We start from the raw sequence: 115,343 nt of genomic DNA on the forward strand, positions 1-115,343 counted from the left end.
TCAAGCACGCTTAAAAGATCCGATATGGCGCGAGAAGATCTTAAACACAACCGCAACGTCACTTGACGAAGTGCTACCAATAAGTGCTCGCAACTCAGTACTGCTGTTCATCCTCTCGATTTTAGTGATTGTCGTTATCGCGATGTGGCCAGAAATACGCACTATTGTTGATGGCTCTAAGCCAATCAGCATGGCCGTTGTGATCCAAATGATGATGCTCTGCTTCGGTGGTATTATCCTTCTTGCGACAAAAACAGATCCTCGTAACGTACCAAATGGGGTGGTATTCAAATCTGGTATGGTGGCGGCAATCGCAATCTTCGGTATCGCTTGGATGTCAGACACTTACTTCCAATACGCAATGCCGCAGTTTAAATCTGGCATCGTCGATATGGTCACGAATTACCCGTGGACGTTTGCACTTGCATTATTCATCGTATCGGTAGTTGTAAACTCTCAAGCAGCAACGGCACGCATGATGTTGCCTGTTGGTTTAGGCCTGGGACTTGACCCTGCTCTGCTTATCGGCTTAATGCCAGCAGTGTACGGTTACTTCTTTATTCCCAACTACCCTTCCGATATCGCAACAGTGAACTTCGATTCATCGGGTACAACAAAGATTGGCAAATGGTACTTTAACCACTCATTCATGGCCGTCGGTTTGATAGGTGTGATTGGGGCGTGTTGTTTAGGTTACGTCTTAGGACAGATCATCATTCCTGCATAGATAACCGTTAAGGTGAGTTTAAAAGGCGAGTCATTGTACGTTTACGTACTGCCTGAAGTGACTCGCCTTTTTCTTTGCTTGCTAGAGCTGTTCTTAAATTAACCGATAGAGTCTACAGCAGAAAATCTTCATCAATGGCAACAAAGTGATCGGCACAATCAACCAGCGTTTGCGAAGTTAGCTTTGGCACGCCATACACTGTCACTTTCTTGTTATAGCGTTGCTGAATACGCTCCACAAGCAAGCTAAAATCCCCATCGCCAGAGACTAAAATCACACTATCCACGTCCGGAGCTATCTCAATCGCATCTAAGGTGATACCGACGTCCCAGTCGCCTTTCGCACTGCCATCTCGGCGCTGAATGTAAGGTTTGAGCATCACTTCAAAGCCCACCCCTCGTAAAATATGATGAAACTGACGCTGTTTTGGGTCATTGCTGGCAATAGCATAGGCTTTCGCGCTAACGACCTCTCTGTCTTGTGTCGCGACGTACCAAAACTGGTTGTAATCAAAGTGGCGGCGGTAGGCTTCACGACAGGTGTAATACACATTCTGCACATCAACCAAAATCGCGATCTTTTGTTTGCTTTCCGAATTCATCTATTTATACGTTTGATTTATTTGCTGCCTACCCTAAGCCAGTTTTGGGAAAAGCACAATGAGCCAATTCCACTAAACTTAACGTATAAATGCTTACTTGCGTTTCTAGGAGAGCGGTCATGAGTGGGAAGTTATTAGTGATACTACTTTGTGGTATCTTGTCATCGACTGTATTTGGCTACCCTGCCAACTCAAAATATTGGCCACACCGAAGTGTTCTCTACTTTGCGCCAGAAAATGACGAGCATGTTAAGCAATTCTTATTAGAAACACTGATGAATGAATGTCAGCTCATCGATCGTGATATTGTCACCTTAGTGATCACAGAAGATGGGTATACATCCCCCGCTTGGTTGAAAGAAGAGTTTGATTTATCAACGCTTGCAAAAATTTATCGCGTAAAAGAGGGGGCTCATACCGCTATTTTGCTTGGTAAAGATGGCCAAGAAAAATACCGCTGGGGCGCAGAAACAGATTGGCAGTTCATTAACCAATTAATAGACCAAATGCCGATGCGCAAGCAAGAAATGCAAAGGCAACGTAACCCTTGCAAAATATAATCCCCTTTCAGATCATCCTGTGCTGTTGTTTACTAATGGGACGAAACACAGTGACCATCCACACCAAGTTGAATACATTACGAGTTAGATACAGCGGCAGGAAAATTTTAAAGAAATCAAACTTCACAATAAAAATCTTTTGCTGGCTTAGCGATTGTATAAAGACTAGAATCAGATATAGCTCATATGGAATAAACTCCATATGTTTGATAACGTAATTGACATACATATAGAGCGCCGTCCCATTTTGTGTGGCGGCCTTTTCTTTGGGAGTCATCAAATGTCAAAAAACAATTCTATCTACATTTCAAGTTTAGATATGAATAGAATCACAGCCCTACTGGATAAGATGCCAAACATCGCTGCAGAGCTTGTTGATCTAGAAGCAGAACTCGACCGCGCAACCGTTCTGGAACCAGAACAAATGCCAGATAACGTGGTAACAATGAATTCGACAGTGGAATTTAAATTCTCTGGCGAAGATAAAACCATGACCAAAACCTTAGTTTATCCATCAGAGCTAAAAAGTAGTGATGATATTTCTATTTTTGCTCCTGTAGGTAGTGCCTTGATTGGTTTATCTGTCGGTCAAAAACTGGAGTGGCCAATGCCAAATAATAAAGTGAGAACAATTGAAATTGTCAACATCACTTACCAACCTGAGCGTTGTGGTGCACTAAACCGTTAACCTCAGTAGTCCCGGTGCAAAGGCCGCCTTTCTGACTTTGCACCAGGAGCGCTTCCCTCCTTAGGTCCCGACTCGCTTTTCCCTTTTTAGCGGTGTTTCATCTATTGTTGTTATCATTATTATCAATCAACATAATAAGTAAAATTATCAGTAATTCCCGCCCTAAACGTTTGCGTAATCGCTAACCTTCTCTTAACCTTGATCTGAGGCTTTTATCACGGTTTTTCCATTGATATAGTGCACCCATACAACAAAAATAAGACCATTCGAGGCATGGAGCTTCCTCATTAATCTCAAGATGAGAAGAATTGGTACCGACAGAATTCGGCAGATTTAAGAGGGTCAAAAAATGGACATGAATATGGTTGAGATTTTAGGATATGCTGCTTCAATCATGGTCGCTATTTCGCTAACTATGAAAGATATTGTTAAGCTTCGCATCATTAACTTTATTGGCTGCGCACTATTTACCGCTTACGGGATTTTGATTGATTCATGGCCTGTAGTGTTAACGAACGGCTTTATTGCATGCGTTAACGTATATTTCCTTGTTAAAATGCAACAGGAAAAAAAAAGTCTAGAACCTAAGAAAGCTTAATAGCATTCAAATTCAAAAAGCCCGAAAGTCATGAAACTACGGGCTTTTTTGTTTTTATTAAATAAATTTTTAATACCAAGTTTTAATTATCGCCAAGCGCGATAATTCAATGTTAAGAAATAAGGTAACAATACTTTAGAACAAGGCAAAAAACTTTCGATACGTCGAGATTCTGCAATCTTAAGGTTATTTGGGTATATCTCATCCACAACAAAGGTATATAATCGCCTTAAACGTTCTGGAGGTTAAACATGAATATTGGTGCTGTCGCTAAGCTAACCGAGCTTTCATCTAAGTCGATTCGATTGTATGAAGATAAAGGGATCATTTCTCCACCTGCGCGCAGTGACTCTGGCTATCGAGAGTACTCAAATAATCATATTCAAGAACTTAACTTAGTCTCACGAGCAAAAAATGCTGGATTTTCGCTGCAAGAATGCAAAGAATTTGTACAGCTTGCCCATAACCCGAACCGCAAGAGCAGCGAAGTCAAAGCGCGAACAATGGATAAGCTGAAAGAAGTCGAAGAAAAAATCGCGCATCTAACCGAAATAAAAAGACAACTTGAAGGTTGGGTGTCTGCATGCCCAGGTGATGCGGAAAGCCGCTGTCCAATCATAGACGAGCTGACTAAATAAGCTCGTCTAACTCGCATTAGCGGACTCTTACGGCTAATGCGTATCAATAATCGATTATTTATTAATGGTAGGTACACATACGTTTACCGTTTACCTCAATGATATTGAACGGCGTTTCGTAGATATCTTCTAGCGTCGTCGCCTGAATCACCTTTTCCACCACACCACTGGCCACCACTTTCCCTTGTTTGAGCGCTAAAATGGTATCAGAATAACACGCGGCAAAGTTGATATCGTGAATCACAACCACCATGGCTTTATTCATATCATGAGCAAGCCTTTGTACGATTTTCATAATTTGTAGCGAGTGCTTAATGTCTAGGTTGTTGAGCGGCTCATCCAGAAAGACATAGTCCGTGTCTTGGGCAATAACCATAGCAATAAACGCCAACTGACGCTGCCCACCACTCAACTCATCTAAATATTTGTCTTGGATATCTTGTAGATCCAAATAATCGATAGCTTGTGCGATAACGGCGTCGTCTTCTTTGGTTAGATTGCCTTTTGAATAAGGAAAACGACCAAATGAAACCAACTCTTGCACCGTGAACCTCATCGTGATCGAGTTAGCTTGGCGAAGTACCGCCAACTTTTTTGCTAACTCTTTGGTATTCCATTCCGCAATTTCTTTACCGTCAATCATCACGCTACCACCATCTCGATCTGTTAATCGAGATGCCATGGAGAGCAACGTACTTTTCCCAGCACCATTCGGACCAATGATGGATGTCACTTTGCCTTTTTCAAACTGCGTATTGGCTTCATCAACAACTCGGTTAAAGCCAAACGCCTTGGTTAATTTATCTATGACTATCATATTTATACGACTTTATTTTTCAGCAGCAGATACAAAAAGTACACACCGCCCAGAAAGTTAATCACAACGCTTAAGGTGGTCTCAAAGCTGAATATATTCTCGATTATCCATTGCCCTGCTAACAACGAGCCAATAGATAACAACGAACACCCCACCAGTAAGGTTTTGTGTTGGTAACTACGGAATAGTTCGCGACTCAAGTTCGTCACGAGTAAACCAAAGAACATGATCGGGCCAACAAGTGCCGTTGAAATCGCGATCAATACTGCTGACACCATAAACGCATTTCGCGTCACTTTAGGTACATCGACGCCTAGGCTTTTCGCGTTATCTTGATCGAGCCAAAATACATCCAAGGTGCGATGCATTCTAAATAACAACCAAGATGCAAACATCAAAATCGGTGCGCTTAAATAAACAAGGTTCACCTTCACATTATTGAAGCTGGCATACAATTTCGATTGAACAAACGCAAATGTGTTCGGATCCATCAACAATGAGAAAAATGACGCAACATTGGAAAAGAGCTGACCAAAGATCAACCCCACCAGTAACAACGTGATCAGGTTGCGACTGCCTTTGGAAAAATAAAACCCAAATAATAACAATGAGAACGACACCATCACTAACACAGCCACAGTGAAGTTAACGTAGAGGTTGAGAGCCAATGTGCTTAAGCCACCAAAAAGCAAAACAATCAAAATTTGGGTTAACACATATAACGCATCAAATCCCATGATACTTGGTGTTAAGATCCGGTTATGCGTGATGGTCTGAAACACCAATGAAGATTGTGCAATTGCCACACCAGCCAACATCATCGCAAGAACTTTCGGCACTCGTCGTGATAGAAAGTACTGGTAGTTGTCAGCCGTCAACCCTAAACCAATAAACAAAAATGCGAAGATAACGGCGACGCTGCCAAGCACCATGAGTTTCGTTGAGTCACGCATGCTGCTTACCTCGCAGCAACATCATAATAAATACCACCCCACCTAACATACTGATCACAATAGAGATCGGCATTTCGTGAGGAAAAATTATCAAACGACTAATTAAGTCACAACCTAACACCAAAATGGCACCAAACATGGCGGTTAACGGAATGTTGTTCTTAAGGTTATCGCCGTAAAAATGACTCACGATATTTGGCACAATGAGGCCAAGAAATGGCAATTGACCCACAATCATGACGACACTCGCAGACATCATCGAAACCAACAGCACACCAATAGTCACAACTTGCTGATAGTTAAGTCCTAAGTTCACAGCAAAATCTTTTCCAATGCCTACCGCCGAGATTCTTGCCGCAAATAGATAACTGAGCACCGCCATTGGCACAGCAATATAAAGCAGCTCAAAATCACCACGTAAAATATTGGCGAAATTGGCCACCGTCCATGCACTTAAGCTTTGCAGTGCATCATATTTGTAGGCAATGAATGTCGTCATAGAACCAATGACGTTGCCAAAAATGATCCCGACAAGCGGAACAAATATGACACTCTTGAATTGAATACGTTGAATGAAATGAATAAACGTCAACGTTCCAAGTATCGATACACCAAAGACCAGCCAAAGATGGTTTCCATTACCAAAAAAGACAACGCTCAGTACATACCCCAACATGGCACATTCAATTGTGCCAGTGGTTGATGGAGCGGCGAATCGGTTTTGACTGATTTGCTGCATTACAAGGCCAGCGATGCTTAGCCCAGCTCCAGCCAGCAAAATGGCGAACAAGCGTGGTATACGACTGGTAAAGAAAAGTTCCAGTGCTTTTGCATCGCCAGTGAATAATTGCTGAGGCGTCATATTTGCCACCCCAACAAATAAAGATACGATGCTTAAAACCACAAGGGTTAGCAATAACTTTTTCAAAGTTAACCTCTGCTATCTTGGGTTACAGTTCAACGGTTTGCTTAATCTCGCTCACCATTTTTTCGGTCGCGGTCACCCCTGACATTGCCAGATACCACGCATCCACATCTAAGTATTTGATTTTTTGATTCTTATACGCTGTTGTCGCTTTGACCAAATCGTTGTTCATTGACTTACGTACATCAAGGCCAGGTGTCGACGTCAGTGAGTTACGGTCAATCACCAGAATACTTTTCGGGTCAGCCTCACGGATAAATTCATAAGAAATAACGTCACCATGCGTACCCGTCTTAATGTTTTTAACCGTCTCGATAAAACCGAAATCCTTATAAATCACACCAAATCGGGACTGTGCCCCAAACGTACTGATGTTGTCACCAATACTTAAAATTGTCAGCGCATCATTATTGTTTGATTGGTTATAATCACGAATCGCTTTAAACTGGACATCAAGCGATTCAATTTTTTGTTCAACTTTGTCTTCAATATCAAAGATCTTACCGATGTTCCGCCATTGAGCTTGAGTACCTTCCCAGTAACCTTGATCTTTTTCCGCAGCAAAAACAACCGTTGGTGCAATCTCGCTCAGTTCTTCATATTTTGCAGAGCCGCGCGGGCCCACCAAAATCAAATCGGGCTTTTGCGTGTAGATCGTTTCGAAGTCTGGTTCAGACAAACTGCCTGCGGAGGTATAGTTGTCTTTACTGTATTTCGAGAGATAACTGGGCAGGTGAGAAGCATTCGATACCGCAACAGGGTCAATACCAAAACTGTTTAGAGCATCCAAAGGACCAAAACCGATCACCACCACACGCTTTGGCGATTGCTCTAACTCTGTCTTGCCCATGTAATGGTCAATAACAACATTAGCAGCGAAGGCAGGTGACACAGTAAACAGCGACAAAAGAGCCGTACTGACGAGCTTTTTCATTTTTATAATCCTTAATGAGTTCTATTATCATGCGCGTTCTCAATATAGCGCTACTCTTTAAAGCATTCAATAAAATTTAACCGCCTTTACATTGATTACATTTCTTTTGCCTCTATCCATATCAATGAGTTATGAAAGACCTCTGCTAAAGTTCTGCAAGTATCAACCAAACGAACGTATTCATTAAAGAGTTAGAGGGGGAAACCTTTACGCCATTATGAATGACATACTACAAACCAATGGCTGATAATGGCCACAAAGCGATCTCGGGGGGGACGGGAGCGGACGAACTTAACGTAATGCTTTGATAGTAAGAATTGATAATGTAATGAGAGATGTATCTTTACATTTTGTTATTGAATATCACTGATTAAGTGCTTGAGTTTACTAGCTTGACACTCTTGCGTTCCACTAATGTCGGTTCCAGTTGCACGACTTGTGCATCGGTCGATTTATCGTCCAACTTTCGAACTAACGTTTCGACAGCGGCTTGCCCAAGGCGATATTTAGGTTGGTGAATGGTGGTTAATGACGGCGACATAAACTTAGCAATATGAATATCATCATAACCGATGATTGATAACTGTTCAGGCACTTTAATACCCAGTTCGTTAGCGGCGTTGATCACGCCCATTGCCATCATGTCATTCGAGACAAAAATAGAGCTCGGTAACGCCCCTCGCTGCACCATTTTCTTGAATGCCTGATACCCTCCCTCACATTCAAAATCAGCTTCGATGATCCAATCCGCACTAAACTCCAAGCCCGCTTCTATCATGGCGCGCTTGTAGCCTTCGTATCGCATCTGAGCTTGATGTTTAATCAGTGGTCCTGTGATACAACCGATTTCTTTATGACCGCAATCAATTAAGTACTTAGCTGCTAAATAGCCACCACGTAAGGAGTTATCTTGAATCTTATCACTGGTGAACAGCATTGGGCCCCAATCCATGACCACCACAGGAATGTCTGGGTAGCGCTCAAATACCTCAATGCGCTCCCCTTCTAAAGATGAACACATCAAGATCAAACCATCGACGCGCTTTTGCAATAACGTATTAATCGATTGACGCATTCGTTGGTTATCGCCTTCGGTGTTACACAGGATCAGACTGTAACCCTTGTGGTAACAACTGCGTTCAACGCCTTTTACCACTTCACCAAAAAATGGGTTAGTAGAGGTGGTTACTAACATACCAATGGTTTTGGTTCGGTTCACTTTAAGGCTGCGCGCCAAAGCAGATGGTGCGTAGTAGTGGAGTTCTTTTGCTGCGTTATTTACGCGTTCAGAGATCTCTTCGCTCACAAAACGGGTCTTGTTAATAACATGGCTCACTGTTGAAGTAGAAACCCCTGCCAGTTTTGCGATGTCTTTCATCGTCGCCATGTTATTACTCCTATTTTGGCTCGGCTTTTTTCGGCTGATTCTTATTGTTCAGCGAGAAACGCGTCTACCTCTTCACGGGTCGGAATCGACGTCTGTGCGCCAAAGCGGGTAACAGAAATCGCTGCTGCCGCATGTGCAAACTTAATCGCTGATTCTAAAGGTAAATCCTCTAATAGACCAGCGACGAATGCGCCGTTGAAGGTGTCCCCAGCCGCGGTTGTATCCGTTGCGTCAACGCGGAAACCCGCAATCATTTCACCACGACCATTCTGGCTTAACCACACGCCTTTCGCCCCTAGTGTAATCATGACGATTTCAATGCCCTTAGAATGTAAAACATTCGCGGCTTCTTGCGCGCTGTCATTGTCAGTCACCATGACACCAGTTAAGGCTTCTGCTTCTGTCTCGTTAGGGGTAATAACATCGATACAAGCAAGTAACTCATCAGAAAGCTCATGAGCAGGAGCGGGGTTCAAAATTACATTGGTTTTAGCCTCTTTGGCTATACGCGCGGCTTTCTCAATACCACACATCGGCGTTTCTAATTGCATTAACAGATAATCAGCTTGGCGAATGCGTTCTAAATCTGGCTCAATCGCTTCGGCGGTCAGCTTGGCGTTCGCTTCAGCTGAAATACAAATACTGTTCTCACCGCTGTCCGATACCTGGATCATCGCAATGCCCGTAGGACAATTTGGTTGCATCTTGACACCCGTAATGTCGATGCCGTCCATGTTAAAGTTTTCACGAATATTGATGCCGAACGAGTCGTCACCCACGCAAGCAATAAAGCCGATATCAGTGTTTAATCGAGCGGCCGCTACCGCTTGGTTGGCGCCTTTACCACCTGGGATAACTTGATAGTTGCGACCATGTAGCGTCTCGCCGGGGCGAGGAAAAGAAGGCACTTGAAGAACATGGTCAGCGTTTACACTACCTAATACCACTAACTTATTCATACGGTTATCCTCGGTTCTGAATGAACCCTTTTTGAAAAATGTAATAGATGACTTTAACTTCTCTTTGGTATAGCGATAAAAAGCCAAGGCATCTATTCTTGCTCTCCCCTCCTAAACGACAGATATAAACGGAGGAGAGAGCGAAGAAATTAGGACGCGTTAATTAACGTCAGGCTTATTTTGTTACCACTTTTAGTGGTACTGGGATGTACTCTTCCACTTTCTCGCCTTTTAATACTTTATCAGCCGTTTCAACACCAAGCGCACCGATAAGATCGGGTTGTTGCGCAATGGTTGCGGCTAGCTTGCCACGATTAACCGCGGCGATGCCGTCTTTTGTGCCATCAAAGCCTACAATCATCACATCTTTACCTGACGCTTGAACCGCACGCAGTGCACCTAACGCCATTTCATCATTCTGAGCGAATACCGCTTGAACATCAGGGTTCGCCGCCATTAAGTTCTCCATAACGTTAAGACCTTTGGTGCGGTCGAAGTCAGCTGGCTGACTCGCAAGTAGGTTCATATCGCCACTCTTAACCGCGTTCATAAAGCCCTCGCCGCGTTCACGCGCAGCAGAAGTACCCGCGATACCTTCGAGTTGGATGACTTTGGCTTTTTCGCCCACTTTTTCCATGATGTAGTGACCCGCCATCTCACCGCCAATTACGTTATCAGAGGCGATATGACTCACAACGTCACCACGGCTCGCACCACGGTCAAGTGTCAATACAGGGATATTAGAACGGTTTGCCATACGAATAGCATTTGAAACGGCATCGGAATCTGTAGGGTTAATCAGAATCGCTTTCACGCCGCGAATACTTAAATCTTCGATGTTTGAAAGCTCTTTACTCGGGTCATTTTGCGAGTCCAGTACAATCAAATCGTATCCCAATTCTTTCGCTTTCGCCTCCGCGCCGTCTTTCATCGTTACGAAGAACGGGTTATTGAGCGTGGATACAACAATCGCCATGGTATCTTGAGCTTGCGCCGCGACCGATACAGTGGAAGAAAGAAGTGCAGCAGAGATAAGAGTTGCCAATTTTTTCATCGTTCTAGTCCTTTGTGTAGGGTGAGCCAGTACATATCACCTGACTCAGTTTGTATTCACAGATTTATATATATTTATAGGTAGATTGTTATGAATTACTTGTTTTTGTTGTCCACTAAAACCGCGAGCAAGATAACCACTGCTTTCGCAATCATTTGGTAGTAAGAAGAAACATCAAGTAGGTTTAGTGCATTGTTTAGGAAGCCGATAATCAAAGCACCGATGAGTGTCCCCATGATACGGCCTTTACCACCCATTAAGCTTGTGCCGCCCAAAACAACGGCTGCGATGGCGTCTAGCTCGTAGCCCATGCCTGCGGTTGGCTGTGCAGAAGAGAGGCGAGAGGTAACAATAATACCCGCCAATGCTGCCAACATTCCGCAGATGGCATACACGCCCATTTTTACACGGTCGACGTTAATGCCCGACAAACGAGCCGCAGATTCATTACCACCCACCGCGTAAACATAACGGCCAAAGCGAGTGTGATTAAGTAGGTACCAAGCTGCTGCAAACACACCCACCATCAACCAAACTGGTACTGGAATACCAAGCGCGTAACCCGTACCAAACCATGCAAATGCGTCTGCTGTATCAGTAAAACCGGCCGAGATTGGGCGACCTTCGGTGTAAACCATCGTCACACCGCGTAATAGCGTCATGGTAACCAGCGTTGCGATAAAAGCTTGTACCTTGCCTTTCGCTATGATGATGCCGCTGATAGCACCCAGAGCTGCGCCCGCGAACAAAGCCGTTGGGATAGCCACTAATACTGGTATTTCTATGGCAATTAAGCTAGCGGCAAAGGCCCCACAAAGCGCCAGTACCGAACCAACACTCAAGTCTATCCCCGCGGTTAAAATAACCAGTGTCATACCGACAGCAATAATCGCGTTGACGGAGGTTTGGCGAAGAATATTCAGAATGTTATCTAACGTAAAAAAGTTAGGATTTAAAAATGACACAACAACAATCAAAAATATTAAGGCAATCAGTGATTTCTGTTCAATCAACCATTCTTTATTCAGCAGCTTTTTGCTGACTGCTTCAGTCGGTTTGCTCATGGTATTGGTACTCATGCTGCTTCCTCATTTATCTTTTTGCCCACGGCACAGGCGAGTAGTTTTTCTTGATCGGCGTCTTTCGCATCGAATTCGCCTGTAATACGACCTTCATGCATCACGATAATACGGTCGCTCATCCCAAGCACTTCCGGCATCTCAGAAGAAACCAAGATGATGCTCATCCCTTCGGCTTTAAATTTATTGATCAATTGATAAATTTCTTTTTTGGCACCGACATCGACACCTCGTGTTGGCTCGTCCAAAATCAAAACTTTAGGCTTCGTCATCAACCCTTTCGCAATCGCCACTTTCTGTTGATTACCCCCCGAAAGGTTACCGATGATTTGGTCTCGAGTTGGTGTTTTAATATTGAACAGTTTGATAAAATCTTCTACGGCAATCACTTCATCACCGTGTTGAATTTGGCAGCCTTTGGTTAAATGGTTAAGCGCGCAAAGCGACATGTTTTCTTTAACCGATAATCCAAGAACTAAACCATCTCCTTTTCGATCTTCTGAAATATAGGCGATACCGTTAGCCAAGCCATCTTGCGGACTAACCGGATTGACGCTTTTGTTATCTAGATTGATAACGCCACGCTCGCTTGGCAACGCACCGTAAATCACTTTCATTAACTCGGTACGACCCGCGCCCATCAAGCCAGAAATACCAAGGATTTCACCACGTTTTAAATTGAAACTCACATCTTGAACACCAGAGCCTGTCAACCCGATCACTTCTAAGCATGTTTCGCCGTGAGTCACATCAATACGTGGATACTGCTCTTCCAACTTGCGCCCTACCATCTTTTCGATCAGGCCATCTTCGTTGGTATCAGAGACTTGGCACTCCCCAATAAACTTACCATCGCGAAGTATCGTGATGTCATCACAGATTTCAAAGATTTCTTTTAATCGGTGCGAGATGTAAACGATACCGCAGCCTTGATCACGAAGCTCATTGATGACTTTAAACAAAAACTCAGTTTCAGTATCGGTGAGGGCATCGGTCGGCTCATCCATGATGATCACTTTTGACTCAAAAGAGAGCGCCTTGGCTATTTCTACCATTTGTTGCTCACCTAGGCTTAAATCACCAAGCAAGGTTTTAGAACTGTGTTTTACATTCAAGCGTGCAAGAAGCTTATCGGCGGCTTGATACATTTTACTCCACTGAATACGGCCCATAGAGCCCGTGAATTCACGGCCTAGATAAATGTTTTCAGCAATGGTCAACTCAGGGATTAAGTTCAGCTCTTGGTGGATAATACTGATCCCAGCTTCTTGCGAATCACGCGGTCCTTTGAACGACGCTGGTTGACCTTGATATCGAATACTGCCGGCATCCAAGTGATAAATACCGGTTAAAACCTTCATCAACGTGGACTTACCCGCCCCGTTCTCTCCCATGAGCGCCATCACGCGGCCCGGGTAAACGTTAAGGCTGGCTTTATCCAATGCTTTAACACCAGGAAACGCTTTTTCGATGTCACTCAGTTGTAGGATAGCTTGAGTCATAATCTGTCCTCAAATTCTCTGGCTTAAAAAACCACACCAGCTTGGAAAATAACGTTCGCATATGGCGTACATTCGCCAGTACGAATGACGGCACGACTTTGTTGTGTGCGAACCTTAAATGCTTCGTGTGATACATAGCTGATCTCGATGGGTTTGCCGTTTTTTTCGCTTTCTTTACTCAATTCATCAAGCAGCGCTTTATGTAACACAGGACTAAAGTCGGAAAACTCTTCAGCAATAATGACCCCTTCAATTTGTGACTCAGATAAAATCACTCGCACGGTATCAAGAAAGCTTGGTACACCATGAGTCAGCGCTAAATCAATCCGCTGTACATGTTCCGAGATCGGCAGGCCCGCATCACAAATCGTGATCTCATCCGTATGACCTAGCGTTGCAACTAAGTAAGAAATATCTGAGTTAATTAGGGTGCTTTTTTTCATCTCATTGACCTTTCGGTTACACGTTCATACAACCATGAGCGTCTGTTTTAAGGGTTTTCATTATTAACAGAAAACTCATCGAAACGTTTCGATACAATAATAATTCGCCGTGATGATTTGACCAGCGCCGGATCGATAAGGTGTGAGAATGATCAGTAATTCAAACATCAACGCATAAGAAACCTTTATCTAAATCACACTTTCCATCGAAACGTTTCGATGGAAAAGATCCTGTCTGTATCACATGCGTTTTAACGTGAAGAAAGCGTCCTATTTCGAAGAGATTTTCCCGTTATCCACAACAACCGTTCCGAGGCTCGTAGCTTCCCTTCGCGAATTAATAGTCGTGTATTGCTGTGTGGTGGCATAGTGAATGACATTAAGCCGCTATTGATGGCTTTGACTTTCTAGCGTTATGGTGATGGTCAGCCAGGCGTCATCTACATCAACCATATAAGAGCGTGAGTAGACACATAAATATTGTCTTAGCCGTCAAGGACAGTGGAGATTTCACCGCTGGTTTAAACTCAGTCTCATTATGCATTGGTTAAAAATATAAAATACGCACATGAACGATCTCGACAATCGATATTACTTCGATTAAACGACGATGAATCATGGATTAATGACGCCTCGACACTGTTCATTTACCGTCACTGATGAGTACCTTTCGTTATTGCGAAAGACAGACTATTCGGATCACAAGCAAAGAAAATGGGCATCAATCGACTGATACAATTGTGAATCAATTAAGATAGGCAAACTCACGATAGGTATTATCGTATAAAATATTGAATGGTAGTCAAACAAGCTGAATGATATCGAATAAGAAGTAGCGCGATAGATGCAGAAAAGATAAAAGGGATGAATCTTCAGACTTTGAAACGAAAAAAGCCAGTCATTGAAGACTGGCTTTTGAAATGATGGAGGCGCCTCCCGGAGTCGAACCGAGGTCCACGGATTTGCAATCCGCTGCATAGCCACTCTGCCAAGGCGCCTTGTCTGATTTATATCTCTATCAGAAAGAGTTGATGGTGCCCCGGGCCGGACTTGAACCGGCACAGCGCGAACGCCGAGGGATTTTAAATCCCTTGTGTCTACCAATTCCACCACCAGGGCAACGCAATCATGCGATGGTAACACCACCTGCCTCAACGAGCTTTGTCGTGAGAACGAGGCGTACTTTAACGAAAAAAAAAACTAGGTCAACAGTTAACTTTAAGTAAATGATTCAAACGCTCAAAACTACGCCATATTGGCAATTAATCACCCAACTTAAAACAATGCTTACGTATTCATCCACATACTCTACTTTAAGGTGCAGGTTCCAAGAACTAAAAATTATTCGTAATTCTTGAGACCAACGAGTCTATAATTTGAGCCAGTGAAGCCAACTTTTCCTTAACCTCCTGAGTCGGCGATGAGCTTGATACTCTGGTTGAGTCCCTTGCTTTTTCCTGTTGGGAGAAGTGTTCTGACTTTACTATGCGAAGGTTGTTGAGATGGAGGTACGGAGGAATTTCGGCTATTTTGACTCAGCCGTTCTTCAAGCGCTGCCAATTTATTCAATAGAAAATGGATGATATCTTTCACTTCTTCAGTCGAATCGAAATCTTGCGGTGAAGGCAATGTTTTATTATTTATACCTCTAGATTTCAGCCCGAAAAAGGTCACTCAAATGAAGGAGGGCTCAAGTTAACTATGTCACAGAAGTGCATTGTAAATGCCTCGTAGATAAAGAGTGACTGGCGAACAACCGCCATTTCGTATTGCATTACTCCAACCAGAACCACTTTGATACGGTCACAGGCGCTACCATCACGAGCAGAATCATGCATTTGTTCGAATTCTTGTTTATTTCGTGATTGTTAAGCCTTGCAAATCAAAAAGGTTGAATACGTTTAACTCAATTCCTCATGTTTTCAGGTCAGACTTTGAGGCAAAATATAAATTCTTAATACACATAGCCTTTTGAATTGCTTCTTTACGATTGGTAACGTTGAGCTTTTTATATATGTTATATATATGCGTTTTTACAGTACTTTCAGCGATAAATAGGTCTTCTGATATTTCCAAATTTGAATTCCCTTCAATGATACGTTTAAATATTTGTATTTCCCTTTTAGTAAGGTTTGATAGAATTTCTTGAGAGTGAATCGCATAAGGATGTAAATTAGATAGCATCTGAGACATTAGTTTTCTCGGCAGCCATAGATCATCGTCACATACTGTTTTCAAACAACGTGTAAGATGTTCTATAGGTGCATCTTGATAGATAATACCTTTTAAATTCATGAAGTTGATAAATTGCATTTCTGCAATACTTTTACCCACAATATCTTTTGGGAAATCATAAATCACCCATTTATTGGATGTAACCTTTGATAAGGTTACATTTATATCTTTGATAACGCTCAAAACAAGATAGCTAATTAGAACGACGTCGGAGGATCTAGGCTTACTTGACCTTTCGATGTCCAAGATGCATGTCCTACTAAGTGAAAAATAACTATTTTTTTCTATTTCTCGTTGAATGAATTGATTGTTAATACAATTATCACCAATCAGAAGTATATGCTTAAACTTGTTTTTTTTATTATTTTTATATTCACCGGAATGCATCTTCAACCCCTAAATTGGTAACTCTAGTATTTAATTATAAAAAGTAGACAAAGGAACGATATATTTCTAGTTATTTTTAATAATTTGACAGCTTTATGGTTGCTGCGAAAGGCGAGGTTCAATGGAAATCTGTAATGTATCATCATATCGGCCCCCTGGTTTGTTCACTGTTTCACCAACAACAAAACTTAAAGAGATCGGTTGGCCAACCGTAGCTGCATGACGTTGAATTCGTGCATCAAGCTGCTTAAGGCTAACTCTATCGTTGTCGAGAGAAAGTTGATATGGAATGTCCCATTTTGGGTCATTAGACTCATGTCGTAACATTCCTTGATGAGATGATTCCACAACGACAGTGTAAGCAGTATTGCTTTGAACCCATAGGTTGGGTGATGAGTTGATGATTTTGTTTGAATATAATGTTCCTAAATCAAGATCATAGTGTTGTTGCTGTAACCCATAAAAATGAATTTTCGCAGCCGACGGTACATTTACGGCGATAGGTAATGAGCTAGGGCTAATTTCTATTTGATTATTACCATAAACCTCCAAAAGACCTCGATAAGTTCCTGATGTTAACCATTGTTTGCTAGGGAAGCGCATTTGTACCGTTGCCGAAGGTTGACTGTCGGTTAAGGATAAATGCCATTGATTAGCCACCGACGTACCAAATTGTCCACTCCACTCAAATGTTAGTTTATCTTGAGCTGAACCTTTTAACGATCGGCTCGTGTCATCAAGTTGTAAAACTAAGTTCAGCTTACACTGTTCGCCGATTATATTTGCGCTAATGCGATAAGTACTTATCGTTGCGAAAGTACCTGCATTAAAGACGTCGTATTGTGATTGTGCTGATACTGGTTGAATAGATAATGAGCTAGCCTCACAAGCAAGGGCAGAAGGAAAACTGCTTAAGGCAAGTGAACTCCATGCAATACACATAAGTCGTTTAATCCACATACAGCTCTCCTAATCTGATCAAAGTGTCACTGCGTTCACTGAGGTTAATGATGACTGACTCTTGTTCTTTAGTATCGAGTATGAGCTGATATTGTCCAGGTTTTAATCCAGATATCGCAAATACGCCGTTACGATTTGTAAAAAATTCAATCGGTGATTGTTTTGTTTTACCAAGATACTGAGCAAAGCCTGCTACAAGTGAAATAGGACTGTTACTTTGACGATCGTATAGTTTACCAATAACTGTCAATACAGCATCGGAGCCTATCTGTAGCTGGAATCCTTTTTTATACCCTGGCTTAACCCAAAAAGCACCATCACCTAAGTTATACCCTGGTGGTAAATTTTCTACCTCGTAACTGATGATTTGACTATTATAAGCAACAAGGTCAGGGACCATGGCACTTGCGCCACCATCAAGGTAAACGCGTGCATGCTCGCCATCTCTAGTAGGGTCGATAGCAACTTCATTCTCTGCGAGACTATCGTGTTTACTGATAATGGCAAAGGCTTCACGAACCGGTCTGCCGATCGTTACGGATGAACCTGAAAATGCAAGAGCACTGCTTATTTTAATGTCAGTGCTATGGTTTCGTGTGTCGCCACTTATATCCTCCAGTCGCGAAGTATGACTCGCATTCAATTCGTAACGGTTTGCAGTATAGTTAACACCTACATCCATATCGGCATCATTTTCTCTGTTAGTAATGGCACTGGCAAAAGCTGATACACCACCAGTATTGCCAATATTATTTTGATAGCTGTAATCTAATGCTACCTCATCAAGCTCTGTTGAATAACGACCAACAACACGTGTTTGTCTGCTGAACGGCCAGCTTACTGTGAACGTGGAACTGATGTCATCGCCCCCACTTTCGTTATGTTGATAGCTAACACGCGCACTCCAAGTAGCTGGCGTATCAAATAATCCGGCCGATAGACTCGGACTAATAAGCCAATAATCATTTTCTTCGTCGATGCCAGAGCGATAGTTGAGGGTCATGGCTGCGCGTAAAGAACGGCTAAGATAAATGGAACCGAACGCAGAAGCATAGTGGGTTGTTAAATTTATATCGTTGTCGGAAGCGTCAAACCCAGTTACACCGGTAAAACTATTGGTTAAATATTCGTAACTGAAACTCAGCTGTGGCTCTAATGTGTTCGTTTGAGAAAACTCAGCATCGAACGCAACTTTATATGCATCACCACGTCCGAAAATTGGATGATCGCTGTGTGAAACATTTAACTCAGTGACGCCCCATGCGGAAGCGACCAGTGCTATAGCGCCATATTGAGATAAATCTTCACGGGTTTGGGAATTGACACCTAACGTTAACCAAGGTGAAACGCCAACATCAATATAACCATGAAAAATACGTTCATCGGTTAGGTATTCTAATTTTCCATTCTGGATTTCAGACGGTGCTCCATACATAACACTATATTCAAACTCACCGCTATTTAATAAGTCGTTTCCGGTCGCAATAGAAAATTCGATGCGTTCTTCATTACCTGAACGATCGGTAATGACTAATTCGATATCATTGCTACCCTGTGCAAGTGGTATGTCGCTAAGGTTATAACTACCAGCACCTAAGGTTAATCGCTGCACTGCAATACCATCAACATAAACATCGACATTTGAAGCTCTTTGAAGCGTAAATGATTGATTCGCACGTGGACGTACGTTTCTGGTTGGAATAAGTGTAAAATCACGAGTAATACCAATACCAAGAATGTCGGTTCCGTCTTGAAAGGCTTGACCACTATTGTACATGTCACCGAGTACAAGTCGTGTTCCTTGTTCAGGAGAGTCTATATTAAGGCGTGAGCCTTCTCTCACGTATTTAGAGTTTTGTTTGGAACTATTTTCTAATAATGATTCATACTCAAAGTTTAAATCACCAATATTGAGTGCCGAGTCGAATTGGCTACGATATAGATCCTCTCTAGATGACTTTTCCTCGATAAATCGACTTTCATTAGCGGACAGGGAGACATTAAGATACCCGCTAAACGTACTTGGCTCAGAATAATTATAAAAATCGTCTGATGCACGCATGGAAAGTTGTTGTATTAAGCTTAACTCTGGCGGTACAGTAATAATACATTCTAATGAAGAAATATCGAACTTAAGGCCTAATCCTGCGTGCTCGAAATGGCGTTGCGACAGCATTTCATTGTCCGTTGTGGCGCGTAGATTTTTAATACCTTCTTGAGTCACGATGGAAGAAAGAAGAGAAAGTGTACTTTCTTTTGGTAACAAAACTTGGTTGTCTGCAGTAATAGTAATATCTGCTTCACCTAATATTGTGTCACTTATCCTTAGTAAAGATGTCAGCTGAATATCTCGTCCTGTCGGGTTCAACACAATTTCCTGACTCAGTACGGAGAAAGTTAGAATGACATAACCAAAAAGCAACAAGACTAGAATATGTAACCAATGCTTTATTTTATAGTAGAAGTCAGTTTTCATGCCCATGGTAGGTGCCCACTGGTAAATGATTTAGAGAGGAATATAAAATAATAGTAGAACGTGGTGGGATAAATTGCTCACCTAAAGCTTCATGTACTTTTGGGCTGAGAGATTCAAGCCCCGAAAAATGAAGTAACGATGTATAGGTAAATCGCGTCCCTGAATTTGTGAGCGTCAGGTTGCCCTGTTCACCTATGTGCAGTGTCACATCTGGCTTGAGCGAAGATGAATGAACGTGCAAAAGAGCATTATAATGAATTTGTAAGTTAATACCTGTAGATAAAGTAGATAAACCAAGAGACTTCTCGGTTTTTGCGTTGTTTTGGTTGACGTTTGCTGCACTAAATCGAATGAAGTAACTCTGAGACGCTTCGAGTGAACTTTCACTTAACCATTGTATACGGAATACTTGCCGCTCACCGGGTGCTAACATCGCAGCAGGTGGAAACACCAGTATTTCTTCATTCGGTAAGTCCGATGTTTTAAAAGTGCCATTTGTTCGGAACTCCAAACGGCGAACGTTGGCTTCAAGAGGGAGCGTTTGTGTTGAGTTGTTAGTAACAACCAGTTGCGATGTTGTCCTGTGGTCAGTATTAAGTTCAATAACTGTTGGGGACAGTGTCACCCCAAACGTTTTTGCACAAAGAACGCAACAAACGAGCCCCCCAAAAATATAACGTTTCATCGCACGCATTACTTATCCTGTTCTATTTCAATCGACAGGGTATTCACATTGAAATCTTCAAGTGGCTGCATTTCAAAAAAACGGGTGGAATGCGGAAGCACTAACGTTCCAGGGATACGTTTAGCTATTTCTACTCCTTGTAAGTAAGCTGACTGTGTACCATCGGAAACTTTCCAAGTAGTGTTGGTTAACCGACCATAACTATTACCGCTATTCATCACTTCAAGGAGCCACTTATCATTTTTGTCGTTTTGTTTGATACTTTTCACCTCTAACTTAGCTGCTGTGTTTTGAGGACGCACGTTGATAAGCGTATTAAACTGAAGTAAAAGACTTACCTGCCCTTGATCGCTGCTCGCTCGTTGGACTTTTACTTGTTTTATAGCGATACGATACGCCTTAGATTCAGTGATTGATGGATCGCCTAAATACCGAACCATTATTGATTGTGACCGACCAGGCTCAATAATTGCGGTAACTGGGATTACTAATAACTCATCTTCAGCAGACGTAATCGTTTCTTTACCGTATTCATTCATTGTCATAAACAATGGATATAACTCAACGGTTAGTTGTTCGGGAGATGTGTTTTCGACCCGCATCGTCATTTGAGCTCGTTTTCCGAGAGGCGTCATTTCCGCAGACATTGGCTCTACTTTGAAAGCATGTGCGAACACACAAGTAAATGACAATAAACAAACAACGATCCATCGAAACATAATTGTGAGCTCCAAATTAAATACGGTTAATTAAGATTAAAGTAGGAGACTAAATAAGTCTCCTACTTATAAACCTCTAATTAGAGGTAATATTTACTGTCAAAGTATCTGAATAGCCACCTGCCCATGGAGAGGTCTCTGTAGTTGCGATATCAATGGTTGCAGCTACACCAGTAGCCAATGATCCGGAACCACCATAAGCATTACTGACTGAAACATCATTCAGACCAGGGCCACCAGGTGCATTAAGTGTAAATGAAGGTAATCCTGAAGGGTTAAACGTTGCGTCGTATTTAAGAGCGAAGTCTTCATTATCATCGGACTCTAGACCGCCCTCTGCACTTGTTAATGTCACAGTTGCACCATCAACGTCATTACATTTCATGCTAAGTCCACCAACAGAAATGTTTTGAATTTGAGATACGTTACCAAAGTCAATAAGTTGTGTTGAAAGACCTGTAACTTCACATACAGGAGAAACAAAACCAACTAATTGTACATCACCAGGTGCGGCGTGAACTTGAGTTCCAAAAATAGCGGTGACTGCTGCTGCACAGAGTGTTAGCTTTTTCATAAGAAATTCCTTTATCTTAGATTATTGGCTCGAATACGGCTGAGCTTATGTTTGTTAATCTGCAAGTGCCTTGCAGAAATCCTACTTTGTCACGCTATGAATTGAAGGATAGACTTCAATTTCAATAACGTCTTGGTAATAACCCGCAAAACGCAAGTTATTTTCGAGCGTTACCCTGAGATTCCCTTGTTGAGAAAAAGGAATAACACCAGAACTGTCTATCATTACTGGTGAGATGAGTTGACTGCTATGCCGATATTCGTGAAGGCGAAGCTCATCTACTTGTAATGACAAATTATAATTTTCAATAATATCAACCCCCTGCTGTTGGTGTTTTAGGCCACCATATTTAGAGTTGATGGACATACCTAAAGGACGGTTGCAATAGATATCAAACGGCAACGATTGCGCATTGTGTTGCTCGGAAAACGTCATCACGTTGCCAGAAAAAAAATTTATTTCACAACGATCTTTTATTTGACCTGTAACTCCCATCGTTAACGTATTAGCACTGACGCTTAATGAAAGTGACAGACTAAAAATTAACTGCATAGCCGTGAAGTTATAATGAGTCCAAAGCGTTCGATTCATTAGCTTACCTCGCTTCTATTGAATGAATGGAACTCGTTGCTTATCTACTCTGACTATAAGATCTACACAAAATGGTGAAGTAGTAAAAAAAGTTGATTATTAATGAGGAGTAGTAGATTTAGTATGATTTTAGTGTGTGGCATCGTGAGCAAATTTTAGGTAATAATCAGATATTCAACTAGATAGGTACTTATTATCCATCTGGTGGATAAAAATTAGATATTTACTATGTTGCTAATACGTAACTTCTAACTTAGCGTTCTGATTAAATTTCGGGGGATTACTATAAATAACTAGTTCAATCTCACCTTCATTATCATCGGTTTCAGTAGTTGCTCTCAGTACAACATTATCAAACCATCTAAAGGAAGGTATTGCTTGTATCGGTGGTCCGACAGGCTTCACTCAACCTATCTTGATGACATATCCCGATTCCAATAACGCATTATTCATAAACCGAAATTCATGAAGTATGTTGCTTTAAACACCATAGGTAGAGGAACCAACCTACCAGCTGCTTTTGAATTAAATGCTTAAAAACACTCCGGCCGGTACAATTTCCGCTCAATTAGGCAGAAACACCCACTAATCCACTTATCATGCCGAACTGCCATTATATTCAGGGCTAGATACTCTGAATAAACACCTTGTTATGACTCCGAGGCAAGATGATTCCCTACTCTTGGTAACACGTTTGGTATCGATAGAAAGCTTTTGTTACCAACATCTTTACCTCTTATCTGGTCGTACCTTTATAAGTTATTGACGTATTTATTTTTATTTAAAGCTCAATTCATTATCGAAAACATCGTTAATTAGTGATACTTTACAGCTGTTGCAGTAATTTAGGGACATATATCACATATACGGACGTGGTTTGCTTTGACGACACAACATAAGAAAAACAAGGTATATCAATAATGTCTATCAAGAACCTTTCTATAGCGAAGAAGATATCGCTATCATTTATACTCATTGCCATTGTCAACATTGCATTTGGCGTATTTTTATCTACAGAGCTCAAAAGCATCAAAACTGAGCTATTAAACTATACTGATGATACTCTCCCAGCAATGGAAAGAGTCGATGCGATTAGAGACGACTTATCTCGATGGCGCCGTGACCAGTTTGCCACTTACACCTATGAAGATGCCGGCAAAATCAGAAACAAAATCGCCAGTAATATTCGTGAGCGTGAAAAAATCAGTAAAGAGCTAGACGCTTATGGTGAGACGGTTTGGCCGGGTGAAGAACAGCAAACCTTCCAGCGCCTGCTGCGTCAGTGGAAAAAGTACTTGGTTACTATGGACCAATACAATGAAGCGATGATAGCCAATGACAAAAGCAAGGCCCACCCTATCTTAGTTAACTCTTTACCTGCTTTCGAAGCCGTTGACTCTGAGTTAGACGAGCTGATCCAACTGCTTAAAAGTGCAATGGACAATAACAGAACCAATATCCTTTCTTCTATAAACGGATTGAGCAACTCATCGATCGCGAGCAACGTGACAATTCTATTGATCATGGTGGGAATGACTTACGTCTTGACTCGCCTGATTTGTGGCCCGCTTAAACTCGTCGTTGAACAAGCAAACGCGATTGCTACCGGTGACTTATCGAATGATATTGATCGTAAGGCAATCGGTAATGACGAGCTTGGTGAACTGGCCGACGCCACCACTAAGATGCAAGACGACCTACGTCAAGTGATCGACAATGTTATCGCAGCGGTGACCCAGTTAAGTAGTGCGGTTGAAGAGATGAGCCAAGTCTCTGACATTTCAGCATCCGGCATGAAAGACCAACAGCTGCAAATCACTCACGTCGCAACTGCGATGACAGAAATGAAAGCAGCCGTAGCCGATGTGGCGCGGAACACTGAAGATTCAGCCAACCAAGCGAACGAGGCTAACCGCCGCACACAACACGGTGTGCGCGAAACTCAAAGCATGGTGGATGCGATTGGAGGGGTGGCAACTGTCATCGGTAACGCGGGTGATACGGTGGCTGAATTAGAGCAACAATCTAACAAGATCAATGTTATCGTCGATGTTATCCGTGAGATTGCCGATCAAACTAACTTGCTTGCACTTAATGCCGCTATCGAGGCTGCGCGAGCTGGTGAATCTGGTCGTGGTTTTGCCGTTGTGGCTGACGAAGTGCGCACACTTGCTGGTCGTACTCAAGATTCAACCAGCGAAATCACTTCGATCATTGAACAGCTACAATCTCTCGCGAAAGACGCAAAATCTGCCACTGAACTTTCGAGAAGCAGCATCTCAGAATGTGCAGACCAAGGTATTCAATCAAAACAGCTGATGAGCGATATTGAACACTCTATGTCTGATATCTCAGATATGGGCAGCCAAATCGCTACTGCTTGTAATCAACAAGACTCAGTAGCGGAAGAGCTTAACCGCAGTATTGAAAACATACATTTGGCCTCTCAAGAAGTCTCACAGGGTTCTGAGCAAACCGCTCAAGCTTGTCGTGAATTAAGCCAGCTATCTCTTTCTCTTCAAGATGTGATGAGCCGCTTCAAACTAAGCTAATCCATTGATTAAAAACGCTCCATACCATCACTTGGGGCGTTTTATTTCCTCAGGCACTCCCTGTATTCAATAAAATAATCAATACAAAAACGCGTACGGAGACTTTATGCGCTTAAATAAAACCTTACTATCATTGACCATTGCTACTGCCATCTTTGCTCCCACTATGCAAGCGACTGCTGCCCCTCTCCAAATCACTAACGCCGCGGCAAAGGCAGAGCAAGTTCAAAGCGCTAACGCATGGCTAGAGATAAACTTGGGCCAGTTTCGCGATAATATTGAGCAATTTAAATCGCACATGGATGGAACAACTAAAATCTGTGCCGTGATGAAGGCAGACGCATACGGCAATGGCATCGCTGGGCTCATGCCAACAATTATCGAACAACAAATCCCTTGTGTTGCGATTGCCAGTAATGCCGAAGCAAGAACAGTCCGAGACAGCGGTTTTAAAGGCCAACTTATGCGTGTACGCTCGGCTGACTTAGGTGAAATCGAAGCGGCAATGGACCTAAATATTGAAGAGCTTATTGGTACTGCTGAGCAAGCGAAAGCACTGTCTAAACTAGCCGAGAAAGCTGATAAAGAAATCAAAGTTCACCTAGCTTTAAACGATGGTGGTATGGGACGTAATGGCGTTGATATGACCACTCAAGAAGGCAAGCAAGAAGCTTTAGATATCACTCAACAAGCGGGCGTTAATATTGTTGGTATCATGACTCACTTCCCTAACTATAACGCAGATGAAGTGCGCGAAAAACTCAGCTCATTCAAAGACAGCTCTACATGGCTGATGAAAGAAGCTGACTTGAAACGCGAAAACATTCTGTTGCACGTTGCTAATTCGTATACCGCGATCAATGTACCAGAAGCACAGCTCGATATGGTTCGTCCAGGTGGCGTTTTATATGGTGATCTGCCAACTAACCCTGAATACCCTTCTATCATGTCTTTCAAAACGCGCGTAGCATCACTTCACCACCTGCCAGAAAATAGCACTGTCGGTTACGACAGCAGTTACAGAACAAGCAAAGAAAGCGTGATGGCAAACATTCCGGTTGGTTACTCTGACGGTTATCCGAGAAAAATGGGGAATACTGCAGAAGTGCTCATCAATGGCCAACGTGCGAAAGTCGCTGGTGTGGCCTCTATGAACACCACCATGGTAGATGTATCAGACATCAAAAATGTCACTCCTGGATCTGAAGTGGTGTTATTTGGCGCGCAGCAAGGTAAAACTATCTCCGCAGCTGAAATGGAAAAACATGCCGAGGTTATCTTCCCAGAACTATACACAGTCTGGGGTACGACGAACCCTCGCGTCTATGTAAAATAGCCCCTCTCGCGTATGCCTGACGGAACGAGAAAGCGAGTGCATGCTCGCTTTCTCGTTATTTCCGTGACCAAGTTGCTCATTAAACGTTAATCCTCAACGTTTTCTTTGTCACTATGGCTCATTTTATCTTTCTCGTTGTGTTTGAAAGCCCTCGCAATTGATGTTAAATATGCAGTTTACAAAAGAATAACAAAATTCTTCTATGGCTCTGCCCTTTTGCCTGCTGGCTAGGTACCTCTATGACAGAAAAAACTCAACACCTTCAACCTTCTTCGACTGAATTACATAAGTTTACTCGTCTCGACGTCTGGAATGGATTCACCCAACTTTTGCCTCTTTCCTTTTTTGTGGTGATATTTGGCCTCGCATTTGGCGTTGCTGCCGTACAAACCGGGCTTGATGCTTTTCCTACCATGCTAATGAGCACACTGGTTTTCGCGGGTGCTTCACAGTTTGCCACGTTAGATATGTGGGGAGCGGAAGTGCCGCTGATTCCTGTGCTTATCACGGTCTTTGCCATCAATGCGAGACACCTACTCATGGGCGCAACCCTCTACCCTTGGTTGCGACAGCTGCCACCAACTCAGCGATATAGCATGATGCTGGTCGCATCGGACGCAAACTGGGCAATGGCTCTTAATGCATTCGGAAGGAAAGAACCTGGGTTTGGTTTGCTGCTTGGCGGTGGCATTGCCATGTGGTCGTTTTGGATTATCGGCACTTGGATCGGTATTTACTTTGGTAATGCCATCAAAGATCCAGTAAGCCTTGGACTGGATATGGTCATGGGGTGTTTTTTACTCTCCATGGTAGTCGTTGGTCCTAAAAACTTACGTATCTTTGCTATTTGGGCCACTGCCGCGGCCTCCTCAATGCTTGCATATTGGTATTTACCAGAAAATAGCCACGTCGTGGTTGGCGCTATTACAGGTGGGGTTTTGGGCGCGTGTTGGAAGGAGAAGAAAGCATGAACATCGAAACAAGCGTAGGTGGCACGCTGCTGATTATCATTGCAATGGCGCTTGTGACTCTAATGACACGCTGGGGTGGCGTGTATGTGATGTCATTTATTCCAATTAGTCAACGCGTTCAACGTTTTATTACCGCGATGTCAGGCTCGGTATTAGTCGCCCTATTGGCTCCACTTGCGGTAGAAGGCGATGCTGGAGCTAGAACGGCTCTATTTACCACAGCTGTTGTGATGCTCATTGTCAAAAAGCCCTTACCAGCCATTGCCGCAGGGATCATCGCCGCCGCTGCAGTGCGAGCCATTTAGTTGCCCTTTGTTAAGTAACCCAGTCAAAATAATTAAGCCCTGATGACATGCTACTGACGTCATTAGGGCTTTTGCTTTATACCCAAGCATCTTGAAGGTACTTGGGTTTATTGATCAATGAGCCTCAATACTTGAAATCGATGACTATACACAACAGTTACAGTTGCGTTTATATTTGTCCATTTTACCGATACCTGGGTTGAAGGTATTGGTTGAATCTAGCTCATGATAGAACTTCTGGAGCGAGTTTTCAGCATCGTACAAGTGGCCAACATTGTGCTCTGCTGGGTATTTCGCACCTCGGCTGTTGAGGTGTTCTAGCATCAGCTTTTTCATCAATTTGGTGTCGGTTCCTTTTTTGAATATGTAGTCCTGATGGAACACAAAGCACATAAAGTGACCATAATAAAGCGCCTGAACAAGGTTCTTATTCACTTCTTCTGGCAAGGTCTCTAACCACTCTTCATCATTACGGCGCAGTGCGATATCCAGTGCAACGATATCTTCAACGTCTTTGCGATGAATCGTTTCGTAACGAATTGCAGCTCCTGCAGCGGCAAAGCGGTGCAAATAGGCTTTTTTACCCTCGTCCGGCGTACATTCGAAGAAGTCACTGTCTTCTTCTATTGCCCAGACTTCTTTCAGGTATTTTTGAGCTTCGGCAATACCACCATCACTCATTTTCAAAATCAAGTGGTGTTCGTACTTATCTCGAAACGCTAGCATTCGCTCAGGAAGATGCTGTGGAAATAGTTTACTTGCGTAGTAGAGAATCGTATCTGGGAGATATTTACTTACGAGTGGCAAGCGTTCTAACAAGTTCTCTACTTTGGCTTTTAGCGCAAACATTTTAGGCAACTTGTCTGTACCGAGTAAGTCGATGGATAAGAATACATCTTTGCCATATTTTTCTGCCATATTAAAAATATCGCGATGCAGGTACTCTCCCATCTCTGGCAAGTTACCAAACGTAGATAAGAAATCTTTTCTTAGCTGAGTCAGCTTGGCAGGGTCATTCGTGCCAAGATAAAAAACCTGTTCTTTTTCTGGTACTGGATAACTATCAACACGAACGGCAAATACACCTAATTTACCTGCGCAGCCACTTGCCTCAAACAGTCGACGCTCATCGGCATTAAAACGTGACGGAATATCGGAGGTGACGTCTCGCACACGATCATCGTATTCTTTGTCTGACGCCATTCGCTCATCGTGACTGATCTGAGCAGGGTCAAAATTGCCTTCTTGTAAATTCTGCAGGATTTCTTCTGGTGTCTCTCCTAATCCTTCAATACCAAGATGATTAACAAGATGAAGATTGCCTTGTTTATCGACCTGTGCATACATCGCGAGCTCGGTATACGCAGGGCCTCGTTTCACTAATGCACCGCCGGAGTTATTGGCGATACCACCGACTACGGTCGCGCCTAACGATGAAGAACCAATGATGGAATGCGGCGCTCTATTCACTGCCTTCAACTCTTTTTCCAATGAATGTAGGCTTGCACCAGGCAAGCAAACCACTTGCTTACCACCCTCTAACAGGTGAATTTTCTTGATTTTCGTAATATTGATCACAACCACATCACGATCATAATCGTTACCACTTGGCGCTGAGCCTTCGGTTAAACCCGTCTTGGCAGCCTGCATAATAATGATGCAATTTGCTTCGACGCACTGTTTAATCAGCTTCCACTGCTCTAGCAGAGTATTAGGGAATACGACCGCAAGCGCTGTACCGCTGCCTGAACGGAAACCCGATCGGTAGTATTTGGTTTTAACCTGATCAGTTAGAACGTTTTCATCCCCAACGATCGTTTTAAATGCTTTAATCAGCTGCTTTTGTTTCATATCCATATCTCTGGTTATTTTATTTCGCTCATCGATCCGCTATCGCAACGGTAATTTGCGTTTGAGTCACTATAAGCAGTCCGTTTCTTTGCGTCTATCTAAGTCAAACGTACAAATATTCACCACCAACAAACAAGCATAATAATTCTTTTATTTTCTGTTAGTTATCTTTTTTATGTGGCAATTTTAACGAAAGAAACAGACCGTTTCCTCAAAGAAACAATAGCAAAACCATTTATTAACAGTTGTGTGCAAGCTCGAGTTATCAAGATCACTGGCTGTAGGGCTGATAGCAGTTAAGTCGTTAAATTGAATGAACTATTTGAAATGTTCGTTGGAAACATAACCACAACACCAAAGTAACCATTAATGTGGTGTTGTTAGATTAAAATCGATGATTTTGACTTTGGAAACTCATATACAGATGCTCAATGAACATTTTTATTTTTTCTGGCTGTTGCCGAGTGTAAGGGTATACCGCATAAATACCGAGACACTTCGCCGTTTCATCTTTAAATAATTGAATTAGGTGACCTTTGTTCAGATCGTCATAAACCAGTACGCGTGGGACGTAAATGATCCCTTGCCCTAAGAGCGCGACATTTCTTAGTACGGAGGAATTATTGGTACAAAGGTTACCGTCTACCGTCATTTGATACACGTTACCACCCTCTTTAAACGCCCACTCACGAGCTCCCGTCTCTTGATAGGAATAGACGAGACAATTGTGTGTGTCTAAAACTTGGGGTTGTTTCGGAATACCATGTTTAGCAAGGTATTGAGGCGAGGCGCAGACAACCCAGTTGGCGTCCACCAGTTTTCTCGCAATTAGGCTAGAATCTGGTAGAACCCCCGTTCGAATGGCGAGATCAAACCGTTCATTCACAATGTCGACAAACCGATTATCAAGATCCATATCAATATTAATATCGGGATACTTTTGATTAAATTCATTGATCACGCTTGGAAGAATCAATTCACCAGAAATAGTAGGGACAGAAATTTTAATGCTTCCGGATAGGTTTTTACCTAATCCCACGATAGATTCTTCTGCGGTTGCAACGGCGTGATACACGGACTTGGCATGGCTGAAAAACGACTGACCCGCTTCTGTTAAAGTTAACGTGCGTGTCGTACGGTAGAGAAGCTGGACCCCGAGATCTTGTTCTAGTTTGGCGATACGTTTGCTGACAACCGATTTCGTCAGAGTCATTTGTTTCGCAGCCGCGCTAAATGAACCTTGCTCAACCAGATGATAAAAGATGATGTAGTCGTCGGTATTTCTCATGCTTCTGCGTCAAATCCTTTGGAAGCGTTATTGTAGGCAAGTAACGATAAGAGTACAGAAAGTATCATCACACTTATTCAATTGTATGGATTTTTAGTCGCAGTAAATCACGGTTTATTCTAGCTTGTGAAGTTCTGTTCCAAAATAATCTCAAGATACTGAGTTTGCGAGTGACGTGGTTTGCAAACACAACTGTTTGATTAATATAGATACAAAAAAACCAGCTTTCGCTGGTTTCATGTGGACGCTTAAAGCATCAAGATACCGCCATTAGCAATATCTGTATAATATGGAGGCGCCTCCCGGAGTCGAACCGAGGTCCACGGATTTGCAATCCGCTGCATAGCCACTCTGCCAAGGCGCCATTCTATCAACGCTTTACGAGGCCTACCTCGCTGCGTTGATTGCTACTTTACGGATTAAGAAAAGATAGTCAAACAAAAAGGTTTTATTCCCCGTTTGTTTGATTTGTTTTAAGCCAATTAGACGAAAGTTCGATCTAATTGGCTTAAAACGACACAATAAAAAACCTGGCTTCGGTGCTCAGTAGCTGAATATGTTTTGAGTGAACGTTATTGGTTACTAACACGTTTTAGCAGTCGTCCCACAACGTTGGGGTGGTATGACCAAGAATGATCAAACATCGACATTAATGCGGGGTTTCCGTATTTGGACAAGCTAATAGCATGGAAACGGTTCTTCTTTGATTTTAGCGCCTCAACTTTCGCGAGCAACTCATCTTGTTGTTTTGGCGCAATGAAGTCTGAAATCACCACCATGTCCGCATTCTTGTATTTATCGCCGTTCATTAAGTCAATGGACTTGATCAATGTCGGCTCTAAATCGGTGCCACCATGAAAGCTATAGGTTAAAAAGTCTGCCGCTTCACGCAGTCCATCTTGCTTGGTGAGCTCATAAGTAATGTGCTCTGTGGAAAAGATAATCACGTAACAATCACGCTGCTCGGCTAACGCAATTTGCATCAGAGCGTAAGCCATTGCTTTGGCGCATTGTTCAGGAAACCCGCTCATAGATCCGGAAGCGTCAACACAGACAATAAATGGGCCTTTCTCAATGTCCACCGCTTTGTTATCAGGTCGGTGCGCTTTGACTTTGCGCAAAGTTCGCGATTTTCCTTGCATGCGATAATTCATCAAACGTTTGTCGACTAAGTGTTTATAAAACACAACTTCCAGTTCAGGGTACGCCAAAAACATGGTTTCGTTAGGAAGCAACTTGTTTAAATCGTCACTTTCATGAATGCCGACAATGTCGTCTGTCGCTTCGTCACTCTTCTCCTCAACCATTTTCAGCTCTTCGGTAGGAGCTCGGTTTAGATCTGGGTCGTTAACTTGCCCTGCCATGCGACCAAGTTGCTCGGCGATTTCTTGTAAGCCTTGGTGTTTTTTCAAAAACTCTGCATGATGCTTCATCACCGTGAGGTCTGTTTTACTTAGCCTCGCAGAAGCCATATCCCACAAGCGCCCGACACTTTCAGCGTCGCCCGACTCTGTGACTTTATCCATATTACGCATGGTTTCCATACGCTGGTACAAATCATTGAGCACTTTCTCTTTGTTAGCTTCCAGTTCGTTGATTTGCGCTTGTTTAATCGCATTCGCTAAACTTTTATACCATTGATCGCAGAAGTAATGTGGGAACATCGGGTTATCCACCCCTTTGTTTTTATCCATCAACCCACGAGCTTGCATGTAAAACGCTGAATGCCATTCAAGTTTTTTGAGTACCTCCTCAATGTGTTCAAAAAACTCGTCTTCATCCCAGTGAATGACCTCTTGATACAAGGCTAACTCTTGTTGAAAACGCTCTGTATCACACACTTTGGTGATGCGCTTCTTCACGCTGCCCTGCCATTTTAACAAATGGCTTTTCACCGACGATTTCACGCCGTGATTCTCTGCCATCATCATCACTTGTGAACGAGCCATCAAGTCATTGACAGCACTGTCGATGATGCCTGAGTCAGCGACCATCAATGCCAAATTGAATCCGTCTGCACCTAACATGTCGTCCCCTTAAGCGAAAAACTGATGTAAGCTTTTAAAGCGCTGAATAATTTTCTCGCTTTCACTTTGGATAGACTCCAGTTGTTGACTGACCTGTTGCAAACTCGACTCCATTAAACGCGGTAATTCAGGATCAACAAAACTGTGTGGCAAAGCGCCATGGAAATTCGCTTTTACTTTGCGCATATGATGTTCCGCTTCACTCAATTGGTTTACTGCTTTTTCACTTTGCGCTAACCACTTCTGATACCGTTCAAGATCTAAACCCTTTTCGGTAACTAAACTAACCAGAACGCCTCGGTTCGCGATATCCCGAACGACCAAATTGCTCGCTGCATCGACATCAAAACGTAGACGGCACATGTTAGTGTTTTGGTTCACATAACCGTATACATCTCCGTAGCCATCTTTAATCACGCGCTCCAGCTCATCTTTTGGTAGATAAACCCAACGGCTATCACCTTTTTCAGATTCCGATACCGACATGTTGCTCTGCAAAATCACCAACTTGACTAAGTTGACAGCAGCACCAACTTTGTAGGTTTTTGCCTTAGACGTATCGAAACGCAGGGTTTCTTTACGCAAAATCCCTGTTGCCGCCTCTGGTGTCAGCGTCATGCGGTAAGCATCTTCAAGCTCGTGTTGAACGTCGATTAACGACTCACTGCAGTATTCAATTTCTTGCTCCACATCTTGTTGGTCAAAAGCGTGTTTGAGAGCAAACTCTTGAACTACCTCACGAACCACATCTCGTGACTCCGGATTGTTCCATAAACAATCTTGAAGAAGCAGCAAATCAAGCGGGTTAATTTCATCGCGCCCATTAAAGAATGCACTCGCCTTTAAGAGTTTTACCGCTTTCTTCCAGCGACGGTCAGACACATACATGTCAGTATTGGCCGCATCACCAAACTCCGCTTTGACTTTGCTTTCTAGCATCGTTTTTAATTGGAATAGCTTTTCGAATGCATTGTCAGTCAGCGTCAGTTTATCGAGTTGCTGTTGCCACTGGTGATATTCTTCATCGGTGATCGCTAACCCCTCTGGCACTTGCGCTTCTTGCGGGGTACCCACCGTCAGCATTGACTTGAAGTTTTGTTTGTTCTGAATCCGATTAACAAACACGCGCACCAACATACGGTCATAAAGAGCGTCTAGACCGCTCTCTTCATCGGGTAATTCGTTCGAGGCAGAAACAAGCAAACGCATTGGCACACGCTCAATATCACTGCCATTTTTGAACGTTTTTTCGTTTACCACTGTCAATAATGTATTCAAAATTGCAGGGCCCGCTTTCCAGATCTCATCTAAGAAAACAACTTGGGCTGTTGGTAGATAGCCTTTAGTTAGGCGAACATAGCGTCCGTTGTCTTTCAATTCTTGAATGCTTAATGGACCAAATACTTCTTCTGGTGTTGAAAATCTCGTCATTAAATATTCAAAATAACTACTATTATCAAAAGCTTGAATAAGACGTTTGGCAATTAAACTTTTTGCAATTCCAGGAGGGCCCAAAAGAAAGACACTTTCACCGGCAAGAGCAGCAAGAAGACATAATTTGATGGTGTGTTCACGTTCATAAACGCCATCAGTCAGCGCTTTAGCCAGTTTATTGATACGCTCAGAAAGAAGCGCTTTTTGGGCATTTGATGCAAATGAAGGTTGAATCATACATTCTCCGACGGCTTTAATGATGTTTTGTTATTGCTTTTATGCATTTGCTATCATTTTGTTGCGGTTGTATTTTGTTGGTTTTCTCTTATAACAGATGCTTAGCGCTTGCTTGGCTCGGCAATCAAAGTTTTCATTTATGAGACGCCGTTCACTGAGGAGGGCAAACGCTTTCGTAACGTGACAAAATTTTTACTTTTGTTTCTCAGCATTTGTGGTTAATGTGCAAAACACATCAATATGCGGTAAAGCTAGGATTAATCGCTGCATGAGCAAAACTATTCATAAGTGGAAGCAAATTTCTCTCGTTGAAGAACAAGTTATGCTTCCAACGGGGCAGGCAATTATACATACCACTATTCACCACCCTGGGGCTGCGGTAATTCTGCCTATTACCACAGATGGTGAAGTGGTCCTTGTTAATCAATTTCGGCCTTCTCTTAATAAGTGGCTTTTAGAGCTGCCTGCAGGCACGCGTGAAAGTGAAGAAGAACCTCTCTGCTGCGCCCAAAGAGAGTTAGAAGAAGAAACCGGATTCAGCGCAGAGAAGTTTACTTCCCTCGGCCAAGTAACTCCTCTTGCTGGTTTCTGTGATGAAATTCAGTACTTGTTTGTCGCAGAAAAGCTCAGCAAAACCAATCGCTACGAATGTGACCATGACGAAGTGATTGAGGTTGTGACGCTGTCACTCAGCGAGCTTGAAGACAAGATCATCGACGGCACAATTACGGATGCCAAAACTATTGCTTGCCTAAGCAAAGCGCGCCTTTGCGGCTACCTTTAGGACTTTTGACCAAGGAGATATTCATGGATTTTCGATCAGATACCGTCACTCAACCTACTCAAGCCATGCGACAAGCTATGTTTACCGCACCAGTTGGTGATGATGTGTATGGTGATGACCCAACGGTCAATGCATTAGAAGAGTTTGCTGCTGAACTGGCGGGATTTGAAGCAGCCTTGTTTACCACGTCAGGAACTCAAGCAAACTTGCTGGGGTTAATGGCCCACTGCGAGCGCGGTGATGAATACCTATGCGGGCAGCAAGCGCACAATTATAAGTACGAAGCTGGCGGCGCGGCAGTGCTGGGGTCAATTCAACCTCAACCCATACAAAATAATCCCGATGCCACGTTACCATTTGATAAGCTAGAATCTGCCATTAAACCAGACGACTGTCACTTTGCTCGTACTAAGTTGCTCAGCTTAGAAAATACAATTAACGGTAAGGTATTGCCTTTATCTTACCTCGCAGAAGCACGTGACTTTGTTAATAAACACAACTTGAAACTGCACCTTGATGGCGCTCGCGTTTTTAATGCGGCCGTTGCACTGGATGTGCCAGTAAAAGAGGTTGGCCAGTACTTTGATTCGATGACCATTTGTCTATCAAAGGGCCTCGCAGCTCCAGTAGGCTCATTGTTGCTTGGCTCGGCGGAATATATCGCCAAAGCGAGACGTTTGAGAAAAATGGTAGGTGGTGGCATGCGCCAAGCGGGCATTCTAGCCGCAGCAGGTAAACTCGCTATCACGGAACAAGTCGCACAATTAAAACAAGATCACATCAATGCCAAAACGTTAGCTGCAGGTTTGGCTGAGCTTCCTGGGTTCTCGGTCAACCCTGATTTTGTTCAAACGAACATTGTTTTCGCAAAGCTGGATCCACAAGTAGACATCCGGACCATCGCTGAAAAACTAAAAGCGCAAGGCATTATTATCACCGCCAGCAACCCAGTTCGTTTTGTTACACACAAAGATATCTCGGCACAAGATATCGACACTTTTCTCTCTCACCTTAACTCTCTACTTTAATTTGATTTTGATCATTGAGCTTCCCCTTAGGGGAAGCTTTATGGTAATCCCATTACCTACTGTCAAATAGAGAACTATTCATGCTCAGATTCGTGTTTTTTGCCTCTCTTCTTTTTTCTTCGGTAGTTTCTGCTGAGTCTTTCGGGGATGCAGATAAAGGCAAAATTAAATCGCCAAGTTGTGTCTATTGCCATGGCACCAACGGTATAGCAGAGAACGACGCTTATCCAAGCCTTGCGGGTCAGAATGCACCGTATCTTTACAACGCGATGAAAGCCTATCAGTCAGGTGAGCGTGAAGGCCCTCTTGCCGATATGATGGAGGCACAATTAAGAATGCTAGATGATGAAGACCTCCGCGACGTGGCTGCATTTTTCGCAGAGAAAAAACGCAATTAATTGGTTTTCCCACTTCAAAAAACCTCAAAAATAACGTAATTGCTCAATACCAATACTTCCTGTATTGGCATTTAAAGGTGAAATAGCTGATAAGAAAATCATGCTCACTGCGGGTCTTCATCTCCTTCTGAAATGAAGACCCTAGAGGTAAATGAACGAATGGAATCTCCAACCTACCATTAGTACTTTATTGAGCTTGATCGACAAGGATCAATTCATCAAGTTCAAAGCCTTTTTCTTTGGCTACTTGCTTAAAGCGTTCTACGATTGCTTGATCGACGGTTGGCGTTCTGGAAAGCAGCCATAAGTAATCGTGATTGTAGCCCGATATAAATGCATAATCGTAGTTCTCACCTAACTCAAATACGATATAGGATGAGTAAAAGGGTCCAAAGAATGAGACCTTCAGGTGGCCAATGTTTTCATCTTCGACAAAATAGGCTTTTCCTTCGGCTTGTGTCCACGCTTGATCTTCTTCCGAGTACCCTTGGTTTATCACTCTCACACCGCCATCTTCACGGCGTTGGTATTCAGCGGTCACGTGCGATAAACCGCGTTCAAATGAATGGTCAAGACGTGCAATCTCGTACCACTTACCTAAGTAAGGCTGTAAATCGAAGTTGTCTACTGGTTCCACGCCACTGGGTTTGGAAGTGCAGCCAAACAAAGTCGCAAGTGATAAAAATAAAATTGTCTTTAGCGCTCTCATACAACAACCTAAATCTGAATTAGTGACTGATTTCACTATAGAAGGCAAAGAATCGATCAAAAAGCTGGCAAAACAATCAAGTTTGCCAGCTTTTGGTTTTCTTGAAACGCGGTTATTGCTGCAACCTTTCTGTTGCTTCAACAACTTTTGAGAAGTCTAGACCCAGCTCTTCTACGGCTTCTTTAATCAGCGCTGGGTTTTGCATTACCTGTGCCATCAGAGCTTGAAGCTTATCTTGTGGAAGACCTAACTCGCTGACCGTTGCCATTGCAGCCAAAGGGTTTTGAGTTAATGCCTGAAATAGCTCGTGGATTTGCTCATCGCTAATATTGTTCTCTTTTAAGATCGCAAGAATCGGGTTCATCAAATTACCTTTATATACTATATAAAACAGACCGGCAGTTTATCATTAGGTATTCGCTTTGTACTAGCAACTTGCACATCGTCACTTCGTAGGCTCAACTCCTTCCTTTGAAGAGCGCAACCTGCGATTACTGGTTTTTCAGATACAAAAAAGCGCCTTCGATGAGGCGCTTTAGGGTTAGTTAAATTAACCGCCGGCTAATTTAACTGTCATGCCTTTTTTTTCAAGATGCGCTTTGATCTTGTCTCGAGCGTCACCTTGAATTTCTATGCTGCCGTCTTTTACCGAGCCGCCACAGCCACATACTTTTTTAAGTTCTGCTGCTAGTAGTTTTAGCGGTGCATCATCCAAGTCTAACCCCGTAATAATGCATACGCCTTTGCCTTTTCGTCCTTTAGTTTGGCGCTGAACTCTTACGATACCATCGCCTTTAGGACGGTTTACTTTTTCTTCTTCCGGTTTAATTCGACCGGTTTCCGTTGAATATACCAAGGTCATTCTATTGTTTCTTTTGTTGTTGTGCTTGCATCGCTTTTTGCATTGCAACCAAATAAGCTTCGATATGGCGTTGAATCGCAGTTTTACTGCCTTTAATTAGCTTACCATTGAACATACAATACCAAGCATTGAGTTCGCCTGTATCGTTTTTAATAGTATAGCCGTTAAAAACTTCAGATTGTTGCATTCCGCCTGTATGCAGCGCTCTTTGATCAAGCGCCGCAAACTCTTTCGGGTCGATGATTGATGCGGTATCGCACCACCAATCTATACTCTTCTTTACCGCCGTCAAACTACCTTGTAAAACGTGGTGTTTGATTTTAACCTTCCAAATACTGCCGTCTGGCCCGCCTGATTGCAGATTAAAACCTCTATAATTTGAAATCGCCATACCATTGAGTCATCTGTTTAATGCGTTAATATCATCATAATTGTTACTGAGCATTATTCAAATATAGCTTGAACAAACCTTGCTCAATCAAACAATTTTTAACACAAAACAGGCCTCAATAACGTTAATCACTTTGCACTATTTATGCAACATTCGAGGAATTCATGGAACTTGTGGCCATTGTTTTGAAGCATTTTAGGGAACATAGAGATTGGCGTCATGCCTGGGAATGTGTTGACTTCGTTTAGGTATATCTTGGCGTCTTCTGTCAAGAAAAAATCGATGCGAGATAAATGACGAAGGTTCATCTGTTTAAATACGGTTTCAGAAGCGTGTTGAATTGCTTCTAACTGCTCTTGTGTTAGATTTTTGGCTTCCACTTCCGTCAATGAGTGACTAGCACTGCTGTATTTTTCATCGTATGAATAAAAGGCACCATCCGGTGCAATCACTTCACCTGGTTTAGTAATGTGAAGCTGACCATTCATCTCATACGCTGCGACTTCCAACTCTCTTGGCTTCACTGCTTTTTCCACTAGAACTTGATCTGAGAACCCAAAAGCATCATTCACAGCAGCCGCTAATGCCTCTCGCTCCATGACACTGTAACAACCGACAGATGAGCCTTGACGCGCCGCCTTTACAAAGACTTTTCCCCATTTTTCAAACATTTTTAACGCTTGAATGTGCGCTTCTTCGTCATTACGAGTCAGAAACAAGTATGGTGTATTGGGAATACTAAGAGCGTCATACCAAAGCTTAGATGTAATTTTATTAAAACTATTGCTGCTCGCTTCAGGACCACAGCCGAGATAAGGGATACCTGCAATTTCAAACAAAGATTGGATATCACCAGTCTCTCCTGGAAAACCGTGTATGCAAGGTATGACGAAGTCAATGGTTTGACTCGACTCACTGGTACACAACTGTTTGCTATTCAGATCCAAATAAACCAACTCATCTTGAGCGGTCATCCAACCTTCGCTTTTTATTTCTACACGGATAACTTTCACATTTTCGATAAGATTTAGCTGTTGCTCAACAAAGTTTGCAGACAACAATGAAATCTCGTGCTCAGAAGAGCCGCCGCCGCATAGAAGAAGAATATTTTTAATCATGGATCAATCTTTCCGTGACCTACAAAAGATACTATTTATTATGATAAACCTTTGAAGTGTGACGTACAGTAATTTTAATGTGAGGAATTCTGTTTGAATAGGATTTAAGCAAAAAATAAGGGAGCGAATAGCTCCCTTATTTGATTTGTTAGTTTAACTTGTTAAGTGTTGGATAAGCCGACTTTTTGATGGCATCAATGCTCTTAACAAATGGCTTCAATTGTTGGAATTGAGCCGGCAGTGTTGAGATGGCTTGTTTTGCTTCATCACTTGTTGCGTAGTCACCGTAAAGCACAGAGAACCACTTGGTACCGTTAACAACTTTATAGTTCTCCCAAATTGGTTGTTCACTTTGTGGCAGTTTATTGGCAAATTGGTCAACTTTAGCTTGGCTACCCAACGCGACTACCTGAATGGTGTAACCAAATCGCTGAATGTCTGTTTGATTCTTGCTTGGCGGTATAACCTTAACTGGTTTAGCCTGCTTTTTAGGCGTTAACTTAACGACTCTTTTCTCTTCAGGCTTTGCCGTCATTTTCACAACAGTTGGTTCTACATCTCTTTCCACTACTGCATTTTCAGACGCCATAATAGGCTTAGATACACGGTCTGATTTGTAATCCTCTCGGTGGCTTTCAGAAGTGACATCTGTGATGTAAGTTTCCGATGCACAAGCAGAAAGTAAGACTGACAAGCCGATGATTGCGATTTTTTTCATGAAGTAACAAACGCTCTGGATAAATATTAAGATAAATCATGCCGATAGCAGACTCGTTTATCAAGCATCAAATACAATAATCTGTGATTTTGATGTGATGAATAACACAAACTCCATAAGCATCGTCCACATTTTCTCCAATGTCCGGTGAGAAGACGTTTTATCAGCCAGTTATTCGTTTATGATTGTTGATATTGATAGAGAAGTTCGACGTGCTAAAGGCTGGGGAGTCAGCATGAATAAACTACATAAACTCTTTAAACCCAACTCTGTGGCCGTTATTGGGGCATCTCAAAAAGCATTGCGTGCAGGGCATGTTGTTATGCGCAATCTTCTGCAAAGCGGTTTTGGCGGTGCTATCATGCCAGTTACACCAAAATATAAAGCCGTGTCTGGTGTGATTGCTTATCCGGATGTTGCTGCCCTACCCTATACGCCTGATATCGCTATTTTATGCACCAATGCTTCTCGTAATGAACAACTGCTAAAAGAGTTAGATGAACGAGGCACGCCATTCGCGATTGTTATTTCAGACGATACTCAATATCTTAATATTTCCTCGCTCAATATTCGTGTTTTAGGCCCTAACAGTTTAGGGATTATTCTGCCTTGGAATAACTTCAACTGTACGTTTTCTCCCGTTGCGGCTAAGCCCGGAAAAATCGCATTCATTTCACAATCCGCAGCGGTATGTACCACAGTTCTGGATTGGGCCAATGATAAAAATATCGGCTTTTCTTCGTTTATTTCTATTGGTCGTGGCCAGGATATCGATTTTGCCGATTTACTCGATTACTTGAGTATGGATGGGAACACCGAAGCGATATTGCTGTATGTGGATTCTATCCAAGATGCGCGTCGATTCATGTCGGCAGCTCGAGCAGCCTCTCGTAACCGCCGAATTCTGGTTTTAAAAGCAGGTCGCTCGAAAGAAAAGAACACGTTTGACCAACAAGACGGCGACACACTGGATGTCATCTACGATTCGGCTATTCGCAGAACGGGTATGCTACGAGTAAGCAATACACATGAGCTATTTGCGGCAGTAGAAACCCTGACACATTCGGTGCCACTTCGAGGGGAGCGTCTGGCGATCATCACCAATGGCGGAGGCCCCGCTTTGATGTCTGTAGACACCTTAATCGAGCGCGGCGGTAAACTTGCAACACTGGATGAAGCTTCGGCTGAACAATTGAAAGCTGTTCTTCCTAAAAATTGGCGCCAAATAAACCCGATAGACCTCTCTGGTGATGCGACTAAAAAGCGCTATATCGATACACTTAATGCTCTGATGAATAACGATTGTGCTGATGCGATTTTGATTATGCACAGCCCGTCTGCAGTTTCAGATCCCCTCGACACCGCACAAGCGCTCATAGAGGCAATCAAAGCTCACCCGAGGCATAAACATTTCAACATTCTGACGAATTGGTCGGGAGAACAAACGTCTCGCGAAGCTAGACTAGCATTTACACAGGCTGGAATTCCGACTTATCGAACGCCAGAAAGCGCGGTTGTTGCATATATGCACCTTGTGGAGTACAGGCGCAACCAAAAGCAATTAATGGAGACTCCTACAACCGCAGAGCCATTACACTCGGGTAGTGTTAGTTCCGCCAAAGAGTGGGTAGACCATAAATTACTGGATAAAAACACAGTCACGCTCGATACGCACCAAACGAGCCCATTATTTAAACTGTTTGGCTTTAATGTGCTGCCGACGTGGATTGCTTCCGATGAAATAGAAGCCGTACATATGGCAGAGAACATTGGTTACCCAGTCGCCGTAAAACTTCGCTCTCCCGATATCCCACATAAGTCGGATGTTCACGGCGTGGCGCTTAACTTGAGAAACAGCAGCGAGGTTTCTAATGCAGCCCAATCTATTTTAGATAGAGCTAGGCTTAGTTACCCTTCAGCAAATGTACATGGTTTATTAGTGCAAGGTATGGCCAAGCTAGGTAGCGCCGAAGAACTACGGATTAGCATTGCAGTTGATAAAGTATTTGGGCCCGTGATCCTATTAGGTCAAGGGGGATCAGAATGGAATATCGCGCAGGATGCAGTCGCAGCGTTACCACCGTTAAACATGACGTTAGCGCGTTACTTGGTGGTGGTGGCGTTAAAGTCAGGCAAGATTCGCTTGCAGAAACACAAAGACGCCATTGATATTGCCGAGCTCTCTAAGTTCTTAGTTCGTATCTCCCAAATGGCGGTTGAGTTACCGGAAATACAAAAGCTGGACATCCATCCAGTTCTGGTATCAGAACGCGACTTAACTATCATTGATGCAGACATCACATTATCAAAATACGAGGGCGACGCGCAGAAGCGTCTTGCCATTCGTCCTTTCCCTGCCGAATTTGTTGAAACAGTTACACTTCGCGATGGCCAACCTATTCTACTTCGTCCTATTTTGCCTGAAGATGAGCCACTCCATGCGCAATTCATTAATAGCGTATCTAAAGAAGATCTGTATAGGCGTTTTTTCTCTGAAGTTGGCGAATTTAATCACGAAGCCTTAGCAAATTTCACACAAATAGATTATGACCGAGAAATGGCGTTTGTTGCCGTTGCTTTTGATAAGAGTGGGCCATCGATCATTGGCGTTGCTCGGGCACTGATTACACCAGATAATAGTGATGCTGAGTTTGCTATTTTGGTTCGCTCTGATTTGAAAGGTAAGGGCTTAGGGAAAGTGCTGATGCAGAAAATCATCAGTTACTGCAAAATTAAAGGCACTAAACAGATGTCAGGGATGACAATGCCCACTAACCGAGGCATGTTAATGTTGGCGCAGAGTCTTGGCTTTGAATTGGATGTCCAATTTGCTGATGGTACCGCAGACATGGTGTTACCATTGAACTAGATAAGACTTCCTTTTCTTATATTTATTCAACTTCTTAGGTTCAGTGGACATTGTAATATCAATGTTCGTTCTGAATCTAAGAAGCAAACCGTGACGTTGTTATTTTAATTTCCAGTTCTTTTTCAAGTATTGAATACACCAAGACTTTGCTTCACCCATAGTATTTCTGCGCCATGCTAAGATAATATCCATCGGTTGCTCTTCTGTTCCTTCAATTCTCTTTAGTACCCCACTATCAATGAGTGGTTGTGCAATTTGGCTTGGTAGCGTGCCAATACCTAGTCCTGCCGTTAATGCGTCCACTTTAGCGGTAAAGTTTGTGACAGTTAATCGAGGCTGTTTTTGAATGATATTGATTGAGAGTGCTGGCTGTTCACGTGCAGTATCAGCAATTGCGATGATCCGGTATTTCTCTCTTGCTGCTTCATCGAACTGACCACTGCGCTTATGTACATAGTGCTCAGCTGCCGCGACCCAAACCATAGCCATTTTTCCGATTTTTTCAGATTTAACTTCTTGCGGTAACGTATTCGAGCGATGGACAAATCAATAAGTCGGCTCTCCCAGAGTTGAGAGATTCCCAGCTCCCAGCAAGAATCTCCTCCTGTAGTCGTACTCGTGTCGAGCTGACTTCAGCCAGCGCATCAACCATTGGGAAAAAATTAGAGATAGGAATGATGCCATCAAATGCGATAGTGATGTCCAACTCCCATCCATTAGCCAGTAATGTGGCATCATTAACGAGTTTTTCACTGGCCTGCAAAATGGCTCTCCCCCTTTCTAGGATGAGTTTGCCTGCTTCAGTAAAATGCGCCTTGTGACCAGAACGGTCAAAGATAATAATATCTAAATCTTGTTCGAGTTTTTGGATCTGATAACTCAGTGATGATGGGGCTCTGTCTAACTCATTCGCAGCAGCAGCAAAACTGCCTCTTCGGTCGATAGCATCCAGTATATGGAGCGCTTCTAGTGTTATTGGGCTCTGCACATGAACTCTCTTAACGTGATTTACACCGCGCTGATGGTCTTATCAAGATAATATAACTTTAAACAATATAACACATTGATTCGTGAAGACTAGAAAGGCGCTTAATTGTTGAAAATAAGTTTATAAAAACACAAAAGCCAGCTTAGTGCTGGCTTTATTTTGGCTTTCATTTCTAAAATGTTAAGAAAAGTATGGAAAATGAAAGTTTACTGTTTTGCCATCTCTTTTTTCACCATCACTGCAGCAGCGACGATGAATGTGATGATTAGACCGAGCTCCATGAACTACCCCAATAGTTATGAGAAAATTTACGACTCAAATTAAGAGTCGTACATATTTTAACAGCTCTATATATAGTTGCTACCTTTTAACCACTAATTTAGGTTTTTTCCCGATTTAGATCAAAAAAGACGCAGCAACGCGTCTTTTTTTGTTATTAATATGTAAATTCCGATTAAGCGCTTGGATAACCTTGGGGGTTATTTAATTGCCAACGCCATGTATCTCGCGTCATTTCTTCAAGAGTGCGTGATGCTTCCCAGCCTAACTCATTCATTGCTTTCGACGGGTCAGCCCAACACTCTGCAATATCTCCAGGACGGCGCTCTACCAATTGATACGGAATATTTTTACCACTCACTCTTTCAAAGGCTTGCACCATTTCAAGAACACTGTAGCCATTACCTGTACCAAGGTTATAGATATGAAGGCCGGCTTTGCTGCCTACCTGTTTCAGCGCCGCCACGTGGCCGTCAGATAAGTCCATCACATGGATATAATCACGTACGCCAGTACCATCTTTCGTTGGGTAATCGCTACCAAAGACAGAAAGGAATTCACGACGCCCTACCGCGACCTGAGAAATAAATGGCATTAAGTTATTTGGAATACCTTGAGGGTCTTCACCTAGCTCACCTGTTGGGTGTGAACCGACAGGATTGAAATAGCGAAGCAATGTAATACTCCAATCTGGATTTGCTTTTTGGAAATCAGTTAAACACTCTTCCACCATCAACTTGCTGCGACCATAAGGATTAGTCGCGCTGGTAGGAAAGTCTTCTGTGATGGGAACGGTGGCAGGATCTCCGTACACTGTTGCTGAAGAGCTGAATACTAACGATTTCACACCAGCTTCACGCATCGCATCAACTAATACAAGTGTGCCATTTACGTTATTATCATAATATTCTAGTGGCTTAGCTACGGATTCACCTACAGCTTTTAGGCCTGCAAAATGGATAACGGCTTCAATATCGTATGCTGTGAGTGCATCAACCATGGCTGGTTTATCTCGAATATCCGCTTGAATGAATGCCGGCTTAACACCACATACCTTTTCAATCCGGCTCAATACGGTTGATTTACTGTTGTACAGGTTATCTAGAATAACGGGAGTCATTCCTGCTTCGATCATTTGAATGCAAGTATGGCTACCGATATAGCCCATACCTCCCGTAACAAGTACTTTCATTTTATAATTCCTTTTGACGCGAATCGGTTTAGTCTAAAGCTTTAGTGCTATGATTTAAACGGTCTCCTGTAATTCACATCCTATCAATATTGCTTGCCCTTTTCCGGCTTTCTTTGCTTGATACATTGCAGTATCTGCGCTTTTCAAAATTCGCGTTGCGTCCCGTTCATTAACACCCACTAATTTGACACCAATACTGACACCCACTCTAAGGTCGTTGTCTTTGTATTCTATTGGCGCGCATACATTATCTAATAACTGTTCTGCGATCCGAGTAACCACTTTTTGGTTGGCAGGGTTCACCAACATAACAAACTCATCCCCAGAAAGTCTTGCGATTAAATCACTGTGCCTTGTTGCTGATGTCAGACGTTCCGCTACTTTTTTCAGAACTTCGTCACCGGCATCGTGCCCGTAGGTGTCGTTCACCTCTTTAAAACCATCTAAATCAAGATAAAGCACCGCGAATTCATCACGCAAGTACACTGATCTTTGCACCAATTTTTCTAGCTGCAAATGAAATTTCGAACGATTGGCTAATCCTGTGAGCGCATCATGATGAGCTAAGTATTCTAAACGCTCCATCTCTTTTGCGCCGGAGAGATCGGTAAGCATAATGACAAGATCATAAAATCCGTGATCTTCACATTTAACGATGCGATTTACCTTTGCAAACATTGGTACCAATTGACCTAGTTGGTTTTGCTCTATGACTTCCCCTTGCCAGACGCCGTAGTTTTCGATCGACTCAATGATATTTGGCATCATTTCCTGCAATTTGCGCCATTTTAGTGTTTGAATGAAAGATTTTCCTACAAGTTGATCAGCCTCTAGCCCTACCAGCTTGGTCACTGCGGGGTTTACCATTGTAATGACTCCACGATGATTAAGCACAACCAAGCCATCTTGACTACTCTCAAAAACACGACCAGCAACACGCTGCCTGTTCATCGCTTCTTCAATTTCAGTAATATCTTGAATAGAGAATAGTAGATAGCCATGACTGGAGAAACGACGACTCGTTAAACTTAACTGTTGCTGATTATCGATATTTTGCAGATGAATATCATCACACTCTAACCCTCGGCTGAGTATTTGGCTCAATTCATTTGGTGTCTTGGTTTTAATCAAGTCACGAATGCTTGCGTGTTCAAGTTCTTTTGGTTTTTTTTGAAATATTTGATGAGTTGCAGTGTTGCAATAAATAATACAGCCAAGATTGTCGGTAATTACCAATGCCTGCTGAACCGACTCTAGCACCCCTTCAAAAAACGCCTTTTTTTGTTCGAGTGTTTCCAGCGAGTACTGACGTTGCTTCTCTCGTTTTTTCAACAGATTCATCATTCGGTTAAAAGAATGCGCGAGATCACCCATTTCGTCTTTGGAGTAATAACGAACTTCAACATGGGTAGTTTGTCCATTCGTGAGATTGTCTATACCGTACTTTAGCTCAAGTATGGGTTTTAGGATAAGTCGCTCAATACTGATGTAAAAAATCGCACCACCAGCGACAAGCAGGAAAAAGAGTATTATACCGTCTTGCTGTATAGGCTGATGTGCATCAAAAATTGGTTGGTGCGACAGCGTGACTTTTATGGTCCCGATTACATGCCCGTCATGAACAATAGGTTCTAATACATATAGAAACTTAGCGAACAGCGCATAGCCTAATGCAGGTAATTGACTTAGTTCATTTTGGTTTGGAACTGGCGCTGAGAGATCGCGTTCTTCTAAGACAACAAAGGGTTGGTCATCTTGGTCGTATAACTTTACTCGAGCGACATTGGGTTGTGTTAAAAAACTGGCAAGAATTGTTTGGGCTTTTTGCTTGTTCTTTGTTGTAAGCGCATCTTTAATTGAGAAAGAAACGTTGTTAATCCAATTTTTGGTCTGTTCAACCAACTCATGCTTTGATGATTGGTATGCAGTATACGAAGTGTAACCTTTTGAGATAACAAAGATAGTCGTGATAAATACCAGAATCGGCAAGATAAGCTTTGCTCGTAATGACATATATATTCCTGTCGGAAGACAACAACCAAATCACAGACATGTGATTGTGCAACCTATCACCCATTAAGGGTGGGAAGATTAACACGATGTTAAGATAAAATAACTTTAGATTCTCAAAAATGGGATTAAAACTGAACGAAACATCTTAAAGTTCGGACCAATTCAAAGAGCACTTCGCTCTTTCTAGGCTCAGTGATCTTGTTCGCCGCACATTTGGCACTCAACCTCACTCTCATCCTGGAAGAATGAACTAAGTCACTGAACCGGGATGCATTTTCCTGCATCGTGAAATAATAGCCTGTACAAAAAAGAAGCGTATGACATTGAATAAACAGCAACTTACACTAAATTGTGATATGGGCGAGAGCTTTGGCTATTGGTCAATGGGCGCTGATGAAGACGTGATGCCTCATATCGATATGGCCAATATTGCTTGCGGATTTCACGCATCCGACCCTAATGTGATGCATGACACCATCACCCTTGCCAACGACCACGATGTTGATATTGGTGCTCATCCTAGTTATGCCGACCTTCAAGGGTTTGGTCGGCGTAGTATCAACATGACGGGTGATGAAATTACCAATATGGTCATCTATCAAGTTGGAGCACTTCAAGCCCTTTGTCGAGCGCAATGCACTGATATTCGCTACATTAAGCCTCATGGCGCGTTGTATAACGACATGATGAAAAGTGATGCAATACTGCGAGCGGTAGTTAAAGCTGCAGCCCTTTTTAAAGTACCTCTCATGATCCTTGCCTCACAAGAAAATGAAAAGTACCTAGAAATCGCGGATGATTTCGACGTCCCTTTATTGTTTGAAGTCTTTGCCGACAGGCAGTACCAAGACGATGGGATGCTCACGCCAAGAACACAACCAAATGCAGTATTAACATCTGAACATGCCATACTTGAACAAGTACGTTCCCTCGCTGACTCTGGCCGAGTAAAAGCGGCATCAGGTAGTTATATTTCACTGGAGGCTGATACGATTTGTGTTCATGGCGATAACAAGGAGTCAGTCATCTTAATCCAGAAGATCCGCCAGAGTTTGTATGCAGGAGGGAATTAATGCATCAAAAACGATTTAGTATATCTTGGGTTTCCGAATGTAGTCTCTTGGTCAAGTTCGACGAACGTATTTCTGAAAAAGAAGTGGGTGAATTAGCTCGTAAAATAAAACACATTTTGGCCAAGGTCATTATGAACGTGATTCCTTCCTACCGAACTATATTAATCGATTACCTTCCCTTCAGAATAAGTGAATCACAATTGATGAATGAATTGCACCAACTCATCGAGCAATTCGATACCCCATCTTCAAACCTCGTTCAACCAAACCAAATTAACATTCCTGTCTATTACTCTGAAGAAACTGCACTGGACTTATCGCGCTTTCAAAGCCAAGAGCTATCTCTAGAGTTGCTTATCGCATTACACACTCAAGCGGTTTATACCGTTTCAGCGATTGGTTTTGCTCCCGGTTTTGCATTCCTTTCGAATGTCGACAATCAGCTATACATGCCAAGGCTTGAAACACCAAGAACTCACGTCCCAGCTGGCAGTGTAGGTATTGCAGACAACAAGACGGCAGTATACCCGTCAGATAGCCCTGGTGGATGGAATATTATAGGAAGAAGCCCGACGTCTCTTTTTTCTGACATTCCACCTTTTATACCATTCGAAGTGGGTGACAATGTCACGTTTTATTCCATTTCGAAAGAGGAGTTTATCAAGTTAGGAGGCGCATTATGAGTTATGCCGGATTATTGGTAGAGAAGCCAGGACCACTTTCACTGATTCAAGACTTTGGTCGTTTTGGCTTAGGGCATATTGGAGTGACTCAAGGGGGCCCGGTCGATGATTTTGCTTATAGTTGGTCCAACTACCTTCTCGGTAATGCTGTTAACTGTGCTGCCATTGAAATTACTTTGGGTAATGCGTGTTTTGTTGCTTTACACAACTGCCACCTAGCGATTTGTGGTGGCGATTTGAAGGCAACCGTAAACGGCGACCCCATTTCTAACTGGTCTGACTTTACGTTAAAAAAAGGACAAAAACTTCATTTTGGAGTAGCACAAAACGGGTTACGTACTTACCTGGCTGTTAAAGGTGGATTTGATATCGCTCAGCACTTAGGAAGTACTTCGACTGTCGTTAGGGAGTCTCTTGGTGGTTACGACTCTAAAGGTGGTGCTCTAAAAGCTGGCGATATTCTGCCCTTTTTTCCACATAACCTTCCAAAGCATAAACCGAGACAAATGACCTTTCGCTTTAAGCCGGATTACAACTTACCAATCCGTTTGCGAGTCATTGAAAGTTATCAAAATGCGGATTTTGACGAAGATGCTCGCCACGCGTTTTACTCGAACGCTTTTACAATCTCTCCAGATTCTAACCGGATGGGTTACCGCCTTGAAGGTAAGTCAATTAAGCCGCCCTATGATGGGGTGCCGTCTGAAGGTATCGCATTAGGGTCAATCCAAGTTCCTAGTGATGGAAACCCAATTGTATTGCTTAATGACCATCAAACCATTGGCGGTTATCCTAAATTTGGCTGCGTTGCCCGAATCGATCTGCCAAGGTTAGCGCAAGCCAAGCCAGGGCAAAAAATCAGTTTTGTAAAAGGCGACAGGAAAAGATTACAAGACGCATGGTGCCAATGGGCTCGGTTTTTTGGTTATTGAAAAGCGATAACCGTTTCCCGCCTGAGCCCATAAGTGAAGTTTATATCAACAACCCGTAACGTTCTGCTAACGCTTGTGGATAATCACGTTCCTGGGTCAGTTGGATAGCGTATTGCTCCACTTCTTGCTCTGACCAATGAACGGCGATGGGGTGCTGTGATTCAACGTCCTGACTTGGCTCAATATCAAACCAATATTGCAGCATTTTTTGTGCCGCAAGTAGCGTTGATGAGGCTTTTACAACCTCGATACGAGCGTAGTGATTTTTCTCAAAAGTCACATCCGAAGCCCTTAGTACAGGATCGGTACCAGGTATTTGCTGAGCACCAAACAGTGCCTTACCGCCTTTAACTGCCGATTTATAATCAGGGATAAACTGCGCCATGTGCTGGATAGCATTATTGGTTCTTTCTTCTAACACGTCCTCTCGCCAACCATTGCGGATCTTAGAAAGTAATGGAACAGGCAATGTAGGTTGAGCAGAAACGTAAGTACTTTCGACTAAACCACCTTCAAATAAAGTAATATCCTTTGTCATTCCATGAAGCTGAAAGTAACCATCGCCGTATGGCGTCAATTGTGCCATTCCTTTGTCGGTTCCACGTGGTCCATGAAAGATGACTTCGGGCCATTGTTGTTGGCAGTCTTTCCACTTGGTTACATAGGCGGCTTTAAACTCGACCAATCTATCGCGTTTTGCACCAACTACATTATCCAAAGACCCCGTTTCGAAGCCACACGCGTTAACGAGGTAATCACATGTTAATAAGCCATCAATACCATCACGCTCATAACCAAGTTGCCAACCATTACCCGTCCAGTCGGCTTGCGTGAGTTTGGATTGAGTAAACACCGAAGCGTTTGGCAAACTCTCTAAGGTTAAATTTGCAATTGCCGCAAGGCGAAACACACTCCAACCATATTCCTGAACGGCTACAACTGGATATTTTAATTCCTCGAGGTCCGCATGCTGAGCAAAAGGAATACACCATTCATCAAAGGTTGAAGGTTCCTTTGGTTGCGTACAATTTGCTAACGCAATTAACTCTTCTTTGGAGTACAGTTTGTAATACTCACTTGGTTCGCCAAGCACTTTGTTTCTCACATCTTGGTCAACAAGAGTTTGATAAGCGTTTTTGATGACTTCTAAGCGAGGAATGAGCGTTGATGGATCACTGCCGTCTGAGTATGGAACCGCAATCATAGTCGGACGAATATTCAGTGAACGTGGATACAGTCGAACCGTATCAATGGATTGAGCAAGCAAGTCCAAACACTGTTGCTCAGAGATCTCACGGTATAAGTTACCTCCCGCATGCAAGTGACAGATTGGGGGACCATTCACCAGGGATGCCCCTTTTTCTATTACAGACACTTTAAATCCCAGCTCCGCAAAGTGAATTGCTGCTGTTGCACCTGCGACACCACCACCGACGACGGCGATGTGCTTATCTTTATAATTTGGAAACTCAGACTTCATTGCTTCACTAAAAATTTTATAAGGAAAATTCTTTACTAACAGTGGATTCTACTCGTGTTTGAACTTGAATAAAATCACAAAAAGTTCATGGGTTTGCGAAATAATCCAATAACTTCTCATGGTGTATTCAACAAGAAAAAAATTCCAAAAAAGTACTTGACGACATACTTGGGAATAGACTTTTTTTAGCTCGTGTGAATAAGATTTTCACTGTAAGACCCATGGCACAAAGCTTACAGAAACACCACCCTTTTTACCCTTTTTAGTTATCCAAAAAGTTATCCACTGTTTTTGTGGATAACTAAAATAAAGTGTCATCGCATGCCTGTGATTTAATAACATTCATCGCGATTAAGTGTTTATTGGTGTTAACAATCTTTTCAATAAGCTCATTACCACAAGCGCTAGGGTAACGAATGTTGCGAGCGGTAAAGCTATCCATAATTTAGGGTGTATTTGAGCTTTGAGATCAAACCCATAAGTCATCACTGCAGCAACACAAACCTCGGCCGCAAACACTGCTACACCGCTGGCAATGAGTGCCATGATTCCGTACTCGGCCCATAGCGTCGTGTTGATTCGCTTTTTGCTCGACCCTAATGTGCGATACAACCGAATTTCTTGCTGACGTTGAGACAAACTCAAGCGTAATAGCGTGAAGATAAGCAGCAGTCCTGCCACAACCCCAAGTAATGCAAGAATCGTAATCGCCGATACTATTTGTTGAATCAACGCTTGGACCTTCTCACCCATCGTACGGATATCTAAAACGGATACTGTAGGGTGCGCTCGAGACATGGACGTTAACAACTCTTCATTCCCTTCATTTATTCTATAGCTGATGAGATACGAACCAGGTAAACTTGCCATGACGTCTGATGAGAAGATGAAATAAAAATTTGGCTTCATATCACGCCATTCAACATGACGGATCGTATCTACGGTTGCATCAAAGTTTTGACTGTTGATAACAAACCTGAGTTTATCGCCAAGCTCAATACCTAAGTCATTAGCTACATCCGCTTCAACGGACACACTGCCTTTATTCGTCCACTCGCCAGATAGCACTTCATTGTAACCGGGAAGACTATCACCCCAAGTGAGGTTGAGCTCACGACGTATTGCATCGGATCCTTCCCCTTCGTAGTCAATGTCTTTAACGCTTTGTCCATTAATTTCACTCAAACGACCTCGAATAATTGGAAACGCCTTTGACCTCGTAACATCATTTTTGTCCAGCGTACTTAGGTACTTATCTAGTTCGTAATCGCCGATGTTTAATGCAAACACATTGGGAGCGTCAGCTGGTAGCGTTCTCTCCCAATCAGCAAGAATATCGCTACGTACCAGCCAAATGATGGACAATAGCATCAATGACAAGGACAACGCCCCAAACTGCAAACCACTCGTGACTGGCGTTCGATTGATACGGCTTAGCGCCAACTTCATCGTTGGGCGTGTTGAAAAATGAGCAAACAATTTCGTCAGTGCCACACTCACGGCGGCAAGTACAACAAATAAGGCAGCGATACCAGCGAGAACTATCCAAACCAAGGTGTTATTTGCATAAAGCAGTAACAACGGAATAATGGGAACCAGAATCAGCAACATACGCTTCCAAGAGCGCTGTGCTTTCCCCTGCTGCATAACTTCTAACGCTGGCGTTTTAATCAATCCAAGTAATGGAATACCTAACGCTGGCACCGTTATCAGTATCGCTGAGATAAATGACACTAAAAATGGTGTGAAGCCATAACTAGGCAGTGGGTCTGGTAATAGATCTTTGAGCGGAATACGCAGTAAATATTCTAAGCCGCTGCCAAGCAGCAAACCAATGACACTGGCACTAATGAGTAATATAAAAGCTTGGATGAACAACCATTTTTCAATCCAGCGACGACTCGCCCCAAGGCTTTTTAACATGGCGATGGTTTGCGTACGGCTATTTACATAGCTCTGGCATGTCAGAACCAAAGTGGTTGCCGCCATAATAATCACAATTGCCACCGTTAACGATAAATACTGCGTCGTTCTCTCGAACACTTCATTACTGCGGTTGGCAGTATCTTGCGTGCGCCAACGGTCGCTCGGAGAAAGTTCTGTGTTATCTTGCAGCTGCTTTAATGTTCTATCATCTACCTTTAAAAACAGACGATACTGGACGCGGCTCCCTACTTGAATCGCCCCCGTTCTTTCAACGTCTTTTTGATGTATGTACGCTGATGGCATTTGTTGGAATGGATTAAAACTTAGGCCTGGCTCCATTAGGACGGCGCCAGAAACCGTAAAGTTAGCATCACCTATGGTCACTTTGTCACCAGGCTTAACCTCTAACTGAGCCATAATCCGCTCATCCAACCAGAGCTGATTTTCTTGCACACGCCCGGACGTGTTGTTATCTAACACAAGCTCGCCCATTAACGGATATTGGTCATCCACGGCTCGAACAGAGATAAGCTGCATACCGCTTTCGCTGAAAGCCATAGTCGCGAACCGAGTCATCGTCGTTTTTTCTAGTTTTTCGGTCGACGCTAATAAAGTTTCAGGGATGGGGTTTGCGGAAACAAAGACAGCATCGGCGGTCAACGCATCTTTCCCCTGCTTAACGATCACTTGCTCCATACGCTCAGCTAATGCAGAAAGCGCAAAAATACTCGCGATAACCAGAATCAGCGCGACACTAATAGGCCAGAGATTGCCCTGTTTTATTTCTCCTAAGCTCCAACGTACTAAACTCTTGTTTGGAGAATGTTTCACAGCTCTTCCTTGCTCTGTAGATGCTTGCTCACTTGACGACACTGCAGACATTACCCCTCCTCCTTAAGCTCACCGGCCTCCATACGATAAATACGGTCGCACCGACTGGCTAAATGGCCATCGTGAGTCACTAATATCAAGGTAGTACCATGTTGCTCGTTGAGATCAAATAGTAGCTCTATCACTTTATCTGCAGTTTGATGATCGAGGTTTCCCGTTGGCTCATCAGCAAATAACAATTCAGGTTGAGTCATAAATGCACGGGCTAATGAAACACGCTGTTGTTCCCCCCCAGAGAGTTGACTGGGTAAATGCTCAAGGCGCTTTTCTAAACCTACCGCCTTTAATAATTCAGCGGCTCTTGCTTCATCTTCGGCTTCACCACGTAAAAGGCAAGGTAGCGTGACGTTACGTAAAGCGCTCAGACTGGAGATAAGGAGAAAGCTTTGGAACACAAACCCCAGCGAGTCAGCTCGGATTTTCGCGCGCGCTTCATCGTCGAGCTTGGACAGTTCATGCCCAAGGAGTGTGATTTCACCCGTTGTTGGTGTATCGAGACCAGCAAGTAGCGTCATTAATGTCGATTTTCCCGCACCAGAGGTACCAACAATGGCAATTTTTTCACCCTTTCTGATGTCAACATTTACATCCTTAAGGATTGTTAATTGTTCTTGATTAGTAGAAACTTGTTTACAAACCAAATTCGCTTGAACAATAGGTGCTTTAAGTACAGGTGTTTGCATGATTCGTATACTTTCCTTAGTTCTCTTTTTTTGTCTTCCCGCTACAGCGCATGCGAGCGAAAAGCTACTTGTGTTAGGAGATAGTCTGAGCGCAGGCTACCAAATGCCAATTGAGAGTAGTTGGCCTAGCTTACTCCCTGATGTGCTGTTAGAACATGGTCAAGATGTAACAGTTATTAATGCCAGTATTTCTGGTGACACGACGGGGAACAGTTTAGCTCGTCTGCCCCAGCTTCTAAACCAACACACACCCGACATGGTTTTAATTCAACTGGGTGCAAATGATGGCTTACGAGGTTTTCCCCCTCAACTTATTACGTCGAATCTTTCAAAAATGATTACTATGATCAAAGATTCTGGTGCTGATGTTGTCATGATGCAAATCCGAGTTCCACCTAACTATGGCAAGCGCTACAGCGATATGTTTTACGACATCTACCCTAAGCTTGCTGCACATCAACAGGTTAAATTGATGCCATTCTTCTTAGAGCAAGTCGTCACGAAGTCAGAGTGGATGATGGACGATGGTCTTCACCCAACGCCTGAAGCTCAACCTTGGATCGCGGATTTTGTGGCTAAAGAATTGATTAAACATCTCTAATTTTAATGGTCTAGCTCAATAAGTTTTACTTTACTTTACGTTAATCTATTCTCAATTCCACTCATCGAGGATAGATAACAACATGCGAATCGAACCGTTAATTCAAGGTGTTGTTGCTCGCTCTGCGCATCCAAACGGGTGTCACGCATCCATCAAAGAGCAAATTGAATACGTAAAACACGCCACTCAGATCAAAAATGGCCCTAAACGGGTTCTGATTATTGGCGCTTCCTCTGGTTTCGGGTTGGCGGCTCGTATCGCCCTTACCTTCGGCGGTGCTGAAGCTGATACCATCGGTGTCTCTTTTGAGCACGGCCCATCAGAGAAAGGCGTGGGTAGCGCAGGTTGGTATAACAACATCTTTTTTAAACAAGAAGCAAACCATGCAGGCCGTACAGCCATCAATATTGTTGGCGATGCATTTTCTGATACCGTACGGAATCAAGTCATTGAAGCCATTGAGACGTATTTTGAAGGCGAAGTGGATTTAGTCATCTACAGTTTGGCGACGGGGGTGCGACCTAAACCGGATTCAGACGCCTTCTGGCGTAGCGTCATTAAGCCGATTGATGAACCGATCACTGGCGCTTCTATCATGTTGGAAAATGACCAATGGGTAGAGACCACGTTAAATCCTGCTACGGAAGAAGAAGCCGAAGCAACGATTAAAGTCATGGGTGGTGAAGACTGGGAAAGCTGGATTGACACACTGATCAACACAGAATCGCTCGCTCAGGGCTGTAAAACCATTGCCTTTTCTTACATGGGCCCCGATGTCACGCACCCTATCTATCTCGATGGGACGTTGGGAAGAGCTAAGATCGATCTGCATCAGACCAGTCACGCCTTAAACCTAAAACTAGCCAACTTTGATGGCGGTGCATACGCGACCGTGTGTAAAGCACTGGTCACGAAAGCAAGCGTTTTCATTCCTGCACTTACGCCTTACCTACTCGCACTGTATCAAGTGATGAAAGAAAAAGGCACGCATGAGCGCTGTATCGAACAGATGCAACGCCTGTTTACAACCAAGCTATATAACCAAAATAAAGTACCTGTCGATGGCGAGCGCTTAATTCGAATTGATGACTTAGAGCTTGATCCCGATGTACAACAAAAAGTGCATTCAATTCTTGAGCAAATGAATGCCGATAATTTCAAAGAACTCGGTGACTACCAAGGGTTTAAAGATGAGTTTATGAAACTCAATGGCTTTAACTTTGAAGGTGTTGACTACTCGCAAGCTATCTCCATTGAGTCTTTAATAGCACTCAAGCCATAGCGCGTTGAACTTGTTTCACTTTTGAGACGCTTGATAATAATTTTTCTAGTCCTGAAAGCTTTTCAGGACTTTTTTTGTTTCCCCCACCAGCCCTCTATACTTAAGTTAACTAAGTGATGATATACTCAGCAGCTTGAGGTTATTTGGGTATATATCCCAATAAACTCACTCTTTAATTCACAGGAAGTGAACGACTGCAAAGGACCGCCTATATGGGGAAACTCCATACATTAGATTATGAAATTCCTGAGTCTATGCAGAAATGCTGGCAAGAGATCGTCAATTTACTCGCTCAAATAACAGACGTGCCCACCACTCTTATCATGCGTGTTCATCAAGACCGCATCGAAGTCAACACCTCAAGTGAAACTCAAGATAACCCCTATCAGTCCGGAGATACAGAAGCACTTGGCAATGGTTTATATTGTGAGTATGTAATTCAACATAAAAAAGAGCTGGTCGTTCCGAATGCATTAACCGATGAAATATGGTGCGACAATCCAGACATTAAACTCGGTATGATCTCCTATTGTGGCTTGCCTTTATTTTGGCCAAATGGCGAAATATTTGGAACCATTTGTATGCTCGACACCAAACAGAACGAATACAATGACACTTATCTTCAGCTACTGGGGACTTTCAAAAACTCGATAGAAGCCCAACTCTCTATCGTTCATCAACAATACAAAGTTCAACGTCTAAATCATGAGCTGAAAACCCGTGTAGAAAACCGTACGACTGATCTTGCCCAGTTAAGTTACTCTCTAACCAAGGAAATTGGTCGACGAAAAGCAGCAGAAAAGCAGGTGACTTACCAAAAAACGCACGATCAAGGGACAGGTTTTTTAAACCGAGTGGCACTAGAGGCCGTTATTGACGATAGGCTCCAGTCACTTGACTATGACCAACAAGCATTAATGGTTATTAATGTTGGCTTTAGCAACGCCCGTAGTGTTCAAACTCGGTACGGTTTTGAAGCCTTTGATGAAATATTGAAAGAGTTTCGTTTTAGATTGGGTAAAAAAGAGTCGAACTATTTTGTCACTGGTCGGCCAAGTTCAAATGACCTCGTGCTCTTACTCTGCGGAAGTGACGTTGACGCTAAACTCCACAAGTTACTCGACGACATAACAAATATCAGTGTTGGTAATTTCTACATCAACGATACAGAAGTCCACCTCCACTCTTACATTGGCGTTGTGCAAGCTCACCAAACCAGTGACGCGAAGCAACTTCTACAAAACGCGTGTTATGCCATGCTGCTCTGTAAAGAGTCTGGTGAAACGTATAGTTACTTTTGTGAAAATCACTCAGATAAGCTCAACCACCACAATCAGTTAGAAAGTTATCTGTTACAAGCCGTACGAAATGACGATCTCATGTTGTATTTTCAGCCTAAAGTTCACCCTCATACGCACACATGGGTTGGCGCAGAAGCCTTACTGCGCTGGCGACACCCAATACTCGGTGACGTCTCCAATGAAGCGCTAATACATATGGCAGAACAAAACGGACTGATTTTTGAAGTCGGATCTTTTGTGCTTCGTACTGCCATCGATAAAGCCAAACAATGGTCTGAGTTAATTGATAACTTCAAAATAGCGGTAAATATTTCTCCTATCCAATTGCAAAATGTAAATTTTGCCGAACAAGTTCAACATTTACTTGAGACCTTCCATCTCCCTGCGCATTCTCTTGAACTCGAAGTGACCGAAAGTGCCTTGATTGCGGATGAAGTGGTTGCACGGACTACGTTAAATAAACTTCACAAACTCGGGGTGACGTTATCACTTGATGATTTTGGTACTGGTTACGCCTCTTTCAGTTATTTAAAGAAATACCCTTTTGATACGATCAAAATAGATAAGAGTTTTGTCCAGCAAATGGAAAACTCAGAGGATGATCGAGCTATCATCTGCTCTATCATACACATTGCAAAAAAATTGGGTCTCCAAGTGGTAATTGAAGGCATTGAGTCGCTTCAGCAGGAACAATTTCTCATTGCTGAAGGCTGCGATATCGGCCAAGGCTTTCTCTATGGTAAACCGATGCCCAGCAATGAATTTGAGCAAAGTTTGTTGAATCAAGGCCTTTCTGACCAGCAGCACGTTATTCTTCCTAACCATTCTCTTTACTAAGATGACGGTGGTTTCTATAATCGCCGTCCGCTCCTAATAAAAGGCCAATATCTTCATGGATCAGTTGACTGCTACGCTTAAGAAAATTGAAAAGCAGAACTTTCGCGCTTATCAGCAAATCAAAGGTCAATACGACTTCACTGATTTCACTTTGTTTATCGATCACGTACAAGGTGACCCTTACGCTTCAGCGTCACGTATTCGCGCTACGCGCGCATGGTCTTTAACAGGGCTAGAATGGTTAAAAGACGAATCCCTAGCGTTTCAAAAAGCGGCTCGTGATTTTATTGCACGTAGCTTCGATCAGCTCGCCAAACAAGAAAACTCCGTATCGATCGCGCTGAGTGGCCAAACAGTACTAGACAATACCGCTGTCTTGTTTACCGAGGAGGGCATAGAACTGCGTTTTCGAGTTAACCTTCCAGCCGAAGGTCGTTCCGTACTAGGTAAAAAAGCCAATAACATTCTGACTTTCCATTTGCCTAAATTTATCCGTCGAGCCACTTTAGAACGTGAACTCGACAAGGATGCCCTGCTCAAACACTGCCAAATAACGGAAGATCAAGAAGCATTAAGAGAGCAGTTAGAAGCGAATAGTCTGGTCGCATTTGTCGCAAACGGGAGTGTTCTTCCACGTATTGCTGGCAACTGTGATTTGCCAATGAAAGAAGCAGTTGAGTTTAAGGCTCCAGAATCACTCCAAGTTACATTGCATGCACCAAACAAAGGCTATGTTACAGGACTAGGTATTCCCAAAGGCATTACGCTGATTGTTGGTGGTGGTTTCCATGGAAAATCGACACTATTAAATGCGATCGAACGCTCTATCTACGACCACATTCCTGGCGATGGCCGCGAGTACATTGTCACTGATAATAAATCGATGAAGATCCGCGCTGAAGATGGCCGTTGCGTGCATCACTTAAACTTATCCAACTACATAAACCATCTCCCGATGGGTAAAGACACCTCGGACTTTTCTACTCAAGATGCTTCAGGTTCCACCTCCCAAGCAGCTTGGCTCCAAGAATCTATTGAAGCGGGCGCCGGTTCACTTCTTATCGATGAAGACACCTCGGCAACAAACTTTATGATTCGTGATGAGCGCATGCAGGCACTGGTAGCAAAAGGTGATGAACCTATTACACCGCTTGTCGATCGCATCGGTCAACTGCGCGATGACCTAGGTATCTCAACGATTATTGTTATGGGAGGCTCCGGGGACTACCTTGATGTTGCCGATACTGTGATTCAAATGCATGACTACCAAGCTGTCGATGTGACTGAAAAAGCGAAACAAGTGATTGCTCAGCACCCGACTCAACGTCACAACGAATCAGAAGAAAGTCTGCAAACCTTTCCTCCTCGCTCTTTAAATCGCGTTGCATTGATGAACATTCTGACTGACGGAAAATTCCGTGTGAATTCAAAAGGAAAAGAGTCACTTCGCTTTGGTAAAGAGTTCACAGACTTAAGTTCACTTGAGCAATTAGAGTCGGCAGATGAAGTAAACAGCATCGGTTGGTTATGGTTCCAGTTAGCTCAATTACCCGGATGGTGTGAGCACCCTGCCAAAGAAATTGAAGAAATGCTTGCTGGGGACTGGCACGCAACATTACCAAAACAAGGTGACTTAGCGAAACCACGTACGTTAGATGTTATGGCGGCGCTTAACCGAATGCGCAAGTCTCAGTTTAAACCATCACGTTAATATCTCTTTCTTCCAATAACCTCTAGAAAAAAGAGACAGTTCAAAATACATTAAGAGAGATAGTGGTAACGCTATCTCTTTTATTTTATCCATTTCGAAGTACATTCCATGCTTCACACAATATTCTAAATTGTTCCGCGTCACCATTTTCACGGTCTGGATGCCAGCGCAGTGCGAGTTTTCGCCACTGTTTTCGGATGGCCGTTGGCGTTGCATCCGTATTGAGTTCAAACAGTGCTAATGCCTTCGTCTTATCGATACAACTTACTGTCGAGCCACCCATGAATTTTTGGTACGTGGTCCAAAACTCGTTGAGTAATCGACGGACTTCTTCTTCATTCGCCTCGTAATTATTCCAGTCTAAGTAATATTCACGCAACGGATCATGGATATCGACCACACGCCGAGCGGCTTCAAGAGCGGACATCAATTTGATATTCATCGCTTCTACTTGCAACCAGCAATCTGGATAGAGGCTTTCTTGTAACTGAAATAGCGCATTCATAACAAGAAAATTTCTTTTAAACAGATTTTTGTCTGGCGAAGTGTCCAGTTGTGGTATGTAGCCTTGTTCGCTCAACTTACTTGCTATGGTGTGCACTTTCCAAGCTGAAGGCTGCTTTCTGAGAATGGCTAGCATCGGCCATAATAATGGATTTTCCATCTCATGCTGACCGCCTTGGCGGATAGTGTGTTGCTCTTCCATGCATCCTCTCTGATTTGAGCCTAGAGCGATAATGTTAACCGAAATACTGTATAACCTTTTGTAACATAAACGCAAAAAGGCCGATAGTCACAAACCACCGGCCTTGGGAATAAGATCGCGTTAAGGTTAGATAACACCTAACTCACGTAAACGCTCCATCAGGTAACTATGTGCGGTGTAACGCTCAGACAGTACAACTTCCGGTTTTGGGTGTAAAAATAGCGGCAATGAAATACGTGCTTTTTCTTGGCGTCCACCGGTTGGATTAATGACACGGTGTGTGGTTGATGGGAAATAACCACCAGAGGCTTCTTGCAACATATCACCGATGTTGATGATCAAGTTACCGAAATCACACGGGACATCTATCCACTCGCCCTCCTTGCTCTTCACCTGAAGCCCTGGCTCATTCGCAGCAGGAAGAACAGTCAATAAGTTAATGTCTTCATGTGCGGCAGCACGAATTGCGCCCGGCTCTTCTTCTCCGGTCATTGGTGGGTAGTGCAGAACACGCAGTAATGTTTTATCACTGTTGTTGACCATTTCTGACAACGCAATAGAGAATTTCTCTTGTACCTCTTTTGGTGCGTAGGCTTCTACCCAGCCTAACAGTTCTTGGGCAAACGTATTGGCTCGCTCATAGTATTCCAAGATATCAGCTTTAAGTTGCTGTGGAATTTGACCCCACGGATAAACGTGAAAGTATTCCTTAATGTCTTTCACTTTGTGCCCTTTGGCGACTTCAGAGACAGAAGGTGGGAAATAGCCATCTTGTGTATCAACATTAAAGTGAAACTCATTCTTTTGCTCTGAACAGAAAAACTCATGCCAGTTTTTGTAAATTGACTCTACTAACTCTTGCGGTATTGGGTGGTTCTTCAACACACCAAATCCGGTTTCACGCAGAGAGGCAACGAACTGTTGAGCAGCATCGTTAGCAAGATAATCGACAGTTTCCAGTTTCATGGCTTTACTTCTTTTTTATTAGACTGAGTTGTGAATTCTATGGATGGCCATGTTGTAAATCAAACTTTAATGGAATGTGCGCACGCAAACGTTTTAATGTTGAGCAGCTTACCAATAATTCAACATTTTCGGTGTTTGTCATTCCTACAAAGACAAATAATTGCACGCCGTTCAATTAAGTGTAATCATGATTGAGCTTTATTGAATTTTTTAGGTTAACAGAGCTTATTGTGTATGGAGTTCTCGTTGTACAATTGAATTGAAGGATCAAGTAACCCTATGAAAAGCACATCTACACTCTTAGGATTGACGGTTTTTTACGCTATCATTTTTTTATTCTCAGCACTTGAACCAAATTCACGCGCAGTATGGTTTGCTGAAATTATTCCTGCGATCGGCATTCTAATTGCAATTTGGGCGATTTCCATTCGCTACCAATTTAGTAATACCGCTTATGTTTTAATGTTTATCTGGCTCTGTTTACATACTATCGGGGCGAAGTATACGTTTTCCGAAGTGCCATTTGATTGGTTTAATCAATTGATAGGCTCAGAGAGGAATAACTTTGATCGCGTTGCGCACTTTGCCATTGGTTTATATGCCTACCCAATAGCAGAATACTTGATTCAGAAGAAGAAATTTAATACGGCATTTTCTGGTTGGTTTGCTTTGTTTGCCATCATGTCTTTAGCGGCGAGTTATGAAATTATTGAGTGGTGGTACGCTGAACTGGCCGGCGGTGATGAAGGTATTGCCTTTCTGGGTTCACAAGGCGATATATGGGATGCCCAGAAAGACATGTTATGCGATACCGTGGGTGCGGCATTATCGTTATTTTTAATGTCGACTCAACGTCGATTCTCTAATCCACTCTAGGTATGGGTTAAGTCCATCCACAATTGGAACCTGTACTATTTGAGCCACTTCATATTCGTGCAGGTTCTCTATTTTCTCTTCGACCAATTCGTATAACTCTCGACGGGTTTTAATCACCAACAACCATTCGTGATCAGTACAAATTTCCCCTTTCCAGACATAGTGACTCTCAATTGGCATTGTTTGAATGCACGCCGCTAACTGTGCGTCCAACAAGCCTTTAATGATTTGATCTCGATTTTGCACATTACTTGTGGTGCTTAACACCATGCAATAGTCATGTTGTACACTCATTTATCATCCTTCATTATTTCATCGTCACTTTGCCGCCAATCATTTTATAAGCTGGCGTGCCTCTCACTAAGGTTTCTCTTGCAAACTCTTGCTCGCAACTAGGACAAATGCATGGCGTCTGCGTGAAATCGTTCACGATACGTTCCTTAAAGCATTTTACTAAAGCCCCTTTTCCACCTTTACGATACTTAAATAATTGAGCCTTACACTTTACACAGAAGACGTCGACGGTTTTAGTCGGTTGTTTTTTATTCGGTTTCGCCATGATTTTTTTCTAAATTTGGTTTTACCCATACATTATTGAAGTCAAACCAACCTAACGCATTACATTTTGCATTTTGTAGCGCACCACTGTGGTCTTTATTCACACCGAGCCAGCAGTGAAACATTGGAATAACTTGGCAGCTTTTCACAAGTTGCCTTCCTAGTTCACGCGCAGGAAAATCTGGATACTCCCCCGCTCGCCACTGATCAACCAAAGTCGCCCACTCAGAAAAATCGTAGTTAGAACTAAATTTCTCAATATCACTATAGTCCAGAAGCCAACCCGCAAGGGCGTCATTTCTATTCGTCGCAATCCCCATGGCTTTAACCCAGATGTCAACCTCTTCAGGTACCGGCGGTTGAGCATCATAACGAATAAATTTCACCTCAATACCATGCGGTTTCAAAAGATTTTTAATGCTCTTGGCGATCACTGGAAACATTGGATGCTTCTTCTGATAGGCGACAGAAATTATTTTTTCTGTTTGAGGCACGCAACCCGCTTCTGCAGGTCTTAAGTCAATCCAACCCGGTTTGAGTCCAAACGCCTGTAACACACCGAGCTCAATCACTTTATCTTGAGGAACGCGAGCATAAATCTGGTGGCTATTCAGTGTTTGTGAGAGAAACTCCGCCCAACGCGGATCTTTAGCGATGCCTGTATTTTTATTTAGCAATAGGAAGGTGCAGCCCGGATCGAGTTCAACTTCATCGGATGAACCGGGTTTATCCATCTGTGGTTTAGATAAACTAGGATACACCATTGAAGAATATGCTTCGTCAATGACCCAGACTTCCACTTGGTCTAGTAACGGACGAAAGCCAAAGTAGCCATCAAAAGCAGTAAGAATAAGGCGCTTGTCATCATTCACCTTAACTTGAAAAGGTCCGGTTCCTACGGGTTGCCGATCATAGTTTTCAGAACGTAAAGCGCTCGGTAATAATATTTTTGCCTGTGACTCACTTAACGCCAATGGTAAATAGCGATCTGGGCGTACGAGTTCAATATCAATGGTCCAAGCTTGTGGGGAGGACACCTTCTTGATGTGTGAAAATAGGTTGAGATTACGGAGTGCCAAGACACTCTCTAACACACAGTCCGTTGTAAGAGGCTCGCCATTATGGAAACGAACACCACGACGCAGATAAAAACGCCAATGTGTATCGGATACCGACTCCCAAGTATGGGCTAAATCCGCTTGGAGCTGTTCATGCTCATCGAGGCAAGTTAATCCACTAAAGACTTGTCTTGCGATGTGCTGTTCTGAGCGTCTCATTTGCTTTTGTGGATTGAGCATCGTCAATGGTCGGTAATAAGGCAAACGAACGACTTGCTCACCTTGCCTATGCTGCAGTCCTAGATAGCCTTGTATAACCTGCGTGAGGCGCGCAGCATCATTATCGAGAGCTTCTAGTGCTTGACCTATTTTTCCTTCATCCAAATAACGTCTGGCAAGATTTTCGCTTACATCGCTACGGTTACGTTTAAAGATCAGCTTGGAGAGTTTTCCACGACCCGCGGCTGGGTGCCATTCAATCCAGCCCTCTTCTTCTAACTTGTTGAGGACAATACGAGCATTACGCCGCGTACAGAACAGCGCCTCGGTAATATCTTCGAGCTGGACTTCTGTATCGTGACCGGCAAATTTTTCAAATAGTGTTTCAAACTGAACACGTAAACGAGGGCTGCTCATAAAGAGGAAATACTTGTCTTATTTTCGATAAGTTAAGTTTCCTCATTTTTATGAGAAAGTGCAAATGTAGAGTGGTAAATTATTGAATATCGATGCCTATTTCTTGTGCAAGCTGGGAAAGCTGCTCTTGATTGTCTAATTTAATAGACCACTTACACTCTGCGCCATGAGACAAAACCACGTTCGCACCTCTTCCCAGTAACTGGATAGCGTCCGTTTGTGATTGCAACGTCACCATTGCGCTGCCTGCAAGCTTAATTACGATTTCACGCTGGGTCGCAATGATTTTACCGAGTGAAAATTGAATAACCATATGACTCTACACCGACTTGGTTTTATGTTGTTTTACGGCAATGGTCAAACGGCTAGTACACACTAAGCGGCCACGCTCATCGGTAATATTGATTTGCCACACTTGTGTCGAAATGCCGAGGTGTATCGGTTTTGCTGTGCCAATCACATGCCCACTTCGCATGGCACGTACATGGTTGGCGTTGATATCTAAACCGACACAGTAACTGCCTTCATCCACAGAAAAGTTCGCCGCTAGTGACCCTAATGTTTCTGCTAATACGACCGAAGCGCCGCCATGAAGCATCCCTAATGGTTGGTGAGTAAAATGGCAAACCGGCATGCTTGCCGAGAGGGAGTCGTCCGTGAAATTGGTATACACAATTTGCAAATGCTCCATCATGGTGTTTTTTGATGTGCTATTCAGAATCTCTAAGCTAACGGGCTTTTTCCATATACTCATATTTTGCTCTTATTTCACAAACTTAATTGTGGGATTGTAACGATTTATCAAGGCGCTAGCATAGACTTTACTTAGGCATAACTTCAAGATGTAACCTGCAATATGTCTTATCACGCTAGTGAATAACTTGATCCATGCATCATGTTACTATTTGGGTATATACTATTGCTTCAAAACAAAAATAATTTAGATGGAGCCTATTATGAAGGTATGGATGAAAGCCTCTGCTCTTTTAACTATCGCGGGCTTAACGGCGTGTAGCGCATCACCGACTGGCCGTAACCAGATCCTGATGTTTTCAGATCAAGAAATGTCATCGCTTGGCGCCAAGTCTTTCGAACAAATGAAGAAAGATATCCCAATCAGCAAAGATCGCAAAACGAATGCCTACGTCCAATGCGTTGCCAAACACATCACTGACACCATTCCTGCTCAAGCTGGATTTAAAGATTGGGAGGTGGTTGTTTTTGATAGTGAACAAGTCAATGCGTTTGCTCTACCTGGTGGGAAGATCGGCGTTTACACGGGGCTTTTAAGTGTCGCGAAAAATCAAGATCAGTTGGCAACAGTCATTGGTCACGAAGTGGCTCACGTCCTTGCTGACCACAGTAATGAACGCCTTTCACAAAGCCAGCTAGCAAATGCAGGGCTTTCTCTGGCAAACGTTGCCATTGGAGCTTCCGAGTATAAACAGTATCAGCAAATGACGATGGCCGCGCTTGGTGTCGGTGTCCAATACGGTGTTATTTTGCCATACGGTCGTACACAGGAATCCGAGGCTGATATTGTCGGGCTTGAGTTTATGGCAAAAGCAGGCTTCGACCCACGTCAAAGTGTCGACTTATGGAAAAATATGAGTGCGGCATCAGGTGGTTCTCAACCACCTGAATTCTTCTCAACTCACCCATCGCACAGTACGCGTATTAAAGATTTACAAGCAACCATAAATAAGTTGCCTGCGTATAATGCGAAAGCGCCAAAATGTGGCTAAACTTCTGCTACCAGTGTCTATTATTCGCAAAAAAGCTCCCTAGGGAGCTTTTTTAATGGGTATAAGGAATAGTTTAAGTACCCAGTATCTGTAGTGGCAAGCTCAACAGGCTATCTCCAAGGGTAGCAAAATACCAAATGATAGCGACAAAACCGCCGACAGAAACCAAGTACCAAACAAACGAGAAAAGCTGTCCGTAACGCGTTAAGGGCAATAAATGACTATGATGGCGAGCTTTCCATTCCATCACCACTTCCAACATGCCCATAAGCAGTAAAAAACCAAGCAAGGTTAATCCGAATGAATAACTCAATGCGATCCCTAATAGTGCAGTAACAATACTGCCAGCCAACCCTACCCATGTATTCATCGAGAAGGTAATGCTTTTAAGTATATGACCACCATCTAAAGGCAGTATAGGTAATAGATTGAACAAGTTTAGCAAGGCGTTAAACACCGCCAGCCCCGCAAACATGACCTCACCCGTCATCCAATAAAGTAATGTAAATACCAGACTGAGGACCAAGCCAAAAAAAGGCCCCATGATAGAAATCACAACATCTTGCCAACGTGTGTTGATCTTTTCATCACTTAACGCCAACCCGCCTAGGAAGGGAATCAAATAAATGCCTTTGGTTTTCATACCAAAGTACTTCATCGCTCTAATATGACCATATTCGTGAAACACTAAACAGGCCACCAGCGCCAGCGCAAACTCGATAGAAAACAACCATGAATAAGCGGCTAAGCTTGCTGAAGCTAATGCCACTTTAATGACTTTCGCACTCTTGAGCGCTTTCATTCCTAGAGACACAAGCCCAATAAGACTCAAACGTTTTTCGGTTGAAGGAGCCACAGTCGGGACTTGGCGTTCAATGTCTTTTTCGTTCCGTGAGCCTTCGCTAACCAGCTCACTGTTAACCGTCAAGCGATAAGCCAACTCAAATGGTTGCCACATAAGGGAACAGTCCAACTGGCATAATAGAATGTCTTCTCCTACAGAGAGTTTGAACTGATGTGAGCGGGTTTCAGCGTCATCATCCTTGGCATCAATCTGGGAGACTAATGTGTTGTCCCAATACAACTGTTGCCACCCAGCTAGAGAGCCTTCTAACCTCAACGGACGTCCTAAAAATTCAATATGTAGTAATTCCAACGCGATTCCTATTGCGATATTCACAAAGCGCGAATTATGCCTGTTAAGTAGATAAACGGCAAAATGCACTATCTCTTGGTTTAATCTTCATTTCGTCATAAGGAGGATAAAACCATTCTGGTCAAACCATTCATTAAAAAAATACAACTTTAATACATAGCGTTACCGCCCACCGTTTGACCTATGCATCAAATTTAACACACAAAATACGCTCAAACTTTGACAAGTTATCATACATACAATTAACATTACATTTACATCACAGTTGTATTCCAATGTAATGACAACTGCTGAAAGTGACATACAACAATTACAAGGACTTCGGTCTAACATTACCACACCCTAGGAGGGTCAAGGATGAACAAGAAGCACTGCTCTCTGCTTACAATTTCAATATTGTTTGCGTGTCATGCCCATTCAGCGGGCTTCCAAGTAGCTGAGCACTCGGCATCTGGTCTTGGTCGAGCATTTTCCGGTGAGGGAGCTGTCGCAGACAATGCCAGTGTCCTTGCGCGTAACCCAGCGGCGATGACGCTTTTTAAAGAAGCTCAGTTCTCTGGTGCGTTGTCTATCATCGATCCTGAAGTTGACGTTTACGATACCTACCACAATGAACAATCTAAAGACATCGCCCCTTTACAAGTTGTGCCGGCTGGTTACTACATCAGCCCTATCAATGATAAATGGGCTTGGGGTATTGGTATGTTTACAACCTATGGTGTCGCGACCGATTACCCAGATGACATCTCCGCTGGTGATATGGCGGGTGATACCTCTCTGCTTTCCGTCAATATTAACCCAAATGTTGCTTACCGTATTAATGAATCCTTTAGTGTTGGCGGCGGTATCAACCTAGTCTATGCCGAAGCAGAACTGACTCGCCATAAAGGGGCACTCGCCGGGGTGTTTGGCGGTAATAAATCTGACAACCTTGTTGGTATGGAAGGCGAAACCTTCGCTTGGGGTTGGAACATTGGCGCGCTGTTCGAATTAAATGAAAACAACCGTTTTGGCTTCGGCTACCGTTCTAAAGTGGATCTTGATTTTGATGATGGAGAGTTCAGCAGCTATGACTCTGGCATTGCTACATCAGCAAAAGTGGATGGCCGTCTACAGATATCTCTTCCATCGATCATTGAACTTTCTGCTTTCCATCAGCTAAATGACCAATGGGCCGTGCATTACGGTTGGCAACAAACTGATTGGAGTACATTTAAAGAACTCAAAGCGACCAGTAACGAATGTAATGATGGGGTGTGTTTCTTCAAACCAGAAAAGTACGAAGACAACAACCGCTACTCTGTTGGTGCAACGTACACTCTCAACACAGAATGGACATTCCGTGCAGGCTTGGCATACGACGAACAAGCCGGTAAAGCCACATTGAGCATTCCCGACAGTGATCGTATGTGGTACAGCGCTGGCTTAACTTACGCGATGAACGAGAATCTAACTTTTGATGCAGGTTTCGCGCTCGTGAAGAGTGAGTCTGGCTCTTTCACCGAGACTAATGCAGCTGATCAAGAGATTAAGTTCAATTCAGAAGGCACAGCCTACATTAGTGCAGTGCAGATGAACTACACCTTCAAATAATGGGATTACGGAGTAAACCAATGAAACATACGTTTAAATTATCACTGCTTTGTTCTGCGATCCTACTTTCTGGTTGTGGTGACAATACATCAAGCTCGGGGACTTCTGACAAAGTGCAGTTTGAAGATGAAGTCCAAGCACTACTCGATCGTGGAACATCCATAAGCTTCACTCTTCAAGGCACTAACGCAGATGTGCCTACGCCATCCTACCTACTCATGGACACCACCGACGGTACACTTGGTCTGCCTACAGGCGGCGATGATGCATTAACTAACCCTCGTGCGGCGATGAATACGATGGATGGTTGGTCAACATCGATGCCAATCGTTTTAAACTTTAAAGGCGATGGATTCGCAGATGGTCTTGTTACGTCAGGTGTAAGCGTTATTAAACTCAACCAACGTATAACCGATTGGGATGGTCAATCTAATCCAATTGCAGAAGAGCTTAAAATAGAAGATGGCGTGACTCCAGACGAAGACGTCGACTTCAAAGTCATCTCTCGCGGTAATAGCCTCTATATTCAGTTCTCAGATGCACTAGATGAATCCAGTGAATATATCTTTGCTGTTACGCAAGAGGTCAAAGATGTCAATGGCGATGAGATTGGTACGTCGTCAAGCTATGCGACTGGTAAAACGAAAGAAATCATTTATGAAACAGGCGACCTTGCTTCTGTGCAAGCCGTGACCAAAGCGGTTGAAGGTATTTTTGGTTTAGCGAGTGTTAACCCTGCAGACATTATTTACTCTTCATGGTTTAGCACTCAATCTGTCGGTGACACACTCTCGGCAGTCAAAGGGGTCACCGCAACCGGTTTTTCAACCGGTGCAAATACACTCAATACCGTTTACAAAAACGAAATTAACCAAGGTGCTGTGGATTTATCCGCCGCTTACACCATGACACTTGGGACAACTCAAGACTTTGTGGCGGCGCTAGACTCTGACGACGATTTTAGTAAGTACATTAGTGACCTAGACGCGGCGAAAACGGCAATTAAAGGCCTTTATACGCAGTCAGGTGCCGATGTAAATGTCACTCAAGGTGTCGTCAGACTGCCTCATTATCTAGAAAAAGGTGCAAACTGGAACATGCAGCCAATGGCGTCTGCCATGCCAAGCTTAGCGAAACTCAGCGCAGCGCTGGCAGAGCCTACAGAGCAAGCGAATATGGTTCAGCAGTTATCAACGGGTGTTTTTGCCGACGACCCTGTCGATGTGACCAAACTTGCCGACGACCCAACTGAGCAGTTGAAACTGGTCGGCTCTACACTCACATTGAATGATGGAACTCAACTCGACAGTGAACGTGTTGTGACCCGCTACTCCCCAGTTCCTGTAGTCAAATCGGTAGAAGACGTCGAAGTGTTAGTCTTTACTCCTAAATCCGGTGTCGCGACAGACGTGGTGATTTATCAACACGGCATTACTTCAGCAAAAGAGAATGCGTACGCGTTCGCGTTCAATATGGTAAAAGCTGGTGTGGCTGTTATCGCTATTGACTTACCTATTCACGGTACCCGTAGCTTAGATGAACAACGTTCAGCAAATGCAGACGTGTTGGCTTACTTAAACCTTTCTAATTTGACGGTCGCTCGTGATAACTTGCGTCAGAGTGTACTGGATGTACTAGGTTTACGTGCAAGCTTAGTGGTATCGGCACAAGGTGGTCTGTTGGCCGGAGGCCCTCTACAAGGCTTTAACCCAATGACTGGCTCTAAAGTCAAAATGCTCGGTCACTCACTGGGCGGTATTGTTGCCACCTCAGCCGTTGCGGCTGCAAACAACACGCTTGGCAGCCCTACCGCAGATGCGCTTTACACGTTTAGCTCCGCATCCGTACATAACTCAGGTGGCCAAATTGGCAACTTACTCTTGGGATCGGACAATTATGGTCCTCAGATCAAGCATAATTTAGCTTACGCCGCGTCTTCAGACTACGCGAGTTACGCTGATTCCACGTGTACTAAATTGGCGTTAGAAGATAAAGCTTGTTACGAAGCATTTGAATCTGCGGCAACGGAAGCGCAATTGGCGGCATTAGAAGCTGGGTTCTCACAATTTATCTATGCAGCACAAACCACGCTAGATACGGTTGACCCGTTTACAAATTCGGCTGATTTAATTGCTTCTGGTTCGCTAACAACGCCATTCCTGATGACGGAAGTGGATGGTGATGCAACGGTACCAAATAACGTCACCACTGCGCCCTTTGCGGGAACTGAACCACTGGCTGAGAAGCTGGGGCTGAAGAAAGTTCACAGCTCAGATACCGCTGTGAACGCGACTGCAAGCTTTGTACAGTTTAACGCAACGGCATCGCACAGTACCTTTGCTTCTCCTGCTGGATCATTGAACGATCTTGCCCATCATATTGAGATGCAAATGGAAAACTCTGACTTCTTAATGGATGATGCATTAACAGGTGTCACAGACACTTCTGTTCTGAAGTGATCGCCTAATCAATCCCCCAATGCCCAGTTTCGACTGGGCTTTTTTGTTTTATAGAATTCAACTCCCTTCATATTTCTTCTACTATGAAAAGTCGTTGCGTTCTCACTCTGTTATCGCGAGTATCTACTGCCTCTTTTGGATGTATAGGCAACGAAATCATCATTCTAGATAACGTCTATTCCTATTTACCTTTTAGGTCTTATTTGTTTAGCGAATATTTTACACCTTCCGTCTAATCAGGTTGGAGTGTTGTAAAATCTCAGCTTTAATTCGATAACACCCTTTTATTTCTCAGGATAAAGTGGATAATATCGCCACAAAATAACACTTCTAAGGTGAGTCCTTATGTCTATTGAAGCTACTCTGCTTGCGCGCTGCGAGTCAAAATGTGAACTGTGTTCTTCTGAATCTCAATTAACGGCTTACGCTGTACCACCACACAGTAACATAACCGTCGATACCGCGATCATGGTATGTGACAAATGCCACGGTGAGATTGAAGAACCTAAAGACATTAATCACTGGCGCTGTCTAAATGACAGCATGTGGAGTCAGGTTCCTGCAGTACAAGTGACGGCATGGCGCCAACTAACTCGCCTAAACACTGAAAGCTGGGCTCAAGATGCTCTTGACATGATGTACATGGAAGAAGAGCAAATGAACTGGGCAATGAAAGGTATGTCTGACGATGACAAAACCTTAGATTGCAACGGCACTGAGCTCAAAAAAGGTGACGATGTCACTGTAATCAAAGATCTGCCAATCAAAGGCACAAGCCAAGTGATTAAACAAGGTACTGTTATTCGTGGTATCAGCCTTGGTAACGACCCAAAACTGGTTTCAGGCAAGGTAAATGGTGGTCAATCTATGTACGTGATCGCTGAATACTGTCGTAAAAAATAATATCGAATTACTTTCGAAGTTAAAACGGGGCTCCACTTGGAGCCCCGTTTTTTTGTTGCTTAAGCACGCTCATTGCTCTCATCACTCACATAACACACTTAATCTTCTCTTTTTCTCACGATTGTTTTCTATTAAGGTTTCATTAACTCGAACGAAAATGGATTGTTGTATGAAGAAGTTGACCATTCTTGATGGTGGCATGGGACGAGAACTGAAACGTATGGGAGCCCCTTTTTCCCAACCACATTGGAGCGCTCAAGCTTTAATTGAATCTCCTGAGTTCGTGTATCAAGCGCATCGTAACTTTATCCAAGCCGGGGCAGAAATCATCATTGCTAATAGCTACGCATGCGTACCATTTCATCTTGGACGAGCGCTCTACGAGCAGCAAGGTGCTAAATTAGCATGCAAGGCAGCTAAAATTGCCCGTGAGTGTGCAGATGAGCATGGGGATAAAGTCCAGGTCGCTGGCTGCATTCCTCCTGCATTCGGAAGTTATCGCCCTGACTTATTTGAATCAAAAAAGGAGAAGCCATTTTTCGTGCTCTGTTCGAAGCTCAAGATGCGCATGTCGACCTTTGGATAGCAGAAACTGTGACTAGTTTAGAAGAGCTCATGTGTTTACAAAAGGTCTTTGCGACAAGTACCAAGCCCGTTTGTTACGCGTTCTCTCTGCTTGACGAATTAAATCATAGCGCCCAGCTTCGCTCTAGAGAAAGTGTCATCTTGGCCATTAAACAGTTAATCACTGGATCAAATAAAAGTAATACTGCCGGTATCTACTTCAACTGCTCTATTCCAGAAGTGATGGGACAAGCCGTGATGGAGACTAAGTCAGTCTTAACCAGTCATCACAGTGACATCGAGATCGGAGTTTACGCGAATAGCTTCTCGGCGATAAAAGCGAATCACGAAGCCAACAACACCATTCAAGAGACCCGAGAACTCTCTCCCGAAGAATATTTAAGTTTTGCTAAACAATGGTATGCCAACGGGGCGAACGTCATTGGAGGCTGCTGCGGAATTGGCCCAGAGCACATCCAATTACTCACCCACTGGAAACACTCTTAGTAAATAGTCATTGATTAGCAAAATACCTAGATAAAAAAATACCGGCTCTAAGCCGGTATTTGAATTAAAACTGTTAAGATTAGCGGTATATCCCGACATCTTTTTGAATGTGTGCAGACAAGTCTTCTGTGCTGTAACGGTGTGGTGCCGTATTATCAACAAAAAGAATGTCTAGTAAGTGAGCAATCAATCCTTTGAAGTTAACCGCGTAGGTTTTCTGTTCCATAGAGGTTGGTAAAGCTACATTTGTCATTTGCATTGCTTGTGCCATGATTGCCTCTCTTTAAAGCAGTAATATATTTTATTGGTCATATATTAGTCACTCTATCGTAGTTTAAAAAGTGACAAAATTTACTTATTCAAATTACTTTTTCTAATAAAACAATTTCATTACAACCTATAAAAATACAAATGAATGTATTACGTATAATTATTCAAAAATATCAGAAAATATTGAATACCCTCACTTTAAATGTACAACTGAACCCCAAATTGCAACATTTTATTAACCGCAACATTCATCGTCACGACATGATCCTTCTCAAAATTTAAAGTTTTTGATTAGTAATAGTAACGCTAGTTTGACTAAGTTGATTGTCTAATCTGTTTTTGTACATCGAAGCAATGGTTGCTGACGTCATAACAACAATCAAAAATGTCAGTGACCAAATTGTCGGGATTTCATACTCTGTTCCGACCAATAACATCTTTACACCGATGAACATCATGATCACCGATAATGCTGGCTTTAAGTACACGAACTTATCCAGCATCGCTTGAAGTACAAAGTACAGAGAGCGTAAGCCTAATAAAGCGAATACATTCGCTGCAAGCACTAGAAATGGCTCACGTGTTACCGCAAAAATTGCAGGAATAGAGTCCAATGCGAACATCACATCCATTACGGCTATCACACCAACAACAATCAGCATAGGAGTTACTACCCACTTACCGGCTTGCTTCAGGATCAAGTGGTTGTCTTGGTACTCTTCAGTTACTGGTAAAAACTTACGGATGAATTGTTCTGGGTATGGGTTTACTTCCTCTTCACCTTTGTCACGTGCCAGCTTGATCCCCGTCCAAATGAGGAATGCCGCGAACAAGTAAAGTACCCAATGATATTGAGCCAGTAATTGGGCCCCCACAGCAATCATCATGGCACGAAGTACCAATGCGCCAATCACACCCCATAACAACGCGCGTGGTCGTAAATGTTCCGGTACTTTGTATTGCGCAAAGATAATAGCAAACACAAACAAGTTATCCACGCTAAGCGACTTCTCTAGCAAGTAACCTGTCAAGAATGAAATCGTAGCTTTGTCGTTTGTGTAAGTGCTATGTGGTGCGTAAAAATCCCAGAAAAAATAGATTGATCCTGCAAAAACAAACGCAAGTAAGAACCAAAAAACACTCCAAACCATGGCTTTTTTCATGGTAATGATGCCACCGCGAGTTTGGTAAATGTCGAGCGCCACCAACGCGAGTGCAAACAAACCAAAGGCACCGTACATAGTGAGTGATTCTTGAAATTGGGTAGTATTTTCGATAAGAGACATGCTTCCTCCCTAAGCGGAAGGACATAACTTGGGTGACCTTCCGCATATAATATCAACAGCGGTCACATAACAATGTGTCCGCCAGTCATAAATGCGTTGGTCTCGTTGAAGTGAAGCGTGACTAAACCACACGACACCTTTACTTACCGGATAAGCTGCTGCTTAACGAGATGACGATAAGTAAACTTGCGCTAACTACTCCCCAAACGCCGCCATACTAACGCCGACCGTAACGGTGTCAAACAAAAAAAATTTATCATTCCGAATTGGAATTTTTATTAACAATCAAAAGAGAAAGTCGACTGGGAATAAAGACATTGGATGGAACTTAATGGATATTTGATGCGCCTCGGAAGTCAAAAAAGGAGCGAAGTCGCTCCTTTTGAAACATCCTTATTGCTGGCAATTACAATCCACTGGAAGGTACAAAGTACACTAACGTTGACCATACAGCGACCCATGCAACAACCACAGCAGCATCCGCCCAACCTTTCTTCCACATCCTTCCATCCTCTCATCACATCTAGCGTAGAGATGAGAGCAAAATCGATACCAACTGATTTTATTTATGTTGCTGCTTGTAAAGTTTGTGACTTTGGTTCAAACAGTTTGGCTCATCCGTTAGTAATTCGATGAAACAATCCGCCATTGATAAGTTGGTTATACGTCCTTCACCTTTCATTTCCAGTAACGCATCGTAACCTTCTTTGCCTTTCATCGTATAGGCGGAAGAAGTGCCGCGGTACCAAGTATTATCTTCAACATCAACCCACTGGCTACCATCAAAAATCTCTAAAGATTTTATTCTTTCACCTTTTGCTGAATCGGCATGGTACTCAAAGTTCAAGTTATACGTATAGGGGTAGCTACCCGACCCTGTCCCCTCAACACCATTATTTAATGCGTTATTGATAGCCCCTTCAAGAGCACGACGAATCGCACTGCCTTGTACATCATAAAAACCAATAGGAACGGCAAAAGGCAATAACCGTCCGGCAACATCTGCCACCGTAATATATCCAGGGTTTAATGAGGTTCTTACACCGCCAGCATTGTGAATGGCAAATTGAACCTTATGACCACGCTTATTCAAACTGTGTAAGAATGATCGCGCAACTGAGGGCGCTAATTCACTCTCACCAAACTCATCAGGGATGCGAACATGGCGTTTTTTTGCATCCACATTCGCAATCACTTGCGACTGCCAGCTGCCTTACACGAGGGATATACTTTTCGTTTAGGATTGCTTGCGTCTCTGGGTGTTTTTTACAAACAACAACATTAGGTTGACCATGAATAAAATTACATGCCGTTTCAAATACACCTTGGTCTAATTGCTGGTTTAACTTCGAATCCCAAAAAATACGGCGCCCTAGTAATAACTCATTTTGACCATTCAGCATGGTCGCTTTGCCGTCTTGATCAAACTCGATCACACAATGCCCCATGGTTAATGCGTGATACCCCGCCTGCACAACGTAAGTGTCCTTCACTTTAACGCCGTAAGGGTCATCTTGACCTAGCCCGATAGAAGAGAAATCCCCTTGGAGTCTGTGGCTATGCCCTCCGACAATAATACCGATCCCTTGGACCTTTTCAGCTAGTTCCAAATCGCCCTCATAACCCAAATGACTAAGAAGAATGATATTGTTAATACCAGCAGAATGGATTTGCTCTATCGTTGCCCTAGCCGTATCGATTGCAGTCATGAAAGGGGTGTCTGCATCAGGGTTAGCAATATCGCTCATTTTATCTATAGATAGGCCGAAAATCGCAACCTGTTCACCTTGAAATTCTTTCACGATGTATTGTGCGCTCTGTGTCTCTTTTTGAAAGCTATAAACATTATTACAATCGCTGATACGGTGCTGTTTGGAAAGAGACTCGCTTGATAAGTCCCAGTTACCAGCAAGTAATGGGAATTGAGTACGTTGGCAAAATAGCGCGACAGGCTCATTGCCCATATCCAGTTCATGATTTCCCAAGGCCATAGCATCGATTTTCAACGCATTCAACAAATCCGCGTTCGCTTTTCCCTTAAATAAAGAGAAATAAAGCGTGCCTTGAAAGCAGTCGCCCGCATGAAGGAAGAGCATTCCTTGACGTTGGCGTTTTGCATCTTCCCGCAACTGATCCACACGTGTTGCAATACGCGAGAAGCCACCAGCACTCACATAAGGTTCCAGTATGAGATCGTTATTAATTTTTAATTTTAGCTGTAATGACGTTGGCTCAAAATAGGAATGAGTGTCATTGATGTGTGCCAGTTTTATTCTTACTGGCTTATGATTTTTATTCATTTTCATCGTCTCTCTTTTCATTCCTTATAATAATAAGAAGGGAATCATGACAGAATCATGAATTTTATGAAACATTGAATTTTTTATTTCATATTTACGTGATCCCGATGTTTCTAGGTTGTCGATGAAAGCGCCTCAAGCTTATTACGGTCTCTATTCATAAGGAGGTTGGTGGTGATTTTGTGAACTGAGGTGAATTCGATAAACCTGAATTCATATATGCTTAGAGATAGCAAAATAACGCTCTATAATTCAAACAATTGCAAGGAGGATTGAGATGAGACTAGAACGCATCGAAATCTCCGGATTTAGAGGCATCAAACGCCTTTCGCTCTCTTTTGATGAGCTCACCACACTCATTGGTGAGAACACTTGGGGCAAATCTTCATTATTGGACGCCCTTTCAATCGCACTGCCTGCTGATGGTTCGCTGTATCAATTTGAACTGAAGGACTTTCATGTCGATTACTCCATCTCTCACCCGCAGTCTCAACACCTACAAATTATTGTTTGCTTTAAAGCACAAGATAAACACGAAGTAAAAGCGGGCCGTTATCGCCGCATTAAACCAACATGGTGCACGAATAACAGTGGTGAGCACGTCATTTATTACCGCATTAGCGCGTCACGTAATGGGCATGATATTGAAACCAAATATGCGTTTCTGGACCAGAATGGTATTCCTAAGCTTCTCCATCATTCAGAAAAACTGGCGATAGAGTTAATGACGCTTCACCCTGTCATCCGTTTACGAGACTCTCGACGCTTCCCTCACTTAAATCACGTTAATGGCAATAGCATCAATGCCCGGATTGAGAAACGAATTAACAATACATGCCGACGCTTATTAGCGATGCCAGGTCATGTAAACAAAGGAGAAATCCGCAGCAGTCTTGACTCGATGCAAACCTTAGTCGAGCACTATTTTGCTTTTCGAAGCGTCAGTAAAGGTAGCCCGAGAAAACCAAGAGACGGACTTTTTTACACGAGCCCATCCTCTGATAAAGGGTTGAGTCAGTTTCTTAAAGAGACGAATGACAAACAAAGTCGCTTATTATTGATGGGGCTACTGAACGCTTACCTTCAAGCAAAAGGACCTACCGACTTAAGACGCTGCGCAAGGCCGATACTGATCATTGAAGACCCTGAAGGTCGTCTGCATCCAACTCACCTTGCGAGAGCATGGTCCTTATTACAACTTTTACCAATGCAGAAGATTTTAACAACGAATAGTGGGAGCATGTTAGGTTCTGTTCCTTTGTATTCTATTCGACGTTTAATTCGTTTATCAGACCGTACGATCGCTAAAAGCCTAAATACTTCAAAATTTGGGATTGATGAGTTAAGGAGAATCGGCTTTCATATTCGTTTCCACCGTTCAGGAGCTTTATTTGCACGCTGTTGGCTATTGGTAGAGGGTGAAACAGAGGTTTGGCTGTTCAATGAACTCGCGCGCCAGTGCGGTTATGATTTAGCGGCTGAAGGCGTTCAGATAGTGGAGTTTGCGCAGTCAGGGCTAAAGTCACTGGTCAAAGTAGCAAAAGAGTTTGGAATCGACTGGCATGTCGTGACGGATGGCGACCCTGCGGGGAAAAAATACGCTCACACGGTTAGAGCACAACTCGGGCATGATCAAGAAAGACATAGACTGACTGAGTTGCCCGATCGCGACATCGAGCACTTTCTGTATAACCATGGTTTTGAACTTTTCTTTAAAGACATTATCAAAGTTCCTCATGATCACCCTATCCCAGCTAAAAAAGTCGTCAACCGCGTGCTAAAAAAACATGCAAAACCTGATCTGGCGTTAGCCATTGTTTCTTATTGTGAATCACAGGGGGTCGAATGCATTCCAGTATTACTCCGCTGGACACTAAAGCGGATCGTAACGATGGCAAACGGTAATACCTAAGGCAGTAAGCGCCAACGTTTAGTTCTGGAAACAAAAAAAGCACACCAACTTGGTGTGCTCGTATCAAACATCACTAATTTTGATTAACGGTATGAGCGGGGTAAACTCAATACACAGCGGATACAAATAAGATTGGGGGCCACTACTGAGCTTGCTCGGCAAGCGAAGATGTCGTGGTTGATTTCGTATGTAACCAAAGTCCGGTTGCTTTCATCAGGTAACCAAATATCCCCCCCACCAACAAGGATGGGATGACAAGTTGCCAGTTTCCATCAGCGGCAAAGGTCGCGCATGCTCCGATGAAAGTACCAGGAATGTACGCTAACCAAGCTTGCTTGGCTTGAATACACATGAAAAATGCCACAATAGCGGTAATGACATAACCTAGAATTTCAAGCCCCACATAAGTCGAAGCATAAATTATTACCATTGCCCAAAACACACCGGTCATATTGGTAACTAGGCTAGTCCCTAACCCTCTCAATCCGCCAGTCGGGATCGCAAAATAGCTCGTGCAGCCAAGGAAACCAGCCCAAGACAGCAGACCTAAAGAAATGGCAATCCAACCCCATACGCCAGATAAAATTCCAGTAGTGATAGAGATAGCTAAAAGTGTCGTCATGTTAGTCGTACCTACTTGGCTATTACCGCACTCTTTTGGTTCGATAACTGCCTTCATACATTGAAATCAAGGACACATATTAGAGATATCAGCTCAACTTATCGGTGACATTGATCACAATAAGATATCGCATATTTCACCCCTTGCATTAAAAGTTTGACGCAACCGATAAATCAACAGGTTTAGGGAGTAATGAACGTAGCAAGTAAAGCGTGTTAGTGGCAATAAACGAGACTTTACTATACAAAACTGATTAACCTAACGGTCAGAAGACCGATGGTTTACCCTTCATCATTCGCAAGCCCTCACGCTTAATGCAGTCAACCAATGGATTCTCTGCCATATCTGCACGCCATATAAATGACAGCGTTCTCTCCATTTTTAATTCAGGTACATTTAATGCGACAAGATGACCAACTTCGATGTAACGCTCTACGTCTAAATACGGTAAGCAAGTAAGATATTGACCGTTTGCAACGAGACTGCGTAATACAGGAACGTGCTCGTACTCGCGCCACACATCCAAATCTTCGATAAGATGGTGAATAGAGCTATCAAATGTTTTGCGAGTACCAGACCCATGCTCTCTAAGCACCCATTTCGCCTGTTCTAATTGCGCGAGACTCACCGATTGATTGCGAGCAAAAGGATGGTGGGAAGATGCAACAACCGTAAGGTGATCTCGACACCATACTTCTTGGTGCAGACGATTATCATCACAACGGCCTTCAATGATACCTAAATCATATTTATAGCCTAAAACACCATCAATAACGCCTTTCGTACTCTGTACTCCAAGGGAGATTCTCATCTCCGGAAAGTCATTATCAATGATACTGATAAGGTCTGGAACCAAATGTTCAGCTGGGGTTTGACTTGCCCCCATGCGAATCTCTCCACTCAGCAAATGTTGCTCATAAAATCCCATTTCGATCTGCAATGCGTCTTGTAATAAGCGCTTCGCTTTCGGCCTTAGCCACATTCCCCAATGAGTCAACGCCATTTGCTTGCCTTGCCTTTCAAACAAAGGCCTACCGAGCATTTTTTCTAATTGCGCGAGCGACATGCTTGTCGCCGATTGTGTCAGTGCCAATTTATCTGCGGCCTGGCTTACACTGCCGGTATCTGCAACTGCGTCAAAAACCGCCAGTTGCTTTAGTGAATAGCGCAAAGTGTCCTCCTTCATCGGCGAGTATTTTCATACTCTCACAATCTTAAAAAACATGCCTTTATAAGCAATAGAGTTCATTTTACTGAGTCTCATAAAGTTATCAATTAATTTGATGAAACTTCTAAATATTATCAATTTTACCTAGCTATTACTTCCCTCTTATTCTGGATGTGCGGTTCGGGAACACCGCATGCCCAAACCATGTCATTGAGATTGACGCTATTTGGGGCATAGATAAAAACGACAATTTCATTTTTGAATTAATAACCAAGGAGTTTTTATGGGACGACAAATTAAGGAGTCGATATGGCGGTGACCAGCACTCAAAATCACCAGTACTTTTCTCCTAAAGAAATGATGTCAGAAGCTGAAAAGTTTGCGCTAAGTAAAGCCAACAAAACCAGCGGTATGACATTAAGCCTTGCCGTAATGGCTGGGGCATTTATCGGGCTAGCATTCTTGTTTTACATCACAGTGACGACTGGCAGTGCTGGCGCAGGTTGGGGGTTAAGCCGCCTTGCTGGCGGGGTGGCGTTCAGTATGGGATTAATTCTTATCGTCATATGTGGCGGTGAATTATTTACCAGCTCGGTACTTTCCAGTATCTCGTGGGCAAACAAGCAAATCTCTTTCGGCAAAATGCTATCAATTTGGGGCAAAGTTTACATTGGTAACTTTATCGGAGCCATGCTCTTACTGGCACTTGTTACCGCCGCGGGTCTTTATCAAATGGATAGCGGTCAGTGGGGACTGAATGCGCTGAACATCGCACAGCATAAACTTCACCACACATTCCTTCAGGCATTTGCGCTCGGCATACTCTGTAACCTATTAGTTTGTCTTGCCATTTGGTTAACGTTTAGCTCTGCAAATGCCATGACCAAAGCAGCCATGACAATTATGCCTGTCGCCATGTTTGTCAGCAGCGGTTTTGAACACTGTGTGGCAAATATGTTTATGGTTCCGCTTGGCATTGTTATCGCAAACTTCGCCCCAGAATCATTTTGGACAGCGGTCGGTGTACCCGCTTCACAGTACGCAGACTTGAATATAGGACACTTTATCACTGCCAACTTAATCCCTGTCACCCTTGGCAATATCGTCGGGGGAGCCGTGTTAGTTGGCCTCGCAAACTGGTGCATTTTTCGCCAACCAGAACTAAAAGCAGCGAATATTTCTTCTATCACAACAACGACAACACTCTCGTCAGTTAAGGATTTCACCATGAAAAACGCATCTTGTGTTAAAGACATCATGAACCCAAACCCGGTTACTATCAGCGCTGAAACTCCGGTTGCCGCCGCACTTGATACGTTAATCGATCACAACGCAACCAGCGCGCCTGTTGTTGATGTTCACAACCGCTTAGTGGGTTTCTTTTCTGCTCACGATATGATGGTGGAACTATGGTGTGAGGACTACATTCCCGTTAAGGAGCAAAAAGTCGTTGATATTATGAGCCGCGATGTCGTCGCAATCGATGCGGGCGATCGCTTAGTCGACGTAGTGGAGTTCTTATGTATCGATAAAGAACAACTCTACCCAACCAGCAGCATGGGCATTGCAACTCGTATGACGTCTTTATCTGTTGAAGAGCGTGCGAAAAGCATCAGAGTAAGTAAACCACAAGTACTTCCTGTACTTGAAAATGGTCAGCTGATCGGTGTGGTCACACGTACAGAAGTTTTAAAAGCACTTCGCCCAATTTTCGGTGAGCGCTTAAACCTCGTTGAGAAAAACGCGTTGGAAACAGCGTAACGATTTTGTAGTTCTATTATTAATATAAACAACGTCTGTTGGCTGTTATAAAAAAGCGCTCTTAATCGTAAGAGCGCTTTTCATATTTTTTAAAGGGGTGAATTATTGCTTAACACCTTCGATATGAAGCTCCATATCAACATAACTTGATGCCCCCATAACTGGGATATCGAAATCAGCCAGCTCAAGACGAGTTTGACCGACAAAGCCTGCTCGCTCTCCCCCCCACGGGTCACTGCCAGCACCAACAAATTCCGCTTCAATAGTGATTGGTTTTGTTACGCCATGAAGTGTTAGATCCCCTGTCACGTCCAGCTTACCATTGCCTTTATCGACAACCTTTGTACTCTTGAACGTGGCTTGGCTGTATTTGCTCGCATCGATAAAATCACCACTACGAATATGTTTATCACGCTCTGCGTGGTTCGAATCCAAACTGGTGGTATCCACGACAACATTAACTTTTGAATCTGTGATGTTATTTTCATCGAATGAAAAGTCACCAGAAAAAGTATTAAAACGACCTTTGATAAAGCTATAACCAAGGTGACTTACTTTAAAGTTAACGGAAGCATGTGCGCCTTTCGTATCGATGACATAATCTGCAGCTTGAGCACCAACCGGCAGTGCCATAGCGATTGCTAATCCTGTAGCGAAGAGTGACTTTTTCATTATGAAGCTCCTAACATTTTTTTTAATGTGTTGTCTTTATCGATAAAGTGATGTTTGAGTGCTGCAGCAGCATGTAAGCCTGCAATGAGGATCACCGCCCAAGCTGCGTAAAAGTGAATTTCACCTGCAAGGTCTGATTGTCCAGGAAACAACTCACCCGCTCCCGGTACGGTAAACCAGTTAAACACTTCGATACCGCGGCCATCAGACGTTGAAATGAGGTAGCCTGAACCAAAGATAGTGAATAACAGTAGATACATCACACCATGTGCTGCTTTTGCGGCAACAATCTCGTAAGGTTTGCCTTCGACCCTTGGTGCTGCAGTAACATGTTTCCACACGATACGTACCAAAGTTAAGATGGCGAGTAAAATACCGACAGAGCGATGGTAGTGTGGTGCAGTTTGGTACCATTCACTGTAATAACTCAGATCGACCATCCACAAACCCACTGCAAATAGACCAATAATGCACAGTGCAGATACCCAATGCATCATGCGTGCAGGAAAGTTGTACTTCTTTACCAGTGAATTCATCTCACGTTCCTAGATATATGCCTAAGTTAATGTTGAGCAAGAAACACTACATTAACCTATTTGCCTCAAATGAAACAGATTATTTACCATCATTTACACCCAGCCAATACCACCGTCTCTACCAACTTATTCGATTTTTTCGATGGAGACTTACATTATTTTTAAAACTGGCACTTACAGTTGTACTGGTTGTTCTATTTCGTACAGTTCATCAGAGGCTTCAAGCATGCGGCGTTCAATCACAAGTTTTGCATCCTCAATGCCTTTGTTGTAATAAATCGCACCAAGTTTTTCTGTAATAAAATCAACAAGAAATTCACTATCAAACTGACCAATTTCAACACTAAGTTCATCCTGCATGTAATCTTGTATTGCCACTGCGAGTGTTTCTTTTTGTGCACGTTCTAATTTTATCATCCCTATCCCTTTTAAGCGTATTGTTCATATGACCACTGGGTAACTCCTCTCATTCTCATCAGCTTAAAATCAATAGAGTGAAATTGAGACCGCCACCAATGAGAATAAGAACGACGATGCCTAACAATTTTGATTTTTAGATCAAGAAGTTGCTGAACTAAATTAGTCCATCCCCATAAACTATGCTAACCTTTCTCGGTTCGTTTTGTTAATGATTAAGGGATATTTTTTGCTACTCGATCTAGTAATTCAAAGTGTCAATGATTTTCAAGACGATTGCCTTAAACTGTGCGAAAAGCATTATCCTGCGGTCCATAACCAAGGCATGAGTGAGCACCACTTAGGGCTCGCATTTTCTAGGCGTATGGAGCACACTTTTCGTCACTTTGGATACCATAGTGTTACCAAACCCATCGAGGTATTAGAGGCACCAGCGCTTCCACATCACTACCGCATCTCTTCGGAACTCGGCACCGTGTGGGTTTTAACTCATCATATGGTCAGTGCCGGTACGTCCTGCCGCGAAAATTTACTCTCTTCGATTACCGAATGGCAAAGCGAGTACGGTTACGCATTACAACCCAACGACCTACTCTTTTTGGTTTCTGATCATTGGATTAGTCGTAGTAAAACAAGCAGGGAATTACTCCATTGGTGGATGGGAGAATTACCAGATCCGATAAATGAATATACCGAACAAGGCATCACGCTATACACCAGCGAGTCGCTGCTGACTCAATCCCTTGACACCCGCTTTGGTATTAGCCCTTGCTATATTAAGTTTGGCCACCCTCTCCGACGTTCTAACAAGCAGCAATTGGTCAGGAAATACTTACAGCTGTACGCCGTATTGCAGTGGTAGCATCAAATTAATGATAAAAAGCTCTGTTTCAATAAGTGTCAAGGTTATCGGTTCGCTATACCTCCAAACTTAGAGGTATATGCAGAAGTAAAACAACCCTCTCGGTTCGGGGAGTTTGGTTCAGCGAGAGCGTCTTGGTTTACCACGATTTTTGTGGATAGCGAGTTTGGCTTTTAGCTTGCGCTTTTCTGAGGAACGACTCTTTCGACAAGCGCCGCCGTTGCTCTCTACTTCTCTTGCTTCGACCAAGCTTGGTTCAAAACCTGCTAGCCATTCTTGTGGCAAACGTTGATCAAGTAAGTTCTCGATTGCATGTAGCAAATATTCTTCATCTCGGCTCATCAAAGACACCGCTAAACCAGACTTTCCAGCGCGTCCTGTCCGACCAATACGATGAACATAATCTTCAGCTTTAAACGGCATATCAAAATTAATCACTTGTTCCAGCTCTTGGATATCGAGACCACGCGCTGCAACATCGGTCGCGATCAACGCACGAACCTTGCCTTGTTTAAACTCGTTCAAAGCTCGCTGACGAGCGCCTTGCGACTTATCTCCATTGATGGAGACAGCTTTAATACCATCCAATTTTAGCTCTTTGGCAAGTTCGTCGCTGCCTTGCTTTGTTTTCGTAAAAACGAGGACTTGCTGCCAATTACGCGAGCCGATTAAATATGCCAGTAATTCACGTTTACGCTTTTTATCTACGGGATAAACAATCTGCTTGACGGTTTCAGCCGTTGTATTAGCAGGAGAAACTTCGACCTCGACAGGCGTGTCCATCAATTTATAAGCGATGGTTTTAATGCGTTTTTCAAATGTTGCAGAAAACAGCATAACCTGTTTCTCTGTCGGCAAGCGTCGCAAGATACGTTGTAAGTCCGGCCAAAACCCCATATCTAACATACGATCTGCTTCATCTAGAACTAACGTGCCTGTCTTTGAGATGTTTACATTGCCATTAAACAAGTGATCCAACAGTCGACCAGGCGTCGCAATCAGAATATCTGCACCTTCTTCGAGCTTTTTCTTTTGGACACTAATACTCGTACCGCCATACACACAGACAATGCGCAGCTCAGTTTGAGCTGAGTATTGCACCAAGTGGTCAAATACCTGCTGTGCCAACTCGCGGGTCGGAACCAAAATCAAGGCTTGAGGAGTTCCGTTACGTTTCTTTTGCTGAACGGCTTGGATAATCGGCAAACCAAATGCCGCCGTTTTCCCCGTTCCCGTTTGCGCTGCCAGCGATAAGGTTCTTTCCTTCTAGAACATGTGGGATAGACTTTTCTTGTACAGGTGTCGGCGTCACGATATTCAGACTACTCAGCGTCTCTATTAGCTTTTGTTCGATGCCTAGATCAGCAAAATTCACGGACATGTTAAACCTCATAATTTTTGGATCGCAGAGTTTAACAGAGCCCTCAGGGCCGTACTACCTTTCTATCTCAGCGACTCTTTACCGTTTAACTGTTGTTGATACTCATACGACTGGCACAAAACGTCTTGATAAAGTGAGGAAAACTTATCCTCCAAGAACAAGTACTCTTGTTCAATGACTGAAAATGTCGTTGTGAGGTCGGCCATTCTAGGACTTCTTTGCGACATTCGATGTAACGCAAATTCGATATTGTCAAGATCTTGATATGACTGCAGCCAATGACCGCTCCACATGCGGTTGTGTAGCAATAAGAACCGTGACGGTAAGCTACCGTGAACATCTCGATCCACTCGTAGGTAGGCGTAATGCACAAAATTGTCGAGGGAAAGAGTATGAAAATCTTGCCAATGTTTCGCTAAGCAATGATCCCAGAACATATCTAGAGCAATAGGGGCAAAACGGCGCGCAACCCCCGTGAAATGAGGTTTGCACTCATCGACAATAGAATGCTGGTCAGTAATACGATCCACAAAACGATGCAGTTTGATGCCATTCGAGATATCAGCGCTATACTGTTTGCTTGGATCTCCTTTAACGAAGTCTCCAAGCAAGTTTCCCAATAAATGACTTTTACAATGTTCTGCGATATGCAGGTGGGCTAGAAAGTTCATTCGACGTTTAGGCTTGGTGTGACATGCCTTATTATAACGTCAATTAAGCCGCGATGAGAGTACTATCCTATTCGGCTTCGTTGTCTGAGCCAACGTACTCCGACAAGGTAATGCCAATTTCAAGCGCATCTAGCAGCTCAAGGCTCTCGTCGTTTTGGTATTGGTCGCTCATTGTGACCTCCTGTATTTTAAGCTCTCTTGCTTTAACTTACTGATGCTCTGTCTTTCTATCTCCGCACCAGCAACTCCTTTTTATAATCTTTATATGACATATTCATGACGGCGAGAAGTCTAGATTTAAAAACCTATGAGCAAAATCAAAAGTAAACGATTGCACGAAAATTTCACTCCTACCGCATCTTTTTTATAGAGGTAGATTTTCAAAAAACTGGTCACTCAAAAGGCATGGCGCTTTGCCATAACCTACCCTACCTCACATTTTTTAAAATAAACACATTCTTCGTTACATATTTTGCTGATTAACATCGCATATTTTGTTTCGATAGAACCATAGATTGGTTCAATATTTTTTTATCTCAAATGGAGCTTTAAATGAGAGAAGTTGAGTTTAGAACGATAGACAGGTTGTTTATCAAGATGTCTATCAACGACAAAATGTGGGTTATTTTCCTCCTGTTTATGGTGGCGCTCACTTCTGTGGCAGGAAGCCGTTATATGAATGAAATGCAACAATTTGAACAACAGGCGATTGCAACAACCCAAGCACGGCTGTCTGGGCTTATCGATGCGCAGACAAAGGATGTGTTAAAAATTGATGGCATATCTAAAGTGAGCGCATTAAAAACAAGCGAATTTATGCAAGGCGCTGCAACCGCTTACGCCACTTTACAATCCGGTGAGATTGTAAAGCTCACTCATAACATGTCAGCACAATACCAATCGGCCAAATCAGCCGCCCTCACCTCTTTGTTGCTGAGCTTTTTATGGGCAGTGCCATTTGCAATTTTCTCATACTGGGTGGCTACATTTATCGGTGGCGCGCTGTGGGTTTTATACACAACCACTGAGAAGATTGGTGCTGGCGATTTAACGTCTCGTCTGGGGTTTCATCCGGGTAGAGACGAGTTTGGAACCATTGGCTGTGCGTTAGATAACTCTATGGATACCCTGACGGAATTGGTCAACAGCGTGAAAGATAACGCAAATACATTAAGTGAAACCTCTGCAGCATTTGAAAAAGATATGCAGCTAAGTGAGACGCAAATATCGCATCAATACCAAACTCTGGATTCAGTCGCGACAGCGATGGAAGAAATGACAGCATCAGCGAAAGAAGTTTCAAGTATTTCAGAACAAGCCACGACTCAGTCTGATCAAGATGCTAAAAAAATCGAATTGAGCCGTAATCGCGTTCAAAACGTGATTGGCGAGATCGAAACCTTATCGGGTTATATTGAGCAAGCGTCTACATCTGTAACGAACTTGAATGTGAACACGACTCAAATTAATGACGTTATTACCACAATTAACGCGATATCAGAACAAACCAACCTGCTCGCACTGAATGCGGCTATTGAGGCGGCTCGGGCAGGTGAACAAGGACGTGGTTTTGCTGTCGTGGCAGACGAAGTTCGTACCCTTGCAAGTCGAACCCAGCAAGCAACGGTAGAAATTCAATCAATGATTGAGAAGCTGCAAACAGAAAGTCAAAGTATCGCTTCAATAACCGACCGCACCGTACAACAAGCTCAAACAAGCAGTCAGCTTATTAATGAGATTGGCCATGACGTCACGGCGATTGCAGAATCTGCACGCTCATTGATGGACATGAGTATTCAAATTTCTACTTCAGCAGAAGAGCAAAGTGCAGTGGCGAATGATATTGCGTCTGAGCTCTCAGAGATCCGAACCCAATCAAACAAAATCCGTGAAGTGGCAGAGCAATCCACCTCTGGCGTTACAAACCTAACTAAAGCATCACTCTCGCTTGGAGAAGTGTTAAAACGCTACCGAACCGCTTAATTCAATAAATATCGACGCGCAAAGGGCTCCTAAAGAGCCCTTTTTTGTTGTTTTTAAACGTCGACATTCTTGGCTTTGAACAACTGGATATTTGAAGTGAATCTCAAGTTCTCGTTGTACCTGATGAAATAATATTCATAAACAAGACGTTCCGCTATGCTTAATCTGCTAGTTCCAATTTGCTGCTGGAAAATAATATGAATAATAACAAAGATACAAAAGACATTGAAAACTTGAGTTGCCCACTCTGTCAGGGAGACGAATATTTAATCTCATCAGATGGCGAAAAATTTACTTGTGCTGCTTGCGGGTTCCACACGAAAAATTTCTCATCCATTCAATGCTTACACCAAACTCCATATTTACAGTCTAAATGTAAACATATTCATAGTCTAAGTAGGGTTTGCCATTAGAAGTTAAACAGAGCAGCTAAATAGCTGCTCTTTTAATTCATCTAGATGTTGAATACGGATAACACGCTCATCATCAACACGGTTAATCGCTTCGCCATTAAATAACTGTATCGTCTTAATACCTGCATTTATTCCTGATTCTACGCCTTTCGGCGTGTCATCGATATACAGACAGTCACTTGGCAAAAAGCCCATGCTCATTGCACTGTACATCAGCAAATCTGGCTCTGGTTTCCAACTGTTTGCATCAAAAGCCGAAAACACTTTTCCTTGAAACGCATCCAATAAACCTGTTAGCTCAAGTGCATATTCGATTTTATCTTTTGGTCCATTTGACGCAACGCAGTACTCGATATTGTGAGAGTCAAGCAACTGAATTAAGCGCTTTACACCATCCATCGGTTGTAAGTGGCGAACAAAAAGAGATTGTACTTCTTCTCGATATTGCGGCTCTAATTCATCAATAGGGACTTCGATTTTTTTTAATTCTTTGGTATCTAAGAGAATATCCGCTAGCTTCCCACCTTTAAAATGAGAAACACATTCTTCTATGGTTAACTCAGCGCCATGTTGGTTAAATACATTCACTAATGCCTGACAACACAAACGCTCACTATCGACCAACGTTCCATCACAATCAAAGATCACGCACTTAATATTGGTAATTGCCATAGCCGTCCCCCAAGCACATTATAAATGTCGCTGACCAAACTGAGTTTATTCAAAAATATTTAGTTTAATCATATTTGAGTTTGGGATTGTTTAAACGACGAGCTTGGCATTTCGCAGAAATGAAGGTGAGGAATTACAGTTTTTCTAAGCAAGATCACCGATTGTTATCTTGCTTGACTCTTTATGCATCTGAACACTCAATCTAGTTTTCAATTATGATTGCATCACACAATTTATGTTCTCTCGCTAATTTTTTCGCAAGATCGATGACAAATTGGCTCTTTTCAGAATTAGAAACCGCCACATCAGATATCAGCGTGCTACTTTCAAAATGACTGATAATAGCGACACCAGCCGGACTACCGTCCTTAAAACCGACATACAATTCAAAGTCAGGTGTTAAAATAATTTGAGTCAGATACTCTACCACCATGTCTTGATCGTATTTTTCTTCCCAGCGTTGCGCTTGCAAAATAGAAAACATGATGGTTAACCGATGAAAGTCGACCAGAAAGATCTCGTCAGGTTCAATCTCTGAGTTACCGTCAAGTAAGCTGGTTTTTTTGATCACTCGATAAGTGTGTTCATCTAATGCTTTGAAATAGACGTCTCGTCCTATCAAGCTTTCTGGTGTAGGGAATTCCACTTCAACCAAATTATATAGCCACGCATTTTTACGCTCTATACTGGCTCGCTGTTGTTCGTTCATTTGAGTACCTTAATCACAAGCTACAAAGTAGTAGCAAACAAAAATTTATGCCGAGTAGCCTACTCATTTAAGAGAATGCATCGGCTCCAGTCTCCTTAAGAAACCTAACACTTCAACATCGTTTGGCCGGCAGGCAAGATCACGAATAGAAACACGGTGTTTTGAGTCAAAGGTCTTAAAACACACGCGGCAAGACCTATTTTTGTTTGGAGCCGTACATTAGCATGAATGCCTATTACAAACCTAGAACATGTAAACCTTAGAGGCTAAATTTTGTTTTAGTGGCAAACGTCTGATAGATTTCATCAATATCTTTCCTAGTAAGGACAAAATAATGAAAAAAATGCTGTTAAGCGCATTACTTGTAACTGCGTTGGTGGGTTGCTCAGATAATGACGTGGCTGACGTAGGGCTTGGCTGGTTTACACTGAAAGACATAAAAGTAGGTGAATTAAAGGACGATACTGTTACTGGTGTCACTTGTCATATTGCGTCTATAGAAGATGATTTCAGTTTAGCCGACCCAAGTGACAGCTCTATCTCTTGTCGTCAGACGGGTGAAATCACATCTGAAATGATTGCACAAATAGATAAAAGTAAGTCCGGCGAAATCGTATTTAAGAAATCGAAAAGTATTTTCTTCAAAACGATGAAGGTAAGACGTATCTACGATCCAGAGAATCAAACCCTACTCTATCTTTCTTACACCACAAAAGAGACCGAAGGTAGCTTCAAGCATAGTTTATCAACCGTACCACTTTGGGGTACCAAGGCTTACGTACCACAACCGGTTGAGATAAAATAGCGATTCCGCTATTGGGTTACAATTACCACCGCCCGCTGCATTTTTAGCGGGCGAACCTCGTGTAATAAACACCACGAGTTGCATTTTTTTGTGATATAATCACGCCTCTTTTTTTCCTCAATCAAGAACAAGCATGAAGTTTCCTGGTCAGCGTACATCTAAACACTACTTCCCAACTCACGCTCGTGATCCATTAGTTAACCAAATCCGACAAGCGCCCAAACTATACCGCCCAACGATTGTTGGCGTTGGTCAAACCATCGTAGATATCGAAGCTCGTGTAGATGATGCGTTTTTAGAAAAATACAATCTAAGCAAAGGGCACTCTCTCGTTCTTGAAGAAAGCAAAGCTGATGCACTTTATGAAGAGCTTGTTGAACAAGGCTTGATCACTCATCAGTATCCTGGTGACACCATTGGCAACACACTGCATAACTACTCTGTGTTAGCTGATAGCAAATCGGTATTGTTGGGGGTAATGTCAAAGAATATCCAAGTTGGTTCATTTGCGTATCGCTACCTTTGTCGTACCTCTTCACGCATGAACTTGAACCACCTTCAAATCGTTGATGGTCCAATTGGTCGTTGTTACACCTTAATTACTCAAGACGGTGAACGCACATTTGCGATCAACGAAGGTCATATGAATCAATTACTTCCAGAAAGTATTCCTGACGAAGTTTTTGAGAAAGCCTCTGCTCTCGTGGTCTCATCTTACCTTATGCGTGGTAATGAAGAAGATCCGATGCCTAAAGCGGTTCAGAAGGCAATTGACTTTGCGAAGAAGCATGATGTTCCTGTCGTACTCACCTTAGGAACAAAATATGTCATCGAAGGCAACGTCGAATGGTGGCAAGAGTACATTCGCGAAAATATTTCTGTGGTTGCGATGAATGAGGAAGAAGGCGCAGCATTAACGGGAGAAACGAACCCGTTAACAGCAGCAGACAAAGCCTTAGAATGGGTTGACCTCGTACTGTGTACCGCTGGTCCAAACGGGCTATACATGGCTGGGTACACCGACGAAAAAGTAAAACGCGAAACCACACACGGCATTCTAGAAGGCTCGATTAAAGCATTCAACCAATACGAATTTAGTCGCGCCATGCGCAAAGCTGATTGTAAAAAGCCAATGAAGGTTTATTCGTATATTGGCCCTTACCTTGGTGGCCCTTTGGAAATTAAAAATACCAACGGCGCTGGTGATGCTGCACTCTCTGCCCTTTTACATGACATGGCAGCAAACTCTTTCCATCAAAAAGAAGTACCAAATTCAGAAAAGCACCAAGTACGCTGCCTGACCTACTCGTCACTTTCGCAGATCTGTAAATATGCGAACCGAGTGAGTTACGAAGTGCTAACACAACACTCTCCTCGCCTTTCTCGTGCTCTCCCAGAACGCGAAGATAGCTTGGAAGAAGCCTATTGGGATCGTTAAGATCACAAGCTTAAAGGCAAGAAATATACTGAGGTCACCATTTGGTGGCCTTTTTATTTTGATATGGCGCAGTATTTAGTAGATTCTGTTAATCTCTAGCACACTATGACGCACGAACGCCTTTACACTTCAAACGTAAACAAGGTTATTTGTGCGCAAACCTTTACTCAAAGGCAGTATAGCTCGCTACTCGCAGCTCAATATTGAAACGCCATTTGTAAGTCATTTCGGGGAATATCCATGCGGTCTGATATTGAAATTTGTCGACACACACCATTGTCATCTATTGATGTTATCGCGAATAGAGCGGGTTTGTTACCTCAAGAGTACGATACTCATGGAAGGCATAAAGCGAAGGTTCATCCCAAATGCCTCGAGCGTCTTCGTACAAATAAAGACGGCAAACTTGTTCTCGTTACCGCGATTACTCCGACCCCTCTAGGCGAAGGAAAAACCGTGACAACCGTCGGGTTAGCGCAGGGGTTAACAAAACTAAATCAGTCAGTGTTTGCTTGTATTAGACAGCCTTCAATGGGACCTGTGTTTGGCATTAAAGGCGGTGCAGCTGGGGGCGGCTACTCTCAAGTTGCCCCAATGGAAGAGCTCAACTTACATCTCACTGGTGATATTCATGCCGTCACGGCAGCTCACAACCTAGCCTCGGCAGCGTTAGACGCACGTTTGTTTCATGAGCAACGCGAAGGATACGATGCCTTTGAGGCGCGAACAGGATTGAAAGCACTTAAAATCGCCGGAGAAAGCATTACTTGGAAACGGGTGATGGACCATAATGACCGAGCACTACGCAAGGTCAAGATTGGTTTGAATGAACCAGGAAAGATCATTAATGGCTATGAACGCAATGAAGGTTTCGATATTTCGGCCGCTTCTGAGTTGATGGCAGTTATTGCTTTGGCTAAAAACTTAAAAGATCTTCGTCAGCGTATCGGGAAAATAGTCGTTGCTTACGATTTAGCAGGCAATCCTATCACGACTGAGCATCTGCAAGTTGCAGGCGCAATGGCGGTAACGCTCAAAGAGGCTATTGCCCCAACTCTGATGCAAACCTTAGAGGGTGTGCCGACTCTCATCCACGCCGGCCCTTTTGCGAACATCGCCCATGGTAATTCATCCATCATCGCTGACAAAATTGCATTAAAACTATCAAGTTACACGGTCACTGAAGCTGGCTTCGGATCCGATATGGGGTTTGAGAAAGCGTGTAATATTAAAGCTGCCGCTGCAAACAAGGCGCCAGATTGCGTGGTCATTGTTGCAACTTTGCGAGGCTTAAAAGCCAATTCAGGTCACTACGATTTACGCCCTGGTGCGACGTTCCCAGAGTCCATTTTCGATCCAGATCCCAAAGCACTAGAAGCAGGGTTCGAAAATTTAAAATGGCATATTAATAACGTCCACAAGTATGGGGTTCCTGCGGTTGTGGCTATTAATCAATTTCCCCAAGATAGTGCAACGGAATTGAAAGCGCTCCAAACACTGATTCACGAATTCAACCCTGACGTTAAAGTGGCGATTAGTACGGCTTTTGCCAATGGTGGAAAAGGTAGCGCAACATTGGCACAACAGGTTATTGATGCCTGTGAAAACCGCTCCGACTTCCGGCCTCTTTACCAAAAGCAACATGCTCTGAAAGAAAAACTGATGGCTGTTTGTGAAGCTGGTTATGGCGCAGCAAATATTGAAATGAGCGAACTGGCTAAAGAGCAACTTGCGCACTTTGAAAGGCTTGGCTTTAACGACTTGGCGGTTTGTATCGCGAAAACACCACTATCAATCACCACTGACTCATCCATCAAAGGGGCTCCAACAGGATTCACGATCCCTATCCGAGAATTACGCTTATGCGCCGGAGCTGGGTTTATTTACGCCTTATCAGGCAACGTAATGACAATGCCTGGGCTTCCTGACAAACCCGCTTTTATGAACCTCGATCTTGATGATGACGGTAATATTATTGGTCTCTCCTAATCAAACCCGTTAGTAACTTGTATCACCACTTGTATATTTGAGGGAGCGAGTTCGCTCCTTTTATCTTATTGTTTTAGATTAACTTTACATTGTAAATTCACTTTACTCCCTCACTAAACCACTTTGCTTTGCGCCAATATAAAGCAATGTTTCTCTACCACCTCCCCAACATGGTGCATGTATTAACTAATCATAGTTTAATCTCCTTGATTTATAAGGATATATTCTATGGAACGATTTTTGTACTATAGTTGGCAGTAATAAACACACCAGCACATATCGTTCAAAACCTCTGCGTTGTATACCTCCTCCTCCGGATAAGCACTGTTTTGATGCATGTAAGATAAGGAAAAGGGAAGACTATGGAAGATGCACTCGCCGTAATTTTAGCCGGAGGGATGGGCTCAAGGCTCAGTCCACTGACCGACGATAGAACCAAGCCTGCTGTACCATTTGGTGGAAAGTATAGAATCATCGATTTTACTTTGACTAACTGCCTGCATTCTGGCTTGCGGAAAATATTGGTTTTAACTCAATACAAATCCCACTCCTTACAAAACCACTTACGAGACGGCTGGTCAATATTCAATCCCGAACTTGGTGAATATATTACTGCCGTTCCCCCACAAATGCGCAAAGGTGGTGCCTGGTATGAAGGCACCGCAGACGCGATTTACCACAACATGTGGTTGTTATCTCGCAATGATGCCAAATACGTCGTTGTATTGTCCGGTGATCACATTTACCGGATGGATTACGCAGCAATGCTTGAGGAACACAAAGAGAAAGAAGCGAAACTCACTGTTGCCTGTATGGATGTCCCAGTAGAGGATGCATCGGCATTCGGTGTCATGGATGCCGCCGAAAATGGCCTAGTCACCTCTTTTATCGAAAAGCCAGAGCACCCACCTACTCTTCCTGGAAATAAAGCAAGAAGTCTCGTATCCATGGGCATTTACATTTTTGATATGGATGTACTTCAAGACGCTCTCGAAGAAGACGCAAAGCTCGACTCATCGAGCCATGATTTCGGCAAAGACATCATCCCTAAATTAATTGATACAGAATCTGTGTACGCTTATCAGTTCTGCGGCAGTAAAGGACGGGTAGATAAAGATTGTTACTGGCGTGACGTAGGGACGATTGACTCTTTCTATGAAGCAAATATGGATTTGCTAGAACCTATTCCTTCAATGAACCTCTACCAACCTAACTGGGCCATTCGTACTTATGAGCCTCAGCTCCCACCAGCTCGTACCGTATCTTCTGCGACTGGCAATGAAGGGATTTTTATCAACTCTCTTATCGCAAACGGGGTGATTAATTCTGGCGGTTCTGTACAGCACTCCGTCATCGCTTCAAATGTGCGCATTCATGACAGTGCAACCGTGGTTGATAGTATTATTTTTGATGACGTAGAAGTAGGAGAAGGCAGCCAGTTAATCAACTGTATCGTCGATAAGCACGTTCGTATTCCTCCCAACACTCAAGTTGGAATAAATAAACTTGAAGACGAAAAACGCTTTCATATTTCAGATAAGGGCATCGTCGTTATTCCAGAAAGCTATCAATTTTAAGTAAACTCTGCCAACTAACACAAAAAAGCGCACGATGAACATCGTGCGCTTTGGTTTCGTCGTGGTAACTATTTTACTAGTATGTTCACTCTTAGATATTACAAACTGTCGCCCAGCTACCATCACTGCCTGGCTCAGAAGACGTCCACCAGTTCGCTTGGTAAACCACACCGTTGTGGATGATCTTATCACCTTGGTTAGCGTGGCTTGCGTTACCCGCCCAGTCTGTTTGTGGCAAGTCTGGGTATGTGGCTAAACCAGTCGTATCACAAGAACTAGGCTCCGTTGTACCGCTATCACCAGTGTTTAGGTCACCAATTGGTAGATCTGGTTGTTCAAATTTAAACGCAAACTCTTTACCACCAGAGATGACTGAGTAGTTAGCTGGACCAGATATTGGTAGGTAGTAAACCATATCAAGTTCGTAAACTCCGCCCGCTGGTAGGTCTTCCCACGCTGGTAGAGAGAAAGAGACACGATGCATCACTCCGTCTAAACCCCCAATGTTATCTGCACGAGTATGACCTGATGCAATAACTGTCAGACCACCACCCGACTGATCTTTCGCGTTATCCGGCGCTGATACTGGAATATCGAACTGGAACTCCGTGCCGCCAAGGATGGCTTGACCCGTGTTGTTCGTGAACGTGATCTTAGGGTTAATTGGGTAGTTTTGGTCACCCACTTTAAAGCCACCAACACTGACCGTAATATCAACGGCTTCCGTTGGTGTTGCACCCATCGCTACTTTGTTACCGTAAGGTGTTGCAGACTTAAACTTGTCGTAGATAGCTTTGGTCATGGTGTTACCCATGTGGTACTCACCATTGCCTGCTGCACAAGCTTGCTCTGTGGCATCAACCGCCGTACGGTTACCATTTGCATCGAGTACGTAACAGTTGTAGTCACCTGCTAACTCCCAGAACATGATACCGCCAATTTCTTTGTCGATAACGTAATCCGCTTTCACCTCAATAGACGCTTTATCTTCCGTGGATAAGAATACGCTCTTCTCTGCATTCCACAGCCAAGGTGCGACTGCAACATCATCGTAATGGCGAGTGTACGTACCGACAAACTTATCCGAGGGATCATTTACAGGATCAAGGCCGTAGGCTGCAGCGTAAGAGCCCCAAATACCATTCTCTAAGTTCTTCGCGTGCCACATTGGGTTTGAGCCTGCGCCCATTTCAGTGCCTTTAGGGTCAGTATCATGCCACATATTGTCGATACCGATAGCACCGTAACCACAATTATTCTTTTCACCTTCACCAGTTCCTGGCTGGCAATCAGCTTGGTTTGGTAATGCTGCTCGCCCCCAAAGACCATTATCACCACCAGTTACACCTTGCCAGCCACGGGTGTAATAAGGGACACCAATGTTGATTCGACCTGCAGGCATAGAACCACGGAAGTAATGATAAGCCCAGTCCGTATTCAAGTAACCAATACCACCGTATGCAGCCGTGCCATAAACATTCCACTGTGTTAGCTCAGAGTCTTTGCCTGTGTCAAACAGCGCAGCGTTATGGCCAACGTGGTCATTCCATGCTCCGTGTAAATCGTAAGACATGATGTTTACGTAATCGAGGTATTTGGTCACATCGAAGGTTTCCATACCACGTAACAAGTAACCTGAAGATGGTGCGGCGATGGTCAACATGTAATGGGTACCATCTTGTGCAGATGCTACATCCACTTTTTCACGCAGTACTTTCATTAGCTCTTGATAAGATGCCCATAGGTACTCGCGACGAGGCTCCATAAACTCTTTATCGTATGGGTTACCTGCACCAGCCATTGACGTTGGGTATTCGTAGTCGATATCTAAGCCATCGAATTTATACGTACGCATCATTTCTACTGCAGACGCCGCGAATTTCTCGATACCTGCATGGTTGATAGAACCGTCAGCGTTGGTCGTCATGGTATAGAAACCACCGTCAGCAACGCGATCACCGTTCGTACCGAAATGACCACCCGTTTCTGCCCAACCACCGATTGAGATTAACGTTTTAACATCGTGTTTTTGTTTATACGTTGCAAGTGCACCGAAGTGCCCTTTAAAGCCTAATGTCGGGTCAACTTCTACGCCAGGCCAAGTTTTGCCTGTCGCCGGGTTGTTTGGATCATTAACGTCGCCAACATTCACTTTACCGTCAGAGCCAATGCTGACAAAAGCGTAGTTAATATGAGTCAACTGCTCCCAAGGAATATCTTTTACAAGGTAGGTCGATTGTGGGTCTTCGCCCGCACGCCAACTTGTAAAGTAACCAATCACTCGTCGTGGATGATCCGCCCCCATCTTCTCACGACCTTCTTCGTCGTAAACTGAACAATATGGGACATCTACACCTGCTGTTTGATATAAACCGTCAGGACGGCAGTTCGATGTCATCGCGCCATCATTGACGGTTAAAGTAACCAGCGCAGAGTCTGCCGTTGCACCCGCATCATCCGTTGCTTTTGCGTATACAGCTAAAGAACCTGCTTGAGCAGGCGTAATATCAAGCGAGTAAGGTGCTGTTGTAGCCGTACCTGCAAGCACACCCGCAACATAGAAGTCGACTTTCGCAACGCTACCGTCAGCGTCTGATGCATTTGCAGTCAACACGACAGCGCCACCGAGATCGATTGAAGTCGCAGAGAGCGCAACATCTACTGTCGGCGCTTCATTGCCAGGCTGAGCAGGCGCTACGGTTAAAGTCACAGAGCTTACCGTGCTGACTGCACCTACGTCATCATGCGCTTTTGTAGAGAATTCGTGCTGACCTTCTATTGCAGTCCATGAAGCCGCATAAGGCGCCGAAGTTGCCTGACCAACTAATTCGCCATCCACAAAGAATTCAACTTTACTGACAGTTCCATCTGTATCCGTCGCATCTGCGGTTAGGTTTACCACTTCACCCGCAGTAACTGAAGCCGACGAAGAAGGTGATGTAAGAGTAATCGTCGGGATCTCGTTTTGTGGTGGGTCAACAGGGCCAGTACTGTCACAAGCACCAAGCGTTTCCCACTCCCCCCATTCATCGGATTGTGCTGGGTTACTATTTTGCGTCCAGTAACGCGCTTTATAGGCACTACCTTCGTACTGAATTTGATCACCGCCGTTATAAACTTTTGATGATTCCCAAACTTCTAGAGGGGCACAATCAACTGCTGCGTAGCTGCTGAAGGCCATAAGACAAGATGCCGTGAGTGTGCTTAATGTAAACACATTTTTCACTGCGTTCCCGTTTTTAAGGTGCATAATTGCTCTTCCTTAAGTTATTGTTAAAACAATATTAAACACGCTAGGTTAAGCGCGTTTATACTTTTATTTCGACGTAAAATAACTTAAGCTCAAGTTGGAATTTTCACACTACCTATTTAGATTTTTTCGAAACCACCTCTCAACAATCCACCAAATGATTGCAACGACATACCGCTTATTTGGCACCGGCAACTCACTTTATAAATCGAAAAAATACGTCACTCGCAAATTAGTAAAAAGGTCAAAAAAAGCACTATTTTGATATAAAAGTCACTAAGCTTTTGTTGACCTTGGGGTTTCATTAAAATGTCGTTTGTACTCGCGACTGAATTGTGACGGACTGGTATAGCCAACCAGTCGAGCGGCATCATTTACTCGTCTTCCCTCTAACTTAATGAGTTCACGAGCTTTATTAAGCCTAACTTTTTTGATGTATTGCAAAGGCGACTCGAGCGTCACACTACGAAATGCTTGATGAAACGCCGATACACTCATGTTTGCTTCTTCGGCTAAAGTTTGCACATTGAGCTGCTCATAATATGCCTGATGTACACGGTTTAACGCTTTAGCGACTCTGGCATAAGAGCCCTCTTGGTGGGCCAATTCAAATAAAACGTACCCTTCCTTACTCACTAAGGTTCGGTAGACTATTTCTTCAAGCAACAACTCACCTAACATTGCAATATCGAGATCGTTACATAACACACTTATTAACCTCTTACAGACATCGAGCATGTTGTCATTCATTCGCACAGATTTAAGCCCACAACGCGTTGAGTCTGAACAAATATTACTGAATTTTGCTTCTTCCAGTTTTTTTACGAGCTTATGAAGTAAAGTGGGTGAAATATCAATCGAGATACCAAGCAAGGGTTCATTATTCGTCGCGAACGCTTCACACTCTAACGGCATTGGTACGCCGACAACCAGATAATCATCAGGGCCATATTGGACGGGTGTATCTCCGATATGAATATTCTTATGTCCTTGCCCTAAAACAATAATGCCGGACTGATAAACGAATGGCTGACGGTTATTCCCTTTACTACTACGGTAAAACCATACTCCTTCTATCGCCGTTTTCTTCATCCCTTCTAAATCATGCAATCCATGTTTGTCTACGTACTGCTGCATAATGTTAGCGAGTGAGTTCATTTGAATGCTCCATTCATGCCTCATTAATTTTTAGGTCTTTATGTTCTTTTGCGCACTATACTTGCTCTTTACTTTAACTTTCTAGTTTTAAAAGCAGAATTTTGTAGGAATAGGCAAACAATTTGCACAAATCGACCTGTTACAGATTAAAAAGTAAGACTAATATGCACGTATTCAATCTCCTTCACTGGAAGCAAGAGGTCTAATAATGAACTTTTCTTATGTAAACCCAACTAAAATTTTCTTTGGTCAGAAACAAATCGCTGCAATCAAAGACGCTATCCCTGCCGATCAAAAAGTCTTGGTCGTTTACGGTGGTGGCTCAATCAAAAAAAATGGCGTGTATGACCAAGTAGCAGAAGCACTTGAAGGCCGTGAATGGTTAGAGTTTTCTGGCGTTGAGCCAAATCCAACCAAAGAAACACTCGATAAAGCAGTCGCAATGGTAAAAGAGCATGGCATTGACTTTATTCTTGCTGTTGGCGGTGGCTCAGTTATTGATGGCTCTAAATACGTTGCAGCAGCATCTAAATACGATGGTGACGGTTGGGATATCATGATTGGTAAACATCAAGTTATTGAAGCCACGCCTCTGGCTGCAATTTTGACACTGCCAGCAACAGGATCAGAGTCGAACATGGGTGCCGTTATCACCAAAAAAGAAACGCAAGATAAACTTCCGTTCATGTCGCCTGCAGTGCAACCAAAGTTTGCAGTTCTTGACCCTGACGTGATGAAAACATTGCCTGAGCGCCAGCTGATCAACGGCATCGTTGATGCGTGGGTGCATGTGTGTGAACAATACTTGACGCTTCCTACTGGTGCAATGGTTCAAGACGGCTACGCAGAAACCCTGTTAAAGACGCTGAAAACCCTCGGTGAACAGTTTGATCAACGAGATGACGATCTTTGGCGTGCGAACCTAATGTGGTCTGCCAACCAAGCACTAAATGGTCTGATTGGTAGTGGTGTTCCTCAGGACTGGGCGACACACATGATTGGTCACGAGCTTACAGCACTTTGGAGCGTTGACCACGCCCGCTCTCTAGCCATCATTCAACCATCTTTACTGCGCAATCAAATGCAATTTAAGCGCCCGAAATTGGAACAAATGGGCCGTAATGTATTTGGTCTTGAAGCGAGTGATGACCTTGCAGAGCGCACAATTGAAGCGATTGAAACGTTTTATCACCAACTTGGTGTCGCAACCAAACTTGAAGACTTTGGTGACAACCGCGACAAGGCGATTGATGCTGTTATCGATCAACTTAATAAACATGGAATGACAGTACTTGGCGAAAACCAAGCAATCAATCTAGAACGTAGCCGCGAAATCCTTGAATTAGCCGTCGCATAACGTAATAACCACTACATAGCCTCTTCTTAGGTTTACGGTATTGTGCCCTATCGGTCACAATACCGTTTTTTTTGATTAGTAATGCTCTTGATCAGACGGCCTGAATTCTGAGTTTTGGTATTTGAATATTAGGCTTTTCTTAATGAAATCATATTCACAACTTGCTATTGTAGAAGTACATTTTCCTTTTTAGCGTGCACTTTTTGAAAGAGAATAGCCCTATCGTTGAATTCAGCAACGTGAACAAGTGGTACGGTGATTACCACGCTCTAAAAGATATTAACTTTTCTGTACACTCTGGCGAAATTGTTGTCGTTTGTGGCCCTTCTGGCTCAGGTAAATCAACGCTCATTCGTTGCATTAACCACCTAGAGTCGATTCAAGAAGGTCAACTCACTGTGTTCGAACAACCAGCTCAAGCAAAGTCTCTTAAGCCCGGTAAAATCGGCATGGTATTCCAACACTTTCATCTTTTCCCTCATTTGACGGTATTGGAAAACCTGACATTGGCTCCGATTCGTACGCTCAAGTTATCCAAGCAAGAAGCAGAAAAGCGCGCCAAACATTATCTCAAACGCGTCAACATTGAAGAACAAGCCCACAAATACCCAATTCAGCTCTCTGGCGGACAACAGCAGCGTGTTGCGATTGCCCGTTCCCTATGTATGGAGCCGGCTCTGCTACTCTTTGATGAGCCAACCTCTGCTCTGGACCCCGAGATGATCAATGAGGTTCTGGATGTGATGGTGGAACTGGCACAAAGTGGGATGACCATGATTTGTGTGACTCACGAGATGGGGTTTGCAAAGAAAGTCGCTAACCGCGTGGTGTTTATGGATGAAGGGAAAATTGTGGAAATGAACGCCCCCATCGCCTTGTTTGAAACGCCGCAACATCCTCGAACCCAAGCCTTTTTGAACCAAATTTTAAGCTACTGATGATAGTTCGAGTACTCAAACCTATATTCCAAGCATTATTGCAAATGACGATTCTATTTCTCGCGATTGTGTGGGTATTGGACTCAGGAGCACAAGCCATGGGTTATCAATGGCAATGGGAACGTGTACCCGATTACATCGCTTTTTATGAAGATGGTGAATGGTGGTCAGCTGAACTCATCGATGGGTTGTTGATCACACTTAAAATCTCTGTCATTAGTCTATTCTTTACCTTAGTGCTGGGCTTGCTTACTGCGTTACTCAGGCTCAGCGATTCAAAAGTAGGCAACATCATCGGTACCACGTACGTCGAGGTAATTCGCAATACGCCATTGCTGGTGCAAATCTATTTGCTCTACTTTGTGTTTGGCCCGGTGATCGGCTTGGACCGATTCAGCACCGCTGTTTTGGCGTTATCACTGTTCCAAGGCGCGTACACTGCGGAGATATTCCGCGCGGGTTTGAACAGTATCCCCAAAGGGCAATTTGAAGCAGCGCAAACACTTGGGCTATCGCCATTTTATACTTACAAAGACGTGATTTTACCTCAAGTTTTACAACGTACATTGCCGCCATTAACCAATGAAGTGGTTTCGCTGATTAAAAACTCTTCTATTGTCAGTGTGATGGCGATTTTTGACTTAACGACACAAGCGCGGAACATCGTATCAGAGACCGCCATGCCATTTGAAATTTGGTTTACCGTGGCAGCAATTTATCTTGCTCTCACACTATCACTTTCTGGCTTATCTGTATGGCTAGAACACAAACTCGGAGCCAGTTGGCGCAAATTATAAGGAAATAATATGAAGTTATTCAAAGCGACCACCACTGCATTGTTGGGGCTAGCCATCGCTATGCCCTCGCTCGCGAAAGACACTTCTGCCACCCCCAATTTAGATCAAATCAAAGACAGAGGGACATTACGCGTTGGCATGTCAACATTTGTTCCTTGGGCTATGCGCAACAAACAAGGCGAGCTGATCGGCTTTGAAATAGACGTGGCGAAACGCTTAGCACAAGATTCAGGATTAGAAGTGGAATTTGTACCTACGGCGTGGGACGGCATTATCCCAGCACTGTTGGCGAAAAAGTTTGATGTGATCATCGGGGGAATGTCGATCACACCTGAACGTTCCAAGAGCGTGCAGTTTACCCAGCCGTATTCTCACTCCGGCGTTCAAATTGCGGCTAACAAACAGCTTGCCGCTGGCTTTAGCACATTCTCGGACTTTAACTCTCGACGTATAAAAATCGCTGCACGGCGCGGCGCATTCACGGTTCAGGTAGCGCGAGAAACGTTCCCAAAAGCTAAGATCCTGCAATTTGACGACGATGCACAAGCCTTTCAAGAAGTACTCAACGGCAACGCTCACGCGGTCATCGCTTCCAGTCCAAAGCCCGAACATGAAACCGTAAAACACGATAACAAACTGTTCCTTCCATTCTCTGAGCGTTTATCAAAAGGTAATGAAGCCTTTGCAGTACGCTTAGGTGAAGACGATAAAAAAGCCTTCTTCAATAAGTGGATTGAAGCGCGCACACAAGACGGTTGGTTAACACAGCGTTACGAATACTGGTTTTCAACGCTAGATTGGCAAGATCAAATCGCACAAGGTCAATAATGTTAAAGGCTCGCTGTAGGTGCGAGCCTTTGCTTAGTTCAACATGGAGTTAAACTTTGAACGAACACACGACACCTTGTATTGCCCCTAACAAAACCAAGATAGGGGCTCTTCTATCTCGACTGAACCTGCTTGACTGGGCTCTGTTGGTTATCTGTGGGGTTGTCAGCATTTGGTTATATCATCGCTCTACTGCTGGCGTAAATTATATCTGGCACTGGACTTCTGCTTTGGACTTGCTATTTACACCTCGCGCCGATGGCAGCTTACCTTATTTTTTTCAAGGTTTACTTTCTACACTAAGGTTAAGCTTGTGGGGGATCTCTTTTGCACTTATTTGGGGGACTTTACTCGGTTTAGCCCGTTTTTCGACAAAAGTCTGGTTACGGACACCAGCCAATGCTTTTATCCAGTTAATAAGAAACATTCCGCCGTTAGTGTTTGTTTTTATATTCTACTTTTTCATTTCAAACCAATTGATCCCATTATTGGGATTAGAAGGCCTCCTACGTAACTATCGTAGTGAACCAAATGCATTGCAGCATTTCCTCTTTGGCCCAGCCAATTTATGGGAAAACCTCGCCTCCGGCGTTTTATGTGTTGGCTTGCTTTCTTCCGCCTACATCGCCGAGGTGGTGCGCGCGGGTTTGCAAGGCATCGAACAAGGTCAATGGGAAGCCGCAGATTCTCTCGGTTTGTCACGCTGGGTAAAATATCGATTTGTCATCGCACCACAAGTGCTGAAAGCCATTACCCCAGCATTGGCTGGTCAAACGATTTCTTTGGTCAAAGACACCTCGATTGTCTCTTTAATTTCTATTCAAGAGATGACTTTTGTCGGAACAGAAATGGCAAATTCATCAGGTTACATCTTTGAAGTTTGGTTAATTGTAGGGCTTGCCTACTTTTTGCTTTGTTTTGCCCTGTCACTTTTTTTTCGCTATGTTGAAGCAAAATCGGAATCCATTCCAAATTGACAAAACTCTGAGCTATTTATCAGAATTTGACCCCGTGCATATAAAAACTTTGCACAACATAGACATTCGCAGTCATCTCAACCTCCTATAATACGCGCCGATATAAATAGAGGTTATTGTTATGCATCTAAAAACAGTGTCAGTTTGTGCGCTTTTGGTTTTGCTTGCTGGTTGTCAGCAGGAAACCCCAAACGACTCGACACAATCAAAAACCTCGGTAGCGGTATGCACGACACAAGACAACATACCTGGTGGGTGGAACGAATTTCATGTGACCCCAGACGCACAGAAGGCGATGGCTTTTGTTCTGAAAAAGATGGACTCTCTTGCATCATTTCAACAAATACTCAATGTTCATGCGCAGATCGTCAGCGGCGTAAACTACGCCATTGAGTTTGAACTCGATGATGGGTCAGTTTGGAATACCGTGGTTTATCGTAACCTCGACGGAGACTATGCAATAACACAATCACCAAAAAAGGGCCTCTTTTGCGAACAGTGATGACCAAACGAAAAAGCCCCGGTTAAAGGGCTTTGGTATTTTAAAAACTGAATCGCACACACTAACTAACGAAAGTTCCTTGGGACTTCACCGACACAGTAGAACCAAGCCTTGAAGGTTCCACATCAATTCGCTGTGCCATTTGCTCTTTTAGTTCAGATACGTGAGATATGACCCCGATCATACGTCCTGTCTGCTGTAGATCGACCAAGGTTTGAATAGCCAGCTCCAAAGATTCTGGATCTAAGCTACCGAAACCTTCATCGATGAATAAGGTGTCTAAGCGAATGCCGCCACTGTACGACTGCACAACATCAGACAGGCCGAGCGCCAACGCCAGCGCAGCCATAAAAGACTCGCCACCAGAGAGTGTCGCAACATCTCGAGTTTTCCCTGTATAACCATCTTCTACCATCAAATCGAGACCACGACCTGCAGCGCCTTTGAATCCGTCCGTTTTACGGACCAGAATATACCGCCCTTTACTCATAAGACTTAAGCGCTGAGAAGCTTGAATCAAGACATCATCTAGCAGAACACCTAAGACAAAGCGATGCAGACTGACACGACTGCCCGTTTTACCGCTGGCCACGTCGTATAATGTACCAAAGACTTTGTATTCATCTTCCAGTTTGCTGTTTTTCTCGTGCAAACTAGCAATATCTTTGCGAACTTTATCAATACGCTCAAATGTTGAACGTGTCGTATCGAGTTGATTTCTTACTTCGACATAATGTTTCTGATGAATGTTTAAATTGTCGTTAAGCGAGTTTAGATCGGGTTTTTCAAGGTTTTTCAAGGTCTGGTTCAAATCATATAATGTTTGCTCTAACTTGGTTTGAGTCTGTTTGAACTGTTCAACTTCTTGTTGCCAAGCTTGAGTGTCTTGTTCCGCCACTCGGCTGTTGAGGTAGCTGTTTTCATCCGAAAAATGACTTGTTTCTAACGCTTTTTGCCAATTCAATTCCGCTTGTTTCAGTTTTTGTTCTGATTCAACCAACCACTGCTTATTGGTAGTTAATTGACTCTCAACATTCGACTTCGCCAATAGCGCATGTTGTAACTCTTTTTGCGCATTCTCCAAACCACTATTTAGGCTCTTAATTTGGTCTTGTGTAACCGTCACTTCTCGTTCAAGTACTTCAACCGAGCTGTATTTCGGCTCAATGGCAGTCTGCAATTGCGTCAGTTGTTCTTGATTGGCCTTGGTTGTCGACTCATTCGCCGCCATTTGGTTTTGCAGATCATGGATTTTATTTTCGCCGACTGAGCAACGCTGATTCAATTCCTCAACATTTTTTTCTAACAATCCAATATCAATCGCCTTCAAGCGTTGCAACTGTTCGCTTAATGACTGTAAGTCGGCTTGAATCTGTTTCTCATCCGTTGTCGCATGCTCGCCAAGCTCTGATTGCAACTGGTTGATCTGAGATTGATATTGCCCTATCACAACATAATGTTGCTCCAGCTGGTTGTTTAGCTGGTTACAGGATACTTGGGCTTCTCTTTCCTTTGCGCGTTCTGCTTGAACTTGCTCTTTGGTGACTTCTTCTTCAATAAACTGAGCAGGATAAGGGTGCGCTTGGCTACCACATACCGGACAAGCTTCACCCGTTTTCAACCGCTGCGCCAATACTGCCGCTTGTGCATTGTGCCACTTGAGTTCGACCGAATCTGCGGCCTGTTGACACTGTTGGTATAACTTGTGCGCCTGCTCAAGCGCTTGCTGTTTACTCGAGGTCAACGCTGTCAGTTTTGTATGCTCTTGCTTTAATCCAAGTAGCTTTTGAACATCTTGTAACAAACGTTGCTTTTGTTTTATTTCAGCATCAACACTACCGATCAGAGCAACATCGATACGCGCTTTATCCAGAGACTTTTGCCCTTGTTGCGCTTCTAACGTCAGCTTATCTTTCAACGTGACATATTGCTGTAAAGTCGCTTCTAATTGCTGTTTTTGTTGAATCCCAGCCGCCACTTTTCGTTCTAAGTTCGCTTTTTCAACTAACTTATCTTTCATGCCTTCTAACTGATACTGATACTGCGTTAGTTGGGGGATTTTCCCAGCACTCTCTTTCGCTGTGTGCAGTAACGCTTCTTTTTCTTTTACAACCAAGCCAGCCTTACTAAGGCTTTCTGTTAGCACCGTAATTTTTTGATTGAGCTCTTGCGCCTGCTCTTTTGCATTCTGTAGTGAGACATATTGAAGTTCGATTTTGCTCGCACTTTTAGCGTTCTCCAATTGCTCCTGGCGCACTCTTATCGCATCTGAATGTTCTAAATGTCGTTTAAGCGCAGTCTCTGCGTTATCTCGCTTAATAAACTCTTCATTGAGTGCTTCAGCTTTTTGTAACTTAGATTTGGCGTTATTGAGATTATCTAGTGACGCTTTTTCGGATTGTTGGTCAGACTCAAACTGTTTTGCAACCTCATCACGTTGTTGTGAAAGCTCTTCTTCCGAACTGGCTCCTGCCACTTGCAACGCCCCACGAATTTGATTATCAAATTCGTTCTTCGCTTTACTGATCGCGCTCGCCCTATCTTTTAGGGCGTACTCAATTTTTTTGTAGATATCGGTTTGAAAGAGTTGGCCAAAAATCTCTTCACGCTCTTTCGAACTGGCTAACAATAGTTCACGAAATTTTCCTTGGGGCAAGACCATGACTTGGCGAAATTGAGTTTCGTTTAAACCAATAATGTTAGTGACTTCTGTTTTAACTTGAGTGGTTTTGCTGGTAATGAGTTTTTCTGCTTCCCCCAATTCATAAAGTGATGCGGTATGTTTTCTTGTCGTCATCCCTTCACCGCGAGCTTTTGGTGCCTCTTGCTCTGGAGCACGAATCACACGATATTGCTTCTGATGTAAGGAAAATTCTAGCGTGACTTCCGTTGGTAAGTCGGGTGCCGACAAATCACACCTCATTTGGATGCCTTGGCGCTCATTTCCCGTCGTTTCACCATACAGGGCGAAACAAATAGCATCTAAAATTGATGTCTTTCCCGAACCAGTCGGGCCATTGATCAAAAACAGTGGATTACGGCCAAGCTTTTCGAACTCAATAGTCTCTGTTCTCGCAAACGGACCAAAGGCTTGCATTGTTAGTTTGATTGGTTTCATCTCTGGCCTCTATTGCTGTGATAATTGCTTGATAATATCGGCGATCGCGTGCTCTTGTTCTTGCGAAAGCTGGCTATCTTGCGCTTCTATAAAAAAATCACGAAACATATCAATTTCACTTCGAGCTAGCTTTGCTTTTGCCATCTCTTGCTCAACACCAATTAGCATTCCTGGTTTTTCTAAGTGCAGTACATTAGGATAAACCGCTCGAAGCTTTTCCATTGGATTTAAAATGGCGTGCTTATCCATCAAACGTACTAACAAATAATCTTCTTTTTTGGGATCGGTCTTACCCAACTCGATGACTTTATCCAGCTCCCCTTCGACAATGCGCATTTCATGAGGGGCGCTGAGATTAACGTGCTCGGCTGAGATAAATCCACTTTGATCAATCTCCACCAGCGTAAACCCTTTCTTTTGGTTCTGTTCGCCAAAGCTGTACTTCATCAGTGAGCCTGAATAGCGAATATACTCTTCGCCTTTCTTTTGCGGCTGATGCAAATGACCAAGAGCCACGTAATCGAAATCTAAAAAATGTTCATGACTCACACGATCAGATCCCCCGATTGAAAGCGGTCGCTCAGAATCAGATTCAATCGCGCCATCAACGAAGCAATGGCTGATGAGTACTTGTTTTTGCTCAGGCTGAAAAGACTCTTTTATTTTATCAATGAGTAAGCGATGCGCTTCATCGTGCGTCGATACCGAGGTTTTATAGGCAAATCTAACTTGTTCAGGGTCGTGATACGGCATACCATAAAATGCCACCTCGCCAGCTGACTCTGTTTTGATAATGATAGGAGTCAACATATCTTCAAAATTACTGACGATATGCAAGCCGGCATTTTTCATTTGTTCTGAGCCAAAGCCTAATCGCTCTGCACCATCATGGTTACCTGATATAAGAATCATTGGTGTTTTTAACTCAGTGCAAATGCGTTTTACGACTTGGTTTAGTAATTCAATCGCAACGGTTGGTGGCACAGAACGGTCGTAAATATCACCAGCAACAACAACAGCATCAACAGGATTAAGCTTAATGTAGTTGATGAGCTGCTCTAGCACAGCCTGTTGATCTTCCAGTAATGATACGTTGTGGAATTGTCGGCCAAGGTGCCAATCAGAGGTGTGGATAAACTTCATTCGACTTCACTTTCTACCATATCAATAATTATGCATGTACCAGCATAATCTCAGGTGACTTTATTAACCTGTTAGGATATCGTGAGTAGGTGAGCTTTTCATGTTGTTTGTGATTTATGCGCCATTATTTCACCGGAAATCACTAAGGGTGACACTGATATTGGCATAGACAGTAGCTACGCGCACGTTATCGGCGTCATGCTCCTTAGACGGCAATGAGATATTCTAATGCAGTATGTTACTCACTGACGTCTCATTTCTAAAACGATTATAATCTTCGGCTAACAGTTGGTGCTGATAACGAGTATAAGACAACGCCTCATTGGAGATTAATATCTGACGTTCTTTTTCTATTAATTGGCTTTGAAGTTTTTGAATCTGTTTATTCTGTTGCTTGTCATTAAGGTACAGCGTAACCACTCCAAAGATCGAGACCATTAACAATGCTATTAGAACGTTATTGATAGTTTTGACTTGCATTTTCATCACCTCTCCTGTCTTGTGCTCGACTCCGCCAGAATGAAAAAACGCCTACAAACGAAGAGCTCTCGCCCTAAAACGCATCGAAGCCAATTGAGGTTATTGTTTAACCAATTATAGGTGATGAGTGAGAAAATAAGAACAAATGTGAAGTGTTTGAATATCTTTCACGGAGTTCACAGCAGACAAACCTGTTCTCTGCTTAATGATTTAAGGTTGAAATGCTGGTCGAGCTGCGAGTTGTTTATACCATCGAGCGATATTAGGTGTCGTTGAAAACACATCCACTTCTAAACCATTCATCGCAAAACCAATCAAGATAAAACCTGTTATATCAACAATAGTAAAATGGTCAGTTGCAATGAATTCACTCTCAGCAAGTCGCTCATCAAGACGCGGCAAAAACTCAAGAACACGTTTTTTAGACTCTTCCCCCACGCTTTAATGCAACGTTCACGATCTTCATAAATAGCCGTGATGTTTCTGAATGCCTGGAAAGCAGCGTAGAGCCCTTGAAACTCAACCACACGATGCCACATTTCAATTTGGGCACGCTCTAATGGACTTCCTCCAAAAAGATTTAAATCGTTAGTGAATACCTCATCTAAATAACGACAAATCGCCACGCTTTCACAAATTGTCGTACCATCTTCAAGCTCGAGTACAGGAACTTTACCATTTACGCTTTTTTGCTTGAACGTATCAGACAAATTATCACCATCACGTACATTTAATGCGACCCGTTCAATTCCACCACCGATTTCCTTCAAAAAAATGCTAACCCTTTTGCAGCTTGGCGTCATTGCCGTTTCGTAGAGCTTCATAAGTATCCTTTCTCTTTTTCTAACTGATTGGTTAGCATATACTGTAGTCAGTGTATAAACGCTCAGTCAAGAACTTCCTTTATTAAAAGCCGTTCAATAAATTTAGAGGCGATTTGCATCAAGCAGCCTCAGGTAGGTAGACATATGGCCAGAAAAGCCAACTTCGATCGAGAAGAGAAACTCGTAGTCGCAATGAATGTGTTTTGGCGTAAGGGTTTTGCAAATACATCGATTTCCGATCTCACCAATGAGTTAAACATCAACCGCTTTAGTCTTTACAATACCTATGGTGACAAGCAGCGATTGTATTATGAAGCGCTAGATACCTATTTGAAAAAGGTCTCACTCCCCTCACTCATCGACTTAGAGAAAGATAACGCGTCATTACCAGAGTTAGAGTCGTTTTTAATATCCTTTGCTGGGTTACAGCGTCAATACAACTGCGGTTGTTTCATCCAAAACGCTCTCGTAGAGCATGCGGGGGAAGATGATGACGTGTTGCGTAAGGGGCATTTTTTGTTTGATCACTTGATCGGGGTTATCACGGACGCACTAAAAAACGCACAACAAGAGACTCTGGTTGCGAAAGGCTTAAAACCTGAAGATCTCGCTCGCTTTGTTCTCAACAACATGCAAGGTATGCGAGTGCTGGGCAAAGCGAAACGTTATGCCGATTTGAATACCGCGTTATCTTGTTTACTGAACTTAATTAGGAAGTAATATGTCGATTCAAATAATTGCGACTCGCCTAACCCAAGGCATGGATTTGAAACAAACGCTTGCGCAATTGGTGCAAAAACATGACATCAAAGCAGGTTCAATCGCTTCTTGTGTGGGTTGTGTTTCTGATCTCAAACTTCGTTTGGCAGGCGCACAAAGCACCTTATTTAAGCAAGAACCTTTTGAGATTGTGTCGGTAATGGGGACACTAACGCCTGAACATCAGCACATTCATATCTCGGTTTCTGACCGCAACGGACAGGTTTTTGGGGGGCATTTAATGGAAGGAACCATCATCGATACGACTGCTGAGTTGATCATTCATTCTTACTCAGAGCTGCTCTTTACGCGAGCGATGGACACATCTACAGGCTACACCGAATTGCAGATCCATTCGATAAACAACGATTAAAAAAAAGGCCAGCGTCTTCGCTGGCCTTGTCTCGTCATCGGTTGGTTAATCGAATTTATTTTAACTTAAATTGCTCAACGACCGATTTTAGTTGACTGTTTGCGGCGGCAAGATTGATGGCTTCGTCGCTGGTATCCCTACCATTTTGAGATATTTTCATAACCAAATCACGTATATTTGACATGTTACAGCTCACTTCATGAGTGGTCGCATTCTGCTGCTCTGTCGCAGTGGCAATTTGAACACTAATATCACTAACATGCACGACTGAGTCACCAACAGAATTAAGCGATTCAACTATCCTTCTAGACTGTTGCTCGGTTTGATTGCAGCTTTCTTTGGTTATTTGCATGTCTTCAATTGCATCATTTGAGCTTTGTCGTAACTGTTGAACAGTTTGTTCAATCTCAACAGTACTGGCTTGCG

Annotated in this window: 100 protein-coding genes, 3 tRNA genes and 5 pseudogenes (2 of these 108 only partly in view); 42 read left to right on the top strand and 66 right to left on the bottom strand. The window is 43.3% G+C overall.

What is annotated here, in order from left to right; genetic code table 11:
• On the top strand, nt 1-727 hold the 3' portion of the coding sequence (locus AC3D28_RS14645) for an anaerobic C4-dicarboxylate transporter (protein ID WP_488536492.1). Its footprint begins 605 nt before the window's first position; only the last 727 of its 1,332 coding nucleotides appear in the window; its start codon lies beyond the left edge, outside the window; the stop codon is at nt 725-727.
• A 112-nt stretch (nt 728-839) separates the two neighbouring features.
• Here the strand turns inward: AC3D28_RS14645 and AC3D28_RS14650 are convergent, their stop codons facing one another.
• Nucleotides 840-1,328, bottom strand: coding sequence for a LabA-like NYN domain-containing protein (locus AC3D28_RS14650; protein WP_488536493.1), 489 nt, complete (start codon nt 1,326-1,328; stop codon nt 840-842).
• Between the two features lie 119 nt (nt 1,329-1,447).
• Between AC3D28_RS14650 and AC3D28_RS14655 the strand changes: the two genes are divergently transcribed.
• The 4 genes from AC3D28_RS14655 (at nt 1,448) to cueR (ending at nt 3,812) form a co-directional block, all read left to right on the top strand.
• Nucleotides 1,448-1,888, top strand: a complete 441-nt coding sequence (locus AC3D28_RS14655; protein ID WP_488536494.1) for a DUF4174 domain-containing protein — start codon at nt 1,448-1,450, stop codon at nt 1,886-1,888.
• Between the two features lie 280 nt (nt 1,889-2,168).
• Nucleotides 2,169-2,576, top strand: a complete 408-nt coding sequence (rnk, locus tag AC3D28_RS14660; protein ID WP_488536495.1) for a nucleoside diphosphate kinase regulator — start codon at nt 2,169-2,171, stop codon at nt 2,574-2,576.
• 349 nt (nt 2,577-2,925) lie between these two features.
• On the top strand, nt 2,926-3,174 hold the full coding sequence (locus AC3D28_RS14665; RefSeq protein ID WP_098413939.1) for a YgjV family protein: 249 nt from the start codon (nt 2,926-2,928) through the stop codon (nt 3,172-3,174).
• Nucleotides 3,175-3,425: 251 nt separating this feature from the next.
• The gene (gene cueR, locus AC3D28_RS14670; protein ID WP_098413938.1) at nt 3,426-3,812 is read left to right on the top strand and encodes a Cu(I)-responsive transcriptional regulator; all 387 of its coding nucleotides are present in this window, start codon (nt 3,426-3,428) and stop codon (nt 3,810-3,812) included.
• A 61-nt stretch (nt 3,813-3,873) separates the two neighbouring features.
• Here the strand turns inward: cueR and vctC are convergent, their stop codons facing one another.
• The 21 genes from vctC to AC3D28_RS14775 form a co-directional block, all read right to left on the bottom strand.
• Entirely contained in the window at nt 3,874-4,629 is a 756-nt protein-coding gene (vctC, locus tag AC3D28_RS14675) for an iron chelate ABC transporter ATP-binding protein VctC (protein ID WP_488536496.1), read from the bottom strand.
• A gap of 2 nt (nt 4,630-4,631) precedes the next feature.
• Entirely contained in the window at nt 4,632-5,582 is a 951-nt protein-coding gene (locus AC3D28_RS14680; RefSeq protein ID WP_488536497.1) for an iron chelate uptake ABC transporter family permease subunit, read from the bottom strand.
• Nucleotides 5,575-6,510, bottom strand: a complete 936-nt coding sequence (vctD, locus tag AC3D28_RS14685) for an iron chelate uptake ABC transporter permease subunit VctD (protein WP_488536498.1) — start codon at nt 6,508-6,510, stop codon at nt 5,575-5,577. The genes AC3D28_RS14680 and vctD overlap by 8 nt, the downstream gene beginning before the upstream one ends.
• Nucleotides 6,511-6,532: 22 nt before the next feature.
• Nucleotides 6,533-7,441 (bottom strand): siderophore ABC transporter substrate-binding protein, encoded by a 909-nt coding sequence (locus AC3D28_RS14690; protein ID WP_098413934.1) that lies wholly within the window; start codon nt 7,439-7,441, stop codon nt 6,533-6,535.
• A gap of 370 nt (nt 7,442-7,811) precedes the next feature.
• Nucleotides 7,812-8,828 (bottom strand): substrate-binding domain-containing protein, encoded by a 1,017-nt coding sequence (locus tag AC3D28_RS14695; protein WP_098413933.1) that lies wholly within the window; start codon nt 8,826-8,828, stop codon nt 7,812-7,814.
• 41 nt (nt 8,829-8,869) lie between these two features.
• Nucleotides 8,870-9,787, bottom strand: a complete 918-nt coding sequence (gene rbsK / locus AC3D28_RS14700) for a ribokinase (protein ID WP_098414508.1) — start codon at nt 9,785-9,787, stop codon at nt 8,870-8,872.
• A 175-nt stretch (nt 9,788-9,962) separates the two neighbouring features.
• On the bottom strand, nt 9,963-10,841 hold the full coding sequence (gene rbsB, locus AC3D28_RS14705; protein ID WP_098413932.1) for a ribose ABC transporter substrate-binding protein RbsB: 879 nt from the start codon (nt 10,839-10,841) through the stop codon (nt 9,963-9,965).
• A 95-nt stretch (nt 10,842-10,936) separates the two neighbouring features.
• Entirely contained in the window at nt 10,937-11,920 is a 984-nt protein-coding gene (gene rbsC / locus AC3D28_RS14710; protein ID WP_488536499.1) for a ribose ABC transporter permease, read from the bottom strand.
• Nucleotides 11,917-13,422 (bottom strand): ribose ABC transporter ATP-binding protein RbsA, encoded by a 1,506-nt coding sequence (rbsA, locus tag AC3D28_RS14715; RefSeq protein ID WP_098413930.1) that lies wholly within the window; start codon nt 13,420-13,422, stop codon nt 11,917-11,919. The genes rbsC and rbsA overlap by 4 nt, the downstream gene beginning before the upstream one ends.
• A 23-nt stretch (nt 13,423-13,445) precedes the next feature.
• Entirely contained in the window at nt 13,446-13,865 is a 420-nt protein-coding gene (gene rbsD, locus AC3D28_RS14720) for a D-ribose pyranase (protein ID WP_488536500.1), read from the bottom strand.
• Between the two features lie 924 nt (nt 13,866-14,789).
• Nucleotides 14,790-14,863: transfer RNA gene (locus AC3D28_RS14725), tRNA-Cys, on the bottom strand.
• 34 nt (nt 14,864-14,897) lie between these two features.
• Nucleotides 14,898-14,984, bottom strand: a tRNA-Leu gene (locus AC3D28_RS14730).
• A gap of 282 nt (nt 14,985-15,266) precedes the next feature.
• A complete protein-coding gene (locus AC3D28_RS14735; protein WP_488536501.1) occupies nt 15,267-15,539 on the bottom strand; it encodes a DUF6444 domain-containing protein in 273 nt (90 codons plus the stop codon).
• On the bottom strand, nt 15,536-15,703 hold the full coding sequence (locus AC3D28_RS14740) for a hypothetical protein (protein ID WP_488536502.1): 168 nt from the start codon (nt 15,701-15,703) through the stop codon (nt 15,536-15,538). Before AC3D28_RS14740 ends, AC3D28_RS14735 begins: the two co-directional genes overlap by 4 nt.
• Nucleotides 15,704-15,779: 76 nt before the next feature.
• Nucleotides 15,780-16,487 (bottom strand): helix-turn-helix transcriptional regulator, encoded by a 708-nt coding sequence (locus AC3D28_RS14745; RefSeq protein WP_488536503.1) that lies wholly within the window; start codon nt 16,485-16,487, stop codon nt 15,780-15,782.
• A 93-nt stretch (nt 16,488-16,580) separates the two neighbouring features.
• The gene (locus AC3D28_RS14750; RefSeq protein WP_488536504.1) at nt 16,581-17,447 is read right to left on the bottom strand and encodes a hypothetical protein; all 867 of its coding nucleotides are present in this window, start codon (nt 17,445-17,447) and stop codon (nt 16,581-16,583) included.
• Nucleotides 17,437-19,821, bottom strand: a complete 2,385-nt coding sequence (locus tag AC3D28_RS14755; protein ID WP_488536816.1) for a fimbria/pilus outer membrane usher protein — start codon at nt 19,819-19,821, stop codon at nt 17,437-17,439. The genes AC3D28_RS14750 and AC3D28_RS14755 overlap by 11 nt, the downstream gene beginning before the upstream one ends.
• A gap of 91 nt (nt 19,822-19,912) precedes the next feature.
• Nucleotides 19,913-20,608 carry a fimbria/pilus periplasmic chaperone gene (locus AC3D28_RS14760; protein WP_488536817.1) on the bottom strand — a complete coding sequence of 232 codons (696 nt, stop codon included), beginning with the start codon at nt 20,606-20,608 and terminating at the stop codon, nt 19,913-19,915.
• An 8-nt stretch (nt 20,609-20,616) separates the two neighbouring features.
• Nucleotides 20,617-21,327, bottom strand: a complete 711-nt coding sequence (locus AC3D28_RS14765) for a fimbrial biogenesis chaperone (protein ID WP_488536505.1) — start codon at nt 21,325-21,327, stop codon at nt 20,617-20,619.
• A 76-nt stretch (nt 21,328-21,403) separates the two neighbouring features.
• Complete coding sequence (locus tag AC3D28_RS14770) at nt 21,404-21,901, bottom strand: hypothetical protein (RefSeq protein ID WP_098413997.1); 498 nt, start codon at nt 21,899-21,901, stop codon at nt 21,404-21,406.
• An 81-nt stretch (nt 21,902-21,982) separates the two neighbouring features.
• Nucleotides 21,983-22,492: a hypothetical protein gene (locus AC3D28_RS14775; RefSeq protein ID WP_488536506.1), complete on the bottom strand. Its 510-nt coding sequence runs from the start codon at nt 22,490-22,492 to the stop codon at nt 21,983-21,985.
• A gap of 920 nt (nt 22,493-23,412) precedes the next feature.
• Between AC3D28_RS14775 and AC3D28_RS14780 the strand changes: the two genes are divergently transcribed.
• The 4 genes from AC3D28_RS14780 to AC3D28_RS14795 all read left to right on the top strand — a co-directional run bounded on the left by AC3D28_RS14780 (nt 23,413) and on the right by AC3D28_RS14795 (nt 27,656).
• Nucleotides 23,413-25,044 (top strand): methyl-accepting chemotaxis protein, encoded by a 1,632-nt coding sequence (locus AC3D28_RS14780; RefSeq protein WP_098413998.1) that lies wholly within the window; start codon nt 23,413-23,415, stop codon nt 25,042-25,044.
• A gap of 106 nt (nt 25,045-25,150) precedes the next feature.
• Nucleotides 25,151-26,380: an alanine racemase gene (gene alr, locus AC3D28_RS14785; protein WP_098413999.1), complete on the top strand. Its 1,230-nt coding sequence runs from the start codon at nt 25,151-25,153 to the stop codon at nt 26,378-26,380.
• A 239-nt stretch (nt 26,381-26,619) separates the two neighbouring features.
• Nucleotides 26,620-27,351 carry an AzlC family ABC transporter permease gene (locus AC3D28_RS14790; protein ID WP_488536507.1) on the top strand — a complete coding sequence of 244 codons (732 nt, stop codon included), beginning with the start codon at nt 26,620-26,622 and terminating at the stop codon, nt 27,349-27,351.
• A complete protein-coding gene (locus AC3D28_RS14795) occupies nt 27,348-27,656 on the top strand; it encodes an AzlD family protein (protein WP_488536508.1) in 309 nt (102 codons plus the stop codon). The genes AC3D28_RS14790 and AC3D28_RS14795 overlap by 4 nt, the downstream gene beginning before the upstream one ends.
• A gap of 144 nt (nt 27,657-27,800) precedes the next feature.
• Here the strand turns inward: AC3D28_RS14795 and dld are convergent, their stop codons facing one another.
• From dld to AC3D28_RS14820, 5 genes are all read right to left on the bottom strand, one after another.
• On the bottom strand, nt 27,801-29,507 hold the full coding sequence (gene dld / locus AC3D28_RS14800) for a D-lactate dehydrogenase (RefSeq protein ID WP_488536509.1): 1,707 nt from the start codon (nt 29,505-29,507) through the stop codon (nt 27,801-27,803).
• Nucleotides 29,508-29,892: 385 nt separating this feature from the next.
• Nucleotides 29,893-30,795, bottom strand: coding sequence for a LysR family transcriptional regulator (locus AC3D28_RS14805; RefSeq protein ID WP_488536510.1), 903 nt, complete (start codon nt 30,793-30,795; stop codon nt 29,893-29,895).
• Nucleotides 30,796-31,085: 290 nt separating this feature from the next.
• Nucleotides 31,086-31,159 (bottom strand) — tRNA-Cys (locus AC3D28_RS14810).
• A 208-nt stretch (nt 31,160-31,367) separates the two neighbouring features.
• Entirely contained in the window at nt 31,368-32,822 is a 1,455-nt protein-coding gene (gene viaA, locus AC3D28_RS14815; RefSeq protein WP_488536511.1) for an ATPase RavA stimulator ViaA, read from the bottom strand.
• 9 nt (nt 32,823-32,831) lie between these two features.
• A complete protein-coding gene (locus tag AC3D28_RS14820; protein ID WP_488536512.1) occupies nt 32,832-34,493 on the bottom strand; it encodes an ATPase RavA domain-containing protein in 1,662 nt (553 codons plus the stop codon).
• A 268-nt stretch (nt 34,494-34,761) separates the two neighbouring features.
• Here AC3D28_RS14820 and AC3D28_RS14825 point away from each other — a divergent pair, with 268 nt between their 5' ends.
• From AC3D28_RS14825 to AC3D28_RS14835, 3 genes are all read left to right on the top strand, one after another.
• Nucleotides 34,762-35,277, top strand: coding sequence for an NUDIX hydrolase (locus AC3D28_RS14825; protein ID WP_488536513.1), 516 nt, complete (start codon nt 34,762-34,764; stop codon nt 35,275-35,277).
• A 23-nt stretch (nt 35,278-35,300) separates the two neighbouring features.
• The gene (gene ltaE / locus AC3D28_RS14830) at nt 35,301-36,305 is read left to right on the top strand and encodes a low-specificity L-threonine aldolase (RefSeq protein ID WP_488536514.1); all 1,005 of its coding nucleotides are present in this window, start codon (nt 35,301-35,303) and stop codon (nt 36,303-36,305) included.
• Nucleotides 36,306-36,385: 80 nt separating this feature from the next.
• Nucleotides 36,386-36,703, top strand: coding sequence for a c-type cytochrome (locus AC3D28_RS14835; protein ID WP_098414008.1), 318 nt, complete (start codon nt 36,386-36,388; stop codon nt 36,701-36,703).
• Nucleotides 36,704-36,890: 187 nt separating this feature from the next.
• Here AC3D28_RS14835 and AC3D28_RS14840 read toward each other — a convergent pair whose 3' ends face one another.
• The 6 genes from AC3D28_RS14840 to AC3D28_RS14865 form a co-directional block, all read right to left on the bottom strand.
• Nucleotides 36,891-37,412, bottom strand: coding sequence for a lipocalin family protein (locus AC3D28_RS14840; RefSeq protein ID WP_488536515.1), 522 nt, complete (start codon nt 37,410-37,412; stop codon nt 36,891-36,893).
• 112 nt (nt 37,413-37,524) lie between these two features.
• Nucleotides 37,525-37,776: a DUF2999 family protein gene (locus AC3D28_RS14845; RefSeq protein ID WP_098414010.1), complete on the bottom strand. Its 252-nt coding sequence runs from the start codon at nt 37,774-37,776 to the stop codon at nt 37,525-37,527.
• A gap of 186 nt (nt 37,777-37,962) precedes the next feature.
• Entirely contained in the window at nt 37,963-38,274 is a 312-nt protein-coding gene (yciH, locus tag AC3D28_RS14850) for a stress response translation initiation inhibitor YciH (protein ID WP_098414011.1), read from the bottom strand.
• 1 nt (nt 38,275) lies between these two features.
• Nucleotides 38,276-38,665, bottom strand: coding sequence for a DUF3319 domain-containing protein (locus AC3D28_RS14855; RefSeq protein ID WP_488536516.1), 390 nt, complete (start codon nt 38,663-38,665; stop codon nt 38,276-38,278).
• Between the two features lie 128 nt (nt 38,666-38,793).
• Nucleotides 38,794-39,783 carry a D-alanine--D-alanine ligase gene (locus AC3D28_RS14860; RefSeq protein WP_488536517.1) on the bottom strand — a complete coding sequence of 330 codons (990 nt, stop codon included), beginning with the start codon at nt 39,781-39,783 and terminating at the stop codon, nt 38,794-38,796.
• Nucleotides 39,784-39,931: 148 nt separating this feature from the next.
• Nucleotides 39,932-40,501 (bottom strand): SPOR domain-containing protein, encoded by a 570-nt coding sequence (locus tag AC3D28_RS14865; protein ID WP_488536518.1) that lies wholly within the window; start codon nt 40,499-40,501, stop codon nt 39,932-39,934.
• Nucleotides 40,502-40,736: 235 nt separating this feature from the next.
• On the opposite strand from AC3D28_RS14865, the gene AC3D28_RS14870 reads away from it, so the two are divergent.
• Nucleotides 40,737-43,370 (top strand): bifunctional acetate--CoA ligase family protein/GNAT family N-acetyltransferase, encoded by a 2,634-nt coding sequence (locus AC3D28_RS14870; protein WP_488536519.1) that lies wholly within the window; start codon nt 40,737-40,739, stop codon nt 43,368-43,370.
• 99 nt (nt 43,371-43,469) lie between these two features.
• Here the strand turns inward: AC3D28_RS14870 and AC3D28_RS14875 are convergent.
• The 3 genes and pseudogenes from AC3D28_RS14875 to AC3D28_RS14885 form a co-directional block, all read right to left on the bottom strand.
• Nucleotides 43,470-44,358: pseudogene (locus AC3D28_RS14875) on the bottom strand (LysR family transcriptional regulator).
• A 454-nt stretch (nt 44,359-44,812) separates the two neighbouring features.
• Nucleotides 44,813-45,829, bottom strand: coding sequence for a UDP-glucose 4-epimerase GalE (gene galE, locus AC3D28_RS14880; RefSeq protein WP_488536520.1), 1,017 nt, complete (start codon nt 45,827-45,829; stop codon nt 44,813-44,815).
• Nucleotides 45,830-45,883: 54 nt separating this feature from the next.
• Nucleotides 45,884-47,842 (bottom strand): diguanylate cyclase domain-containing protein, encoded by a 1,959-nt coding sequence (locus AC3D28_RS14885; protein ID WP_488536521.1) that lies wholly within the window; start codon nt 47,840-47,842, stop codon nt 45,884-45,886.
• A gap of 317 nt (nt 47,843-48,159) precedes the next feature.
• On the opposite strand from AC3D28_RS14885, the gene AC3D28_RS14890 reads away from it, so the two are divergent.
• The 3 genes from AC3D28_RS14890 to AC3D28_RS14900 are packed head-to-tail and all read left to right on the top strand — an operon-like array spanning nt 48,160 to nt 50,530.
• The gene (locus AC3D28_RS14890) at nt 48,160-48,915 is read left to right on the top strand and encodes a 5-oxoprolinase subunit PxpA (RefSeq protein ID WP_488536522.1); all 756 of its coding nucleotides are present in this window, start codon (nt 48,160-48,162) and stop codon (nt 48,913-48,915) included.
• Nucleotides 48,915-49,598 (top strand): 5-oxoprolinase subunit B family protein, encoded by a 684-nt coding sequence (locus AC3D28_RS14895; RefSeq protein ID WP_488536523.1) that lies wholly within the window; start codon nt 48,915-48,917, stop codon nt 49,596-49,598. Before AC3D28_RS14890 ends, AC3D28_RS14895 begins: the two co-directional genes overlap by 1 nt.
• Nucleotides 49,595-50,530 (top strand): 5-oxoprolinase subunit C family protein, encoded by a 936-nt coding sequence (locus AC3D28_RS14900; protein ID WP_488536524.1) that lies wholly within the window; start codon nt 49,595-49,597, stop codon nt 50,528-50,530. The genes AC3D28_RS14895 and AC3D28_RS14900 overlap by 4 nt, the downstream gene beginning before the upstream one ends.
• 40 nt (nt 50,531-50,570) lie before the next feature.
• Here the strand turns inward: AC3D28_RS14900 and AC3D28_RS14905 are convergent, their stop codons facing one another.
• From AC3D28_RS14905 to AC3D28_RS14915, 3 genes are all read right to left on the bottom strand, one after another.
• Nucleotides 50,571-52,010: an FAD-dependent oxidoreductase gene (locus AC3D28_RS14905; RefSeq protein ID WP_488536525.1), complete on the bottom strand. Its 1,440-nt coding sequence runs from the start codon at nt 52,008-52,010 to the stop codon at nt 50,571-50,573.
• A gap of 351 nt (nt 52,011-52,361) precedes the next feature.
• Nucleotides 52,362-54,818, bottom strand: a complete 2,457-nt coding sequence (locus AC3D28_RS14910; RefSeq protein WP_488536526.1) for an ABC transporter permease — start codon at nt 54,816-54,818, stop codon at nt 52,362-52,364.
• The gene (locus AC3D28_RS14915) at nt 54,818-55,510 is read right to left on the bottom strand and encodes an ABC transporter ATP-binding protein (protein WP_488536527.1); all 693 of its coding nucleotides are present in this window, start codon (nt 55,508-55,510) and stop codon (nt 54,818-54,820) included. The genes AC3D28_RS14910 and AC3D28_RS14915 overlap by 1 nt, the downstream gene beginning before the upstream one ends.
• Between AC3D28_RS14915 and AC3D28_RS14920 the strand changes: the two genes are divergently transcribed.
• From AC3D28_RS14920 to AC3D28_RS14935, 4 genes are all read left to right on the top strand, one after another.
• Entirely contained in the window at nt 55,509-56,111 is a 603-nt protein-coding gene (locus AC3D28_RS14920; protein ID WP_488536528.1) for an arylesterase, read from the top strand. The two genes, AC3D28_RS14915 and AC3D28_RS14920, sit on opposite strands and share 2 nt — an antisense overlap.
• A gap of 82 nt (nt 56,112-56,193) precedes the next feature.
• Nucleotides 56,194-57,393: an enoyl-ACP reductase FabV gene (fabV, locus tag AC3D28_RS14925; RefSeq protein WP_488536529.1), complete on the top strand. Its 1,200-nt coding sequence runs from the start codon at nt 56,194-56,196 to the stop codon at nt 57,391-57,393.
• A gap of 212 nt (nt 57,394-57,605) precedes the next feature.
• Nucleotides 57,606-59,531 (top strand): bifunctional diguanylate cyclase/phosphodiesterase, encoded by a 1,926-nt coding sequence (locus tag AC3D28_RS14930; protein WP_488536530.1) that lies wholly within the window; start codon nt 57,606-57,608, stop codon nt 59,529-59,531.
• A 55-nt stretch (nt 59,532-59,586) separates the two neighbouring features.
• A complete protein-coding gene (locus AC3D28_RS14935; RefSeq protein WP_488536531.1) occupies nt 59,587-61,242 on the top strand; it encodes a P-loop domain-containing protein in 1,656 nt (551 codons plus the stop codon).
• Nucleotides 61,243-61,327: 85 nt separating this feature from the next.
• Here the strand turns inward: AC3D28_RS14935 and AC3D28_RS14940 are convergent, their stop codons facing one another.
• Together AC3D28_RS14940 and AC3D28_RS14945 are read right to left on the bottom strand one after the other, a co-directional pair.
• Nucleotides 61,328-61,948, bottom strand: a complete 621-nt coding sequence (locus AC3D28_RS14940) for a DNA-J related domain-containing protein (protein WP_488536532.1) — start codon at nt 61,946-61,948, stop codon at nt 61,328-61,330.
• A 126-nt stretch (nt 61,949-62,074) separates the two neighbouring features.
• Nucleotides 62,075-62,914, bottom strand: coding sequence for an isopenicillin N synthase family dioxygenase (locus tag AC3D28_RS14945; RefSeq protein ID WP_098414031.1), 840 nt, complete (start codon nt 62,912-62,914; stop codon nt 62,075-62,077).
• 279 nt (nt 62,915-63,193) lie between these two features.
• Here AC3D28_RS14945 and AC3D28_RS14950 point away from each other — a divergent pair, with 279 nt between their 5' ends.
• Complete coding sequence (locus AC3D28_RS14950) at nt 63,194-63,790, top strand: DUF2238 domain-containing protein (RefSeq protein WP_098414032.1); 597 nt, start codon at nt 63,194-63,196, stop codon at nt 63,788-63,790.
• Here the strand turns inward: AC3D28_RS14950 and cutA are convergent.
• From cutA to AC3D28_RS14975, 5 genes are all read right to left on the bottom strand, one after another.
• Entirely contained in the window at nt 63,752-64,084 is a 333-nt protein-coding gene (cutA, locus tag AC3D28_RS14955; RefSeq protein WP_098414033.1) for a divalent-cation tolerance protein CutA, read from the bottom strand. The genes AC3D28_RS14950 and cutA overlap by 39 nt on opposite strands.
• Before the next feature lie 13 nt (nt 64,085-64,097).
• Nucleotides 64,098-64,349: a hypothetical protein gene (locus tag AC3D28_RS14960; protein ID WP_098414034.1), complete on the bottom strand. Its 252-nt coding sequence runs from the start codon at nt 64,347-64,349 to the stop codon at nt 64,098-64,100.
• Nucleotides 64,333-66,042: an SgrR family transcriptional regulator gene (locus AC3D28_RS14965; protein ID WP_098414035.1), complete on the bottom strand. Its 1,710-nt coding sequence runs from the start codon at nt 66,040-66,042 to the stop codon at nt 64,333-64,335. Before AC3D28_RS14965 ends, AC3D28_RS14960 begins: the two co-directional genes overlap by 17 nt.
• Nucleotides 66,043-66,121: 79 nt before the next feature.
• Nucleotides 66,122-66,355 (bottom strand): DUF3389 domain-containing protein, encoded by a 234-nt coding sequence (locus AC3D28_RS14970; protein ID WP_098414036.1) that lies wholly within the window; start codon nt 66,353-66,355, stop codon nt 66,122-66,124.
• A gap of 6 nt (nt 66,356-66,361) precedes the next feature.
• Entirely contained in the window at nt 66,362-66,796 is a 435-nt protein-coding gene (locus AC3D28_RS14975) for a hotdog fold thioesterase (protein ID WP_098414037.1), read from the bottom strand.
• Nucleotides 66,797-66,998: 202 nt separating this feature from the next.
• On the opposite strand from AC3D28_RS14975, the gene AC3D28_RS14980 reads away from it, so the two are divergent.
• Complete coding sequence (locus AC3D28_RS14980; RefSeq protein WP_488536533.1) at nt 66,999-67,787, top strand: M48 family metallopeptidase; 789 nt, start codon at nt 66,999-67,001, stop codon at nt 67,785-67,787.
• Nucleotides 67,788-67,860: 73 nt separating this feature from the next.
• On the opposite strand, the gene AC3D28_RS14985 is transcribed toward AC3D28_RS14980, so the two are convergent.
• Nucleotides 67,861-68,943 carry a site-2 protease family protein gene (locus AC3D28_RS14985; protein ID WP_488536534.1) on the bottom strand — a complete coding sequence of 361 codons (1,083 nt, stop codon included), beginning with the start codon at nt 68,941-68,943 and terminating at the stop codon, nt 67,861-67,863.
• Between the two features lie 357 nt (nt 68,944-69,300).
• Here AC3D28_RS14985 and AC3D28_RS14990 point away from each other — a divergent pair, with 357 nt between their 5' ends.
• The 4 genes and pseudogenes from AC3D28_RS14990 to AC3D28_RS15005 all read left to right on the top strand — a co-directional run bounded on the left by AC3D28_RS14990 (nt 69,301) and on the right by AC3D28_RS15005 (nt 74,969).
• Nucleotides 69,301-70,536 (top strand): outer membrane protein transport protein, encoded by a 1,236-nt coding sequence (locus AC3D28_RS14990; RefSeq protein ID WP_488536535.1) that lies wholly within the window; start codon nt 69,301-69,303, stop codon nt 70,534-70,536.
• Between the two features lie 20 nt (nt 70,537-70,556).
• On the top strand, nt 70,557-72,995 hold the full coding sequence (locus AC3D28_RS14995; RefSeq protein ID WP_488536536.1) for a VolA/Pla-1 family phospholipase: 2,439 nt from the start codon (nt 70,557-70,559) through the stop codon (nt 72,993-72,995).
• A gap of 345 nt (nt 72,996-73,340) precedes the next feature.
• Nucleotides 73,341-73,898 carry a PhnA domain-containing protein gene (locus AC3D28_RS15000; protein ID WP_098414042.1) on the top strand — a complete coding sequence of 186 codons (558 nt, stop codon included), beginning with the start codon at nt 73,341-73,343 and terminating at the stop codon, nt 73,896-73,898.
• 169 nt (nt 73,899-74,067) lie between these two features.
• Nucleotides 74,068-74,969 (top strand): annotated as a pseudogene (locus tag AC3D28_RS15005) (homocysteine S-methyltransferase family protein).
• 79 nt (nt 74,970-75,048) lie between these two features.
• On the opposite strand, the gene AC3D28_RS15010 reads toward AC3D28_RS15005, so the two are convergent.
• From AC3D28_RS15010 to AC3D28_RS15020, 3 genes and pseudogenes are all read right to left on the bottom strand, one after another.
• The gene (locus AC3D28_RS15010; protein WP_488536537.1) at nt 75,049-75,240 is read right to left on the bottom strand and encodes a hypothetical protein; all 192 of its coding nucleotides are present in this window, start codon (nt 75,238-75,240) and stop codon (nt 75,049-75,051) included.
• A 277-nt stretch (nt 75,241-75,517) separates the two neighbouring features.
• Nucleotides 75,518-76,525 carry a TerC/Alx family metal homeostasis membrane protein gene (locus tag AC3D28_RS15015; RefSeq protein ID WP_488536538.1) on the bottom strand — a complete coding sequence of 336 codons (1,008 nt, stop codon included), beginning with the start codon at nt 76,523-76,525 and terminating at the stop codon, nt 75,518-75,520.
• A gap of 562 nt (nt 76,526-77,087) precedes the next feature.
• Nucleotides 77,088-78,831 (bottom strand): annotated as a pseudogene (locus tag AC3D28_RS15020) (bifunctional metallophosphatase/5'-nucleotidase).
• Nucleotides 78,832-79,102: 271 nt separating this feature from the next.
• Here AC3D28_RS15020 and AC3D28_RS15025 point away from each other — a divergent pair.
• On the top strand, nt 79,103-80,737 hold the full coding sequence (locus tag AC3D28_RS15025; protein WP_488536539.1) for an ATP-dependent endonuclease: 1,635 nt from the start codon (nt 79,103-79,105) through the stop codon (nt 80,735-80,737).
• Nucleotides 80,738-80,879: 142 nt separating this feature from the next.
• On the opposite strand, the gene AC3D28_RS15030 is transcribed toward AC3D28_RS15025, so the two are convergent.
• Both AC3D28_RS15030 and AC3D28_RS15035 read right to left on the bottom strand, forming a co-directional pair.
• Complete coding sequence (locus AC3D28_RS15030) at nt 80,880-81,359, bottom strand: DUF1097 domain-containing protein (protein ID WP_098414512.1); 480 nt, start codon at nt 81,357-81,359, stop codon at nt 80,880-80,882.
• 265 nt (nt 81,360-81,624) lie between these two features.
• Entirely contained in the window at nt 81,625-82,530 is a 906-nt protein-coding gene (locus tag AC3D28_RS15035; protein ID WP_098414048.1) for a LysR substrate-binding domain-containing protein, read from the bottom strand.
• 306 nt (nt 82,531-82,836) lie between these two features.
• Here AC3D28_RS15035 and focA point away from each other — a divergent pair, with 306 nt between their 5' ends.
• Entirely contained in the window at nt 82,837-84,288 is a 1,452-nt protein-coding gene (gene focA / locus AC3D28_RS15040; RefSeq protein WP_488536540.1) for a formate transporter FocA, read from the top strand.
• A 102-nt stretch (nt 84,289-84,390) separates the two neighbouring features.
• Here the strand turns inward: focA and AC3D28_RS15045 are convergent, their stop codons facing one another.
• From AC3D28_RS15045 to AC3D28_RS15055, 3 genes are all read right to left on the bottom strand, one after another.
• Nucleotides 84,391-84,960, bottom strand: a complete 570-nt coding sequence (locus AC3D28_RS15045; protein ID WP_098414050.1) for a YceI family protein — start codon at nt 84,958-84,960, stop codon at nt 84,391-84,393.
• Nucleotides 84,960-85,496, bottom strand: coding sequence for a cytochrome b (locus AC3D28_RS15050; RefSeq protein WP_488536541.1), 537 nt, complete (start codon nt 85,494-85,496; stop codon nt 84,960-84,962). Before AC3D28_RS15050 ends, AC3D28_RS15045 begins: the two co-directional genes overlap by 1 nt.
• A 174-nt stretch (nt 85,497-85,670) precedes the next feature.
• A complete protein-coding gene (locus AC3D28_RS15055; protein ID WP_488536542.1) occupies nt 85,671-85,913 on the bottom strand; it encodes a DUF2164 domain-containing protein in 243 nt (80 codons plus the stop codon).
• 229 nt (nt 85,914-86,142) lie between these two features.
• On the opposite strand from AC3D28_RS15055, the gene AC3D28_RS15060 reads away from it, so the two are divergent.
• Nucleotides 86,143-86,775 carry a hypothetical protein gene (locus AC3D28_RS15060; protein ID WP_098414053.1) on the top strand — a complete coding sequence of 211 codons (633 nt, stop codon included), beginning with the start codon at nt 86,143-86,145 and terminating at the stop codon, nt 86,773-86,775.
• Between the two features lie 120 nt (nt 86,776-86,895).
• Here the strand turns inward: AC3D28_RS15060 and AC3D28_RS15065 are convergent.
• A pseudogene (locus AC3D28_RS15065) lies at nt 86,896-88,156 on the bottom strand (DEAD/DEAH box helicase).
• 62 nt (nt 88,157-88,218) lie between these two features.
• Nucleotides 88,219-88,827 carry an acyl carrier protein phosphodiesterase gene (locus AC3D28_RS15070; protein ID WP_488536543.1) on the bottom strand — a complete coding sequence of 203 codons (609 nt, stop codon included), beginning with the start codon at nt 88,825-88,827 and terminating at the stop codon, nt 88,219-88,221.
• A gap of 552 nt (nt 88,828-89,379) precedes the next feature.
• Between AC3D28_RS15070 and AC3D28_RS15075 the strand changes: the two genes are divergently transcribed.
• A complete protein-coding gene (locus AC3D28_RS15075) occupies nt 89,380-90,810 on the top strand; it encodes a methyl-accepting chemotaxis protein (protein ID WP_488536544.1) in 1,431 nt (476 codons plus the stop codon).
• Nucleotides 90,811-91,226: 416 nt separating this feature from the next.
• Here the strand turns inward: AC3D28_RS15075 and AC3D28_RS15080 are convergent, their stop codons facing one another.
• On the bottom strand, nt 91,227-91,895 hold the full coding sequence (locus AC3D28_RS15080; RefSeq protein WP_488536545.1) for an HAD-IA family hydrolase: 669 nt from the start codon (nt 91,893-91,895) through the stop codon (nt 91,227-91,229).
• Nucleotides 91,896-92,097: 202 nt separating this feature from the next.
• A complete protein-coding gene (locus tag AC3D28_RS15085; protein WP_098414059.1) occupies nt 92,098-92,604 on the bottom strand; it encodes a flavodoxin in 507 nt (168 codons plus the stop codon).
• Nucleotides 92,605-92,938: 334 nt separating this feature from the next.
• Between AC3D28_RS15085 and AC3D28_RS15090 the strand changes: the two genes are divergently transcribed.
• The 4 genes from AC3D28_RS15090 to glgC all read left to right on the top strand — a co-directional run bounded on the left by AC3D28_RS15090 (nt 92,939) and on the right by glgC (nt 98,413).
• Entirely contained in the window at nt 92,939-93,409 is a 471-nt protein-coding gene (locus tag AC3D28_RS15090) for a CreA family protein (RefSeq protein WP_488536546.1), read from the top strand.
• Between the two features lie 133 nt (nt 93,410-93,542).
• Nucleotides 93,543-94,847 (top strand): inosine/guanosine kinase, encoded by a 1,305-nt coding sequence (locus AC3D28_RS15095; RefSeq protein WP_488536547.1) that lies wholly within the window; start codon nt 93,543-93,545, stop codon nt 94,845-94,847.
• 240 nt (nt 94,848-95,087) lie between these two features.
• Entirely contained in the window at nt 95,088-96,836 is a 1,749-nt protein-coding gene (locus AC3D28_RS15100; RefSeq protein WP_488536548.1) for a formate--tetrahydrofolate ligase, read from the top strand.
• A gap of 362 nt (nt 96,837-97,198) precedes the next feature.
• Nucleotides 97,199-98,413: a glucose-1-phosphate adenylyltransferase gene (glgC, locus tag AC3D28_RS15105; protein ID WP_488536549.1), complete on the top strand. Its 1,215-nt coding sequence runs from the start codon at nt 97,199-97,201 to the stop codon at nt 98,411-98,413.
• 91 nt (nt 98,414-98,504) lie between these two features.
• On the opposite strand, the gene AC3D28_RS15110 is transcribed toward glgC, so the two are convergent.
• Complete coding sequence (locus tag AC3D28_RS15110; protein ID WP_488536550.1) at nt 98,505-101,663, bottom strand: chitinase C-terminal domain-containing protein; 3,159 nt, start codon at nt 101,661-101,663, stop codon at nt 98,505-98,507.
• Nucleotides 101,664-101,939: 276 nt separating this feature from the next.
• Nucleotides 101,940-102,821: an AraC family transcriptional regulator gene (locus AC3D28_RS15115; protein ID WP_488536551.1), complete on the bottom strand. Its 882-nt coding sequence runs from the start codon at nt 102,819-102,821 to the stop codon at nt 101,940-101,942.
• Nucleotides 102,822-103,029: 208 nt separating this feature from the next.
• On the opposite strand from AC3D28_RS15115, the gene AC3D28_RS15120 reads away from it, so the two are divergent.
• From AC3D28_RS15120 to AC3D28_RS15145, 6 genes are all read left to right on the top strand, one after another.
• Nucleotides 103,030-104,178: an iron-containing alcohol dehydrogenase gene (locus AC3D28_RS15120; protein WP_488536552.1), complete on the top strand. Its 1,149-nt coding sequence runs from the start codon at nt 103,030-103,032 to the stop codon at nt 104,176-104,178.
• A gap of 203 nt (nt 104,179-104,381) precedes the next feature.
• Nucleotides 104,382-105,116 (top strand): amino acid ABC transporter ATP-binding protein, encoded by a 735-nt coding sequence (locus AC3D28_RS15125; protein WP_098414067.1) that lies wholly within the window; start codon nt 104,382-104,384, stop codon nt 105,114-105,116.
• On the top strand, nt 105,116-105,913 hold the full coding sequence (locus AC3D28_RS15130) for an amino acid ABC transporter permease (RefSeq protein ID WP_488536553.1): 798 nt from the start codon (nt 105,116-105,118) through the stop codon (nt 105,911-105,913). Before AC3D28_RS15125 ends, AC3D28_RS15130 begins: the two co-directional genes overlap by 1 nt.
• 9 nt (nt 105,914-105,922) lie before the next feature.
• Nucleotides 105,923-106,741 (top strand): transporter substrate-binding domain-containing protein, encoded by an 819-nt coding sequence (locus AC3D28_RS15135; protein ID WP_098414069.1) that lies wholly within the window; start codon nt 105,923-105,925, stop codon nt 106,739-106,741.
• A gap of 56 nt (nt 106,742-106,797) precedes the next feature.
• The gene (locus AC3D28_RS15140; protein WP_488536554.1) at nt 106,798-107,718 is read left to right on the top strand and encodes an amino acid ABC transporter permease; all 921 of its coding nucleotides are present in this window, start codon (nt 106,798-106,800) and stop codon (nt 107,716-107,718) included.
• A gap of 121 nt (nt 107,719-107,839) precedes the next feature.
• Nucleotides 107,840-108,220: a cystatin domain-containing protein gene (locus AC3D28_RS15145; protein ID WP_488536555.1), complete on the top strand. Its 381-nt coding sequence runs from the start codon at nt 107,840-107,842 to the stop codon at nt 108,218-108,220.
• 61 nt (nt 108,221-108,281) lie between these two features.
• Here the strand turns inward: AC3D28_RS15145 and AC3D28_RS15150 are convergent, their stop codons facing one another.
• The 4 genes and pseudogenes from AC3D28_RS15150 to AC3D28_RS15165 form a co-directional block, all read right to left on the bottom strand.
• On the bottom strand, nt 108,282-111,338 hold the full coding sequence (locus tag AC3D28_RS15150) for an SbcC/MukB-like Walker B domain-containing protein (RefSeq protein WP_488536556.1): 3,057 nt from the start codon (nt 111,336-111,338) through the stop codon (nt 108,282-108,284).
• Nucleotides 111,339-111,347: 9 nt separating this feature from the next.
• On the bottom strand, nt 111,348-112,481 hold the full coding sequence (locus tag AC3D28_RS15155; protein WP_488536557.1) for an exonuclease SbcCD subunit D: 1,134 nt from the start codon (nt 112,479-112,481) through the stop codon (nt 111,348-111,350).
• 225 nt (nt 112,482-112,706) lie between these two features.
• Nucleotides 112,707-112,967 carry a hypothetical protein gene (locus AC3D28_RS15160; RefSeq protein WP_488536558.1) on the bottom strand — a complete coding sequence of 87 codons (261 nt, stop codon included), beginning with the start codon at nt 112,965-112,967 and terminating at the stop codon, nt 112,707-112,709.
• A 204-nt stretch (nt 112,968-113,171) separates the two neighbouring features.
• Nucleotides 113,172-113,785, bottom strand: a pseudogene (locus tag AC3D28_RS15165) (glutathione S-transferase).
• A 144-nt stretch (nt 113,786-113,929) separates the two neighbouring features.
• Here AC3D28_RS15165 and AC3D28_RS15170 point away from each other — a divergent pair.
• Both AC3D28_RS15170 and AC3D28_RS15175 read left to right on the top strand, forming a co-directional pair.
• Nucleotides 113,930-114,505 carry a TetR/AcrR family transcriptional regulator gene (locus AC3D28_RS15170; RefSeq protein ID WP_488536559.1) on the top strand — a complete coding sequence of 192 codons (576 nt, stop codon included), beginning with the start codon at nt 113,930-113,932 and terminating at the stop codon, nt 114,503-114,505.
• A 1-nt stretch (nt 114,506) separates the two neighbouring features.
• Nucleotides 114,507-114,917 carry a PPC domain-containing DNA-binding protein gene (locus AC3D28_RS15175; RefSeq protein ID WP_098414077.1) on the top strand — a complete coding sequence of 137 codons (411 nt, stop codon included), beginning with the start codon at nt 114,507-114,509 and terminating at the stop codon, nt 114,915-114,917.
• 55 nt (nt 114,918-114,972) lie between these two features.
• Here AC3D28_RS15175 and AC3D28_RS15180 read toward each other — a convergent pair whose 3' ends face one another.
• Nucleotides 114,973-115,343, bottom strand: the 3' portion of a protein-coding gene (locus AC3D28_RS15180; RefSeq protein ID WP_488536560.1) for a methyl-accepting chemotaxis protein. 1,537 nt of this gene lie beyond the right edge of the window; 371 of the gene's 1,908 nt are visible here — the last part of the coding sequence; the start codon falls outside the window, past its right edge — the gene reads right to left on this strand; it ends in the stop codon at nt 114,973-114,975.

The sequence above is a fragment of the Vibrio sp. TAP-3B genome, assembly GCF_057784735.1.

Bases quoted from the DNA above. Each gene is read 5' to 3' on its own strand.
- AC3D28_RS14995 (WP_488536536.1), top strand. From the start codon at position 70,557: ATGAAACATACGTTTAAATTATCACTGCTTTGTTCTGCGATCCTACTT.
- AC3D28_RS15050 (WP_488536541.1), bottom strand. From the start codon at position 85,496: ATGAATTCACTGGTAAAGAAGTACAACTTTCCTGCACGCATGATGCAT.
- AC3D28_RS14820 (WP_488536512.1), bottom strand. From the start codon at position 34,493: ATGATTCAACCTTCATTTGCATCAAATGCCCAAAAAGCGCTTCTTTCT.
- rbsD (WP_488536500.1), bottom strand. From the start codon at position 13,865: ATGAAAAAAAGCACCCTAATTAACTCAGATATTTCTTACTTAGTTGCA.
- AC3D28_RS14905 (WP_488536525.1), bottom strand. From the start codon at position 52,010: ATGAAGTCTGAGTTTCCAAATTATAAAGATAAGCACATCGCCGTCGTC.
- AC3D28_RS14740 (WP_488536502.1), bottom strand. From the start codon at position 15,703: ATGCATGATTCTGCTCGTGATGGTAGCGCCTGTGACCGTATCAAAGTG.
- AC3D28_RS15110 (WP_488536550.1), bottom strand. From the start codon at position 101,663: ATGCACCTTAAAAACGGGAACGCAGTGAAAAATGTGTTTACATTAAGC.
- AC3D28_RS14870 (WP_488536519.1), top strand. From the start codon at position 40,737: ATGAATAAACTACATAAACTCTTTAAACCCAACTCTGTGGCCGTTATT.
- AC3D28_RS14920 (WP_488536528.1), top strand. From the start codon at position 55,509: ATGATTCGTATACTTTCCTTAGTTCTCTTTTTTTGTCTTCCCGCTACA.
- AC3D28_RS15115 (WP_488536551.1), bottom strand. From the start codon at position 102,821: ATGAACTCACTCGCTAACATTATGCAGCAGTACGTAGACAAACATGGA.
- rbsC (WP_488536499.1), bottom strand. From the start codon at position 11,920: ATGAGTACCAATACCATGAGCAAACCGACTGAAGCAGTCAGCAAAAAG.
- AC3D28_RS14940 (WP_488536532.1), bottom strand. From the start codon at position 61,948: ATGGAAGAGCAACACACTATCCGCCAAGGCGGTCAGCATGAGATGGAA.
- cutA (WP_098414033.1), bottom strand. From the start codon at position 64,084: ATGAGTGTACAACATGACTATTGCATGGTGTTAAGCACCACAAGTAAT.
- AC3D28_RS14935 (WP_488536531.1), top strand. From the start codon at position 59,587: ATGGATCAGTTGACTGCTACGCTTAAGAAAATTGAAAAGCAGAACTTT.
- AC3D28_RS15075 (WP_488536544.1), top strand. From the start codon at position 89,380: ATGAGAGAAGTTGAGTTTAGAACGATAGACAGGTTGTTTATCAAGATG.
- cueR (WP_098413938.1), top strand. From the start codon at position 3,426: ATGAATATTGGTGCTGTCGCTAAGCTAACCGAGCTTTCATCTAAGTCG.
- AC3D28_RS15000 (WP_098414042.1), top strand. From the start codon at position 73,341: ATGTCTATTGAAGCTACTCTGCTTGCGCGCTGCGAGTCAAAATGTGAA.
- AC3D28_RS14885 (WP_488536521.1), bottom strand. From the start codon at position 47,842: ATGTCATTACGAGCAAAGCTTATCTTGCCGATTCTGGTATTTATCACG.
- AC3D28_RS15130 (WP_488536553.1), top strand. From the start codon at position 105,116: ATGATAGTTCGAGTACTCAAACCTATATTCCAAGCATTATTGCAAATG.
- galE (WP_488536520.1), bottom strand. From the start codon at position 45,829: ATGAAAGTACTTGTTACGGGAGGTATGGGCTATATCGGTAGCCATACT.
- AC3D28_RS15025 (WP_488536539.1), top strand. From the start codon at position 79,103: ATGAGACTAGAACGCATCGAAATCTCCGGATTTAGAGGCATCAAACGC.
- AC3D28_RS14750 (WP_488536504.1), bottom strand. From the start codon at position 17,447: ATGTGGATTAAACGACTTATGTGTATTGCATGGAGTTCACTTGCCTTA.
- dld (WP_488536509.1), bottom strand. From the start codon at position 29,507: ATGAAACAAAAGCAGCTGATTAAAGCATTTAAAACGATCGTTGGGGAT.
- AC3D28_RS14695 (WP_098413933.1), bottom strand. From the start codon at position 8,828: ATGGCGACGATGAAAGACATCGCAAAACTGGCAGGGGTTTCTACTTCA.
- rbsA (WP_098413930.1), bottom strand. From the start codon at position 13,422: ATGACTCAAGCTATCCTACAACTGAGTGACATCGAAAAAGCGTTTCCT.
- AC3D28_RS14945 (WP_098414031.1), bottom strand. From the start codon at position 62,914: ATGAAACTGGAAACTGTCGATTATCTTGCTAACGATGCTGCTCAACAG.
- AC3D28_RS15120 (WP_488536552.1), top strand. From the start codon at position 103,030: ATGAACTTTTCTTATGTAAACCCAACTAAAATTTTCTTTGGTCAGAAA.
- AC3D28_RS15015 (WP_488536538.1), bottom strand. From the start codon at position 76,525: ATGTCTCTTATCGAAAATACTACCCAATTTCAAGAATCACTCACTATG.
- AC3D28_RS14910 (WP_488536526.1), bottom strand. From the start codon at position 54,818: ATGTCTGCAGTGTCGTCAAGTGAGCAAGCATCTACAGAGCAAGGAAGA.
- AC3D28_RS14650 (WP_488536493.1), bottom strand. From the start codon at position 1,328: ATGAATTCGGAAAGCAAACAAAAGATCGCGATTTTGGTTGATGTGCAG.
- AC3D28_RS14855 (WP_488536516.1), bottom strand. From the start codon at position 38,665: ATGGCGATTTCAAATTATAGAGGTTTTAATCTGCAATCAGGCGGGCCA.
- AC3D28_RS14760 (WP_488536817.1), bottom strand. From the start codon at position 20,608: ATGAAACGTTATATTTTTGGGGGGCTCGTTTGTTGCGTTCTTTGTGCA.
- AC3D28_RS14765 (WP_488536505.1), bottom strand. From the start codon at position 21,327: ATGTTTCGATGGATCGTTGTTTGTTTATTGTCATTTACTTGTGTGTTC.
- AC3D28_RS15155 (WP_488536557.1), bottom strand. From the start codon at position 112,481: ATGAAGTTTATCCACACCTCTGATTGGCACCTTGGCCGACAATTCCAC.
- AC3D28_RS15055 (WP_488536542.1), bottom strand. From the start codon at position 85,913: ATGATAAAATTAGAACGTGCACAAAAAGAAACACTCGCAGTGGCAATA.
- AC3D28_RS15175 (WP_098414077.1), top strand. From the start codon at position 114,507: ATGTCGATTCAAATAATTGCGACTCGCCTAACCCAAGGCATGGATTTG.
- AC3D28_RS14665 (WP_098413939.1), top strand. From the start codon at position 2,926: ATGGACATGAATATGGTTGAGATTTTAGGATATGCTGCTTCAATCATG.
- AC3D28_RS15145 (WP_488536555.1), top strand. From the start codon at position 107,840: ATGCATCTAAAAACAGTGTCAGTTTGTGCGCTTTTGGTTTTGCTTGCT.
- AC3D28_RS14805 (WP_488536510.1), bottom strand. From the start codon at position 30,795: ATGAGAAATACCGACGACTACATCATCTTTTATCATCTGGTTGAGCAA.
- AC3D28_RS15070 (WP_488536543.1), bottom strand. From the start codon at position 88,827: ATGAACTTTCTAGCCCACCTGCATATCGCAGAACATTGTAAAAGTCAT.
- AC3D28_RS14775 (WP_488536506.1), bottom strand. From the start codon at position 22,492: ATGAATCGAACGCTTTGGACTCATTATAACTTCACGGCTATGCAGTTA.
- AC3D28_RS14655 (WP_488536494.1), top strand. From the start codon at position 1,448: ATGAGTGGGAAGTTATTAGTGATACTACTTTGTGGTATCTTGTCATCG.
- AC3D28_RS14930 (WP_488536530.1), top strand. From the start codon at position 57,606: ATGGGGAAACTCCATACATTAGATTATGAAATTCCTGAGTCTATGCAG.
- AC3D28_RS14895 (WP_488536523.1), top strand. From the start codon at position 48,915: ATGCATCAAAAACGATTTAGTATATCTTGGGTTTCCGAATGTAGTCTC.
- AC3D28_RS15045 (WP_098414050.1), bottom strand. From the start codon at position 84,960: ATGAAAAAGTCACTCTTCGCTACAGGATTAGCAATCGCTATGGCACTG.
- AC3D28_RS14970 (WP_098414036.1), bottom strand. From the start codon at position 66,355: ATGGTTATTCAATTTTCACTCGGTAAAATCATTGCGACCCAGCGTGAA.
- AC3D28_RS14960 (WP_098414034.1), bottom strand. From the start codon at position 64,349: ATGGCGAAACCGAATAAAAAACAACCGACTAAAACCGTCGACGTCTTC.
- AC3D28_RS14790 (WP_488536507.1), top strand. From the start codon at position 26,620: ATGACAGAAAAAACTCAACACCTTCAACCTTCTTCGACTGAATTACAT.
- AC3D28_RS15135 (WP_098414069.1), top strand. From the start codon at position 105,923: ATGAAGTTATTCAAAGCGACCACCACTGCATTGTTGGGGCTAGCCATC.
- AC3D28_RS14825 (WP_488536513.1), top strand. From the start codon at position 34,762: ATGAGCAAAACTATTCATAAGTGGAAGCAAATTTCTCTCGTTGAAGAA.
- fabV (WP_488536529.1), top strand. From the start codon at position 56,194: ATGCGAATCGAACCGTTAATTCAAGGTGTTGTTGCTCGCTCTGCGCAT.
- AC3D28_RS15160 (WP_488536558.1), bottom strand. From the start codon at position 112,967: ATGAAAATGCAAGTCAAAACTATCAATAACGTTCTAATAGCATTGTTA.
- alr (WP_098413999.1), top strand. From the start codon at position 25,151: ATGCGCTTAAATAAAACCTTACTATCATTGACCATTGCTACTGCCATC.
- AC3D28_RS15095 (WP_488536547.1), top strand. From the start codon at position 93,543: ATGAAGTTTCCTGGTCAGCGTACATCTAAACACTACTTCCCAACTCAC.
- AC3D28_RS15080 (WP_488536545.1), bottom strand. From the start codon at position 91,895: ATGGCAATTACCAATATTAAGTGCGTGATCTTTGATTGTGATGGAACG.
- AC3D28_RS15085 (WP_098414059.1), bottom strand. From the start codon at position 92,604: ATGAACGAACAACAGCGAGCCAGTATAGAGCGTAAAAATGCGTGGCTA.
- AC3D28_RS14975 (WP_098414037.1), bottom strand. From the start codon at position 66,796: ATGAGTATATGGAAAAAGCCCGTTAGCTTAGAGATTCTGAATAGCACA.
- rbsK (WP_098414508.1), bottom strand. From the start codon at position 9,787: ATGAATAAGTTAGTGGTATTAGGTAGTGTAAACGCTGACCATGTTCTT.
- AC3D28_RS14900 (WP_488536524.1), top strand. From the start codon at position 49,595: ATGAGTTATGCCGGATTATTGGTAGAGAAGCCAGGACCACTTTCACTG.
- AC3D28_RS14745 (WP_488536503.1), bottom strand. From the start codon at position 16,487: ATGCATTCCGGTGAATATAAAAATAATAAAAAAAACAAGTTTAAGCAT.
- AC3D28_RS15100 (WP_488536548.1), top strand. From the start codon at position 95,088: ATGCGGTCTGATATTGAAATTTGTCGACACACACCATTGTCATCTATT.
- AC3D28_RS15150 (WP_488536556.1), bottom strand. From the start codon at position 111,338: ATGAAACCAATCAAACTAACAATGCAAGCCTTTGGTCCGTTTGCGAGA.
- AC3D28_RS14780 (WP_098413998.1), top strand. From the start codon at position 23,413: ATGTCTATCAAGAACCTTTCTATAGCGAAGAAGATATCGCTATCATTT.
- AC3D28_RS14860 (WP_488536517.1), bottom strand. From the start codon at position 39,783: ATGATTAAAAATATTCTTCTTCTATGCGGCGGCGGCTCTTCTGAGCAC.
- AC3D28_RS14965 (WP_098414035.1), bottom strand. From the start codon at position 66,042: ATGAGCAGCCCTCGTTTACGTGTTCAGTTTGAAACACTATTTGAAAAA.
- AC3D28_RS14845 (WP_098414010.1), bottom strand. From the start codon at position 37,776: ATGAACCCGATTCTTGCGATCTTAAAAGAGAACAATATTAGCGATGAG.
- AC3D28_RS14795 (WP_488536508.1), top strand. From the start codon at position 27,348: ATGAACATCGAAACAAGCGTAGGTGGCACGCTGCTGATTATCATTGCA.
- ltaE (WP_488536514.1), top strand. From the start codon at position 35,301: ATGGATTTTCGATCAGATACCGTCACTCAACCTACTCAAGCCATGCGA.
- AC3D28_RS14680 (WP_488536497.1), bottom strand. From the start codon at position 5,582: ATGCGTGACTCAACGAAACTCATGGTGCTTGGCAGCGTCGCCGTTATC.
- yciH (WP_098414011.1), bottom strand. From the start codon at position 38,274: ATGACCTTGGTATATTCAACGGAAACCGGTCGAATTAAACCGGAAGAA.
- AC3D28_RS14915 (WP_488536527.1), bottom strand. From the start codon at position 55,510: ATGCAAACACCTGTACTTAAAGCACCTATTGTTCAAGCGAATTTGGTT.
- vctC (WP_488536496.1), bottom strand. From the start codon at position 4,629: ATGATAGTCATAGATAAATTAACCAAGGCGTTTGGCTTTAACCGAGTT.
- glgC (WP_488536549.1), top strand. From the start codon at position 97,199: ATGGAAGATGCACTCGCCGTAATTTTAGCCGGAGGGATGGGCTCAAGG.
- AC3D28_RS14770 (WP_098413997.1), bottom strand. From the start codon at position 21,901: ATGAAAAAGCTAACACTCTGTGCAGCAGCAGTCACCGCTATTTTTGGA.
- AC3D28_RS14835 (WP_098414008.1), top strand. From the start codon at position 36,386: ATGCTCAGATTCGTGTTTTTTGCCTCTCTTCTTTTTTCTTCGGTAGTT.
- AC3D28_RS14950 (WP_098414032.1), top strand. From the start codon at position 63,194: ATGAAAAGCACATCTACACTCTTAGGATTGACGGTTTTTTACGCTATC.
- AC3D28_RS15170 (WP_488536559.1), top strand. From the start codon at position 113,930: ATGGCCAGAAAAGCCAACTTCGATCGAGAAGAGAAACTCGTAGTCGCA.
- AC3D28_RS14865 (WP_488536518.1), bottom strand. From the start codon at position 40,501: ATGAAAAAAATCGCAATCATCGGCTTGTCAGTCTTACTTTCTGCTTGT.
- viaA (WP_488536511.1), bottom strand. From the start codon at position 32,822: ATGTTAGGTGCAGACGGATTCAATTTGGCATTGATGGTCGCTGACTCA.
- focA (WP_488536540.1), top strand. From the start codon at position 82,837: ATGGCGGTGACCAGCACTCAAAATCACCAGTACTTTTCTCCTAAAGAA.
- AC3D28_RS15090 (WP_488536546.1), top strand. From the start codon at position 92,939: ATGAAAAAAATGCTGTTAAGCGCATTACTTGTAACTGCGTTGGTGGGT.
- AC3D28_RS14690 (WP_098413934.1), bottom strand. From the start codon at position 7,441: ATGAAAAAGCTCGTCAGTACGGCTCTTTTGTCGCTGTTTACTGTGTCA.
- AC3D28_RS14890 (WP_488536522.1), top strand. From the start codon at position 48,160: ATGACATTGAATAAACAGCAACTTACACTAAATTGTGATATGGGCGAG.
- rnk (WP_488536495.1), top strand. From the start codon at position 2,169: ATGTCAAAAAACAATTCTATCTACATTTCAAGTTTAGATATGAATAGA.
- AC3D28_RS15030 (WP_098414512.1), bottom strand. From the start codon at position 81,359: ATGACGACACTTTTAGCTATCTCTATCACTACTGGAATTTTATCTGGC.
- rbsB (WP_098413932.1), bottom strand. From the start codon at position 10,841: ATGAAAAAATTGGCAACTCTTATCTCTGCTGCACTTCTTTCTTCCACT.
- AC3D28_RS14990 (WP_488536535.1), top strand. From the start codon at position 69,301: ATGAACAAGAAGCACTGCTCTCTGCTTACAATTTCAATATTGTTTGCG.
- AC3D28_RS15010 (WP_488536537.1), bottom strand. From the start codon at position 75,240: ATGGCACAAGCAATGCAAATGACAAATGTAGCTTTACCAACCTCTATG.
- AC3D28_RS14980 (WP_488536533.1), top strand. From the start codon at position 66,999: ATGAAGGTATGGATGAAAGCCTCTGCTCTTTTAACTATCGCGGGCTTA.
- AC3D28_RS14840 (WP_488536515.1), bottom strand. From the start codon at position 37,412: ATGAGAGCGCTAAAGACAATTTTATTTTTATCACTTGCGACTTTGTTT.